This is a genomic window from Kutzneria kofuensis (assembly GCF_014203355.1).
GTDB lineage: Bacteria > Actinomycetota > Actinomycetes > Mycobacteriales > Pseudonocardiaceae > Kutzneria > Kutzneria kofuensis.
In genome coordinates, this window is the sequence record NZ_JACHIR010000001.1 from 7204385 (window position 1) to 7317388 (window position 113004).

Consider the following 113004-nt stretch of genomic DNA (forward strand, 5'->3'; position numbering starts at 1 on the left):
GGCGGCAACCATCGCGGACGCGGCTGTTCACCCGGCCGGGTGAAGACGTCCGGGGGGACCTGGCAGTATCGGGGACGTGCGCGTGTCCTCCGGCCCCGGTGAGCAGCTGACCGTCTTGTTCCGTGCTGAGCGCGCCACGGGCAGGGTCTCGTGATCAACTGGTTGAAGTCGCGCCGGGCCAAGCCGCAGCGCCCGGTGGTGGAGGCGCAGCCGGTCGTCGAGTTCCAGACCCGGCAGGTGGGGGCGGCCCTGATCGTCTCGGCGCCGCCGGGACCGGGCTGGCACGCGATGGCGCTGGCGGCTTCGGTGCCGCCGGACCCGGGGCGCACGGTGGTCGTGGTGGACTTCCCGTCCGGCGACAACGGCGGCTACTGGAGCGCGCTGGTGCAGGCGCTGCGCGGGCGCGGCCCGGTGCGGCTGGCGGTCTCCGGCGCGGGCAGTGCGTCCGGCAGCGGACCGACCCGTGCCATCGCGGCGCAGTGGTTGGCCGAACAGTTGCAGGCGGAGGTTGTCGCCCCGGACGGCACGCTGGTGCCGGTGCCCGGCGGCTCCACGTTCGTCGCCAACGCGCACGCCACCGGCGCGTGGCGCAGCTACCACCCGGACAAGCCGAGCGAAGCCCTCGGTGCGCGGTTCCCGTCGCCGGAATGGGAGTCGTTCATGACGACGGCGCCGTGGCGGGCGGGGCCGGTGTCCGTGGCCGAACCCGTGCCGACCGGGCTGTGGCTGCACGCCACCCCGACCGCCGCCACCCGCCGGCACTCGACGCTGGCGTTCGGCGTGCCGGTGCGGATGGACGTGCTGACCGTCATCCTCGGCGGGCCGGAAGAGGCCCAACTGCCGGCCGCCGACCTGCGTGCGTTGTGGGAGGCGCTGCCCGAGGAGATCCGCCGCCGGGTGCGGTTCGCGTCGTTCGGGGCCGACCTCGGGCAGTTCGCCGCCGACACCATCGGACGGCCGGTGATCGCGTACAACGGGCTGCCGGTGTCGTCGGAACGGGGCATCGAGATCGGCATCGTGTCGCCGGACGGGCGTCCGACCTGGCGGGCCTTCGCCACCGAGCTGCGGTACCGACCCGGCAAGATGCCGGAGATCGTCGCCGCCCGGCCGCCCGTCGGCGGGTTGAAGCCGCTGCGGCCGGGGCTGTGGGAGTTGACCGCCAACGTTGTCGTCGAGGCCGTAGCCGCCGGGCTGTGGGTGCGGGCCGCCGGGGCGACGCCGGTGGGGGCGGAGACGGTGCGGCGCATGCCCGTCGACCCCGAGTGGGCGCGGATGACCGTGGGGGTGCCGGGGGAACCCGTCGGCGACGAGGTCAGCGTGGCCGGGGCGAAGCTGTTCGCCGGGCTCGACCCCGAGACGCAGCGGGTCGTGCGGTTGGTGTTCGGGGAGGCGCCGAAGGCTGCGGAGCCGGAGGTCGAGGAGCCGACCGTTTCCGAGTGGCCGACGACTGAGGTTCCCGGGGACCCCGCGGATTCCGTGGAGGCTGCGGTTCCCGTTCGTTCTGCGGCTGGTGAGCCGTCGGCGCCGGTGCCGACCGCCGTGGATGCCGAGATCAACTACGACATCGGCGACGACCTGCCGACCATGGTGCTGCTGCGCCGTCAGATGGAACTCGGCCAGCAGGCCCCTGCCGAAGCGTGGTCGGTGCCGGTGGAGCCGCCGCCCGTGCCCGCTCGGGTCGAGCCGTTCCTCGTGGATCCCGGCATCGACGTCGACACCATGCTCGACACGTTGGTCGCCGCCGAGACCGCGTTGGACGAGCACCGGGGATGGATGCGGCGGACCCTCGGCGACCAGTACGACTCGTATGCCAGCCGGGTGCTGCGGTTGCTGGTGCAGCATCCGGAGCTGCGGGAGGGCGAGCTCCAGTCCGTGGTGACCGATCTGGTCGCCGTGCTCGTGTATTTGGCGGCGGGGGAGCGGAAGGCCGACGAGGCTTTGCTGTCCGGGGACGTGGACGCGTTGCTGCCGTTCCTCAGCTGCGTCATATCCGGGTTGCAGCGGTTGCCCGTCTACGAGGGTGTCGCCTTCTGCGGGGGCGCGGTCGACCCGGGCACGCATCGACCCGGAGCCATTCTCACCGAGGTCAGCTTCCTGAACGCCGTGACCGCGGCGGAGGTGGCGTTGCCGGGGGATGCGGAGTTCGTGATCTGGTCGGACAGTGGGCGGCGGACCGGCTACTTCGAGCCGGAGCTGGAGCCGATCGTGTTCCTGCCGGGGACCCGGTTCCAGGTGCTGGGGGTGCACGACAACCGGATCCTGCTCGGGGAGATCGGTGGGGGCGACCAGCTGGCCAAGCTGGAGGAGGCGGCGAAGCTGCGGGCGGCGACCGGGCCGGTGGCGGATCCGGTGCGGTTCGGGCGGTCGATCGGCTCGCCGGTTTAGGACTGTTGGCCGGCTTGTCCGGCGGGGGCGGATGGCTCCGGGGAATCCCGTTATGGTGCTTCGGGGATGTTTGGGGATTAGTACTACAGCCGCAGGCTGTGATGTTTGCGGTGTTGCCGCTGGTAGTGGCATCGCCGGGCGTGGGTCTGATGAAGTCGCCGCCAGTCCGACCATCGATCAGTGTGCGCTCGGGGGTGCGTCGGTCGCGTCAGGATGGCCCACAAACGTCTGATCTCGTTGCACGACAACGGGATCAAACACTCGTGGCCGGCTGTGACGCCCCCTTTGCGTCGCGGTCGCGTTCAGCGGACGCGGTCACGGCCAGGAACGCGGCGGCCAGCATCGACAGCGTGACATGTCGGTACCACGCCTGATACTTGCGGACCTGGTAGTGGTCCAAGCCGGTCTCGTTCTTGGCGAACTGGAAGGTTTCCTCGACACCCCAACGACTGCCGGCGACCCGGACAAGTTCTGCCAACGGCACGGGACGGCGGGTGTGGCAGATGTAGTACGCCAACTCGTCCGGCTTGCTGATCGACCGGCGCACCACGAGAAGGTGCTCGTCCGCGCCCGGGTCCAGCAGCAGCCAGTCATACAGCCGGCGCCCCTTGCTGCCCTCACCGGCCGACAGGCGTTGCCAGCCCTTGCGCGGTGCGCTGCGAGCCAACGCATCCGCCCGCACAGCGCCTTTCGGGGTGGTGAAGCGCTGATCGCAGGAAACGGCCATGACGTAGTCGATGTCGTTGTCTTCTAGCCAGGTTCGCAGGCCGGGATTGTCGCCGTATGCCTCGTCCGCGGTGAACCAGTCGATGTCCCTTCCCGCCTCCAGCAGGCGAGCCAGCATGTGTTGGGCCAGCACGGGCTTGGTCGCGAACTCCACATCCTCGTCGATCCCGGCCTCCGCGCAGCGCTCGCGGTCGTCGGTCCAGGACGCGGGCAGGTAGAGCTCGCGGTCGATCAACGCCCGCCCCCGGGCCGACACGTAGGTCAAGAACACGCCGAGTTGGCAGTTCTCGATCCGACCGGCGGTGCCGGAGTACTGCCGTTGGACACCGGCGGATTTGGTGCCTTTCTTGAGGAATCCGGTCTCGTCGGCGACCACGACCCCGGTGGGATCAGTGATCTGGTCCAGCACGTAGTCCCGCAGGTCGTCTCGGACCGCGTCGGCGTCCCAGCGGTAGAAGTTCAGCAGGCGCTGCATGCCGTCAGGGGCCAGGTCACCGGCCTGCTCGGCGATCGTCCAGGAGTTCTTGCGCTCGGCGCCCGACAGCAAGCCCAGCAGGTACATCCTGGCCCGGTGGCGTGAGTCTGCCTGTGCGAACCGGCCTGCGACCAGCGCGAACATGTCCTCGAACCCTGCCCGCCACCGCGCCAGGCGATCGTCCGCGTTCGTCTCCGGTAGGGCCGTGAGGTCCTGCTCCATGTCCGGCACACCCAAGTCGATCACGCATCGGCGGTCTCCGTGAACACGACACGCCGACAAGTATCACACCGTGCGGCTGTAGTATTAGGGGCTTGGTGGCGGTGGGTGAGGATTTCTTGTGTTGGGTGGGCCGATTTGGTGTGGAGCCTCTGGACGATGGCACTCAGGGCTGTTCAGGGGCAGGCAGAGCCTGCCCTGAGTCGCTGTCAATTGTATGCCATCGTCCACCTCCACACAAAATCGGCCCAAGTGTGGGGTGGAGGTGGTGAAAGGGCTCCGGCAGGTTGGGGTGGGCGGGTTTCGTTCGCTGTGGAGTTGTCAAAGAACGCGGGTTAGTACTGATGGGGTCGGGTGGTGTGGACCCGGCCTTGGGGTGTGGTCCAGCGGGTGGTGCCGTCGGAATCCGGGGTCACCGTGTAGTTGTCGTGTTTGCGGTGGTGGTGCCAGGAGCAGAGGCCCTTGAGTTGGGTGGCTGTGGCTTTGCCTTTGGGCCAGGGGATGACGTGGTCGAGTTCGCGGATGGGGCTGGTGCAGCCGGGGGCGGTGCAGGTGCCGCCGTCGTGGACTGTGACCATTTCCCGCATGGGGGCGGTGGGGCGGTACTTGGCGGTGCTCATGGCCACCGCGTGGCGGTACTGGTCGAGCAGGATGCCGCGCCAGGGGCCTTGCATGGCCAGTTCGCAGGCGAGTTCGGCGGGGATGGGGCCGTAGCCGTCCAGCAGGCCGGGCTCTTTGGTCAGGCCGATGAGGGTCTCGACGGGGATCGTCACATGCACCTGGACCTGGCGGTCCTTCGCCTGGGCCAGGAACCGGTCGAGGAAGGCATCGGCCCGCCTCTGATCGGTGGTCCGGTCGTCTTTGGGCAGGTCGGCGACGTCGGCGTTGAGCAGGTCGTAGGCCATGCGGGCCTCCACGGCGGGCAGCACGGCCTTGAGCTGGGCCATGCCATCCGGTAGCGCCTTGAATTCGACCCGCCGCTCGGCTTTGGCTCGCTGGCAGCGCTGGTCGTGGCCGTCGGGGTCGGCCAGGGCGACCAGTTTCGTGGTCTGGCGGGCGAGTTGGCTGCGGTTCAACCCGGCAGCGACCTCGACCAGGGTGTCTTCGACCTGGGTGATCAGGGCCTGGGTGGGCAGGTGGGCGACCCGCTCGTCCACGACTTCCAGCCGCCGCTGGTCGATCTCCCCGCGCCGCAGCTGGGCGAACAGCCGGGGCAGTGTCTCGACCACTCGGCTGAGTTCTTTGCGTTGTCCCAACGCCCGTTCGGGTTCGTGGCCGGCCATGGCCAGTTCGGTGAGGTCGTCGACGTGGTGGAGGACCTCCAGCTGGATGGCGTGGCCGAATGCGGCGATCTTGCCGGCCAGAACGTAGGCGGTGACTTTATCCCGCTCGGAGAGGGCTCGGATGTCCACCCTCGCCAACAGATCGAACAGGCCCCGCAGGGCTCCCTGTTCTCGATGTCGGGGGTGAGTTCTTTCATGCCTCTAGAATACGCCCGCTAAAGATCGAACTCGAATCACTAATGGGTGATTGTTTCGTGCATAATCGCTGGGCGCTTCGCGTTCTGGGGGATGGGGATCGGTGGACTGAGGAAGTGGGAAGCGGGGAAGCGGGGCCGGCAAGCGGTGAAGCAGTGAGCGAAGCGTGGATTTTGTGTGGAGGTGGACGATGGCATACAATTGACAGCGACTCAGGGCAGGCTCTGCCTGCCCCTAAACAGCCCTGAGTGCCATCGTCCAGAGGCTCCACACCAAATCCACGCGACCTCCACCACAAAAACCCACCCCCCACACGGAAACCAAACCGCCCCCCACGCAAGAACTCAACCGTCCCCACCGCAAACCCCACCACCCTTGATGATGTTGCTCAGCCCCCGCCCCAGGTCGCCGCCCCGCCGCACTACGCACCCTCCGCACCTCCACCCCATCGGCCGTAGGATGACCGGCTCACCTGCATATTGCCGTTTGCACCTCCCGCTCCGCCTCTTGTGAACCATGGTCCACACGGTGGAACAAACCCCCCGGTCACGAATTTTCCTCATGCATCCGCCGCGACTTGGTTCTAGGCTGTGCACCGCATATCTCCCGTTTTGTCTGCTCCACGACCGCCCGGAGCGGAGGTCGGTGACGATGAAGAACGACAGGGACAGGCCCGGCGAGGACAACCGCCTCAGCTCCCGGCTCACCTTCGTGGCGATGCTCGCGGCGGCGTTGATCTTGCCGCCCCTGCTGACAGCGGCAAGCCGAGCCGGCGAACTCCTCGGCCTCCCCGCCGTCTGGGTCTACCTCTTCGCCACCTGGGCGGCCGTCATCGCCGCCGTCGGCGTCATCGTCCACCGGTCGGAGTGACGAGCCATGCAGACCTGGGTGGTAGTCCTCGCCTCCGTCGCCTACCTGGGCACGCTGTTCGCGGTGGCGTTCCACGGGGACCGCCGCGCCGACAAGGGCCGCAGCGTGATCAACAACGGCTGGGTGTACTCCCTGTCCCTGGCCGTCTACGCCACCTCCTGGACCTACTACGGCGGCGTCGGCTCGGCCGCCACCGTCGGCGTCGGCTTCCTGCCGATCTACCTCGGCCCGACGATCATGCTGACCCTGGGCTGGCTGGTGCTGCGCCGGATCATCCGCATCAGCAAGCGGAACCGCATCACCTCGCTGGCGGACTTCGTCTCCGCCCGCTACGGCAAGAGCAGCGCCCTGGGCGGCCTGGTCGCCGTCATGGCGGTGATCGGCATCGTCCCGTACATCTCCCTGCAGCTGAAGGCGGTCTCGCAGACGTTCGAGATCATCCGCCGCCAGCCCGCCGTCTTCCGTGACGCCCAGCTCGCGCACGTCCCGCTGCTCCAGGACACCGCCCTCTACGTGGCGCTGCTCCTCGCCGGCTTCACGATCCTCTTCGGCACCCGCCATCTCGACGCCACCGAACGCCACGAGGGCATGGTCGCCGCCGTCGCGTTCGAGGCGGTGGTCAAGTTCATCGCCTTCGTCGCCGTCGGCGTCTTCGTGACCTTCTTCCTCTACGACGGTTTCGGCGACCTCTTCTCCAAAGCCTCACAGGCCGGCCTCGGCACGCTGTTCACCCTGCACCAATCCAGCGCCACCTGGATCTGGCAGAACGTCCTCTCCGCGCTGGCCATCATCATGCTGCCCCGCCAGTGGCAGATCGGCGTCGTGGAGAACGTCGCCGAGCGGCACGTGAAGCGGGCGATGTGGGCCTTCCCGCTCTACCTGCTCACCCTCAGCCTGTTCGTGCTGCCGATCGCCGCCGCCGGCCTGCTCCGCCTCAGCGGTTCGGCCGACGCGGACGCCTACGTGCTCGCGCTGCCCATCTCCGGCGGCCAGGAAGCCTTGGCCCTGCTGGTGTTTCTCGGCGGCTTGTCCGCGGCCACCGGCATGATCATCGTCGAGACGGTCGCCCTGTCCACCATGGTGTCCAACTCGCTCGTCCTCCCGGTCCTGCTCAAGACCCGCCCGAAGCTCGCCACCCGAACCGACCTGGGTCCGCTGATCCTCGGCATCCGCCGCGCCACCATCGTCGCGGTGATGCTGCTCGGCTTCGGCTACTTCCGCGTCGCCGACCGGGCGACCGCCCTCGCCTCCATCGGCCTGGTGTCCTTCGCCGCCGTCGCCCAGTTCGCGCCGGCGATCCTGGGCGGCCTGTTCTGGAAGGGCGGCACCAGGGCCGGCGCCCTCACCGGCCTGTCCGCGGGTTTTGCCGTCTGGGCCTACACCTCGCTGCTGCCGACCTTCGCCGAGGCCGGCTGGCTGCCCACGACCTTCCTGCAGCACGGTCCCTTCGGCATCGACGCGCTCCGGCCGCAGGCGCTGTTCGGAGTGTCCGGAATGGACTCTCTCAGCCACACCATGTTCTGGAGCCTGGTCTTCAACCTCGGCGGCTACATCGCGGTCTCGGTCTTCGGCCGCCCCAGCGCAACCGAACAGGCCCAGGCGGTCCTCTTCGTCGATGCCCTGCACGAGCCCGAAAACGCCCGCCGCTGGCGCGGTCGCGTCGCGATCGGCGAACTCCGCGCCCTGCTCGAACGCTTCCTCGGCCCGAAGGCCGCGACCGCCGCCCTTGGCGACCGCAGCACGGTCGTTTCCCCTGCGACGGAAGCGGATCCGGCCATGATCCAGCACGTGGAGACCGTGCTCGCCGGCGCCGTCGGCGCCGCGTCGGCCCGCATCCTGGTCGCCTCCGTCGTCGGCGAGGAGCAACTGAGCGTCGAGAAGGTCATCGAGATGATCGACGAGGCTTCCGAGGTCGCGGCCCTCGAAGAACGCCACCGCCTCGCCCGTGAGCTCCACGACTCCGTGTCGCAGGCGCTGTTCTCGATGACGTTGCACACCCGCGCGGTCGAGTTGGCCGCGCAGCGTGAGGGATGCGACCCCGACGGCCCGATCGCCCGCGGCCTGATCGAGCTGCGCAGCCTGACCCAGGGTGCGCTGTCCGAGATGCGCGCCTCGCTGTTCCAACTCCGCCCCGGCGCGCTGCACGAGGACGGCCTCACCGAGGCAATCCGCAAGCAGGCCACGGCCATCGCCACCCGCGAGAACGTGACGATCAAGGTCGATGCCCCCGACGCCAGGCTCCCACTCGACGAGCGCGCGGAGGACGAGCTGTTCCGTGTGGTCCAGGAAGCCGTGCACAACAGCGTCAAACACGCGTCGCCGCACCGCATCGACATCCGGCTCTGCGAGCATCCCGACCAAGCGGGCGCGCTGCTCATCGAGGTCGCGGACGACGGCGCCGGCTTCGACCCGACGGACACCCGCGAGGACGGCATGGGCCTGCCGGGGATGCGCGAGCGGCTGGCCCGGCTGGGCGGCCTGCTGGTCGTGGACAGCGCCCCCGGCCGGCACACCACCGTCCAGGCAGTTCTGCCCGGTGCGCTGCACGACCTGAGCAACCAGCTAGGAGAACGACGATGACCGAGACGCCCATCCGTGTCTTCCTTGTCGACGACCACGCGGTGGTGCGCCGGGGTATGCGCGCGTTCTTCGACATGCTGGACGACATCGAGGTGCTCGGCGAGGCCGGCGACGGCCAGGCGGCGCTCGACCAACTCGCCACCATGGCGGCCACCGACGAGCTGCCCGACGTCGTGCTGATGGACCTGTTGATGCCGCGCCTGGACGGGATCCGCGCGACGAAGGCGATCAAGCAGCGCTACCCGCACGTCGAAGTCGTCGCGCTGACGAGCTTTTCCGAGGCGGAACGGGTGCACGTCGCGCTGGAGGCCGGCGCGGCCGGCTATCTGCTCAAGGACGCCGAGGCCGACCAGGTCGGGGCGGCCGTCCGTGCCGCCAACCGCGGCCAGGTCCACCTGGATCCGGCGGTGGCCCGCAAGCTCACCCAGGCCCTCGTCGCGCCCCAGCACACCGTGACCGCGCTGACGCCGCGCGAGCGCGAGATCCTCATCCTGGTGGCCGCCGGAAAGTCCAATCGGGACATCGCCGACACGCTCGTGATCAGCGAACGCACCGCCCGCACCCACGTCAGCAACGTGCTGGCGAAGCTGGGGCTCGCCTCCCGGACCCAGGCCGCCCTCTGGGCGATCCGGGAGGGCCTGGCCACCGCGCCCTGACGCTCACGCGGCGTCGGGGCGGGCGGCGGCCATCGCGGCGGAGGCGGCACGGGCGGCCCGGCGCAGTCGGTCGATGACGGTGCCCGGGTCGAACCGGCTGATGTGCCCGCTGATCGAGACGGCGGCGACGGCCTGACCCGCCGTGCCGAGTACGGGCGCGGCGATGCACACGGCTTCCGGGTGCGTCTCGCCGAAGTCGTAGGCGATGCCGGCACGGCGAACCGACGCCAGGTCGGCCTGCAGCCGTACGGGCGAGGTGATCGTGGCGTCCGTGAACCGAGGCAGGTCCGCGGAAAGCACTGCCGTCAAAGCGGTACGCGACGCGTACGCGAGCAGCGCCTTGCCCACTGCCGTGGAGTGAGCCGGCAGCGCGCCGCCGACACGGGAGTCGGCCGGGCTGCGGCGATGGCCGTGCAGCTTCTCCACGCAGCGAACGCCGCTGTCGGTGAGCACGCCGAGGTGCACGGTCTCGTGGGTCAGCTCGTACAGGTCCTGGAGGAACGGCAGGCACGCCTCGCGCAGCTGCGGCGGCAGCCCGCCGGTCAGCAGGCCGGTGATGCCCCGCAGCCGCTCGCCGATCCGGTAGCTGCGGGCGCTGCGCTCCACGATGCCGGCGGACTCCAGCACGCCGAGCAGCCGGTGGCTCGTCGTCTTCGGCAGCCCGGTGCGGCGGGACAGCTCGGACACGCCGAGCGTCTCGTCCCGATGCTCCCACGCCTCCAGCAGCGAGAAGGCCTTCTCCACCGCGGTACGGGTCTCGGATTCGATCGCCATGGTCATCTCGGCCTCCTCCTCACGCCACCGCGGCCGGCCGTCTGGCCGTCACGACACCGAGGCTGGCGCGGCAGGCGGCCAGCAGCCGCGTGGTCGCGCCGCTGCCGCCGGCCCCGCAGCCGGGGCAGGTCATCCGGACGGTGCCGGCGAGTTCGTCGATCGCCACGGTCAGCGGCCGCTCGCAGCGGCGGCACCAGCGGTGCCGGGTGACCGGGTGGACGTGCACGGGGGAGGACACGCACTGGTGGATCCAGCGGCCGTGGACGTGGCAGGTGAGCCGGTCGTCGGGGGACAGCCGGCCGGCGTCCTCGTCCTGGTCCTCGGCCCGCAGCCGGCGGGCCAGGGGTGATTCCACGAGATGCAGGACGGTCATGCCGCCCACCCACCCTCGGCGCTCAGCCGGTCGGCGTGCGCGAAGCTGGCGGCCGCGTGGGCGCTCTCCTGGTCGGCGTCGTCTCCGCCGCGGGCGGCGAGCTGCTCGTGCATGCGGCCCTTGGCCCGGTACCACTCGGCGACGGCCTCGTTCGACGCGCCGGGGGCGGGGCGGTGGGTGAACAGCGCGGTCATCTCGATGATGGCGTTGATACTGGGCTGGGTGTTCATCTCGGTCACCTCATCGGCGGGGCTGTTTTGGCGACACTTGAACTGTGCTCCGCATCACATCTGTAGACATCGGCGTGGAGACCCGACGCGACCAGGGCTTTGGGGCTGCCCCGTCCGGGACGAACGACGATGCGCGGCTACGTCATTTGACGCGGGCCGCAGTCTTCGAGGGTGGCCAGCAGCTCGTCGGGGACCCTGGCCTTCTCCAGGAAGTGGGTCGCCCCGGCGCCGAGCGCGTGTTCCCGCGCGTTGGCGTCGATGCTCATCGCGATCACGGTGATGCCCAGGTCCGCGCTCAGCGCGCGCAGCAGGCCGAGGCCGTCGGCCAGCGCCGGCAGGTAGACGTCGGCGAGCACGATGTCCGGCGCGTGCTCCCGCGCGTGCGCGAGGGCCTCGACGGCGTGCCGGGCCTCGGCGACGACCACGATGCGCGGATGAGATGTGAGGAAGGCGCGCAGCGCGGACCGCACCCTCGTGTCGTCCTCGGCGATGAGGACCCGGATCGGCGCGGCCTGGTCGTCACGGACCATCAACGGGCCTCCTCGCGACGCGCTGCGGCGTAGGAGTCCAGTGAACCTGCTCGGCGTGGTGGCCACCCGCAGCCGATGACTCGACTTGCCCGAGACATATGACGTAGACGGGCTCCGGCCCGACCGCGCACCGTCACCGACAACGTCGTCTCATTGCGACGATCGGGCGGCGGTTTGTCGAGGGGGTCCGCGAGCGGTGATCCGACGACCGAAGGGCGTCGGCCGAGCGTGAACCGGACCTCGATCTCGCCGGTATCACGCCCGTAGCGGGGTGGGCAACGGGCCGTTCCGTGTGCCGGACATCGCGCCGCCGCCGCGTAACCCGCTTGAAGGACAGTAGATCGGCGTTGTCCAACCTTGTGGAACAGACGGTGCCGCCGCGTTCGCACGCTGGTTACGGTGCGCGGGACAACACGGCGGGTGCCCGTTTCCGCCATGTGAGCCGGGAGGGTGAGCGGTGTGACCGCAGAACCGATTGTGCGGCAAGCCAGTTCCGCGCTGGACATTCTTGCCACGAGCCGCAGGATGCTGGATCCGCGACTGAGGGCGGCGGTCGACCGGCTGCCGGGCATGCTGCGCCGCATCGCCGGCTACCACCTCGGCTGGTGGGACGCGGACGAGCGGCCGGTGGCTGCCAGCCCGGGCAAGGCGATCCGGCCGGCTCTGGTGCTGCTGGCCGCCGAGGCCGTCGAGGACCGGGTCGACGAGGCGATGCCCGCCGCCGTCGCGGTGGAGCTCGTGCACAACTTCTCGCTGTTGCACGACGACGTGATGGACGTCGACCGGATGCGGCGCAACCGCCCGACCGCGTGGACGGTTTTCGGTGTGTCGCAGGCGATCATCGCCGGCGACGCGATGGCGTCGCTGGCCAGCGCGGTGCTGTCGGAGTCGGCCGGCCCGTGGGCGGCCAGCGCCGTCCGTTGGCTCAACGACTGCGTTGTGGACCTGTGTGACGGGCAGTTCCTCGACGTCGCCTTCGAACAGCTGGACCGGGTCGACCTGGCCGAGTGCCTACGTATGGTGCACGGCAAGACCTCGGCTCTGCTGGGCGTCTCCTGCGCGCTCGGCGCGCTGGCCGGCGGCGGAACGCCGCGCCAGGTCGAGCTGCTGCGCCAGTTCGGCTACCACCTCGGCCTGGCCTTCCAACTGGTTGACGACCTGCTGGGCATCTGGGGCGACCCCGCCGTCACGGGCAAGCCGGTCGGCGCGGATCTGGTGCGCCGCAAGAAGTCTCTGCCGGTGGTGGCCGCGCTCGCCTCGGGCACGGCCGCCGGTGACGAGCTCGCCCGCACGTACCGGGCGGACACGCCGGTCGATGTGGCCCGTACGAGCGAACTCGTCGAGCTGGCCGGCGGCCGGAAGTGGGCGGAGACCCGCGCCGACGAGGAGCTGGCCCACGCGATGGCCTGCCTCGACTACGCCAACTGCGCGCCCAGGGCCCGCGGCTACCTGGTCGAGGTGGCCAACCTCGTCGTCCGCCGGAACCACTGAGCCCGAGGAGACTGCCATGCTTCGCCGCTTGCCGGTGACCGCGGTCGGCGACCAGACCGCCAATGTGCTGGTGGCCGACGGGATCCGCGTCGACGGTCGCGAGGTGGCCTGCCCCGCCGCCCCGCTGTTGATCGGCGACCTGACGCGCCGCGGCCACCACCCGGAGGTCGCCACACTGCAGGCCGGCGCCGGTGGCGTCGAGGCTGCCGTCGCGTTGGTGCCCGGCACCGACTTGGGGCTGGCCGTCGCCGCCGCGCCGCGGGATCTCGCCACCGCGCAAGGAGTTGTGGCTTCATGGCTGGCCGTCGCGGGGCCGCGCACCGTGTTGCTGGCGAGCCCCCGGTCGTTCTGCGCCGGCGTCGAGCGGGCGATCGAGATCGTCCTGCAGACGCTGCAGCAGCGGGACACCACTGTGTACGTGCGCAAGGAGATCGTGCACAACAAGCACGTCGTCAACGACCTCGCCCGGCGCGGGGCGCGCTTCGTCGACGAGCTCGACGAGGTGCCGGACGGTGCGACTGTGGTGTTCTCGGCGCACGGCGTCTCGCCCGCGGTGCGGGCGGAGGCCCGCGACCGCGGCATGGAGGTGATCGACGGGACCTGTCCGCTGGTGACCAAGGTCCACTCGGAGGCCCGGCGGTTCGCCGGTCGCGGCGACACGGTTGTCCTCATCGGGCACGCCGGCCACGAGGAGGTCGAGGGCACCATGGGGGAGGCGCCCGACGCGATGGTGCTCGTCGAGACCGTCGACGACGTGCTGAAGCTGGAGATCGAGGACGTCAGCCGGGTCTCGGTGCTGACGCAGACCACCCTCGCCATGGACGAGACGGCCGAGGTGGCGGACGCGCTCCGGCAGCGGTTCCCGGCGCTGCGTGGCTCGGCGGCCGAGGACATCTGCTACGCCACCACCAACCGGCAGGAATCGTTGCGACGGCTCACCGTCGACGCGGACGTCGTGCTCGTCGTCGGCTCGGTGAACTCGTCCAACTCGCAGCGGCTCGTCGATCTCGCCGACCGCCAGGGCGTGCCGGCCCACCTGATCGACGACGTGGCGGACCTCCGCCCGGAGTGGTTGGCCGGTGCGGAAACCGTGGGCCTGACCGCGGGCGCCTCCGCGCCGCCCGAACTCGTCTTCGAGGTGATCGCCGCGCTCGGCGGGCTCGGTCCGGTCGAGGTGCGGGAACGCCGGACCGTCGACGAGACCGTCCACTTCGGACTTCCGTCCGCGCTGCGCACGCGGTGAGACAGCCATCCACTCACGCTCGGGAGCTAGCCATGACCAGTGCCTACCAGGCGGCGTCGGACCAGGTGCCGCTACCGCGACCGCGCAAGGCCGCCCACCCCAGCCTGCTGTCCGCCGAACTGGGCGAGTTCGACACCGTGCAGCTGCGCGCGCTGGCCGCCGACATCCGGGCCCACCTGGTGAGCACGGTCTGCGCGGCCGGCGGCCACCTCGGCTCCAACCTGGGCGTCGTCGAGCTGACGATCGCGCTGCACCGGGCCTTCCGGTCGCCGTGGGACGCGGTCCTGTTCGACATCGGCCACCAGGCCTACGTGCACAAGATGCTCACCGGCCGCTGGGACCGATTCCGCACGCTGCGCCAGGCCGGCGGCCTGTCGGGTTACCCTTCCCGGGCCGAGAGCGCTCACGACTTCATCGAGAACTCCCACGCCTCAACGGTGATCTCCTACGCGGACGGCATGGCGCGGGCGATCGAGCTGATCGGAAACCACGGCCGGCGGGTCGCCGCGGTCATCGGCGACGGCGCGCTCACCGGCGGCATGTGCTGGGAGGCGATGAACAACCTCGGCGGCTCCGGCAAGCCGGTGGTCCTGGTGCTCAACGACAACGAGCGGTCCTACGACCCGACGCTCGGGTCCGTCGCCGAACACCTGAGCGCGCTGCGCGCCGGCACGGCCGACGGAAACCTGTTCGAGCAGCTGGGTTTCGAGTACCTGGGGCCGATCGACGGGCACGACTTCGACGCCCTCGACGACGCCTTCGCCCTGGCGCGCAGCCGTCCGCACCCGGTGCTGGTGCACTGCGTGACCGTGAAGGGCAAGGGATACGCGCGGGCCGAGCGGGACGAGGCCGACCGCATGCACGGCATCGGCGTGATCGACCCGGCGACCGGCCGCAGCACGCAGCCGGCCGCGGTCAGCTGGACGAACGTGTTCGCCGAGGAGATCGCCGACATCGCGCGCGACCGGGTCGACGTCGTCGGCGTCACCGCCGCGATGCGGCTGCCGGTCGGCTTCGGCAGGTTCGCCGCGGAGTTCCCGGACCGCGTGATCGACGTGGGCATGGCCGAGCAGCACGCCCTGACGTCGGCGGCCGGCCTCGCCATGGGCGGCATGCACCCGGTGGTGGCCGTCTACTCGACGTTTCTCAACCGGGCGTTCGACCAGCTGCTGATGGACGTCGCGCTGCACCGGCTGCCGGTGACGCTCGTGCTGGACCGGGCCGGTGTCACCGGGCCGGACGGGCCCAGCCACCACGGCATGTGGGACCTGTCGCTGCTGGCCATGGTTCCGGGGATGCGGGTGGCCTGCCCGCGTGACACCGACAGCCTGCGAACCCAGCTGCGCCAGGCGGTTTCGTGCGAGGGGCCGACCGCGATCCGGTTCCCCAAGGCCTCGGCGGGGCCGGCGGTCCCGGCCTGCGCCACGGTCGGCGACGTGGATCTGCTGTCCGCCGACGGGAACGACGTACTGATCGTCGCTGTCGGACAGTTGGCCCCGATGTGCCTGCGGGCCGCGGAGATCCTGCGCGAGCAGGGCATCGGCGTGACGGTGGCGGACCCGCGGTGGGTGCTGCCGGTGAGTCCCTCGCTGGTGGATCTCGTCGCCGGGTTCCGGGTCGCCCTCGTGGTCGAGGACGGCCTCGGCTCCGGTGGCATCGGCGACGCCGTCGCCCGGGCTTGTGCCGCGTCCGATGTGGACGTTCCGGTCCGATCGATGGGGTTGCCAACAAGGTTTCTCGCGCACGGTAGCCGGAACGGGGTGCTGGCCCAGGTCGGCCTGGATGCCGAGTCGATCGCCAGGCACGTCGGCGGCCTGCTGTGAGTGCCGCCGTCCTGGTGCTCGGCTCGACGGGGTCGATCGGCGCCCAGGCGCTCGACGTCGTCGAGGCCCGGCCGGATCAGTTCTGGGTCGCCGGCATCTCGTCGTCCGGCCGGAAGCCGGCGGTGCTGGCGTGCCAGGCGTTGAACCACAACGTCGACGCCGTCGCGGTCACCGACCCGGCCGCCGTCGACAACGTCCGGCTCGCCCTGCGCACCGAAGCCCACCGCCGGGGCAACACGCAGCGGCTGCCGCGAATTCTGTCCGGCCCGCACGCGGACCTGGAGTTGATCGACTCCACGCCGGTGGATGTCGTGCTCAACGCCCTGCCCGGCTCGCAGGGCCTGCGGCCGTCGTTGCTGGCGCTGGGCACCGGCGCTCGGTTGGCGTTGGCCAACAAGGAATCGCTGGTGGCCGGCGGTTCGCTGGTGTTGAAGGCGGCCAAGCCGGGGCAGTTGGTGTCGGTGGACTCCGAGCACTCGGCGTTGGCGCAGTGCCTGCGCGGCGGCGCCGAGGAGGAGGTGGCCCGGCTGGTGTTGACGGCGTCGGGCGGCCCGTTCCGTGGTCGGCGCCGCGCCGAGTTGGCCCGGGTCACCGTCGGCAGCGCGATGGCGCATCCGACCTGGTCCATGGGGCCGCTGATCACCATCAACTCGGCGACGCTCGTCAACAAAGGGCTGGAGGTCATCGAGGCGCACCTGCTGTTCGACGTGCCCTACGACCGGATCGACGTCGTGGTGCACCCGCAGTCGGTGATCCACTCCATGGTGACCTTCGTGGACGGTTCGACGCTGGCCCAGGCCAGCCCGCCGGACATGCGGCTGCCGATCTCGCTGGCCCTGGGCTGGCCGGCCCGGGTGGCGGGTGCGGCGCAGGCGTGCGACTGGTCATCGCCGACGAGTTGGACGTTCGAGCCGCTGGACGATGTGACGTTCCCGGCGGTGGAGCTGGCCCGCTTCGCCGGTGCGACCGGCGGTTGCCTGCCGGCGGTCTACAACGCCGCCAACGAGGAGTGCGTCGCCGCTTTCCTCGCCGGCGCAACGAGTTTTCTGTCCATTGTGGATACCGTGGCCGAGGTTGTCGGCGCCGCCGACCAGTGGCACGGGGAACCCGCCGACGTGTCCGAGGTGCTTGCCGCCGAAGGGTGGGCCCGGACCAGGGCCGCCGCCACGCTGGCGCGTGCCGCCTGATGTGAGGGAGATGATCATGTCTGTCCTGCTCGGCATGCCGCAGGCGCCTGCGCCGGTGCTTGCGCCCCGTCGTGTCACCCGGCAGCTGAAGGTGGGGTCGGTGGGCATCGGCAGCGACTTTCCCGTTGCGGTGCAGTCCATGACCACGACGCTCACCGCCGACGTCAACGCCACCCTGCAGCAGATCGCGGAGCTGACCGCGGCCGGCTGCGACATCGTGCGCGTGGCCTGCCCGTCGCAGGACGACGCGGACGCGCTGCCGGCGATCGCGCGCAAGTCGCAGATCCCGGTGATCGCCGACATCCACTTCCAGCCCAAGTACGTGTTCGCCGCGATCGAGGCCGGCTGCGCCGCGGTGCGGGTGAATCCGGGCAACATCAAGAAGTTCGACGACAAGGTCCGGGAGATCGCGCAGGCGGCCAAGGACCATGGCACGCCGATCCGGATCGGTGTCAACGCCGGTTCGCTGGACCCGCGGCTGTTGCAGAAGCACGGCAAGGCCACGCCGGAGGCGTTGGTGGAGTCGGCGCTGTGGGAGGCATCGCTGTTCGCCGAGCACGACTTCCACGACATCAAGATCTCGGTCAAGCACAACGACCCGGTGGTCATGGTCCGGGCCTACGAGCTGTTGGCGGAGTCGTGTGACTATCCGCTGCACCTGGGTGTGACCGAGGCCGGTCCGGCGTTTCAGGGCACGATCAAGTCGGCGGTGGCGTTCGGGGCGCTGCTGCGGCAGGGCATCGGGGACACGATCCGGGTGTCGCTGTCGGCGCCGCCGGTGGAGGAGATCAAGGTCGGCACGCAGATCCTGCAGTCGCTGAACCTGCGTCCGCGCAAGCTGGAGATCGTGTCGTGCCCGTCGTGTGGTCGGGCGCAGGTGGATGTGTACAAGTTGGCCGAGGAGGTCACCGCCGGCCTGGAGGGCATGGAGGTGCCGCTGCGGGTGGCGGTGATGGGGTGCGTGGTCAACGGGCCCGGTGAGGCGCGGGAGGCCGATCTGGGGGTGGCCTCGGGCAACGGCAAGGGGCAGATCTTCGTCAAGGGGCAGGTCGTCAAGACGGTGCCGGAGCACCAGATCGTCGAGACCCTGATCGAAGAGGCGTTGCGGATGGCGGAGGGGATGGAGTCGGTGCCGGGGTCGTCGGTGGAGGTCGTGGCATGACCGGCACCCGTCGCATCGTCAAGGCCGTCGACCGGGTTGTGATCCGTTTCGCCGGTGACTCCGGTGACGGCATGCAACTCACCGGCGACCGGTTCACCTCCGAGGCCGCCGCGTTCGGCAACGACCTCGCCACCCTGCCGAACTTCCCCGCCGAGATCCGCGCGCCCCAGGGCACGCTGCCCGGCGTGTCCAGCTTCCAGCTGCACTTCGCCGACTACGACATCCTCACCCCCGGCGACCGCCCCGACGTCCTGGTCGCGATGAACCCCGCCGCCCTCAAGGCCAACATCGCCGACCTCCCGGCCGGCGGGACCCTGATCGTCAACACCGACGAGTTCACCAAACGCAACCTGACCAAGGTCGGCTACGCCTCCAACCCCCTGGACGACGAGTCCCTGGCGCAGTACAACGTGCACCAGGTCGCGATGGCCTCCATCACCCGCGCCGCCCTGGAACCCACCGGGCTGTCGAAGAAGGACGCCGAACGCGCCAAGAACATGTTCGCCCTCGGTCTGCTGTCGTGGATGTACCACCGGGAGACCGCCGGCACCGAACGGTTCCTGCGGGAGAAGTTCGCCAAGAACCCGGCCATCGCCGAGGCCAACATCCTCGCGTTTCACACCGGCTGGAACTACGGCGAGACCACCGAGTCGTTCGCCGTGACCTACGAGGTCGCCCCGGCGAAGCTGGCCACCGGCACGTATCGGCAGATCACCGGCAACACCGCGCTGGCGTACGGGATCGTGGCGGCCGGGCAGTGCGCCAAACTGCCCGTCTTCCTCGGCACCTACCCGATCACCCCGGCCTCCGACGTGCTGCACGAACTGGCGAAGCACAAGAACTTCGGGGTGACCACGTTCCAGGCCGAGGACGAGATCGCCGGCATCGGCGCCGCCCTGGGCGCCTCCTTCGGCGGCGCGCTGGGGGTGACCTCCACCTCCGGGCCGGGGATCGCGTTGAAGTCCGAGACCATCGGCCTGGCCGTGATGACCGAGATGCCGCTGGTCGTGCTGGACATCCAGCGCGGCGGCCCGTCGACCGGTCTGCCGACCAAGACCGAGCAGGCCGACCTGCTGCAGGCCATGTTCGGCCGCAACGGCGAGGCCCCGGTGCCGATCATCGCCCCCCGCTCGCCGGCCGACTGTTTCGACGCCGCCCTGGAGGCCACCCGGATCGCGCTGACCTATCGCACGCCGGTGTTGCTGCTGTCGGACGGCTACATCGCCAACGGCTCCGAGCCGTGGCTGATCCCCGACGTCGACGACCTGCCCGATTTGAGTGTGGAGTTCGCGACCGAGCCCAACGCCACCGACGGGTCGGGGGAGTTCTGGCCGTATCTGCGGGATCCGGAGACGCTGGCCCGGCCGTGGGCGGTGCCGGGCACGCCGGGGCTGGAGCACCGCATCGGCGGGCTGGAGAAGGCCGACAAGACCGGCAACATCTCCTACGACCCGGACAACCACGACAAGATGGTCCGGCTGCGCCAGGCCAAGATCGACGGCATCGCCGTGCCGGACGCCGAGGTCGACGACCCGTCCGGGGCCGCGCGGGTGCTGGTGCTGGGCTGGGGCTCCTCGTACGGGCCGATCGGCGCGGCCTGCCGGCGGGTGCGCCGGCTGGGCATGGACGTCGCGCATGTGCACCTGCGCAACCTCAACCCGTTCCCCAAGAACCTGGGCGAGGTGCTGGGGCGGTACGACAAGGTCGTGATCCCGGAGATGAACCTGGGCCAGCTCGCGATGCTCATCCGGGCCAAGTTCCTGGTCGACGCCGTCTCCTACACCAAGGTGGCGGGTCTGCCGTTCAAGGCCGAGGAACTCCAGGACGTGCTCGTCGGCCATGTGCGGGCGATGCGGGCGATGCGAAGCGAGGTGGCGGCATGACCACGACCGATCTCGGCCTGCCGGGACTGACGGGTGTGCCGGCCTTCGAAGGCAAGCAATTCGCCAAGGACTACAAGACCGACCAGGACGTCCGCTGGTGCCCCGGCTGCGGGGACTACGCGATCCTCGCGGCGGTGCAGGGGTTCATGCCGGAGTTGGGGATCCGCCGCGAGAACATCGTGTTCGTGTCGGGCATCGGCTGCTCCAGCCGCTTCCCGTACTACATGAACACCTACGGCATGCACTCCATCCACGGCCGCGCCCCCGCCATCGCCACCGGCCTGGCGACCTCGCGGGAGGACCTGTCGGTCTGGGTCGTCACCGGCGACGGCGACGCCCTCTCGATCGGCGGCAACCACCTGATCCACGCGCTGCGCCGCAACGTCAACCTGAAGATCCTGCTGTTCAACAACCGGATCTACGGCCTGACCAAGGGCCAGTACTCGCCCACCTCGGAGGAGGGCAAGGTCACCAAGTCCACCCCGATGGGCTCGCTGGACCACCCCTTCAACCCGGTCTCCCTGGCCCTGGGCGCCGAGGCGTCGTTCGTCGGGCGGGCGCTGGACTCCGACCGCAAGCAGCTGACCGAGGTGCTGCGGGCCGCGGCCGAACACCGCGGCTCGGCCCTGGTCGAGATCTACCAGAACTGCCCCATCTTCAACGACGGCGGCACCACTCGACCAGTCGACCCGATCGTCCTCCGCCACGGCCACCCCATCCGATCCGAGACACACTCGGTTGTTCGCAACGCCAACGGAAAGCTGACCGTCGTCGACGGCTGCTCCGACAACGCCGTCATCCACGACACGGACGACCTCTGCCACGCCTTCGCACTGTCCCGTTTGGACACCACGGTGACCGGTGTGTTCCGCGCCGCGCGACGGCCTACCTACGACGACCTTGCGCGCGAACAGGTCGCGCACGCCATGGCCGCCCGGCCGGCCGACCTCGCTGCACTGCTGCACGGCGGCAGCGCCTGGCACGTCGCGGCGTGATGTTCCGGGTTGCAGAACAACCGGTGGAACGCCCCGTGGGTGCTTCCTAGACTCGGCACCGCGCCGAATCGAGAGCGGAGATCATCGTGACCATCTGCGACACAACCCTTCTCTGGTGCCCGATTCCGCCGGGAATCCACCCGAACTGGCGGCAGTGGGAGCGCGACACCGTCGCCTGGCTGGAAAGCTTCGCGCTCGAGGACGAGCAGCGGGAGAAGAAGCGGCTGCAGGCCATCATCGCCGGCGAGCTGGCCGGCCGTACCATCCTCAGCTGCGACGACCCGCCCGGAGCCCAGTTCTCCACCGACAGCCTGATGTGGCTGTTCGCGTTCGACGACGCGTACTGCGACGAGGGCCGCTACAGCCACGACCCCGCGGCCATGGCCATGCTCGTCGCCGAGATGGGCCGCATCGCCGAAACCGGCCGGACCGTGTCGACGAGCCCCCTTGCTCGTGCTCTGGCCGAGCTTCGGTCTCGTCTCGATGTCCTGGCCAGTCCCGCCCAGACCGCGCGGTGGGTGCACGCCATGAAGGGCTACCTCGGCTACCAGGTGTGGGAGGCCGCTTTCCGGCACACCGGCACGATTCCCACCCTCGACGAGTACGCCGTCGCCCGGATTCGCAACGGCAGCATGGAAGTCTGCGCCATGACCCTCGACATCGCCGAGGGCTACGAGGTTCCCGCCGCCGAGATCGACCGCCCCGACGTCCGCGCCCTCACCGAGATGGCCTGCTCGCTCGTCGGGTGGGACAACGACATCGCCTCGTACTACAAGGAACACGAGCGCAGCGGCGACCGGATCAACCTCGTCGACGTGATCGCCGACCAGAAGGGCTCGACCCCCGCCGAGGCCCTGCCGTCCGCCATCGCCCTGCGCGACGCCGTGCTGGCCCGCTACCTCGAACTCCGCGACGAGATCGAACCGCACGTGGGTTCCTTGACCTGGCGCTACATCGGCGGTCTGTCGGCGTGGATCCGCGGCAACCTCGACTGGAGCGCCAACACCGCTCGGTACCGTCGGCCCGACTGCCCCACCGTCGCCGTCACCTCCTCGCGTGAGTACGCGACCGGCGACTGCCCCCAGCCTCCCGGCATCGCCTGGTGGTGGACCGCCGACCCGACCCAGCCCGCAGCGGCGTGAGTGTTGGGGCCAAGTCGGTGCCGCTGGATGTCGGGCGACTGCGCCGGACGATCCCGAACCAGGTCCGCAGGGCGTTGATCGTGCGGGATCGGGGGTGCGCGTTTCCGGGACGCCACCGCAGACCGAGGCAGCGTCATGCGGGCTGAGGATCGACGGGGAAGGGCGGAGTTCGAGCGGCCCTGGTCGGAAGGCGGCCAGGGCGTCCGCCGTTCGGTCAGAGGGCGTTCCGTCGGCCGGAACGGGAGCTCGACCCGAGCGGAAAACGGGCCGTCGGATTATCCCATCTTTATTGATAAACCGGGTGGTTGGTCGGGATTGCGCCTGTTCATGTCCTGTATTACGTTCGTCTTCGCCAAGTCGCAGGCGGGCCACCCGGGAGCGTTAATTGATCAGCGAAGTGACCACCTTCGTTGGCCGGGGCAACGAACTGAACCAGGCATGCCACCTGTTGGGGGCGGTGCGGCTGCTGACGCTGATCGGGCCGGCCGGCGTCGGCAAGACGCGGCTGGCGCAGCACGTGGCGGCGAAGGCGGGCAGTGCCTTTGACGACGGGGTGGTCTTCGTCGAATTGGAGGCGCTGACGGACGCGGGGCTGTTACCGCAGGTGGCGGCGGCGGAACTGGGATTACGGGACGTGTCGGTGGCGCCGATGCCACAGTTGTTGTCCTTTCTACGAAATCGGTCGATGTTGATCGTGCTGGACAACTGCGAGCACATGGCCGCGGCCTGCCGGGAATTCGTGAATGCGGTGCTGGAGACGGCGCCGGAGGTCAGGGTGCTGGCGACAAGCCGGCACGTGCTGGGCGTTAGTGGCGAACAACTGCTGCCGGTGCGGCCGCTGTCGGTGCCGAAGCGGGCGGCGGACACCACCGACGACGCGATCACGCTGTTCACGGATCGGGCCACGTGTGCGCTGCCGCACTTCCGGCTGGACGACGACAACTGGGACACGGTGCTGGGCATCTGCTCGCGACTCGACGGCATACCGCTGGCGATCGAACTGGTGGTGCCCTGGCTCCGGGTGCTCTCGACCCACGACGTCCTGAGCCGGCTCGACGACACGTTCACGCTGATCACGGCGGAAGCGGCGGCGAGACCGTCGCGGCAGCAGACGCTGATCGCGGCGGTGGACTGGAGTTACGCGCTGTGCGCCCCGGACGAGCAGATCCTCTGGGCGCGGGCGTCGGTGTTCAGCGGCGGATTCACGGTCGAAGCGGTCGTGCAGGTGTGCGCGGACGAGCGGATCCCGGCGTCGGCGGTGCTGAGGCTGCTGGGCGGCCTGGTGGACAAGTCGGTGCTCATCCGGGACGAGGTCGACGGCGTGACCCGGCTCCGCATGCTGTACACGATCCGCCAGTACGGCCTGCAGCTGCTGGCGGAATCGGGCGACGAGCGACGGATCCGCGGCCGCCACCTCGACTACATGCTGCAGCTGGCGGAACGCTGCGCGGGGGAGTGGCTCGGCCCGAACCAGGTGGAGCTGGCGGCGGTGACCCGCCGTGAGCACAACAACCTCCGCTCGGCGTTGGACTTCGCCCTCGGCGACCCGCAACGACGGATTGTCGGCGCGCGGCTGGCCACGGCCCTGCAGTTCTACTGGCTGGACTGCGGCTTCATCGGCGAGGGCCGCCGCTGGCTGGACCGCGTGCTCGAACTCGACGACCTGCCCGTCCACACGAGGCAGAACGCGCTGTGGATCAACTCGTACGCCGCCACGGCGCTCGGCGAGCTCCCGACCGGGAGGCGCCTCGGCGAGCAGGCGGTGGCGATCGCGCGGGACACCGGCGACCCGCTGATGATGGCCAACGCGCTGCTGGCCTACGGGGGATCGGCATTCGTCGGCGGCGAGCTCGAACGAGGCCAGGAGGTCTACCACCAGTGCGTCGACCACTACGCGAAAGCGGGAGTGATCGACTGCCAGGCCATCCTCGCCCACGCGGCCCTGGGCATGAGCGCGGCCTTCGCCGGCAACCACGACCGGGCGGTGGCGGCGGCCGAGAAGGCGATCGAACTCGCCGACGCGCACGGCGAGCGGTGGACCCGTTCGTACGCGCACTACGCGGTGGCGGTGGCCACCTGGAAGATGGGCCGCACGGCGGAGGCGGCCCGGCACGCGATGACGGGCATCCGGATCAAGGACCAGTTCAACGACCTGCTCGGGCTGTCCCTGCTGGTGGAGCTGATGGCGTGGATCGCGGGCTCCGCCGGCGCGATGCCGCAGGCGGCGGAGGTGCTCGGCATCGCGAGCTCGCTGTGGCGGCACACCGGCGGCGAGGTGTTCCTCGCGTCCGACAACTGGGCGCTGCCGCACCGGCGCTGCGAGCAGGCGGCGCGAGCGGCGCTGGGCGACGAGCGGTACGAGTCGATCCACGCCAGGGGCGCGGCGAGCGCCGCCACCGTCGATGACGCCGTGGTGCAGACGCTCAGGGTCGCGACGGACCTGGCCGCCGCCCACGCGGCCGCGCCGACGGTGTTGACCAGCCGGGAGATCGAGGTCGCCGAGCTGGCCGCCGCCGGCGCGTCCAACAAGGAGATCGCCGCCCGGCTGGTGATCTCCACCCGGACCGCCGAGAAACACCTGGCCAACATCCTCAAGAAGCTCGGCTTCACCTCCCGGGCGCAGCTCGCGGCCTGGGTCGCCGACCGCCGCGGTGCGCCGAACCGCCAGCGTGGGAGCACGCCGTGAGCAGCCAGCTGACCACCTTCGTCGGCCGGGACACCGAACTCGCGGAAGCCCGTCGCCTCCTCGCCACGGCTCGGCTGCTCACCCTGGTCGGCCCGGCCGGTGTCGGCAAGACCCGCATCGCGCAGCGGATCGCGCGGGAGTCGGCCCCCGACTTCGCCGACGGCGTGGTGGTCATCGAGCTGGACGCGCTGAGCGACCCGGATCTGCTGCCGCAGGTCGCGGCGGTCGAGCTCGGCCTGCGTGACGTGCCGGCCGAACCCACCGCGCAGCTGTTGTCCTTCCTCCGCGCCAAAACCATGCTCATCGTGCTCGACAACTGCGAGCACATGGTCGCCGCCTGCCGCGAGTTCTTGACGGCCGTGCTCGCGGTGGCGCCCGCGGTCCGGTTCCTCACCACCAGCCGGCACGTCCTCGGCATCGGCGGCGAGCAACTCCTCCCGATCCGGCCGCTGTCGGTGCCCGACCGCTACGTGGCCGACCAGACCGACGACGCCGTCGCCCTGTTCGCCGACCGGGCCACGTTCGCCTTGCCGCACTTCACCGTCAACGAGGACAACTGCGACACCGTGCTCGGCATCTGCTCGCGGCTGGACGGCATCCCGCTGGCGATCGAGCTGGTCGTGCCCTGGTTGCGCGTGATGTCCGCCAGCGATGTCCTCACCCGGCTCGACGACACGTTCGCCCTGCTGACGGCCGAGGCCGCGGCCCGGCCGTCACGGCAGCAGACGTTGATCGCCGCGGTCGACTGGAGCTTCGCGCTGTGCGCCCCCGACGAGCAGACGCTGTGGGCGCGGGCGTCGGTGTTCACCGGCGGGTTCACCGTCGAGGCCGCCGCCGCGGTGTGCACCGACGAGCGGATTCCCGCATCGGCGCTGCTGAGGCTGCTTGGTGGCCTGGTCGACAAGTCCGTGCTGGTACGGGACGAGGTCGGCGGCGTGACCCGGCTCCGCATGCTCTACACGATCCGCCACTACGGGCTCCGGCTGCTGGAGAAGTCGGGCGACGAGCGGCGGTTCCGCCGCCGGCACCTCGACCACTTCCGGCAGTTGGTCGACCGCATCGGCCGGGAATGGTGCGGCCCCGACCAGATCGAGCTGCTCGCGCAGATGCGCCGTGAGCACAACAACCTGCGCGCCGCACTGGAGTTCGGTCTCGGCGATCCGGTGCGGAAGTTCGTCGGCGCCCGGCTGGCGACCGGGATGTACTTCTACTGGCTCTGCGGGTTCCTGGGCGAGTCGAGGCGCTGGCTCGATCGGGTGCTGGCCCTCGAACTCCTGCCCGACGCCGTTCGCCAGGACGCGCTGTGGATCAACTCCTACGCCGCGACGGCGCTCGGCGAACTGCCGGAGGGCAGGCGTTTCGCCGAGCAGGCCGCCGGGATCGCCGACCGGACGGGCGATCCGCTGATGGCGGCCAACGCGATGCTGATCACGGGCGGTTCGGCGTTCATCCGCGGCGAGTTCGAACTCGGGGACACGTACTACGAGCGGTCGGCCGAGTTCTACCGGCACGCCGAGGTGATCGACTGCCGGATCGTGTTGGCCTACGCGTCGATGGCGATGGTGGCGGCGACCGGCGGCGACCTGGTCCGGGCCGAGGCACGCGCGGCCGAGGCGATCGAGATCGCGGAGGCACGGGGCGAGCGGTGGGCGAACTCGTACGCGCACTACGCGGTCGCCCTGGCCAACTGGCGGGTGGGCCGGCACGCGGAGGCGGCCCGGCACGCGATGACCAGCCTCCGGCTCAAGTCGGAGTTCAACGACCTGCTCGGGCTCGCCGTGCTGTGCGAGACGGTGGCGTGGATCGCGACTTCCGCCTGTTCCGCGCAGCAGGCCGCCGAAGCGCTGGGCGTCGCGAGCATGGTGTGGCGGCACATGGGCAGCGAACTCGTCGTCACGTCCGACAACTGGCGCGTGCCGCGCAGCCAGTGCGAGGAGGTGGCGCGGTCGGCGTTGGGGGACGAGCGATACGGCACGGCGTACGCGGGAGGCACGGCGATCGGCGCCAACCTCGACGACGCCGTCGAGCACCTGTTGACGGTGTGCGCCACCGTCGTGGCGGCGGCAGCCGGCCATGTCCCGACCACCCTGACCGGCCGGGAGCTCGAAGTCGCCGAGTTGGTCGCGGTGGGGGCGTCCAACAAGGAGATCGCGGCGCGCCTGGTGATCTCCATCCGCACGGCGGAGAAGCACCTGGCGAACATCATGAAGAAGCTCGGTTTCACCTCCCGCGCACAGCTCGCGGCCTGGGTCGTCGACCGCCGGGTGTCCTAGGCCGCCCAACACACTTCACGCAACGCGGCGTCCGACACCCTGCGCAGCCAGAGCAGGGCTCGTGCCCGGTCCGCCTGTCCGTTCGCGCCCTCGACCACCAGCGCGATCGCCGGCGGCCTCGGCAGCCGCAGCGGCACGGCCAGGCACGTGCCGCCGTGCGGGCCGGTCAGTTCCGCGAACCCGCGCTGCCGGATCCGCATCAGGTCGCCGCCGAGCTCGGCGGCCTCGCGGATGCCGAGACCGGCCAGCCGGATCACGCCGCGCGCCGCGGTTTCGTCGTACGCGAGCAGCAGCCGCCCGGCGGCCGACAGGTGGGCGGCGACCCGGCCCGTGTCGTCGCTCGGGCCCCACACGTGGCGGTGGCCGTAGACGCGGTGCGCGAACTCCACCTCCGTCCCGTCGAGCACCGCGAGGCTCGCGGTCATGCCGGTACGCACCAGGAGATCGCCCAGGAACGGCGCCAGCCGGCGTAGCGCGTCGTAGTGCGCGCCGGACTTCGGCGTCGTCGTCGAGGAGAACCGGGCCGGCTGGTAGTGGCTGCCGACCCGTGTGACCAGGCCGGCCGAGGTCAGGGCCCACAGCATGCGGTGGGTGGTCGACTTCGCGATCCCGGTGCGAACGCTCAGCTCCGTCAGCCGCATCGGCGTGCCGGCCTCGCGCAGCGCGGCGAAAACCAACAGGGCCTTCCCGATCGATCGTGGCAACCGCTGATCCTCCACGTCACACCTCCGGCTCGTGACGGCAATTGGCGGGTACAGCCTCCACCCAACGGTCCTGAGCCAGCTATTGGTGAAGATACGCAGCTTCCTGTGGGCGGTTCCACGTACGCAGTGCGGGCCGCCGTCTACGTAGTCGGCACGCGGCGTACGTAGTGCGGCCGGCATGTTCCGCCCGGCGGAACCCGTCTTGCCCCGGATGGCCGAGGTCGAGCTCAATATCGGTGCTCTTGCCGCGAATGGGTGGACCCACTCGAGAATTCAGGGGGCGAATGATGACTATCGTGTCGAAGCCCGAGCCGAAAACGTCGCGAGTGCCGTCGGCGCCGTCGGCATGGGCCCTCGTCGGCCATGCGCCGAGCCTGATGCGGGACCCGGCGGGCTTCCTGGCGGCGTGCCGGGACAGCGGGCACGACCTGGTGGAGCTGCGGCTCGGCCCGCGGCGGGCGCTGCTGCTGTGCAAGGCGGCGGTGGTCAACCGGGTGCTGGCCGAGCAGGCCGAGGACTACGGCAAGGGCGGCCCGTTCTGGGACGCGATGCGGCCCATTCTCGGCAACGGCGTCGGCACCTGCGACGGCGACGAGCACAAGCGGGCCCGTCGATTGCTGCGGCCGGCGTTCAACCGCGCCGCGGTCAACGGTTACAGTGAAATGATCGACGATTCGGCCAGTGTGCTGGCCGAATCGTGGCGGCCGGGACAACCGGTGCGGGTGGCCGCGGAAATGATGGCATTCACCTCCCGGATCACCGTTCGCGCGCTGCTGCCCACCATTGACGAGGCGGAAGTCGAACGATTCGTGCGGATGATGCCCATTCTCACCGAGGGCGCCTTCTATCAGCTCGTGCTGCCGTCATTCGCGCAGTTGCTGCCGACCGCGCACAACCGTCTCTACCAGAAGACGCGGGCCGAGGCGCGTGATGCCGTCGCACGGCTGGTGAAGCAGGCCCGCGCCGTGGACGAACAGGCTGGCCAGTGCCCCGCGCACCAGGGCCACGGCCTGCTGGCGTCGGCGATCGTGACCGGGCGGCAGGAGGAGTTGCCCCCGTTCACCGACGAGGAACTGGCCGACCAGGTGATGACGGTGCTGTTCGCCGGCATCGAGACCAGCGCGAACGTGCTGTCGTGGGCGTTGTGCCTGCTGGCCTCGCATCCGGAGACCGCCGACCGGATCGCCGAGGACACCGAGGGCGAGGTGGTGCACCGGGTGATCGCCGAGACGATGCGGTTGTACCCGCCGGGTTGGATCTTCAGCCGGAACTCGACGCGGCCGGTGGAGCTGTCCGGCCACCACCTGCCGGCCGGCACCGACTTCATCATCAGCCCCTTCCTGTTGCACCGGGAACCGCGGGTCTTCGACCGTCCCGAGCAGTTCGACCCGGACCGCTGGCGCGACATGGATCCCGACGTGAAGCGCAGCTACCTGCCGTTCGGTCTCGGCCCGCGGCGGTGCCTCGGCGAGTTGCTCGCCAACGCCGAGATGGTGGCGGCGCTGACCACCCTGTGCCGGCGGTGGCGATTCAGCCTTCCCGAGGGCCGCACGGTTGTGCCGCGCTTCCGCAGCGTCCTCATCCCGCACGGTCTCGAACTGGACGTGCACCCCAGGTGACGCCGGCCACTGGCTGTCGTTGCCCGCACGGGCAACGAAAGCGGGCCTTCGGTTGGGTCTCGAGTGCCCGTGGAGAAGACATGGAGAACGGGCCCGCACTCTGGTCGTACCGACTACCGGACCGAGGAAGTGAATGGTCATGAGCGACACGTTCCACGACATCGCCGACGTGCTGGACCGGGTGTACCGCGAGCAGGACGCGATGGACGCCGTCGACGAGAACACGGTTGCCGGGCTGCGGGTCGCGGTGGACGGACCCGTGGCCGTCTCGGTTTCCATGCCGGCCCGCGCGGCCTGAGCCCCGCTCGCGTTCGACGCGCCCTGACCCGGTGCTCACGCCGGGTACGGCAGGATCTCCCGGCATGGGGACGATCGACGGCGTTGTGGACGTCGGGGAACTGCCGCCGGCGACGCAGCCGTCCACCGCCGGGCCGCTGGACCGGCTGGCCGTCTGGCGGCCGACCGACACCCTTCGCGGCTGGCTCGTCACCATCACCGTCACCCTGGTCGGCGGCCTGGTCCGGTTCTGGCATCTCGGCTCGCCGACCGACCGCGGCTATCCCGTCTTCGACGAGAAGTACTACGCGCCGGAAGCGTGGCAGATGCTGCGCAACGGCGGCTACGAGGACGACGTCGGCGAGAAGTACGCGTTCATCGTCCACCCGCCGGTCGGCAAGTACCTCATCTCCATCGGCGAATGGCTGTTCGGCTACGACGGCTGGGGCTGGCGGTTCTCCTCGGCGGTCGCCGGCGCCGTGTGCGTCTTCCTCATCGTCCGAATCGGACGGCGGCTGACCCGGTCGACGATGCTCGGCGCGCTGGCCGGCGTGTTCCTGATCTGTGACGGCGTGAGCCACGTCCAGTCCCGGACAGCGTTGCTCGACATCTTCGTCGCCCTGTTCGTCGTGATCGCCTTCGGCTGCCTGCTCGTCGACCGCGACCAGGTACGGAATCGGCTGGCGGTGGCGGTCGGCGAGGGCTGGGCGGAGGAATCTCCGTGGGGCCCGCGTCTGGGCTTTCGGTGGTGGCGCTTCGCCGCCGGCATCTCGCTGGGGTTGGCCTGCGGGGTCAAGTGGAACGGCATCTACTACATCGTCGCCTTCGGCCTGCTGTCGGTGATCTGGGACGCGACGGCCCGGCGCGCCGCCGGGGTGGACCGCCCGTGGGTGGGGGCGTTGGTCCGGGACGTGCTGCCGGCGCTGTGGTCGCTCGTGGTGATTCCGGTGGCGGTGTACTTCGCCATGTGGTGGGGCTGGTTCGGCAGCGAGACCGGCGTCGACCGGCACACGTACGCCTCCGTCTTCCAGTCGTTCCTCGGCTACGAGGCCGACGTGCTGCATTTCCACGAGACCCTGCTCAGCAGCAATCACCACCACTACTGGGAATCGAAGCCGTGGACCTGGCCGATGGGGTTGCGGCCGATGCTGTACTACATCGAGCAGAGCCCCAGCCCGTACGCCGCCGGGTGCGGCGCGAGCCAGTGCGTGAGCGCGGAGATGCTGGTCGGCACGCCGGCGATGTGGTGGCTGGCGTTCCCGATGATCGGCTGGTCGCTGTGGCGGGCCCTGGTCAGGTTCGACTGGCGCCACGCCGCCGTCATGGTCGGCTACATGGCCGGCCTGCTGCCCTGGTTCATCAGCATCGACCGGCAGATGTTCTTCTTCTACGTCACCCCGATGGCGCCGTTCCTGGTGCTGGGCCTGGTGTTGGCGTGCGGCGACATCCTCGGCCGCGCGAAGGCCGGCGCCGAACGCCGCGGCACGGGACTGCTCTTGGTGGCCATCTACACGGGCCTGGTGGTGGCCGACTTCGTCTGGCTGTGGCCGATCCTCAACGGCGTCCCGATCAGCAACGCCCAGTGGCAGGCCGAACTCTGGCTGCCGAGCTGGCGCTGAGTCAGAGGATCCGCGGGTGCCGGCCGCCGCCGGCCATCCGGCGGAGGTTGCGGCTGACGGTGATCCGCTTCAGCCAGTCGCCGCCGAGCCGGCCGTGCGCGGCCAGGTAGTTGTCGACGATCAGCAGGCTGCCGGGGGCGACGGCGACCTCCTGCTGGACCCGGTCGAGCTCGGCCAGCAGCCGGTCGAGGGCCTGCCGGGCGCCGGGGTCGAGAGGCAGGCAGCGGTCGAGCCGCAGGTACGGCTCGATCTGGTCGCCGAACAGCACGGCCGCCGGCCCCGCGGCGAAGCGGAACCGCTCCTCGGCGAGGACTTCCCGGGTGCCGTCGTCGAGATCCACGTCCCGCGCCGACGCCAGCGTGACGTGGCCATCGCGCATGCCGAGGAACGCCAGGTAGTCGCAGTGCGAGCCGCTCTCCGTGTGCAGATCGCGGCGGTCCGATCCGGTGGGAAGGATGTTCTGCACCATCCGGCCGTTCTGCACGCAGTCGCGGGCAAAGGGATCGCCGACGCACATCGCGCACAGCGCCATAATGGTTTCCGGGACGAGGGTGTGGTTCCGGGAATGTGGCACGTCCCAGTGCGGCGGAATCGCGACGTCGTCCACCGGCAGGCCCTGGATCAGGCACGCGGCGTGCGACTCGGTCATCCGGAACCGCTGCAGGAAGTCCCGCAGCCCCGTGGGAAGCAGTTCCACGTCCAGCCAGTGCCGGTCGTAGAACTCCGGCTCGGTCGGCCGGACTCCCGATTCGACCAGCGCGGTGACATCGGTCAGCAGCGCTTCGGCGGCGCGCTTGTCCAGGTGGTATTCGTGCGGGGAACGGACGCGGTGGGTCGCTGGCGAGCGAAACGCCGTGGCCATCGTGGTCATCCGTTCCGTCGTTGGGCGAATGCTGAACGGACGCTACGGCCGCGGCCGCGAGGCCGGCAAGCGACACGGTCATCGCGGGCAGCCGAAGCCGGTGATTAAGGCAGGGCTGAGGTGCACTTGATCAAGACTTGAGCGGAGCGGGTTGCGCGCGCGACCCGGGGTCCGCTCGAATGGCCCGGTGGTGGATCCGGCGGTGCGGCTGCTCGGCCCGGTCGGCGCGACGCTGGCCGGCGCGGAGCTGAACCTCGGCGCGCCGGGGCCGCGGTCGCTGTTCGCACGGCTGGCGCTGAGCGTGGACGAGACCGTGTCCGCGGACGATCTGGTGGACGCGCTGTGGGGCGAGGCGCCGCCGAGGACAGCACGGTCCACTGTGTACACGTACGCCTCCATCCTGCGGAAAGCCTTGGGCGACAAGGCGTTGATCGGCAGCCGGGCCGGCTATCGGTTGGCGCTGCCGGCCGAGACCGTCGACGTGCGTCGGTTCGAGGCGACCTTCCGCGCCGCGCGCCGGCTGTGGTCGGCGGACGACCACGGGGCAGTGCTGGCGGAATGCGAGCGAGCCCGGCGGGAATGGGGCGGCGTGCCGCTCGGCGGCGCGGTCGGCCCGTTCGTCCAGCGCGAGCGCGAGCGGCTCGACGCGCTCTTCCTGGACGTCCAGGAACTGCGCTGCGCCGCGCTGGTGGAGATCGGCCGCCCGGCCGACGCGATCGCCGATCTCTCCGAGCTGGCCAGGGAAAACCCGCTGCCCGAACGTCTGCACGAGATGCTGATGACCGCGCAGCACCGCAGCGGCCGGACCGCCGAGGCGCTGCGGACCTACGACCGCGTCCGGCGGGCGCTGGACGACGAACTCGGCATCGACCCCGGTCGGGGCCTGCGCGAGGCGTACGAGCTCGTGCGGTCGGAACCCGACAAGCCGTCGGTGGTGCCGGCCCAGCTGCCGCACGGTGGTGGCGCGCACTTCACCGGCCGCGCAAGGCATCTGCGGGAACTGCAGGCCGTCGGGCCCGGCTCGGTGGTGGTCATCGACGGCCCGGCGGGCGTCGGCAAGACCACGCTGGCGATCCGGTTCGGGCACCTGGTCGCGGACCGGTTCCCGGACGGGCAGCTGTTCGTCGACCTGCGTGGCTTCGACACCCGGTCCGGGCCGGTCGCCCCCGCCGACGCACTCGACCGCATGCTGCGGGCGCTCGGTGCGGAGGAGCAGCCGGCCGACCGCGCCGAGCGCTACCGGTCACTGCTGGCCGGCCGGAAGGTCCTCGTGGTGCTGGACAACGCCGTCAGCGCCGACCAGGTGCGCCCGCTGCTGGCCGACGCCCCGGGCTGCCTCACGCTCGTCACCAGCCGGAACCGGCTGATCCTGGGCGGGCCGCGGGTCGGCCTGAACACGTTGTCGCCGGCCGAATCCGTGGCGCTGCTGGCCAGCGTGCTCGGAGCCGACCAGGTCCGCGAGGACCCCGACGCCGCCAGCGAGCTCGCCGACCAGTGCGGTCACCTGCCGCTGGCGCTGCGGGTGGCGGCCGAGCGGATCGGCTCCGGCGCGTACGGACTCACGGACATGGTCGACGAGCTGCGGCGCGAGGAGGACCGCCTCGACGTGCTCGCGCAGGACGACGACGAGTTGTCGGACGTGCGGGCGGTCTTCCGCCTCTCCTACCGGTCCCTCGACCCCGAGCAGGCGCGCGCCTTCCGGCTGCTCGGTGTGCATCCGGGCACCGACATCGACCTGCACGAGGCGGCCGCCCTGCTCGGCGTCGACCTCGGCACGGCCCGCGACACGGTGGCCGGCCTGGTGCGGCAACACCTGGTCCAGCCGACCGGAACCGACCGCTACCGGCTGCACGACCTGCTCCGGATCTTCGCGGCGGAACAGGACGAGCCCGAAGCCGACGCGGCCGTCTCAAGGCTGCTGGCCTGTGCCCTCGCCGCGGCGCATGCCGTACGGGCGGAGCTCATGCCGGGGCTCGGCGACATCGTTGCCGACGCGCGGTGTCCGCACCCGCCGCCGACCGGCTACGACGCGGCGCTGACCTGGGCGGCCGATCGGCTGCCCACCCTCGCCGCCACGGTCCGGGCCGCCGCCGACCGTGGGCACGACCGGTACGCCGCGCAGCTCGCGGCCACGCTGGCGGTGCTGTGTTATGGCACGAGCCACTGGGTGCTGTGGCTGCAGGTGATCGAGATCGGGCTGGCCGCCGCCCGCCGCACCGACGACCCGCTCAACATCGCGCGGCTGTGCAACGACGCCGGCGTGGCCTACGACTTCCTGCCCGGCCACGAGGACCAGGCCATCGCCTGCCACGAGGTCGCCGCGGAGATCCTGGCGGGGCTCGACCGCACCGATCCCGCGGTGGCGGCCAACCTCGCCGTGGCGCACGTGATGTTGGGCCGGCTGCGGGGCTCGCTGGAGTTGCTGGAGCGGGACCTGGACAGCGCCCACGAGCAGGCCAATCCGCTGTTCGAGGCCATCGCCGCGTTCAACCTGAGCATCGCGCTGTCGGCGCGGGGCGACTCCGCGCGGGCGCTCGAGTACGGCCGCCGCGGCGCCGCCGTGCTCACCGCCTCGGGCGCGGCCAACCGGCCCATGTTCGGGCACGCGTCCGAGCAGGTCGGCATGTCCTTCCTGCAGGCGGGTCACCCGGCCGAGGCGATCGGCCACCTCGAGGAGGCGCTGGCCGTCTGGCGGGAACTCGACAACCAGCGGGGCATGGCCACCGCGATGCACTCGCTGGCCGAGGCCCGTCACCGGGCCGGCCGCGCCGACGGCGTGGCGGAGTTGCTGACCGCCGCCCTGCCGCTGGCCGACCGGAGCCGCGCCGCCGCGATCCGGGCGCTGCTGGCCGAGGTCAGCGGGGCAGCTTCACCACGGTGACGAAGAAGTCGTCGATCTGGCGGATGACGTCGATGAACCGGTCGAAGTCCACCGGCTTGGTGACGTAGGCGTTGGCGTGCAGGTCGTAGCTGCGCAGGATGTCCTCCTCCGCCTCCGACGTGGTCAGCACGACGACGGGGATGCTGCGCAGCGACTCGTCGGACTTGATCTCGGCGAGCACCTCGCGGCCGTCCTTGCGCGGCAGGTTGAGGTCCAGCAGCACCAGCCCGGGCCGCGGCGCGTCGGCGTACTCGCCCTCGCGGCGCAGGAACTGCAGCGCCTCCACGCCGTCGGCGACCACGTGCAGCTTGTTGCGCAGCTTGTGGTGCTCGAACGCCTCGCGGGTCATCAGCACGTCGCCCGGGTCGTCCTCGACCAGCAGCACGTCCACGACCTCGACGAACGATTCCGTCACTGGTCCTGCTCCTCCTCGACGACCGGCAGGGTGAACCGGAACACGGTGCCCCGGTCGGCGTCGGTGTCCAGCCAGATCCGTCCGCCGTGATACTCGATGATCTTCCGGCACATCGCCAGGCCGATCCCCGTGCCCGGGTAGGCGTCCTTCGGATGCAGCCGCTGGAAGATCACGAAGACCCGCTCAGCGTACTCCGGCTCGATCCCGATGCCGTTGTCGGCACAGGTGAAGGTCCAGAATTCACCGTCACGCTCGGCCGACAGCGTCACCTTGGGCGGGTCGTCGCCGTGGAACTTCACGGCGTTGCCGATCAGGTTCTGGAACACGGCGGTGAGCAGCGCCGGCTCGCCCCGCACGGACGGCAGCGGACCGGCCTCGATCTGCGCGCCGGACTCCTCGATCATCGTGCCCAGGTTGGCCTTCGCCTGCTCGAGTATGTCGTTGCAGTCGACGACGACCTGCTCCCTGGTCAGCCGCCCGACCCGGGAAAACGACAGCAGGTCGTTGATCAGGATCTGCATCCGCTTCGCGCCGTCCACGGCGAAGGCGATGTACTGGTCGGCCCGCTCGTCCAGCTGCCCTTTGTAGCGCCGCTCCAGCAACTGACAGAAGCTGGCCACCTTGCGCAGCGGCTCCTGCAGGTCGTGCGAGGCGACGTAGGCGAACTGCTCCAGGTCGCGGTTGGAGCGTTCCAGCTCGTCGTGGACCTGCTGCAGCGTGTCCAGCTCGTTCACGATGTGCAGCCGCATCTGGTCGACGTCCGCGGCGAGGCCGGCGAACTCCCGCGACCCGCTGCCGGACACCTTGCGCTGGAACTGGCCGTCCGCGACCAGCCGCACCTCCGTCGCCAGCTTCGACAGCGGCCGCACCACGCCGTAGTGGGCCAGCAGCGACAGCAGGAGGATCAGCGCCAGCAGCGTCACCACGACGACAACACCGACCACGATCAGGTTGTCGGCGGCGGTGTTCAACACCGCGCGGCCGGACGCCCGAGCGTCGGCCAGCTGCGTCTCCTGCACCCGCAACGCGCCCGTGACCTGGTCGAACAGTGCCTTGCCGCGTTCGATGTCACCGGCGCTGGCCTGGGCCAGTGCCGGCGCCGCGTACTCGGCCCGCCACTGGTCGGCGGCCCGCTGCACGGCGTCCAGCGACGCGCTCGCCGACGCCAGGTCGCCGGTCTGCAGCCCACGCAGCACCTGCACGGCCTGCGCCTCCTGCTGCTGGCCCTCGTGGTACGGCTGGAGGAAGTCCTGCCGACCGGTCAGCACGTAGCCGCGCAGCCCGTTCTCCTCGCTGACCAGGGCGTTCGACAACACCAGCGCCTCACGCGCGGCCGGATCGATCTGGTCGACGACCAGCGCCCGCGCGACGTAGAGGCCGTGCAGCCCCCACGCGCCGACGCCGACCGCGGCGGCCACCACCAACACCATCACCACGACCACGGCCAGGTACCACCGGCCCAGCGGCCAGCCCGGCCCCATTCGCTCGTCCATGATCTCTCCAGCATCGGGCAGCGCGCGGATGTGCGCAGCGCGAGCGGGCTCGGTTTGTCACATGCGCTTCCCATGTGGCATCAGACGCCAAGTAGGAAGCGCACGTGGCAGCAGGCGGCCCTACCGGCTGTCCGTCAGCACCACCAGCGCCAGGTCGTCGTCGAGCTCGCCGACCGTCATCCGCTCCACCGCCGACGCCAGGTCGCCGACCAGGTTGCCCCGGTCGCAGCGCGCCACCAGGTCGACCAGGCCCTCCACGTCCAGTCGCTCCGAGCCGACGCCGATGCGCCCCTCGATCAGGCCGTCCGTGTACAGCAGCAGCGACCAGCCCGGCGGCAGCGGCAACTCCAGCGCCGACCACTTCGCCTCGGTCAGCACCCCCAGCGGCAGCCCTGCCCGGTCCCGCGGCAGCGGCCGCGGCCCGGCGTCGTCGATCAGGATCGGCGACGGGTGCCCGGCCAGGTACACGGCGGCCGACGACTGGTCCGGCGCGATCGTGGCCATGCACAGCGTGGTGAAGATGCCCTCCCGGTGCCGCTCGTGGATCAGCAGCTCCTGCAACGTGCTCAGCACCTGGTCGTCGGCCTGCCCGGCCAGCACCAGCGCCCGCCACGCGATCCGCAGGCACACGCCCAGCGCCGCCTCGTCCGGGCCGTGCCCGCAGACGTCGCCGATCACCACGTGCAGCGAGCCGTCGGTGCCCGTGACGGCGTCGAAGAAGTCGCCGCCCAGCTGCATCCGCCGCTGGCCCGGCCGGTAACGGGACGTGAGCACGGGGGATTTCTCGGTGAGCAGCGGCGACGGCAGCAGGCCGCGCTCCAGGCGGGCCGTCTCCTGCGCCAGCAGCCGCTCCTCGCGCAGCTGCCGGTGCATGTCCTCGGCCCGGCGGCGCTCGACCGCGTACCGGATGCCGCGCAGCAGCAGCGAACCGTCGACCTGCCCTTTGACCAGATAGTCCTGTGCGCCGACCGCGAGCGCCTGGATGCCGCGCTCCTCGTCGTCGTGACCCGTGAGCACGAGCACCGCCGCCTGGCCGGCGCGGTCCAGGATGCGGCGCAGGCCGTCCAGCCCACTGGCGTCGGGCAGCCCGAGGTCCAGCAGCACGCAGTCGAAGCCGGGCAGCATCTCGACCGCGTCCCGCGCGGTCCGTGCCCTGGTCACCTCGACCGGCGCGCCCACCTCGTCGAGCAGCGCGGTGACCAGCACTGCGTCACCGTCGTCGTCCTCGACCAGCAGCACCCGCAACTGTCGTGCCCTTTCGTGACAAGTCCTCTGCGGGGATCTTAGGTGTGCGACACTCCGGGCACGCATCGATGGTCACCCGCACGCGTCCCTTGTGACCGTCGCGTTGTCTTCCTAGCGTGCCAACCGTCCATCCGGGCCTGGCCGTTCGGCCGGATGGCACCGACATCCCCGTGAGATTGGACTAGTTCCCGTGGCGCACAAGCGTTACGCAGTCGCGATCGCGGCTGCCTTCGTGACGGCGGGTGCGTTGGCCGCCGCCCCCGCGAACGCGGTCGCGAACGGTCACGACGCGACTCCAGGCATGTTCCCGTTCGATGTGAAGTTCACCATGACGAACATCCCCAATCCGGACGGCACCACGCGGTCCAGCGCGTGTTCCGGCGCGCTGATCGCACCCCAATGGGTGATCACCGCCGGGCACTGCTTCCACGACGTCAACCGCAATCCGGTCAGCGGCCCCGTGCCGTACCCGACGACGGCGACGCTGGGCAAGGTGGACCTCGCCGACAAGGGTGGCCAGACCGTGAACGTGACCGACGTGCGCCAGGCCCCGAAGGGGGACATCGCGCTCGGAAAGCTGGACAGGCCCGTCTACGGCATCCTGCCGCTGTTGGTGAACCGGCAGCAGCCGGCCGTGGGGCAGAAGCTGACCCTGGCCGGCTGGGGCGCGACCGACTCCGTCAACCCGGTCCCCGGCACGCACATGACCTACGGCGAGGTCGCGGTCGGCGCGGTCGAGGACGTCGACCTGCTGGTGCACGGCGTCTCGCCGGCCGCCGACACGAGCGCGTGCCTGTACGACTCCGGCGCGCCCTACTTCAAGCCGGTCGGCGTCAAGACCGGCGTGCTGGTGGCCGTGGAGAGCGACGGCCCGGACTGCCCGCACGACACGCCGGAGACCACCACCCGGGTGGACGTCGTCGCGGACTGGATCGGCAGCCAGCTGGGCTACGCCGGCGTTGCCGCGAACGAGTGACATGAGCTAACGACTTCCGGTCGAGGACGCGATCTCCGGGCGGGGCACCGGCCCGGAGGGAGCAACCATGGCTGCCGGCATCACCGAACGGAATCAGCACTGTTGGCGCTGCGCCACGGTGAATTCCGGCGGCGACAAGTTCTGCCAGAGCTGCGGGGCCTCGCTGGTGCAGCGCGACAACACGACGCGATACCTGTGTGCGGCCGCGCAGCTCAGCGAGGTTTACGCCAACGCGGCGATCCGCGAGTTCCTGGTGGAACCGCTGCGCGCCATCCCGCCGACGCCCGGCGTGGACACCACGGCGGTGCTGCGGGAGGCCGTCGCCTCCCGGGCCCGCCGGCGGCTCCGGGACGGCGTGCTGCTGGCGCTGCTGGCCGCGCTGCTGATCGCCAACCCGGTGCTGTTCGTGCCGTGGCTGGTGTTCGCGCTGCTGCTGGCGCTGTTGCTGGGTCGCTTCGAGATCAGCCGGCGCAGCGCGATCGTCGGCGTCGTCGTGGTCGTTGTCGGCCTGGTGATCGTCACGTTGCTCGGCTCCTTCGGCATCGCCGCGCTGGCGATCTTCTCCTCGCTCGACGAGTCGTCGAGCAGCGGCGGCTACTACCCCGGCGGCCCGCAACCGTCGACGGGCAGCGGTTTCCTGACCGTCGACCTGATCATCACGGTGCTCCTGCTGCTGGCGATCGTCGCCGTGGTCGCGGTGGACGAGTTCGCCGTGCACTACTTGGTGTTCAACCGCTTCCGCCGCGCCGACTTCCTCGCCGACGGCCGGACCAGCCCGCACGAGTGGGAGCGCCGGCTGCGCGGCCTCGGGCTGCCGACGTACCACCTGCCGCTGCAGCGGGTCGCCGCCGCCACCGAGCAGGCCGACCGGCGCGCCACCGACGCGGATGTGGTGGTGCACCGGGGTTTCTCGCCGTTCATCGGCGCCGGCGTGCCCGTGCACGAGCAGCTGATCGCGCTGCCGCTCGAACCGTCCGATGAGGACGAGGAGCCGGAAGCCATCAGCGTCACCGGCCTGCACGACCACGTCACCCAGGCCATCAACCGGTTACGCACCACGTCCACGCTCGGGCCGGGCCGCCGGCTGGAGGACCTGGTGCGGCGCGAGCAGGTGCTGATCCCCGCCGACCGGCTGGTGATCGACCACCTGATCGTGCCGGAGATCCTGCCGGACCTGTACCACGCGCCGACGTCACGGATCCCGGTCGACCAGGCGCGGTCGCTGGCCGACGCGGCCGTGGAGTGGGCGCGGTACTACAGCTGCTACCGGGTCGAGGCGTGGGACCGCGACCTCACCACCTCGTGCTACGTGCATGCCGGCACCGACCAGAAGATGCTGTTCCTGGAGTGGCGGTTCTTCGCGCTGCTGCCGATCATGCCGGGCTTCCGCGCGATCGACGAGTACCGCGATCCCCTGCTGGCGCCGATCAAGTCCACCCTGCTGGAGCTGCTGATCCTGCCGGCCACGATCGTGCGCCGGCTCGTGTCGGTGTTCCGCCGGTTCAAGCCGTTGAAGCAGGGCGTGAACGAGGTGATGCCGGCCAAGTACGGCGCCGACCGCAGCCTGCGCGAGTTCGCCCAGGCCGACCGGGTGCAGAGCTACTTCCAGGACGTCGACGTGGAGCGGTACGTGCGGATCCTGGACTCCACGCTGTTCCGCGCGGTCGGGCAGTACCTGCAGGAGCGCGGCTACTCGGTGGTGGAGTTCATGAAGCTGGCCGACCCCATGGTCAACAACTACAACCTGCAGGGCAGCACGCTCGTCGACTCCGCGGTCGGCACCCGCGCGAGCGTCAACAACACCAAGAAGGGCTAGGCGATGGGCGACAAGTTCGACATGGGCGGCGCGCACATCAGCGGCAGCGCGATCGGCCACCGTGCCACCGTCAACAACTACGGCGGCGCTCCGGACGCGCTGCTGGCGGCCCTGGTCGAGCGGCGCTCGGACCTGCTCGGCGACGCGCCCGCCGACCGCCGCGACGACGTGCGGGCGCGGCTGGACGAGATCGAGGCGCAGCTGCGCAGCCGCCGGCCGGACAAGGAGGTCGTGCGCAGCGGCTGGCAGCGCATCGCCGGCATCGTCGGCGTGCTCAGCGAACCCGTCATGGAGGTCACCAAGCTGATCGCCAAGTTCCTGGCCTGACCAGGTTGTGGTGTCTTCAGGACCCGCTGACCTCAGCGGGTCTTGGAGTTGCCGGCGGGGCCACCGGTGTGCGTCAGGCGACTGGCGTAGCAGTCGTCCTCCGCGAAGCCCTGTTGGTCGCACCACGCGTTGGCCGCGTCGGCGGTGCCGAAGGTGGAGGCCTGCACCGTGACCCAGAAGTCCTTGCCGGAGAAGTTGTTGTAGTCGTTGGAGTTCAGCATGATCGCCTGGGGGAAGCGGGCCTTCAGCGCCGTGAAGTCGGCCATGATCTCGGGGTAGCCGAACTGCACGCCGTTGACCACGAGGCCGAGCTTCTTCGACGAGATCTGCGGAACCCACTGCCCGACAAGGGATTCCGCGGTGGCGTGGTCGGCTGCCACCTCTCGGGCCAGGTCCGCCTCGGTCGGCGGCGTCGGGGTCGTCGTTGTCGTCGGTTCCGTTGTGGTGGTGGTCGTGGTTGTCGTGCTGGTGGTCGTCGCGGCCGGCTGCGCGCTGGTCGTGGCCGGCGGCTGGGCCGCCTGGCTCGTGAAGCGGGGCAACAGGAAGACGATGACGCCGGTCGTTGCCAGCGCAAGCACGGCGACGCCGGCGACGATCGGGAGCACCAGGCTCCGGGTCGGCGCCGAGTGCCGCGGCGGGGGCGGCGGCGGATACGCCTGGGTGTCGGGAACCGGCCGCTCGTGCGGCCGGGGCTCGGCGACGGGCGGCGGATACGCGAGCGGCCGGCTGATCGGCTGCGGCTGGTCGATCGGCGGCTGCTGCTGCGCGACGGGCGTCCCACACGATCCGCAGAACCGCGCGTAGGGGCCGAGCTCCCGTCCGCACGTCGGGCATGCGGTCATGGCAGTTAGTTCGCCGCCGGGACGGTCACGTTAGCCGGGTGAACTCGAATGGGGGAAGGCCGTGACCACGTGTACGGTGCGGCTCATGGGGAGCGCAACGCCCGTGAAGATCTGCGGCCTGACCAGGCCCGAGGATGTGGACGCCGCGGTCGGGGCGGGGGCCGACGCGATCGGCTTCGTGCTCTACCCGCCGAGCCCGAGATACGTCACGCCGCAACGAGCCGCCGAGTTGGCCGCGCGGCTGCCGGCGTTCGTGACGCCGGTGCTGCTGTTCGTGAACACGCCGGCCGACGAGGTGATCGCCGCCGCCTCGGCCGTGCCCGGGGCCCTGCTGCAGTTCCACGGCGACGAGACGCCCGAAGACTGCCTGGCCGCCTCGCAGCAGGGACAGCGTGCCTTTCTTCGTGCGGCACGGATCCCGCTCGACCCCGATGCGCCGCCGTTCGACCTGCTCGGCTTCTCGAAGCGGTTCGACCGGGCGCGGGCGATCCTGCTGGATGCTCACGTTCCGGGTTACGGCGGCGGTGGCCAAACCTTCGACTGGTCGCTGCTGCCGGCCGCGCCGGACGCGCACCTCGTGCTGTCCGGCGGCCTCACCCCCGACAACGTCGCCGCCGGCATCGCCGCCCTGCGGCCGCTGTGCCGGACCCTCTCCGTGGACGTCAGCTCGGGCGTCGAGGCGGCCAAGGGGATCAAGGACCACGGCCGGATCCGGGCCTTCGTCGACGCGGTGGCGAGTTGTTGAGCATTCAACTACACTGGTGGTGACCCGAGAGGAGAGCACCATGCCGCAACCGGAAGGCGCCGAGCTGGAGGCCGTGCGGGCCCGCCGCGAGGAGCTCAAGGCCAAGTACCTGCGTCCCGTGGGGGAGCGCCCCGCCACGCCCGTCCGGGGTGTGCACCACATCGCCCTGGTCGCCAAGGACGTCGAGGCCACCGTCCGCTTCTACCAGGAGTTCCTCGGCTTCCCGCTGGTCGAGCTCGTGGAGAACCGCGACTACGCCGGCTCCAGCCACTTCTTCTTCGACCTGGGCAACCGCAACCTGCTGGGCTTCTTCGACTTCCCCGGCCACCCGCACCCCGACTACGTCGAGACCATCGGCGCCGTCCAGCACCTGGCCCTGTCCGTCGACGCCGAGCACTTCGCCGCCATCAAGGCCAAGCTCGACGCCGAGGGCGTCGAGTACCTCGGCCCCGACCGCGGCGTCGAGGACAGCATCTACGTTCGCGACCCCAACGGAATCGGCCTGGAGTTCTACCAAGAGGAACTCGGCATTTTCAACGGCGAGTCCCTGCATCTCGACGGCGCGGCTGATTGAGCGCCCGTGGCCTGCCGGTGCTCGGCTGCCTTCCCCTTCCCGGTCGCGACTGAGAATCGGTAGCGGCCGGGCGGCCGGCAGGAGTGAGTCAGCCGTTTGCCAGGGGCGGGGCTCCGGAACGGCCCCGTCAACCGGTTGTCGGGCCGCGCACTACGTCACCCTACGCTGATCGTGTAAGTCATTGAGCGCTGGTGACCGCGCTCACCATTCACTCGCTTGACCCGCCGGATTTTCTTGGGGAATCTGAATGATGTCGCGCCCGATTGGCGTGGCGGAATTCATGTGATCCCGGTAGGGGTGGTGTCATGCCTGAATTGTTTTCGTCGCGGTCGAGACGCGGATTCCTGGCCACTTCGGCGGCGGCGATCGTGGGTTCCGTGGCTGTGCTGTCCGCCCGGAACGCCGTCGCCGCCCCTGACGGCTCCGGCATCCGCCCGTTCCGGGTGCGGTTCCCGGAGAGAGACCTTGTCGACCTGGCACGACGGGTGCGCGCGACCCGATGGCCCGACCGGGAGACCGTGCCCGACCAGACGCAGGGCGTGCCGAGGGCGACCCTGCTGCGGCTCGCGGACTACTGGACGTCGCGCTATGACTGGCGTCGCGTCGAGGCTCGTCTCAACGCGCTGCCCCAGTTCATGACCGCCATCGACGGGCTGGACATCCACTTCATCCACGTCCGGTCCAGGCACGACAACGCCCTGCCGCTGATCGTCACCCACGGCTGGCCCGGCTCGGTGATCGAGCAGCTGAAGATCGTCGGCCCGCTCACCGATCCGACTGCGCACGGCGGCAGCACCGCCGACGCCTTTCACCTGGTGATCCCGTCCATTCCCGGCCACGGCTTCTCCGGCAAGCCCACCACGGTCGGCTGGAACCCGGACCGCATCGCCCGTGCGTGGACCGAGCTGATGGTGAACCGGTTGGGCTACAACCGATTCGTCGCGCAGGGCGGTGACTGGGGCGCGTTGATCACGGACAGGATGGCCGTGCAGGCGCCGCCCGCGCTGATCGGCATGCACACCAACCTGCCCGGCGCCGTCCCGCCCGCGTACGACAGCGCGATCCGTGCCGGTGCCATGCCGCCCGCCGGCCTGCCCGCCGACGAGAACGCCGCCTGGCTTCAGCTGTCCGACCTGTACTCGAGGCACGTCGCCTACGCGCGATTCATGGGCACGCGGCCGCAGACCCTGGCCGGGCTGGCCGACACGCCCGTGGGGTTGGCCGCGTTCATGCTCGACCACGATGTTCGCAGCCTGGACCTCATCGCCGCCGCCTTCGCCGGCCACCCGGGCGGCCTCAGCCGTGACGACGTGCTGGACAACATCACCCTCTACTGGCTGACCAACACCGCGGTGTCCGCCGCACGGCTGTACTGGGAGAACCCCGACTCCGTGGTCGCCGCCAAGGGCGTCCGCGTCCCGGCCGCCGTGTCGGTGTTTCCCGACGAGGTCTATCAGGCGCCGCGCGGGTGGGTCGAGAAGGCGTACCCGAACCTGTTGCGGTACAACAGGGTCGCCAAGGGCGGGCACTTCGCGGCCTGGGAGCAGCCCCAGCTGTTCGCCGAGGAGCTCCGGGCCGGCTTCCGCCCGCTCCGCTAGGTCGTGTCGTCGTCGCTCGGCCGCGTCGTTCGCGACCGGGGTCCGCGCGGGTGTGACGGCGCGAGCGTCGACCTCACTCGGCCCAGGGCTCGAAGCCGGTGTGCAGGACGGCTTCGAGGGATCCGCGCAGTTGTGCCGCGGCGACGGCGCCGAAGCGCTCCTCGAAGGAACCTTGCACCGCTCGCCACAGGGGTAGTGCCGCCTTGAACCGGGCCAGGCCGTCCGGTGTGATCGTCACGATCCGTGCGCGGCGGTCCGCTGCCGACGGCTCGACGGTCACCAGGCCCTCCCGTGCCAGCGGCTTGAGGTTCGAGGCCATCGTCGTGCGGTCCATGGCGATCATGTCGGCGAGGCTGGTGATCGTCATCTCGCCGTGGGCCCTGAGCTTCTGCAGGATGCTGAACTGCGTCGCGCGCAGGCCGGCCGGGGCCAGGGCCTTGTCGTACGTGGCGCCGAGGTATCGGGCCGCCTTGCGCAGCGCCAGGTTGTTGCACGCGATGTCGAGGTCCTTCGACGTGCGGGTCATCGTCTCCTCCAGAAGCCTTCCCCACCCATGTTAGGAGCATGTCCTCGCATACGCGCATTGCGGCACCGGACCGACGTGCCGGCGTTCCCGGCGAATGATCGTCAAGGCGGCCGCGGTGCCAGGCCGGCGGCCGGGGACGGGGTGTCGGGCAGAGCCATCGGGGTCAGCCTCTCCAAGGTCTCGTGACTGCCCTTGCCGTATGATCATTGTGAGCATATCGGCGTAACTGGCGCGTGTGTACCCCTCGCTCCTTCGGAGTTCGCGTCTCGACGGGCCGTTCGCCGGGGAAGCGTCCTTGCTGCTGGCAACCGGTGCGCTGGCCCCGGTTGCCGATCCTGGTTCACGCCCTTGCCCCCTCGTAGATAAGAGCATATGCTCCTACTTGCGGGCGCCGAGACGCCCCCGCTCGTGCCGGTGGACGGATCGACGCCGATCCGTGTCCTGACCGGACGACGCCGGCCGAACGCGATCCGACCGGATTCTCCTGCTCCTGCAAGCCAACGAGAGGTTGTGCCGTGGACGGTGTTGCCGACATGGGAGGCGCCCCGAGGTGGGGCCCGGTGCATCCACCGAGACGCCATGAGCCCGTCTTCGGCGAACCCTGGCAGGGCCGGGCGTTCGCGCTGGCGATTCTGTCCAGCCGCATCGCCTGCGGCGGCGTCAACACGGACGCCTTCCGACACGCCCTGGAGCGCCTCGACCGAGCCGCCTACCTGGGCGACGGCTACTACGGGCGCTGGCTCAACGGCGCGGAGCTGATGCTCACCGAACGTTCCATCCTGGCACCCGGCGCCGTCGAGGCCCGCGCCCGCAACCTGCGTGGCGAACACGTCGACGAACCGCCGATCCCGGAACCCGACCGTCCCCACTACGCGCCGACAGCCGAGGGCTCGCTGCGGGCCGTGGACACCGTGCCCGCGTTCGCTGTCGGCGAGTCCGTGCGCGCCAGGAACATGTCGGTGCCCGGGCACACCCGGTTGCCGGGCTACATCCGGGGGCATGTCGGAGTCGTCGAGTCCCGCCAACCCGCAGCGGTGCTGCCGGACACCAACGCCCACTTCCTGGGCGAGAACCCGCAACACGTCTATTCGGTGCGGTTCGACTCACGCGAACTGTGGGGCGCGGACGCCGACCCCTTCGCGCTCACCGTAGAGCTGTACGAGAGCTATCTGGAGACCATCTCATGACCCCGACCGGACCGGACGCACCCCTTCCCGTCGCCCTCCGCGCCGAGGCGCTCGAGCAGCTGCTCACCGAGCGCGGCCTGATCGACCCGAAGGTGATGAACGGGATCATCACCAACTACGAGAGCAACGTCGGCCCGCTCAACGGCGCCAAGGTCGTCGCCAGGGCGTGGACGGACCCGGAATACCGGCGGCGGCTGCTCGACGACGGCACCGCCGCCATCAAGGAGCTGGGCTTCTCGGGTACGCAGGGCGAGCACATCGTCGTCGTGGAGAACACCGCGACCACCCACAACGTGGTGGTGTGCACCCTGTGCTCCTGCTATCCGTGGCCGGTGCTCGGACTGCCGCCGAGCTGGTACAAGGATCCCGCCTACCGCTCCCGAGTCGTGGCGCAGCCGCGCACGGTGCTGTCCGAGATGGGACTGGACCTCGCCGACGACGTGCGGATCATCGTCCGCGACTCGACCAGTGAGGTCCGCTGGCTGGTGCTGCCCGAACGGCCGGCGGGCACCGAGCACCTGTCCGAGGCGGAACTCGCGTCGCTGGTGACCCGGGACGCGATGGTCGGCGTGGCGAAGGTCGAGGCGCCGTGACCGCGCCGCTGGAGATCGAGGGACCGGCCGCACCTCCGCGGTCCAACGGCGAACTGGTGTTCGCCGAGCCGTGGGAGAGCCGCGCCTTCGGCATGGCTGTCGCCCTCTACGAGGCAGGCGCGTTCACCTGGCCGCAGTTCCGGTCCGAGCTGATCGCCCGGATCGCCGCCTGGGAAATCTCGGGGGCCGCGGACGAGCCGTACAACTACTACCGGCTCTGGCTGGCGGCGCTGGAAGAGGTGCTCGCCGGCCTGTGCGCCGTGTCCACCGACGAGGTCACCACACGCGCCCGAGCCCTGGCCGGACGTCCCGAGGGACACGACCACCGGCACTGACGCACCGGTGTTGTTCATGCCCTACCCGCGTCGTGGGCATTCGGCCCCTCGCGCGGCCCACGTCTAGGAGCATCGATGGCCATCCCCGAGAGCCCGGGAAATCTGGGCCTACCGACCCTGCCGGCGGCATCGGCCGCGGTCCCGGAGCAACCCCAGGACCCCGCGGCGCGCCGGCACGCGCTGCGTGTGCTCGCCCTGAGCAGCCTCGGCGTGTTCGTGGTGTTCCTCGACACCACGATCGTGAACGTCGCCTTCGAGACGATCGGCCGCGGCTTCCGGACCACCACCGAGCACCTGAGCTGGGTGCTGAACATCTACAGCCTGGTCTTCGCCGCGGCGCTGATCCCCGCCGGCCGCCTCGCCGACCGCTACGGCCGCAAGCGAGTCTTCCTCATCGGGATGACGGGCTTCGCCGTGACGAGCGCGCTGTGCGGCCTGGCCGTGAACGTGCCGGTGCTCATCATCGCCCGTGCGCTGCAGGCGGCCTTCGCCGCGTTGGCCATTCCGGCCTCGCTGGCGCTGGTGCTGCCCGAATTCCCGGCTTCCCGCCGCTCCGTCGCCATCGGCACCTGGGGCACGATGGGCGCGGCCGCCGCGGCGGTCGGTCCCACACTGGGGGCCCTGCTCGTCCAGTACGCCTCGTGGCGCTGGATCTTCCTGGTGAACGTGCCGATCTGCGCGCTGGTCCTCGTTGTCGGGCTGCGGCTGCTGCGTGAGACCCGCGAGCCGGGCGCCCGGGGGATACCCGACCCGGTCGGGGCGGTGCTGATCGCGGCGGTGCCCGCCGCGCTGAGCCTGGCCATCGTCGAGGGCCCGAGCTGGGGCTGGTCCGACCCCCGGGTGATCGCCGCCTTCGTCGTCGCCACGGCGCTGTTCCCGGTCTTCCTGTGGCGCACCCGGGCCGCCGCCCGGCCCGTGATGGACCTGGCCCTGTTCAAGGTCCGTCAGTTCCGGCTGGTCAACGCGGCGTCGCTGGTGTTCTCCGTCGCGTTCTACGGTGTGATCCTGAGCAACATCGTCTTCCTGCAGACGGTGTGGCACTACCCGGTGCTGACCGCCGCACTGGCCGCCGCTCCCAGCCCGATCCTGACGATGATCGTCGCCCGCCCCGCCAGCCGGCTGGCGCACACCTACGGGCACCGGATCGTGCTCCTCGCCGGGGCCGTCCTTTTCGCGGCGGCCCAGGGCATGCTCGCGTTGACGATCTCGAGCGAGCCGCACTGGGCCGTCCTCTGGTTGCCCGCCATGGTGGTCACGGGGACCGGCATCGGGATGTCGCTGCCCGTGCAGTCCGGCGCTTCCGCGAAGTCGCTGCCGCCGGCCCGGTTCGCGGTCGGCTCGGCGATCAACCAGAGCTTCCGCCAACTCGGCGCCGTCCTCGGCGTCAGCATCTTCGCCGCCGTGGCGGGGACGCCGGGAGCCGGTGCGACGCCCGACGCCTTCCACCACGTCTGGTGGATCTTCGGTGCTCTGGCCCTGGCCGGTGGGCTGCTCGTGTGGCTCCCGCCCCTGCGCCGCACGGCAGCCGCCTAGTGCGCCCCGCGTGTCACGGGACGCCCGGCCGGGTGGCCGTTCACTTCCGGCGCGGCGGGCCGGCGATGACCTGGAGCTCGGTGAAGCCGTACAGCCCCCACGGGCCGTTCTCGACGCCGAGCCCGCTCCACTTGTGCCCGCCGAAGGGCAGGTGCGGCCGCACGCCGGCGCCATGGCTGTTGATGGACACCTGGCCGCTGTCGATGTCGGCGGCCAGGGTCAGGGCGCGGTCGGGGTCGCCGGACCAGACGGACGCGGTGAGGCCGTAGTTGGTCCGGTTGGCGCGGGCGACGGCGTCGGCTTCGTCACGGTAGGAGAGAACCGGCAGCACGGGGCCGAACTGCTCCTCGTCGACGATGCGGATGCCGTCGTCGACACCGTCGAGGATGGTGGGGGCGTAGAAGTAGCCGGGGCGGTCGAGCGGAGCGCCGCCGGTGACGGCGCGGGCGCCGTGGTGCAGGGCGTCGGAGACGAGAGTGGTCACGCGGTCGAACTGCGGACGGTTGTTGATCGGACCGAGCTGTGCGCCGTCCACCGTCCCGTCGTCGACCTTGATCGACGCGGCGATGCCGGCGAGGGCCTCCACCAGATCGGCGTGGATGCTCTCGTGGGCGTAGACCCGTTTCACGGCCAGGCAGACCTGGCCGTTGTTGCGGAACGCGCCCCAGAAAAGCTGCGGCGCGATCTCGGCCACGTCGACGTCGGGCAACACGATCGCGGGATCGTTGCCGCCGAGCTCCAGCGTCACCCGCTTCAGGTCGTCGGCGGCGGAGGCGGCCACCTTCTTGCCCGTCGCGGTGGAACCGGTGAAGCTGACCTTGCGGGGCACCGGATGCGCCACCATCGCGGCGCCGAGCGGGTCCCGGCCCGTGACGACGCTGAGCACCCCGTCCGGGAACACCCCGCGCAGCGCCTGGCCCAGGGCCAGCGTGGCCAGCGGCGTGAACGGAGAAGGCTTGAGGACGATCGTGTTGCCGGCGCGCAGGGCCGGCGCGATCTTCCAGGCGGCCAGGGCGAGCGGGAAGTTCCACGGGGTGATGGCGGCGACGACGCCCAGCGGCCGGCGGACCACCTCCTGGTACGCCTCGGCGTCGTCCTGGATCACCTCCCGCGGCACCTCGAGGTCGGCGTAGTAGCGCAGCCAGGCCGCGGCCGCCCAGACCTCCTCCGCCGCTTCGTTGATCGGCTTGCCCTGCTCCGCGGTGAGCACGGGCGCCAGCTCGCCGGCCCGCTGCTCGACGGCGTCGGCGGCCGCACGCAGGGCCGCGCGCCGCGCGCCCTCGTCCCGCCGCCAGTGCTGGAAGGCGTTCTGCGCCGTGGCGAAGACGGAATCCAACGCCTTGTCGCCGATCTGGGGCGCCTGCGCGAACACCTCCCCGGTGGCGGGGTTGACGACGTCGAAGGCGCCGTCGGCGGCGAAGTCGAGCGCGTCCGCGGACACGATGTCGGCGATGGCGGAGGCCATTGTGTGCTCCTTGTGGGGGCGTTGTCAGGGCAACAGAACGGGTTTGATCGTCGCGCCGGAAAGTGAGTCCGCCTCGGCCGCGTCGATGCCGGCCAGCGGGTAGGTGCGGATGAGCCGGTCGAACGGGAACCGGCCGTCCCGCCAGAACCCGATCAGCCGCGGGATGAAGACCTTCGGCACCGCGCTGCCTTCGAGGACGTAGGTGACCGTCCGCCCGGCCAGCTTCGACGGCGGCACCGTCAGCAGCCCGGGGCCGACGCCGGCCAGGACCGCCTTGCCGCGCCGCCCGAGCACCGCGATCGCGTCGCCGATGACCTTCTCGACCGCCGTCGTCTCGAAGCTGAAGTCCATTCCCGCCACCTCGGCGGTGATGTCGCCGTCGCCACCCCGGACGATGCGGGTGGCGCCCAGCTCCTTCGCCACGTCCAGGCGGGATTCGAGGAGATCGACCACGACGATGTCGCGCGCCCCGGCGAGCTTGGCCGCCATCACCGCCGCGAGCCCCACCGCGCCCGCGCCGAAGACGGCGATCGACTGCCCCGGGGCGAGCCGCATCTCGTTGAGCACGGCACCGGCGCCGGTCTGCATGCCGCAGCCCAGTGGGCCCAGCAGTTCCAGCGGGAGCTCGGGATCGACCACGACGACGTCCCGTTCCGAGGCCACCGCGTGCCGGGCGAAGGAGGACTGGCCGAACCACCGATTGCGCACCGGGCCACCCGCGCTGTCGGTCGCGCCGGTGCTGCCATCGGGATAGCCGCCGCTGACGTTCCGTACGGTGAACTCCTCGCAGTACGCGGGGGCTCCCAGCAGGCATTCGCGGCACGTCCCGCAGGAGGCGAAGCTCAGCACCACGTGGTCGCCGGTCCGTACGCCGCTGACCGCCGCGCCGACCGCCGTCACGATGCCGCTGCCCTCATGCCCCAGCACCACCGGCGCCAGCGCCGCGGCCATCGCCGGGTCGCGCAGGATTAGGTCGGTGTGGCACATGCCGACGCCGGCGATCTCCACCAGCACCTCGTCCGGCCGGAGGTCGGCGAGAGTGATCTCCTCCAGGGAAAAGCCCTGGTCGAAGGAGCGGAGCACCGCCGCCCGGGTTGTCGTCACCGCATGCCTCTCGTTCGCGGATGCATGCATACCGTATCCACGGCGACACCGGGGCAGCACCACGCCGCGGCCGGGCGGGCAAAGCCTTCGTCACCAACCGACGTCTACCGTGGTTGCGCACACAACGAGGGGGCGGCCCACATGATTCCGGCCCGGGGGAGCCTGCTGTCCTACCTGTCCGAAGCCGACCGGAAGCACCTGCTCACCGGCGGGGTGCGGCGGGTGTTCGCGGCCGACGAGGTGCTGATCCGGGAGGACGACCCGTCGGACTTCCTGCACGTGATCGTGGCGGGCTGGGTCCGGGTGTCGACGCTGCTGGCGGACGGGCGCGAGCTGGTCTACGCCTTGAGAGGCCCGGGTGACGTGCTGGGGGAGTTGGCCGCGCTGCACGGCTGGGAGCGCACGGCGTCGGTGCGGAGCCTGGAGCCGACGACGGTGGTGCAGCTGACCGCCGCCCAGTTCCAGGCGTGCCTGCGAACCCGGCCGGAGATCGCCATCGCGGTGATCAAGTCGCTGGCCGTGCGGCTGCGTGAGGCGGAACAGGCCCGTGTCGGCTCGGTGGAGCTGGACATCAGCCACCGCCTGGCCCGCCACCTGGCCGTCCTGATGTCCGAACGCGGCCGTCCCACGGCCGACGGCATCGCCATCGACACGCCCTTCACGCAGGAGGAGATCGCCAGCCAGCTCGGTGCCTCCCGACGGGCCGTCGCCCGCGCGATGGCGATGCTGCGGGCCCGCGGCGTGCTGACCACCGGTCGCCGCCGCATCGTCGTCGGCCGGCCGGACGTGCTGAGGTCGCTGGCCCGCATGTGAGCCACATGGCACGTTCGCCCCGTGTCACACGGCACTGTGCCGGATCCCCGCCCGACGCATGCTGACTTCGCCGTCAAAGGGAGGGGAGATCATGGAGAGTCACGTCATCGTGCTCATCGCGGGAATCGTCAGGGGCTGACCGGATTGCCGAGCAGGTGGGCGGCGTGCGGCGCGACCAACGCCGTGCCGACACGGCCCCGGGCCACCTCCTGCGCGCTCGCGGACAACACCGTGTGCACACGGGGATCCGCCGCCAGCGCGAGGAGTCGGTCCCGCACCGGGCTCACCAGGTCGTAGAACTCGAAGCCCCGCAGCTCCAGCGTCGAGCACTCGACCTCCGTCCGTAACCGATCGAAGCTCAGGTTCTGGCCGGGCACCCCGAGCTCGGCCAGAACCTCGGCGAGCACGCGCCGCAGGCACTCCTCCCCGTCCTCGCGGTACGCCCCGCTGGAGAACCACCGCACGAAGCCCTCGACCGATCGCGTCGGCAGGGACCCACGCAGGTGATGGTCGTTGTCGCCGGCGAAGCCCAACCGCCCCAGCACATCCGCCGCCGGCCCCGCGTACCGGATCACGCCCCCGGGTGGCGCGAACGCCCCCGGCCGGGTCTTCGACTCCACCAGCACGATCCGGTCGTCCTCACGGACCCGTAGCACCGCCGCGCAGCACACCCGGACCGGCCGCGCCCGTCGTTGCCAGAACACGCTCCACCTCCGTCCGAGTGAACGCCGCGGCCTGCCGGACGGGCCGCTCCTAGCATCGAAGTGGATGGTCGCGTGGCCGCCGCGCCGGAACTGGCCAGATCCTGGCCGTGTTGAGCCGGTTCCGGCCGAAGGGGGAGGGCATGACCGAGCTCGACCTGATCCGCGAGTTCACCACCCTGCGCCGGGGCCGCGGCCTGCACCGCCCGGACGTGCACAAGCGGATCGGACGGGCGGTCGCGCGCTGGGCCGACATCCCGCCCGACTGCGGCGGCGCGGAGGTCCGGCGACTGGTCAACCAGGCGATCGGCCGGCTCACGGAGGTCGACCTGCCGGCGGAGGACCGTCGCGCCGTGCTGGTGGCCCTCGGGCTGGACCGGGACCTGCACGCGGCGACGCTGTCCCGGCGGACCGAGCTGTTCGCGGCCGACCGCCGGCTGTCCGAGCGCACGGCCCGTCGTCGCGTCGACGACGCGTTCGTCAAGCTCGCGCAGGTGGTCGTCAAGCGCGTCGACCCGCTCGACCCGGAGCGCGGCTGGGCCGTTCGCCGGTTACGGGTGCTGGTGCGGCTGGACCGCCCGGTGCCGGAGGTGATCGAGGAGCGCACGATCGTGGCCACCCGTGACGGCCTCGACCACATCGTCGCCCGGTTCAGCGTGCCGCGGCGGTCCGACGGGGCCGACATCGACCGCGAGGTGCACGCCGAGATGCAGCACGGGGCCCGCATCGTCGAGGCGAACCGGTTGGGCGCCGGCCACTTCCGCTACCTGCTGGCGCTGCCGAGGCCGCTCGCGTGGAACGAGCCGCACACCTACGCCATCGTGTTCCAGGTCCGTGACGGCCAGCCGATCGCCGACCACTACGTGTTCACTCCGCTGGTCAGCTGTGCGCTGTTCGAGGCTCGGGTCCGGTTCGACGCCGCACGCCGGCCGCTCGCGGTGTGGCGGACGGAGCGGACCGTGCCGCGCACGCTGCCGCACCGGGGCAGGCCGGACGGGCCGCTGCTCGCCCTGGACGGGGCGGACGAGGTCGCGGCCCGGTTCGACCACCCGGAACAGGGCTTCAGCTACGGCGTCTGCTGGCGGTACGCGTCCGATTAGGACAGTCCGAGCAGGCCGTCGATGCCGGTGACGCGCATCACCTTGAGCAGGTGCGGCTGGGGGTTGGCCACGCTGAAGGCGATGCCGCGCTGCTCGGCGGCCTGGCGACCGGACAGCAGCACACGCAGGCCGGTGGAGTCCATGAAGGAGACGTCGGCGAGATCGATTCTCACGGCGTGCGCGCCCGCGGTCGCCACGGCCGTGGTCACGGCCTCCTCGAGACTCGGCGCGGTGCCCAGGTCCACCTCGCCGGAGACGGCGAGGACCACGGTCTCCGTTCCTTCGCTGCTGATTCGCACCCGGCAACCCTACTTGCGTCCGAGCACGTGGCGCACCGCCGCGTCCAGATCGGGGTGTCGGAACACGTGCCCGACCGGTGGCGTGGCGATCCGGTCCGGGGCGTGCGCGGCGGGCAGGTGGGCGGTGAAGTCCGCGCGGGGCAAGGGATTCGGCGACACGGCGTCGATGTCACCGTGCACGTCGGTGAGGACGGCGAACAGGAAGACGCCGACCAGATCGTCCAGTGAGATCCAGTTCACCAGGCGGTCGCCCGAGGCCAGCAGCGGCACCCGGCGGCGCACCAGACCGCCGCTGGGATAGCTGACCCGAGCCGTCCGGTCGCCGACCGTGACCACGCCGGTGGTGAGGTCGACGCCGGCGTCGCCATGGGTGACGATTCGGTGCCCACCGGTGGTCAACAGGGCCTTGAACGCCTCCACGACAGGTTGGTCACGTCCAGTCACCGAGACGGCCATCCGTGGACCGTCGAGGCGGGCGTGCAGGTCGAGATCGCCGGCCAGCTGGCGGTGCCGGTACGCGAACATCCGATGCAGCCTGACCTCGACGAATGGCGCCACGAAGGCGCTGAGCGGCAGGTCGTAGCTGATCTCGTCGACGAGCTTGGTGCCGGTCGGCACCTCGAAGAACCGGTGACGGTGCGTCCATGCCCTGAACGGTCCGTGTTCCTGCACGTCCACGAACTCGTACGGCGGCCGGTAGCCGGTGTGCCGCGCCACCCAGCGCGGCCGCACCGGCCCGGGCACGTCCAGCTCCATCACGGCCCGTGATCCCTCGGTGAGGTTCGGCGCCTCCGCCACGATGCGCATCGGCTCCCACGGCGGCGTCAGCCGCCGCATCGCCCCCGGTCGCTCGTGCCAGCCGAAGACGTCGTTGATCGGATACGGGAAGGTCGTGCTGGCCACGAACGTCTCCATGCCCCCAGTGTGCTACGGCAGGAGCAGGTTCACATCGCCGAACTCGTGCCACAGGTAGCCGCCCCGCACCGCCTCGGCGTAGCAGGCCATCAGCAGCGGCTCGTCGGCGATCGCGGCCAGCATGTCCAGGTGCGAGGCCATCGGCTCGTGGAAGCCGGTGAGCAGCCCGTCCACCACCCGCACGCCCCGCTCCGGCGTGATCACCAGATCGGTCCAGCCCTTGGCCGGCACGACGCGGTCGCCCTCGATGGCGCTCTCCAGCGCCCGCACCGCGGTCGTGCCGATGCCGATGATCCGGTTGCCGGCCTCCCGCGCCTGGTTGACGATCCGCGCGGTCGTCGCCGACACGGAAAACCGCTCCGGGTAAGGACGTTCGTGCGCCTCGGGCGAGGCGACGCCGGTGTGCAGCAGGATCGGCGCGAACTGGATGCCGGCGGACACCAGCCGCGTGACGATCCGGTCGGTGAACGGCCGGGCCGCGCTCGGCATCTCCGCGCTGCCGGGGTGTTCGGCGAAAACCGTTTGGTAGTACGGCAACGGCCACTGGCGCGGCACGTAGCCGTACCGGATCGGCACGCCGTGCTCCAACAGATACCTTGGCACGGAAGGAACATCGAACGCCGCCGTCCACAGGCGGCCCCGGGAGTACGGCTCCAGCAGCGTGACCGAAGCGCCGCCGGGCAGCTCGTACCGCTGGCCGGCGACGGCATCCCGGAACGGCCCGCCGGCGGTGCGCAGCTCGATCAGCCAGCTGCCGTCGGGCTGCTTGGTCGACACGTGCAGCCGAAGGTCCGCGTTCAGCACCGGCACCGCCGCCGGCAGCGTCGCCGAGGTGTTGACGACGAGCACGTCACCCGGCGTCAGCAGGGTCGGCAGCTCGCCGAACCGGTGGTGGCTGATCTCGCCGGACGCCCGCCGGCCGACCAGCAGCCGAACGTCGTCGCGGGCCAGCCCCCGGGCCTCCGGCGGCTCGTGCGCCTCCAGTTCGGCCGGCAGCGTGAAATCCACTGTCGCAGTCATCGCTCACTCCAGATCATCACGGTCGCCCCCGCCGGGCCGCGCACCTCGAAGCCGTAGTGGCCCCGGGGATAGCGGCCCGGCCCGCGCACCAGCTCGTCGGACCGAGGTCGCAGCGCCGTGTACGCCGCCTCCACCTCGCCGTCGGTGGCCAGCTCGAACGCCAGCGGCGCGGGCCCCGGCGAGCCGGGCGTGGCCAGCTCCACGTACGCGCCGTCGGCGGCTCGCAGCACGACCCCGCCGTCAAATCGATCCACTTCGGACAGTCCAAGTCGGACCGTGTAGAACTCCGTCGCCGCCTTGAGGTCGTCGACCTGGTACGGCAGCCACAGCGCGACCGGTCTCACAGCCGGACCCGGCCCGACTCCGGCCGTTCGGTGACCAGCTTCACGTACGCCGGCACCACGGCCTCCGGCAGCTGGCGGTCGCTGATGTCCTCGCCGGGAAACGCGTCCTGGTGCATCTTCGTGCGCAGGTCGCCCGGGTCGACCACCCACACCCGCAGCGCGGGCGCCTCCACGGCCAGCACCTTGCCGATCTGCTCCAGCGCGGCCTTGGCCGAGCCGTACCCACCCCACCCGGGATACGGTTCGACGGCGGCGTCGGACGTGACGAACACGACCGCGCCGTCCCGCGCCAGCAGCGTCGGCAGCGCCTGCTGGGTCAGCGCGAGCTGCGCCAGCACGTTCACCTCGTACACCTCGCGCAGCCGGTCCAGCGGGAACTCCGCGAGCGCCGGCAGCGGGCTCGGCCCCAGCACACCGGCGTTGTTGACCAGCAGGTCGAGGCCGCCGAGCTCGGTGGCGGCCTCGACCAGCTCGGCCCGGTGGTCGGGGTCGGTGATGTCGCCCGGGATCGCCCGGACCGGCCCGTCCAGCTGGTCGGCGGCGGTGCGCAGGTCCTCGGCCCCCCTGGCGTCGAGGACCAGGCCCCAGCCGGCGTCGGACAGGCCGTGGGCCAGCGCGAGCCCCAGCCCGCGGGACGCGCCGGTGATGATCGCGACGGGCATCCCCGTCACCTCCTCGGTGTCGTTTCTGCTCGTCATCGACGCTATTCGGGCGGGGCGGCGGTGCCATCGGGCTCGGGGCCCGCGCGGTCTACGACCTTGGACCTAGGACCGCCGCCCGATCCGCCGGCGCGCGGAACTGGGTACGGTTGCGGGCATGGGCACCTGTGACCGGGACGAGCTGCGCGAACTGAGCGCGGCCGTGCTCGCCGTGACCGCGCGGCGGTCGGTGCGCGAGGTGCTGCAGACCATCCTGACCTCGGCGCGGCGGCTGCTCGACGCCCGCTACGCGGCGCTGGGCGTGCCCGACGAGAACGGCTCGTTCGCCGAGTTCCTGGCCGACGGCATCACCGACGAGCAGTGGAAGGCCATCGGGCCGGTGCCGCGCCAGCACGGCCTGCTCGGGCTGATGCTGCGCGACCCGAACCCGGTGCGGTTGAGCGACATCCGCCAGCATCCCCAGTTCGACTGGTGGCCGGCCGCGCATCCGGTGCTGACCGATTTCCTCGGCATGCCGATCACCGACGGCGACGAGATCCTCGGCGAGTTGTTCCTGGCCAACAAGAACACGCCCGGCGGCTTCAACGCCGAGGACGAGGAGCTGCTGCGGCTGCTGGCCGCGCACGCCGCCATCGCCATCGTCAACGCGCGGCTGTACGAGCGCAGCCGCGAACTGTCCATTGTGGCCGAGCGCAACCGGATCGCCCGCGAGCTGCACGACGCCGTCACGCAGAAGCTGTTCTCCTTGCGCCTCACCGCCGACGCCGCCGCGGCCTTGGTGGACCGTGATCCCGCGCGGGCGGCAACGGAGATCGGCAATGTGCGCCGACTGGCGGCCGAGGTCAGCGACGAGCTGCGCAACGTCGTTGTCGGCCTGCTGCCGGTCGACCTGTCCGGCGACGGTCTCGACGCCGCGCTGCGCAAGCAGGCCGAGCTGTTGAACCGGGTACACGAGGCCGAGGTGGCGTTTGTCGGCTGCCCGGTGCCGAAGCTGACGTCCGCGCGGCGCGAGGCCCTGTACCGGATCGCCCAGGAGGCCCTGCACAACGCCCTGCGGCACGCCCGCCCCGGGCTCGTGGAGATCGACCTCTCGGCTGCCGACGGGCAGGTCGTGCTGCAGGTTCGGGACGACGGCGTCGGTTTCGACGCGGAGCGGTCCGAGCAGGCGGCGCGGAAGTTGGGGTTGTCGTCGATGCGGGAACGGGCGCGGGCGGTCGGCGGTCGGCTTACCGTGACGTCCACTCCCGGCGGCGGGACCACGGTGCGGGTGGAGGTGGCGACCGGTGGCTGATCCGATCAAGGTGCTCGTGGTGGACGACCACCCCGTTGTGCGCCAGGGGTTGCGGACGTTCCTCGACCTCCAGGACGACATCACCGTCGTCGGCGAGGCCGCCGACGGACAGTCCTGTGTGGACGCTACCGCCGAGCTGCGGCCCGATGTCGTGCTGCTGGACCTGAAGATGCCCGGCAGCGGGGGAGTGGAGGCCCTGCGCGGGCTTCGGGAGAACGGCAGCGCCGCCAAGGTCCTGGTGATCACCAGCTTCACCGACCCGGTCGCCGTGCTGCCGGCGGTCCGGGCCGGCGCCGCCGGCTACGTCTACAAGGACGTCGACCCGCCGGCCCTGGCCGCCGCCATCCGGGCCGTGCACGCCGGGCACGTGCTGCTGCACCCCGACGTCGCCCGCCTGCTCGCCGCCGGCGAGGCCCAGCCGCACGGCGTGCACCTCACCGGCCGCGAGCGGGAAGTGCTCAGCGAACTGGCCCGCGGCCGGTCCAACCGGGAGATCGCCAAGTCCCTGGTGCTGTCCGAGAAGACGGTGAAGACGCACGTCAGCGCCATCCTGTCCAAGCTCGGCGTGCAGGACCGCACCCAGGCGGCGCTGCACGCCGTGCGGACCGGGTTGCTGGATTGAGGGACCGGCAGTCCGCCGCCGATGCGAACCGGCGGCCGGACTAGTTCCGGACCAGCAGCACCCGGTAGGCGTTGGAGAAGCCGTGCTTGCGGCCCCACGGCGCGAGCAGCTTGTCGCCGAGGAACGCGAGCACCATCAGCGGCACCGTGATCACCATGCTGGCCTTGCGGGCGATCTTGTGCAGGGTGCTCGGCGGCTTCGGGCGCCACGGCACGTCGTTGCCGCCGACGACCCAGTTCGCCCACAGCGCCACCGCGGCGACCATGTCCATTCCGCCGTGCGGCTCGGCCCGCTGCTCGTCCACCACGCGGAACCCGACCTCCTCGGCCGCCTTGCGCAGGTTGCCGATCGGCATCAGGTTCAGGTGCTGCGGCTGCAGCCACGGCATCCAGTACCGGCCGAGGATCCGGCCCCACCGGCACTCCGGATCCGGCAACTCGATCACCAGGTGTCCGCCGGGCGGCAGCACGGCCGCTGCGGCGGACAGCTCAGCCCTGGGATCGAGCGTGTGCTCCAGGTAGTGGAACATGCTGAGCACGTCGTAGTTCCCGGCCAGCTCGGCCGTCATCTCCGGGAAGTTGCCCCGGAATCCCCGGGCGATCCAGCCCTTCTCCTGGGCCAGCTCCACCCCGGCGCTCATGTCGAGACCGTGGAACTCGGTGTCCGGCAACACTTCCGCGGCCGCCCTGCAGAAGTGGCCGTGCCCGGTGCCGACGTCCAGCCACCGCTTGGGCGCGTGGTGCCTGGTCAGCAGCGCGGCCCGGTCCTTCAGCCCGGCGGTGTTGCCCTCGAACATGGCGGCCATCTGCTGCTCGCCGAGACCGTCGTAGCAGTCACGGTAGTAGAACTCCAGCCCGGCGATGCTCAGCCGCGGGTTCTGGAAGATGTGCCGGCAGTCCGCGCATTCCGACAGTTCGAACCGGCCCGGCTTGTGCTGCAACAGGTCCACGGTGCGCAGCCGGGTCGTCAGCCGGGCGCCGCCGCACCAGGGGCAGTCCTCGCGGCGGGGTTCGAAGAAGCGGTCCAGCCCCGCCGCGATGTCGGCGAGGTACTGGGGGCGCCGCGCGGCGACAGGATCCGTCTCCGGCAGGGAGGAAGCGGTCATGCGCGCAGCGTAGCGGCGATCACCGCCCGCTGTCTGCGTGCCGACGGTCGTAAAACCGAGCCGCCCGCGCGCGATTGCTGCACGAGGGCTTGCAGAACTCCTGGCGACCGTGGGTTTTCACGAAGTACCGGACGCAGCGCGGCGCCGTGCAGGCGGTCAGCTTGGCCATGTCCGGCCCGGACAAGAACTCGATGGTGGACCGCGCGTAACCGGCGAGCAAGCGGGCGCGGGCGTCGGCGCGGACGGACCGCAGGCTCGCCGATGGAGTGTCCGACCAGGACAGTTGCGGCGCGACCGGGTCCAGCGCGGCGGCGTTGTTCACCACGGACAACGCCTCGTCCACGGGCATCAGCCGGGTGGCGTCCGCGGGGCTCGGCGGGCCGGGGCTGACCGCGCGGGCGAACAGGGCGCGGACCGCCCGCCGCAGCGTGACCAGCTCCTGGCGAAGGTCTTCGTCCCACGGAACGTCCGGACGCCACTGCTGTGCCGCCGCGACGGTGGCGAGGTCGTCGGCGACGCCGCCGTGACCGTCGTGCCGGATCGTGCTCGCCAACTCCAGCGCCTGCATCGTGCTTGACCGCCTCCTCGCCGACACCCTACCGTGCCTAACGGTAAACCTGGAAAATTCCGTTGGGGGGATTTCGAGTGGCACTGTTGGCGCAGATCAGCGACCTGCATCTGGACGGCACCGAGCGGGCGGCGGACCGGGCCCGGCGGGTGCTGGACTACCTGAACGGCCTGGCGCGGCCGGTGGACGCGCTGCTGGTCACCGGCGACATCGCCGATCACGGCACGGAGCCCGAGTACGAGGAGGTCGCGGGGCTGCTGGCCACCGTGTCGGTGCCGGTGCTGACCTGCCCCGGCAACCACGACGTGCGTGGCCCGTACCGCAAGGCGCTGCTCGGCGACGAGCCGACCGGCGGTCCGATCAACCGCCAGCACACGATCGCCGGCCTCAACATCCTGATGGTGGACGGAACCGTGCCGGCCAAGGGGCACGGCTACCTCGACGACGAGACGGTCGGCTGGATCGTCGACCACCTGCGGGACGGGACACCGACGCTGATCGCGCTGCACCACCCGCCGGCCCGGATGCACGAGCCGTTCCTGGACGGGATTCTGCTGCACGAGCCGGATCGCCTCGCCGCCCTGGTCGAGGGCCATCCGCAGGTGATCGCCGTGCTCGCCGGCCACGCGCACACCGCCTGCGCCACCACCTTCGCCGGCAAGCCGCTCATCGTCGCGCCCGCGGTGACGTACACGCTGCGGATGCCGTGGGAGGGTGGCTCGCTCGACAACTGGGACCAGCCGCCCGGCGTGGCGTTCCACGTGGTCGAGGACAACCAGCTCACCACGCACTTCCGGGTCGCGTGATCCAGCCGTACGCGGTGATCGGTTTCCTGGCGGCGGTTTTCCCGATCACCGCGACTCCGGGCGCCAGCGTCGCCCTGCTCATCCAGGGCGGCCGGCGCCGCGCGGTGCCGGTCATCGCCGGCACCGTCACCGGCCTGTACGTGCACGCGACGCTGGCGGTGCTGGGGTTGTCGGCGATCGTCATGCAGTCCAGCGAAGCCTTCACCGTCGTCCGCGTCGTCGGCGCCGTGTACCTCATCGGCCTCGGCCTGTGGACGTGGTTCGCCGGCGGCGCACAAGCCCCCAAGCCGCGCTCCGAGCCGACCTATGTCCGGGCGTTGCTGGCCAACGTCCTCAACCCCAAGGCCGCGTCGATCTGCCTCACCCTCGTGCCGCAATTCGTCACGCCACAGGAGAACCTGGCGGGGCAGATCTACGTCCTCGTCACCGCGCACGCGGTGCTGGCGTTGGTCTGGCTGTCCCTGTGGGCGTTCTTCCTGGGCAAGCTGCCGCGCACGGACGTCTTCCGTCGCTGGGCGAAACGCGTCACCGCCGTCGTCCTGGTGACGCTCGGCGTCCGGGCCGCCGCCACCTAGGCCGTGAGGGTGGTCAGCGCGTCGTCCACGCTGACCCACTGGCCTTCGGCCCCCGGCGGCACGAGATCGTACGTGTCGTCCAGGAAGTCGGCCAAGTCCTCCGCGAAGGCGACGAACGTGGCCAGGCCGGCCGGCGAGCTGATCGTGAGGTCGACCAGCGCGGGGTCGGCCGCGGCCGGGCGGATGCGGACGTCGCCGAGGCCGGCCTCGGCGATCAGGCCGTCGGCGAGCAGGTCACGGGCGAAGCACCACACGACCGAGCCGGTCGGCGGGACCCGGAACGCGGCGGTGACGGCGTAGGGGTCGCGGGTGTCGTAGCGGAGTTCGACCGCGACCGAGACCCGCGGCTCCTCCGGCGCCACCAAGTCCAGCACCACCACCGACTGGAGCATCGTGTGGTCGTCACGCATCGCCCTCATCCCTTCACGTCGCCGCGTGCGACTTGGCCATGCGCGGCGAGTACCGCGCAAGGAGCCCAAGTCTGATCAACGCACCCGGCCGTGTCCACGCGTGTTCCGGCCGACGGAACGGGGCGTCACCCGGCGGGCCGGTTCAGAACTCCGTGTTGATGATCGCTTCCACGAGTGTCTCGCCGGCCGGGGTGAGGGTCACCGTGTCCTGGGTGAGCACGGCGAGGCCGCGCTCTTCCAGCGAGCGGAACCGGCCGGCCCAGGGCTCGTCGAACAGCGAGCGCCCGAAACGGTTGCGGTGCAGGGAGTCCCGCAACGGCTGCAGCGTGGTCAGGGCCATCTTGATGGCCCGGGTCTCCTGGCCCTCGGGGGAGAACGCGGTGGCCGAGCCGAGCGGGACGCGGCCGGCCTCGACGGCGGCGGCGTAGGTCTGCCAGTTGACGTCGGTGATCGCCTCGGAGCGGCGGCAGCTGGAGCTGCCGCCCAGCCCGATGGCCACCTCGGCGTCCTGCCGGTCCTGGTCGACCATGATGGACTTCCACTTCTCCGGCCCGATCCCGCCGGCGGCGAAGTACATCGTCGGGTGCTCGACGTAGCCGGCGGCGCGCAGGCCCTCGGTCAGCACGGCCCGCATCTCGTACTGCTCGTCGAGCGTCGGCCAGAAGTGGCCGTCCTTCTCCAGCCGGGCGCGGTAGCTGTCGACCTGCCAGGCGGCGGGCTTCTCGCCAGCGACGCCGGTGCGGGTCTCGGCGTACGACTTGAGGTGCAACTTGGTGCACACCACCGAGTTCACGCCGGTCTCCAGCACCACATCGAGATCGCGCCGGACGCTGTCGACGGTCTGGTCCAGCAGCCCGTACATCAGGTCGATGCTGATCCGCTCGAACCCGACCCGCTGCGCCTCCCGGATGAAGTCCACGCACATCTCGGACGTGTGCTCACGGCCGCTCAGCTTCAGCACCGGATCGTCGAACGACTGCACGCCGCAGGACAGCTTGGTGCATCCCTTGGCCGCCAGCAACTCCAGCTTCTCGGTGGTGAACGTGCTCGGGTCGCCCTCGAACCGCACGGTGGTCTCCGGGCCGAAATTGAAGTGCGACCGGTAGAAGTCGAGCAGCCGGGCGATGTCCTCGGGCGGCAGCAGCGACGGCGTGCCGCCGAACACGTTGAACTCGCCGATCGGCGCGCTGCTCAACGACGGCACGGTCTCCAACCACAGCAGGGCTTCCCGGATGTTCCAGTCCACCCACTGGGTCAGCTTGCCCGGATCGCCCTTGACCAGCACGACCGGGTACTGGCAGAACCGGCAGCGGTAGGCGCAGGTCGGGATGTACGACCAGAGGTGGATCGGGGCGGTGTCCCGCAGCTGCTCGTCCAGGTCGGCCAGGAACGCCTCGGGGGAGTAGTCCGGGGTGTCGCCGGGGAACACGTGCGCGCCGAAGGGGTCCCGGGTGACGTACTCCAGCAGATGGGTGTTTTCCGGTTGCCGCAGGACGTCCAGCATCAGAACACACCCCCGTTGCCGAAGTAGTTGTGCGCCTCGCCGGATTCCCGGTCCTCGCAGTAGTAGCGCACGAACTCCCGGAACCGCTGCGGCGGCACCTCGTCGAAGGCCGCCGGCAGCGGCGGCGGGTAGCCGATGTCCTCGCCGACGCTGGCCCGCAGGCGGGCGAAGATCTCGTCGGCGAACTCGAAGTACAGCCGGTAGGACGGCGTCTTGTAGACGTGGATCGGGGTGAAGTCGACGACCCGCATCTCGTCGGCGATCTCCTCGATCCGGGCGTGGAGCCGCTGTGCCAGGTCCGGCCCGAAGAACTCGATCACGTCGGCCGAGTCCAGCAGCGACGGGGTGAGCAGCAGCGGCAGGATGGTGTTCTTGGGGGTGAAGTCCTTGATGGAGAACTCCCACGCCTGCAGCGCCTCCGCCTCGGTCAGGTCGACGTCGCGGGTGCTGGGCCGCTCGGGGCGGATGTCCCGCATCACGATGATGCCGTCGTTGCCGTAGGCCCGGCCGGTGATCACCTCGTCGATGGCGTGGTCCACCCGGCGCGGGTTGATCTCCACCCGCGAGGTCGGCGCGTACACGATGTCCTCGCCGGAGCCGCGCACCCGGATGCCGAAGTCCCAGTCGTCGGACAGGTGGTTGACGAACCGCCCGTTGTGCAGCTGGTAGAAGATCTCGATGCCGCCGACCTTCTCGTAGACGTCCCGGTCCACGGCGAAGCCCTTGCCGTCCGGGAAGCCGCCGAACAGCGCGAACGTCACGGCCCGGCAGCGCAGGGTGCGCTGGATGGCGTCCCAGAGCCGGGGGCGCGCGGTGAAGTGCTCGGGGTTGTAGTAGTAGTCGCAGACGCCGATGGCGGCCTTGTTGGCCTCCATGGTGCGGAACAGCTCCGGCAGCCAGCGCCGGTCCACCCGGCAGTCGGCGTCGGCGGACACCAGATAGTAGCGGGTGCCGGCGGCGCGGCCGAGATGCCGGGCGGCGAAGTCCATGCCGGCCTTGCGGGCGCAGGCCACGCCCTGCTCCGGCTCGTCGAGCAGGTGGATCCTCAGGTCCGGGTGCGCGGCGGCGAACGCCCGGGCCACCGCGACCGTGTCGTCGGTGGAGTTGTTGTCCACCAGCACGATCTCGTAGAGGTCCTTGTCCAGCTCCTGGGCGTACAGGCTGTCCAGCACGGCCGGCAGGTTGTGCGCCTCGTTGAACACCGGCAGCACCACCGACAGCCGGGTCCGGGTGGCCAGCATGTCGTCGACCAGCTGTTCGGTCTGGTCGCGGTCGAAGTGCTGCCGGCCGATCCGGTGGTTGTGTTCCGCCATGCGCGCACGCTTCCCTTCGTCCAGCAGCAGTTCGGCGACGCTGTCCACAAAGGACCGGTCGGGCCGGTCGGTGGTCAGCATCGGGGCCTGGAAGCCGAGGTGGCCGTACACCGTGTGGTACAGCTCGTAGTCGCTGGTCAGGTACGGCACCTTGGAGGCGATCGCCTCACCGATCGGGTTGCCGTAGCTCTCGTAGTCGTACGAGGTGAGGAACGAGGCGAGGGTGGCCTCCGCCAACAGGTCCCGGATCGAGTACGCCCGCCCGGTCCGCACCTCGCGCGGCGCCAGCCGGCCGCCGAACACCACGCGGTCGGTCACGCCGAGATCCGAGGCCAGCCGCTGCAGGTTCTCGTACTCGACGGGATCCTCGGCCGGGTCACCGGCGACGAAGAGGTGCACGCCGGGCAGCCACGCGATCAGGTGGAGGTCACGGTCGATGCGCTTCTGCGGGATCACCCTGGTGCAGCGGGCGATCAGCGGGGCGTCGGCCGGAATGCCGAAGTGCTCCCGAAAACCCGGGTTCCGGCGCGTCGGCGAGTGGTCGAAGGTGTTCGGCAGCACGGCGATGTCGTGCAGCCCCCGCGCCCAGGAGAGCGTTTTCCGCCTGGCCTCGTCGTGTAGGGCGACGTACTGGATGTGCGGCGAGTCGACGGGCTGGACGGCGTGCGGATAGGGGTCGCTGCCGTACTTCCCGGTGCCGGGCTCGCTCTGCCACATCAGGTCGTGGTCGCGCCACAGCACGAACCGCCCCAGCCCGGCCTCGCGCCCGTACCGCTCGATCGCCCGGTACAACGCCTTGGTGTAGGTGATGTTCTCCGGCAGCGTGCCGTTCTCCACCACCACGAACGTCACCCCGGCCCGCCGCCACGCGGCCACGATCCGGTCCGCCACCCGCTCGGCCAGTGCCTCCACGCGCGGCAGCAGTTCCGTCCGGCCGGCGCCGACGACCTCGCGCAGCACGGCCGCGACGAACCCCCCGTGATATCCCTCGATCCCCGCCAAATCCGGCCGGTCCAGCCGCACCCAGTCCGGCAGCGCGGAGGATTCCTCCCGGTACGGCCGGAAGAACGCGTTCTTGTCGGCCTTGATGTCGTAGCCCAGATCCAGGTGCACCCGGTAGCCGCGGTCGCGGAACACCGATGCCGTCTTCACGAACTCGACCACGAGTCCGGAGATCGGGGTCGCGTCGAACGAGATTCCCCACAGCACCGACATGCACCCAACGCTAACTCCGCCGGAGGCCACCGAGGCCGCTCACCCGGTCAGGTTTGCCCGGAACTCCCTCTCGCACTGCGTACTCCGCCGCCAGGTACTACGGTGCCCCCGCGAGTCCCGCCCAGCGTCACAACGAATGTCGGTTTCCGTCATCTGCGCCAGGCGCGCATTCGGTGTGTCGGAGAGCGGGACTCGCCGGGGTTGAGCGAGAGTATGCGGCGTGACTACGTGGTACCGGCCGATGCGGGCCCGGGGCATGCGCGAGGTGCACCGGGTGTCGACCCCGCTGGAGCTGTTCTTCGACCTCTGCTTCGTGGTCGCCGTCTCGCAGGCGGCGTCGCAGCTGCACCACGCGCTGGGCAGCGACCACCCGGGCACCGGCGTCCTGCACTACGCCATGATCTTCTACGCCATCTGGTGGGCGTGGATGAACTTCACCTGGTTCGCCTCCGCCTACGACACCGACGACGGCGTCTACCGGGCGACGACGCTGGTGCAGATCACCGGCGTGCTGATCCTGGCCGCCGGCGTTCCCCGCGTGTTCACCGACGACGACTGGCGCATCATCATCGTCGGCTACGTGGTGATGCGGCTGGCGATGGTCGCCCAGTGGCTGCGCGCCGCCCAGGGCGACCCGGACCGCCGCAGGACCGCGCGGCGCTACGCCGCCGGCATCTTCGTCGCGCAGCTGCTCTGGCTGACCCTGCCGCTGGTGCCGAGCTGGCTGTTCATCGTGTTCGTGCTGGTCGAGCTGGCCGTTCCGGTGTGGGCCGAGCAGGCGGCGCCGACCACCTGGCACCCGCACCACATCACCGAGCGGTACGGCCTGTTCACGCTGATCGTGCTGGGTGAGTCGGTGCTGGCCGCCACCACCGCCATCCAGGCGTCGCTGGACTCCGGCGACGGCATCGCCGAGCTGCTCACCCTCGCGCTGAGCGGCCTGGTGATCGTCTTCGGCATGTGGTGGCTGTACTTCGACCGCCCCGCGCACTACCTGCTGACCTCGCTGCGCACGTCGATCATCTGGGGCTACAGCCACTGGGCCGTGTTCGCCTCGGCGGCGGCCGTCGGCGCCGGGCTGGAGGAGGCCGTGCAGGTCCACGACCACGTCGGCTGGGCCATTGCCGTGCCGGTGGCCGTCTACGTGCTCAGCGTCTGGGCGTTGCAGGTGCGGCCTCGCCGGGAGCACGGGCTGGACGCCGTGCACCTGGTGGCGGTCGTGCTGATCCTGCTCACGCCGCTGACGCCGTGGACCGTGCCGGCCACCGCGGCGGTCGTCATGCTGCTGGTCGTGCTGAACCTGGTGCTGTCCCGGCCGTCGCCGTTCGAGGAGCCGGAGGAGTTGGCCCTGTAAAGGTGTCAGCGCGCGGCGGCGGTGGACTCCCGGACCACCAGTTCCGTCGGCACGGTGACCACGGTCTGCGTGTCGGCGGGGCCGAACGCCAGCTCCACGGCCTTGCGCCCGATCTCCTCCAGCGGAACGTGCACGGTCGTCAGGTTCGGCCACACGTCCATCGCGGTCGGCAGGTCGTCGTAGCCGGCGACGGACACGTCCTCCGGCACCCGCCGCCCCGCCGCCCGCAGCGCGCTCACCGCACCCGCCGCGACCAGGTCGTTCGCCGCCAGCACGGCGGTGAACTCGCGGCCGGCGGCGAGCAGTTGCTCCACCGCCTCACGGCCGGCCTGCCGGCTGAAGTCGCCGTGCACCACCAGGTTCTCGTCGGCCGCGACGCCGGAGTCGGCCAGCGCCTGGCGGAAGCCGGCCAGCCGGGACGTCGTCGTGGTGCGGCCGTCCGGGCCGGTGATGTACGCGATGCGGCGGTGCCCGAGCTGGACGAGATGCCGGGTGATCGCCGCCGACCCGCCGCCGTTGTCGATCTCCACGACGTCGCCGGGCGCGTCCGGCCCGGGGGAGGGCCGCCCGCACAGCACCAGCCGCGTCCCGTTGCTGCGCATGCCCTTGGCCCGCGTGGTCGCCTCGGCCCGGTACTCCTCGTCCTCCGGCGCCGCGCCGACCAGGATCACCGCGTCCGCCCGGTGCCCGCGCAGCAGGTCCAGGAACGCGAACTCCTGCTCGGGGTCGCCCTCGGAGTTGCAGATCACCGACAGCCGGCTGGTCTCCGCCGCCGCTCCCTGGATGCCCCGCGCGATGCCGGCGAAGAACGGGTCCGACGCGTCGTTGAGCACCACGCCGACGATGCCGCTGGTGGCGTGCAGCAGCGCCCGGGCGTGCGCGTTGACCACGTAGTCCAGCTCGCGCACGGCCTGCTCCACCCGCTGTCGCGTGCTCTCCGCGACCGGGTAGTTGCCGTTGAGCACGCGGGACACCGTGGCCGGCGACACGCCGGCGCGGGCGGCCACCTCGACCAGCGTGACGGGCATGTGGACCCCCGGTTTCGTCCCGTTAGACCAGGTGATCACGGTATCGCTGGACGACCTCCGCGAGCACCTCGGCCCCGTCCCGCGCCCGCATCCCGGCGTTGAAGATCTCCACTTCGACCGGCCCGTCGTGCCCGGTGGCGTCCACCAGCCGGCGGATCTCCCGCAGCGGCACGTGACCGTCGCCGAGCTGGCCGCGGCCGAGCAGCACGCCCTCGGGCAGCGGCGTGATCCAGTCGGCGACCTGGAACAGCGCCAGCCGTCCGGTCTCGCCGGCCCGCCTGATCTGCGCCTCCAGGTCGGGCTCCCACCAGCAGTGGTACGTGTCCACGACGACGCCGACCTGCTCGGCGGGGAACGGCAGCGCGAGGTCGATCGCCTGGCTCAGCGTCGACACCACGCAGCGGTCCGAGCAGAACATCGGGTGCAGCGGCTCGATCGCCAGCGTCACTCCGCGCTCGCCGGCATACGGCGCGAGCTCCGCCAGCGCCTCGGCGACCCTGATGCGAGCGCCTTTCAGGTCCCGGTCCTGGTCGCCGAGACCGCCGGACACGAGGACCAGTACTGGACAGTTCAGTTCAGCTGCCTCGTCGATCGCGCGCCGGTTGTCGTCGAGGGCGGCTTTTCGGGCGGTCGGCTCCGCGACGGTGTAGAAGCCGCCCCGGCACAGGCTCGTCACCGCCAGCCCGGCGTCCCGGATCAGCCGCGCCGCCCGCTGCAGCCCGTACGCCGCGACCGGTTCCCGCCATGGCGCCACACCCGGCACGCCCGCCTCGACGCAGCCGGCGACGAGTTCCTCCAGCGACCACTGCTTGATCGTCTCGCTGTTGATGCTGAGTCGGGCCAGCTCGCTCACAGCAGGGCCGCCCTGCGTGCGGCCAGCTCCGGATCGGCGAACAGGTCCAGCTCGGCCGCCAGCTCGTAGCAGCGCAGCAGGTGCTCGCGGGACCTGGCCGTCTCAAGGCCGCCGATCATGCTGAAGTGGTCCTGGTAGCCGCCCAGCCAGGCCAGGAACACCACGCCCGTCTTGTAGAACCGGGTCGGCGCCTCGAACACGTGCCGTGCCAACGGAACCGTCGGCTCCAGCGTGGCGAGGAAGCCCTCGATGTCGCCGAGATCCAGCCGGCCGATCGCCCGCTCGGCGACGACCGCGAGCGGGTCGAAGACGCCCAGCAGCGCGTCGCTGTGGCCGTGCTCGTCGCCGGCGATCAGCCGCGGGTAGTTGAAGTCGTCGCCGGTGTAGCAGCGCACGCCCGTCGGCAGCCGGCGGCGCAGCTGGATCTCCCGTTCGGCGTCGAGCAGCGAGATCTTCACGCCGTCGACGCGCTCGGCGTTGGCCTCGATCACCGCCAGGAACGTCTCGGTGGCCTCGTCCAGGTCCTCGCTGCCCCAGTAGCCCGTCAGCGCCGGGTCGAACATCGGGCCCAGCCAGTGCAGGATCGCCTTGTCCGACAGCTGCCCCAGCAGCCGGCCGTACACCTCGTGATAGTCGTCGGCATCCCGGGCGAGCGCGGCGAGCTGCCGGCTGGCCATCAGGATCGGTTGCGCCCCAGCGCTTTCCACCACCGACAGCTGCTCGGTGTACGCCGCGATCACCTGGTCCAGGCTCGTCGGCGGCGTGGTCAGCTGGTCGGTTCCGGCGCCGCAGGCCAGCAGGCCGCCGTCCGCCTCGGCGGCGGAGCGCTTGATCAGCTCGGCGGCGGTCGGCCAGTCCAGGCCCATGCCGCGCTGCGCGGTGTCCATCGCCTCGGCGACACCCAGCCCGCGCTGCCAGAGGTGGCGGCGGAACGCCAGCGTGGCGTCCCAGTCGACCTTGGTGTTGTCGTCCGGGTCGGCGACGACGTGCGCGGCGGCGAAGATGATCCGGCTGCTCACGGACCTTCCTCGCTGACGCTCGGAGTACGAAGGTCCGCGAGCAGGCTCGCAGTGCTGGATGGTTCCCTCGCGCTCGCTCACAGCGTCAGCTCCGGAACGGCGATGCGGCGGCCCTCGGCGGCCGACTTCAGGCCCAGCTCCGCCAGCTGCACGCCCCGCGCGCCGGCGAGCAGGTCCCAGTGCCACGGCTCGTCCAGCACCACGTGCCGCAGGAACAGTTCCCACTGCTCCTTGAAGCCGTTGTCGAACTCGGTGTTGTCCGGAACTTCCTGCCACTGCTTGCGGAAGTCCACGGGGGAGGGGAGATCGGGGTTCCACACCGCCTTCGGCGTGGCGGAGCGGTGTTGCACGCGGCAGTGCCGCAGCCCGGCGACGGCGCTGCCCTCCGTACCGTCCACATGGAACTCGACGAGCTCGTCCCGGTTCACCCGGGTCGCCCAGGAGGAGTTGATCTGCGCGACGATGCCGCCGTCCAGCTCGAAGATGCCGTACGCGGCGTCGTCGGCGGTCGCGGCGTAGGTGTTGCCGCGCTCGTCGACGCGCTGCGGGATGTGCGTCGCGGTAAGCGCTTGCACGCTGCGGACCGGGCCGAAGATGTCGCGTAACACGTACTGCCAGTGGCAGAACATGTCGAGCACGATGCCGCCGCCCTCCTCGGCGCGGTAGTTCCAGGACGGGCGCTGCGCCGGCTGCCAGTCGCCCTCGAACACCCAGTAGCCGAACTCGCCGCGCACGGACAGGATCCGGCCGAAGAAGCCGCCGTCGACCAGCCGCTTGAGCTTGCGCAGGCCGGGGAGGAACAGCTTGTCCTGCACCACGCCGGTTTTCACGCCGGCCGCGGTCGCGGTCCTGGCCAGGTGCAGGGCGTCCTCGAGTGACTCGGCGGTCGGCTTCTCGCAGTAGATGTGCTTGCCGGCGTCGATCGCGGCGAGGACGCCCTCCACGCGGGCGGAGGTCACCTGGGCGTCGAAGTAGATCTCCACGTCCGGCTCGGCCAGGGCCTTGGCCACGTCCGTGGTCCAGCGGTCGATGCCGTGGCGCTCGGCGATCGCCCGGATCCGGTCCTCGTTGCGGCCGACGAGCACCGGTTCCGGCCAGATCACCATGCCGTCGGAGACGGCGAGGCCGCCCTGCTCGCGGATGGCCAGCACGGAGCGCAGCAGGTGCTGGTTGTAGCCCATGCGGCCGGTCACGCCGTTCATGGCCACGCCGACGGTCCTCCGCGCCACTGCGCCACCTCCGGTCTATAGAAAAGCCTTTCTATGCCGTCACGCTACCTCGCCTGTCAACGTCGCCCGATCGTGTCGACCGCCCGCCGGACCCGGGGGTCCGCCATGAACGCCGCCAGATTCGTCGGGAACGGGATGCGCCAGTTGGGGTACTCGTCGACCGTACCCGGTAGATTCGGCTGCCGGGTCTCACCGATCACGTCGTACGGGGAGGCCAGCACCAGCCGGCACGGGGTGCCGGCCAGCAGGGCGTGCATCGCGATGATCACGTCCTCCTCGGCGGCCGACTCGTCGAGGTCGAGGACGGCCTGGAGCTCCCGCCGCTCCTTGGCCGCCTGCGCGTACTCGGCGTCCACGTCACCCGCGAGCACGTTGAGCTCGGCCCTGACGCGGACGTGCTCGCTGCGCAGGAAGCCCGCCGCCGTCGGCAGGTCGTGGGTGCTGATGCTGGCCGCCGCCCGCTCCGGCCACTCCTGCTGCGGCAGCATGGCGCCGTCGTCGTCCCGCTCGAACCACAGCACCGCCGAGGACAGCATGTTGTTGGCGTGCAACGTTTCCGTGACGACCGGTTCCACCGTGCCGAGGTCCTCGCCGATCACCACCGCGTTGGCGCGGTGCGCCTCCAGCGCGAGGATCCCCGTCATCGCCTCAGCGTCGTAGCGGACGTACGTGCCCTTGCGGGCGTCGCCGGCCGGGATCCACCACAGCCGCCACAGGCCCGCGATGTGGTCGATACGCAGGCCCTGCGAGTGCCGGAACACCGCCCGGAGCAGGTCTCGGTACGGCTTGTAGCCGGCCTCGGCCAGCTTTCGCGGGTGCCACGGCGGCAGTGACCAGTTCTGGCCCTGCTGGTTGAACGCGTCCGGCGGCGCTCCGACCGTCACCCCCGGGGCCAGGACGTCCTGCAACGCCCAGGCGTCCGCGCCGCCAGGATCCACGCCGACCGGCAGGTCGTGCACGATGCCCACCGTCATGTCGTCCGCCGCCTGCCGGGCCGCTTCCAGCTGCCGGTCGCACAGTTCCTGCAGCCAGGCGTGGAAGGAGACCCGGTCGGGGTCGGCCTGCTCCTGCACCGCCGGGTTGTCCGGGTGCCGCAGCTCCTCCGGCCATTCCCGGTAGTCCGCCCCGTGCTTCTCCGCCAGCGCGCAGTACGTCGCGAAGTCGTCGCCTTCTCGCCGTTCCTTCGGCTTCAGCAGCTCAAGCGCCGCGATGTTCGCGTCCCAGACCTGGTCGTAGTCGATCAGCTCCGTCGCCTGGTCCGGCTTCAGCGCATCGACGGCCGCCTTCGTGGCGTCATCCGCTTCGAGGTACTCCCTCGTGTCCGTCACGCGGATGTACACCGGGTTCGTGTGCCGGCGGCTGGAGGGGGAGTACGGCGAGGGCTGGATCGGGTGCACCGGCGCCACCGCGTGCATCGGGTTCAGCAGCACCACCCCCGCGCCCGTCTCCCTCGACCACGTGACGAAGTCTCGGAGGTCCGCGAGGTCGCCCACGCCCCAGGAGTCGCGGGAGTGCATCGCGTACAGCTGCAGCATCCAGCCCCAGGTCCTCGGCGGCTCCGGCAGGCTCTTCGGGGCCACCACCAGCGTGATCTCCCGGTCGCCGGTGGTCAGCGTGTGCCAGCCCAGCGGCAGGTCGCCGGGGACCTCGTCGGTCTGGATGGTCCGGCCGTCTTCGGTGCGGATCGTGGCGGTTGTGGGGAGGGGCCTTGTCTCGCCGGCGCGCAGCACGATCGTCGGCGGCAGCTCGTCCCGCTTGACCTCGGCCAACGCCTCGCGGATCGCTTCCGGTGTGTCCGCCTTCACGCCGAGCTTGGCCAGCACCGAGACCACCACGTCGGCCGGCACCTCCACCCGGCGCCGCTCGCTGCCCTCGTACCAGGTGGCCACCCCGTGGGCGTCGGCCAGCTCCACCAGCTGATCATCCATGGGTCCCATTCTGGCCGGACCCGGCGTCAGAAGAGCGAACTGACCGCCACTGCCCCACCCACGGCCACGATGATGCCGCCGATCGCGAAGCCCAGGGGCTTGCGCCGCCAGGCCGTGTGCCGGTCCAGCGCGTACCAGCCCGGACCGGTCAGGAGCAGAGCGAACGCGATCACCGTCAGGGTGAGCTCCAGCTCGAAGCCCTCGCCCTGGGTGAACCCGCCCGTCCACTTCGCCCGCACCGCGCTGATGCCCACCCCCAGCAGGCCCGCCGCTGCCAGCGGCGTGAACAGGCCCAGCACCAGCAGCACCGCCCCCGCCACCTCGGTGATCCCCGTCAACCAGGTCAGGAACTCGATGTTGCGGCTGAAGCCGTACCCCTGCAGCAGCGTGCCGAACCTCGCCATGCCCGGGCCGCCGAACAGGCCGAACACCTGCATCAGCCCGTGCGCCCCCATCGCGACCGCCAGCATCAGCCGCAGCACCAGGAGCCCGTAGTCCAGGCCGCCGTTCTCGTCCGACCAACGGGACATGTTCGTCACGCCGGACACCCTAGCCACCCCGGCGAGTCACGCTCTCGGACACACCGAATGTCGTTTTCCGGCACATGCCCGAGACCGACATTCGGCGTGCCTTGGAGCGTGACTCGCCGGGGTGCTCAGTGGACCTCGGCGGCTTGGCTGGTCCAGGTGGCGTACATCTGGGTGTACTTGCCGCCGGCGGCGACGAGCTGGTCGTGGGAGCCGACCTCGACGATGCGGCCGTCGTCGACGACGACGATGCGGTCGGCCTTCATGGCGGTGGACAGGCGGTGCGCGATGAGGATGGCGGTGCGCTGCTCCAGGAGGACGTCCAGGGCGTCCTCGATCTTGGTCTCGGACTGGAGGTCCAGGTTGGAGGTGGCCTCGTCCAGGACCAACACGCGAGGCTGGGCCAGGAAGGCGCGGGCCAGGGCCACCAGCTGACGTTCGCCGGAGGAGAGGGACTGGCCCCGCTCCTGGACGACGGTGTCGAGACCCTGGGGCATCCGCTCGACGACCTCGACCAGACCGACGGCGCGGAGGGCGGCCCAGACCTCGTCGTCGGAAGCGTCGGGGGAGGCGAAGCGGATGTTGTCACGGAGCGGCCCGGCGAACAGGAACGGCTCCTGGGGCACGACACCGAGCTGGCGGCGAAGGGACTCGATGCGGACATCACGGAGATCGTGGCCGTCGATGAGTACCCGCCCGGAAGTGGGGTCGTAGAAGCGGGTGACGAGCTTGGCCAAAGTGGACTTGCCGGCGCCGGTGGGGCCGACGAAGGCCACGGTCTCGCCGGCGCGAATGTCCAACGACACTCCCGAAATCACCGGCCGAGAAGAGTCGTAGCCGAAGGTGACGTCGTCGAAGGTGATCTGGCCCTGCACGGGCGGCAGGTCGACGGCGCCGGGGGCCTCGACGACGTCGGGGGTCGTGCCCAGCAACGACTTCAGCTTGGTGATGGACGACTGCCCCTGCTGGTACGTGCTGTACAGCTGCACCAGCTGCTGAATGGGCTGGAAGAAAGCCCCGAGGTACAGCAGGAAGGCGACCAGCTCGCCGATGGTGAGCTGACCGGCCGCGACCATGCCGGCGCCGATCGCCAGCAGCGCGAGCTGCCCGGCCACGCCGACGACCTGGGTGCCCGGTCCGTAGATGGAGTTGATCCGTCCGGTTTGGACGTTGGTCTCGTAGTACCTGCCGGTGACCTGACGGTGGTGCTCGGTGTTGTGCCGCTGCCGGTTGTGCGCGGTGACGATGCGAACACCCTGCAGGCTCTCGGAAAGGTCGGCGAGCACGGCGGCGATGTTGTCCCGAACCCGGATGTAGCCCTTGCTGGAGGCGCGGTGGAACCACAGGGACATCACGGTGAGAATCGGCACCACCAGCACGACGGTGATCAGCGCCAGCCGCACGTCGAAGGTGAACAGGATGGCGGTCACCACGACCATGGTCAGGCCCTGGATGGCGAACTGCACGAGACCGTCCTGCAGCAGCTGCTGCAGGTTCTCGATGTCGCTGGTCATCCGGGTCATGATCACGCCGGCCTTCTCGCCGGTGTAGAAGTCCAGCGACAGCCGCTGCAGCTGGGTGAAGACCCGCACCCGCAGGTCGTTCATCACCCACGCGGCGATCCGCCCGGTCACCTTGACCCGCGCGGCCTGCGCGAACCCGGTGAGCAGCAGGCTGACCAGGAACGCGACGGCGACCAGCACCAACACGCCGAAGTTGCGGGCGATGATGCCGTCGTCGATGCCGATCTGGGTCAGCTTCGGACCGGCCTGCAGGGTCAACGCCTCCACGACCACGAGCACGCCGGCCAGCAGCGACATCGCCCAGTACGGCCGCACCAGGCGCCGAAGGCTCAGCCGAGAGCCGTCGGGATCGGGCCGCCCGTGCTCGAAGACGACCTCCGGCTCCGGGTGCTCGGGCTCGGTCGCCAGCAGCTTGTCCACCCCGGCCTGCATCTCCGACGGCACGCCCGCGAACGGCAGCCCGGCCGCGCCGGCCCGCCCGGCGCCGAACATGCCGCCGCCACCTCCGGGAAACGTCATCGCGCCACACCCCCCAGTTCCTCGACACTCTCGTTGGCCTGCGCCAACACCTCGGCGTACAGCGGCGTGTTCTCCAACAGCTCGGCATGGGTGCCGTCGGCGACGATCTCCCCGCCGTCCAGCAGCACCACCCGGTCGGCGAGGCTGATGGTGGACAGCCGGTGCGCGATGATCAACGTGGTCCGTCCGGCGAACAGCGTCCGCAGCCCGGCGTGGATCTCCTGCTCCACCTGGACGTCGATGGCGCTGGTGGCGTCGTCGAGCACCAGCACCGGCGGGTTCACCAGCAACGTCCGGGCGATCGCGAGCCGCTGCCGCTGCCCGCCGGACAGGGTGTAGCCGCGCTCGCCGATCACGGTGTCGTAGCCCTCGGACAGCCCCATGATGAACTCGTGCGCGCCGGCCAGCCGGGCCACCCGCTCGATGTCGGTGATGTCCGCGTCCGGCCGTCCGTAGGCGATGTTGTCCCGCACGGAGGCGGAGAACAGGAACGGCTCGTCCAGCACGATGCCGACGGTGTCCCGCAGGCTGTGCAGGGTCACCTCCCGCACGTCGTGCCCGTCCACGGTGACGGAACCCGCGCGCACGTCGTAGAAACGCGGCAGCAGCCTGGCCACGGTGGACTTTCCGCTGCCGGTCCGGCCAACCAGCGCAACGGTTTCCCCGCTGCCGAGCCGCAGCGACAATCCGTTCAGCACATCGGGCCCGTCGCCGTAGCCGAACCGCACGTCCCGGAACTCGACGTCGCCCCGGGCGTCCGTCAGCTCGACGGCCGACGGGGCGTCCACGATCTCCGGCTTCTCGTCGAGCACCTCGTACAGCCGCTTGGCCGACGCCGACGCCCGCTGACCCATCATGATCAGCATGCCGAGCATCTGGAACGGCACCTGCAGCATCAGCAGGTACGAGTTGAACGCCAGGATGGCGCCGACCCCCAGCACCCCCTGAATGGCGAGGTACCCGCCGAACACCAGCACGATCGCCATGCCCACCCGCGGCAGGTTCTGCACCGCCGGGGTCCACCGCGCCCGCAGGTCGGCGTCCTTGATGTACGCCCAGCGAACCTTGATCGCCGCCTTCTGCAGCAGCGACAGCTGACGCCGTTCGGCCGCGAACGACTTCACCACGCGGGCGCCGTTGACGTTCTCGTCGACCACGGTCGCCACGTCCGCCAGGCGGGCCTGGATCAGCCATGACACCGGGAACATCGAGCGCTGCATGCGCCGAGAGGTCAGGAACACCAGCGGCATCGGCAGCATGGCCACGATCGCCAGCGGCACGCTGATCGCCAGCATGTAGCCGAAGGAGACCAGCGAGATGGCGCACTGCACCAGCATGAACGGCGCGAACGCCAGGTACATCTGCACCGACCGGATGTCGGAGTTGGCCCGGGAGATCAGCTGCCCGGTCTGCACCCGGTCGTAGAACGGGAAGGACAGGCCGGTCAGGTGCTCGTACATGATGTTGCGCAGATCGTACTCGATCTTGTACGCGGTGCGGAACAGCAGCTGCCGCGCGAGGAAGCCGGCGATCAGCATCACCGCGGTCAACCCGACCAGCCACCACAGGTACTCCGACAGCGGCACCCGGTTGGTCACGATCGAGTTGTCCAGGGCGTCCTGGATCAGCTTCGGCACCTGCACGGCGACCAGCAGGCCGATCGCGGACGACACCAGCGCGGTGCCGAACATCAGCCGGTGTGCCTTGACCAGCGGCCACGCCCGCCGCAGCCAGGACCGGCTCGGATCGGGGTCGATCACGGCCGTCGGCGGCGGATAGGTCTTGCTCACCTGCATTCCCCCCTCTGCGCGCCCTCGCGGGCGGCCCATTCTGCTTTCCTGGCATTCACCAGCGCCTGGTGCCACAGCGACAGCGCGGCCATCGCCTGCTCGGCCTGCTCCTCGTCGAGGAACGCGGCCAGCCCGGTCAGATGGCCCCGGATCTGCGCGTTCGCCGCGTCCAGCAGCTCCCGGCCGGTGTCGGTGACGACGTGCGCGATCTTGCGCCGGTCGTTCGGATCGGGTTCCCGCCGGACGTAGCCGCCCGCGACCAGGCCGTCCATCACCGCCGTGACGGTGGCCGGCTTGACCGACAGCATCCACGCCACCCGCGACGCCGTCGACGGATTTGCCGACGTCAGCACGGACAGCATCCGGTACTGCGGCAGCGTCAGCTCCACGCGGGCCAGCGCACGCTCGGTGACCCTGGCCAGCCTGGCGACGACCGTGCCCGGTTCGACTGTTTCGGGAACCACGTATTTAGAGTATCAAATACTGAGCCTACATCCGTACTTCGGGATGTACGGGGTTTCCCGGATGTTGTGACCACCGGTCAGGCAGCACCATTGCCGTGCCCGGGGGGACTGGGCACATCACGGGGAGAAGGGGCGAGGAGATGGCATCGCAGGACGTGGCGGCGGCCGTAGCGGGACTCGACGAGTCCCTCCAGGCGCTGCCGGCCACGATGATCAGCGCGCTGAACGGCTGGCGGCTGATCAACCCGGAGCACGACCCGGGCGACCCGACCAGCCACGAGACCTACTCCTTTCCGGAGTGGCTCGTGCGGTCGAGCGTGCGGGCCGGCCGGGCCGAGGCGATGGCCACCGCCGCCCTGGAGGCGGTCAAGGCATTGGCCGCGCTCCAACCGGGGCTCGACCCGGAGCGGGTGCTCGAGCTGATCGAGCGCCGGGTCGACGCCGCGATCTCCTGACCGGTCGGGGAGGACCGGACAGGAGCGCCCTGAAGGAGGTTCCGACCCGCCGGGTGGGGGCCGGAGCCTCCTTCAGGTGGACGGCCGAGCGTCAGGCGGTCGTCAGGGGTCCGACATCCGTGACGGTGATCGCCGCCGTCCCGGACTCGTCGGACCCGAGCAGGTCCACCTCGGCGGCGATGCCCCAGTCGTGGTCGCCGTCCGGATCGTCGAACACCTGCCGGACCAGCCAGCGCTCCGGTTCGACGGTGATCTGCAGCAGCTGCGGCCCGCGGGCGTTCGGGCCGGTGCCGATCCGGTCGTACTCGTCGAAGTACGGCTCGAGAGCGTCCCGCCACGCCACCGCGTCCCAGCCGTACTCGGCGTCCAGCTCGCCCAGGATGTCGTAGCGGCGCAGCGCGGCCAGCTCGACCCGCCGGAACATGGCGTTGCGCACCAGCACCCGGAACGCCCGCTCGTTGGTGGTGACCGCGGGCGGCCGCTCGTCGATCGGCTGCTGCTCCAGCTGCTCCTCGGGGTTGGCCAGCTTCTCCCACTCGTCGATGAGGCTGGAGTCGACCTGCCGGACCAGTTCGCCGAGCCACTCCACCAGGTCGGTGAGCTCCTCGGTCTTGGCCTCGTCCGGCACGGTCTGCCGCAGCGCCTTGAACGCGTCGGCGAGGTAGCGCAGCACCAGGCCCTCGGACCGGGCCAGCTGGTAGAAGCCGATGTACTCGGTGAAGGTCATGGCCCGCTCGAACATGTCGCGGACGACGGCCTTCGGCGACAGGTGGTGGTCGAGCACCCACGGGTGGCCGCGCCGATACGTGTCGTACGCGGCGCCCAGCAGCTCCTCCAGCGGCTTCGGGTAGGTGACGTCCTCCAGCAGCGCCATCCGCTCGTCGTACTCGATGCCCTCGGCCTTCATCGCGTTCACGGCGTCGCCGCGCGCCTTGAACTGCTGCGCCGACAGCACCTGGCGCGGGTCGTCCAGGGTCGCCTCGATGATCGACACCACGTCCAGCGCGTACGTCGGCGACTCGCGGTCGAGCAGGTCCACCGCCGCCAGCGCCAGCGGCGACAGCGGCTGGTTCAGGGCGAAGTCCAGCTGCAGGTCGACGGTGATGCGGATGGTGCGGCCCTGCTCGTCGGGCTCGTCCAGCTTCTCCACCACGCCGGCCGCCAGCAGCGCCCGGTACATGGCGATGGCCCGCCGGATCAGCCGGATCTGCGACTTGCGGTCCTCGTGGTTGTCCTCCAGCAGGTGTCGCATCGCCTTGAACGCGTCGCCGGGCCGGCCGATCACGTTGAGCAGCATGGAGTGGCTGACCTGGAAGCTGGAGGTCAGCGGCTCCGGCTCGGCCTCGACCAGCCGGGTGAACGTGGCCTCGCCCCAGGACACGAAGCCCTCGGGCGGCTTCTTGCGCACGACCTTGCGTCGCTTCTTCGGGTCGTCGCCGGCCTTGGCCAGGGCCTTCTCGTTCTCCACGACGTGTTCCGGCGCCTGCACCACGACCATGCCGACGGTGTCGTAGCCGGCGCGGCCGGCCCGGCCGGCGATCTGGTGGAACTCGCGGGCCTTGAGGTGGCGGGTGCGTACGCCGTCGTACTTGGACAGGGCCGTGAACAGCACGGTCCGGATCGGCACGTTGATGCCGACGCCGAGGGTGTCCGTGCCACAGATGATCTTGAGTAGGCCGGCCTGGGCCAGCCGCTCCACCAGCCGCCGGTACTTCGGCAGCATGCCGGCGTGGTGCACGCCGATGCCGTGCCGGACCAGCCGGGACAGTGTCTTGCCGAAGCCGGAGCTGAACCGGAACCGCCCGATCAGCTCGGCGATCGCGTCCTTCTCCGCGCGGGTGGAGACGTTGATGCTCATCAGCGCCTGCGCGCGCTCGATCGCCGCCGCCTGGGTGAAGTGCACCACGTAGACCGGCGCCTGCTTGGTCTGCAGCAGCTCCTCGAGAGTCTCCTGCAGCGGCGTCAGGACGTAGCTGAAGTGCAGCGGCACCGGCCGTTCCGCGTTCTTGACCACGGCGGTCGCGCGGCCGGTGCGGCGGGTGAGATCCTTCTCGAACCGGGTGACGTCGCCGAGCGTGGCCGACATCAGCACGAACTGCGCCCGCGGCAGCTCCAGCAGCGGCACCTGCCAGGCCCAGCCGCGGTCCGGCTCCGAGTAGAAGTGGAACTCGTCCATCACGACCTGGCCGACGTCGGCGTCCGCGCCGTCGCGCAGCGCGATGTTGGCCAGGATCTCCGCGGTGCAGCAGATGATCGGCGCCGTCTCGTTGACGCTGGCGTCGCCGGTGAGCATGCCGACCTTGTCCGCGCCGAACGTCTCGCACAGCGCGAAGAACTTCTCCGACACCAGCGCCTTGATCGGCGCCGTGTAGAACGTCCGCACGCCGTTGGCCAGGGCCGCGAAGTGCGCGCCGGCCGCGACCAGGCTCTTGCCGGAGCCGGTCGGCGTGCTGAGGATGACGTTCGAGCCGGAGACGACCTCGATCAGCGCCTCCTGCTGGTGCGGGTAGAGCGACAGGCCCTGCCCGTCCGCCCAGGCGGAGAAGGCCTCGTAGAGGGCGTCCGGGTCGTTGTCGCCGGGCAGCTGGTCGGTGAGCGTCATGATGGAGTGATCGTGCCCTGTCGTCGGGGTCGGATGCGAATCAGGGTGGTCGCGCCGCGCTGGTCAGGCCGGGCTGTCGCCCAGGGCGAGCAACACCTCGCGCAGCACGTCCGCGGCGGCCCGTGCGGTGTCCGGTGGCAAGGACCTGAGCCGGGTGCGCTGCGCCTCGGTGCTGGCCCGGACCGCGGCTTCGGCCGTGTCCACGCCTTCTCGCGTGAGCCGGACCCAGCTGCTGCGGGCGTCCGCCGGGTCGGCCTCACGGGCGATCAGGCCCGCGCCGGCCAGCCGGCGCAGCACGTTGCTGGTGCCGCCGGAGGAGAGCAGCAGCCGGGCCGACAGGTCGGTGGGGCGGAGGCGGTAGGGCTTGCCCTGGGAGCGCAGCACGGCGAGCACGTCGTACTCCGCCTTGGTCAGGCCGAACCGGGCCAGCTCGGTGTCGGTCGCCTCGGACAGCAGCGTGTACAGCCGGCCGGCGCGCTTGGACAGCTCCAGTTCGATGCCGGCGATCTCGGGCAGCTGGCCGCGCCAGGCGTCGAGGATGCCGTCGACCACGTCCCGCATGTCACTCAGGGTAGCTTGCGTCGAGAAAGCTTTCGGTATAGCTTTCAGAAAAGCTTTCTCTGGAGGTTTATCGTGTTGGTGATCAAGGGTGGGCACGTGCTCGGTGTCGGCGTCGCCGACGTGCTGGTCGACGGCGGGGTGATCGCGGGAGTCGGCGCCTTCGAAACCCCGGAGGCGATCGACGCGCGCGGGCTGGTGGTGCTGCCGGGGTTCGTGGACACCCATCGGCACCTGGTGCAGGCGCCGATGCGGGGGAGCGGGGCCGATCTGACGCTCGGCGCGTTCCTGTCCGAGGTGTTGCCGCGCATGGTTCTCACGCCGGCCGAGGTCCGGGCGGCGGTGCTGCTCGGGGCCGTCGAGGCGTTGAACGCCGGCGTCACGACCGTTCTGGACTGGGGCCACGGCGGCGCTTTCGAGCCCGAGGTCGAGGCCTTGCGGGAGGCCGGCATCCGGGCCGTGTACGGCGCTTCACCCGGGGACGCCCCTCGGTTCGCTTCGTCGGGGCTCGTCACCGGTGCCGTCGCTTCGTTCGGGCCGGCTCTGTCCTTTGCGGACAACGCTCGTGACATCTCGGTGGCCCGGTCGCTGGGGTTGACGACCACCATGCACGTGACCGAGGCCGGGGCCGTCGCCCGGCTGGCCGATTTGTTGGGGCCGGACCTGCACTTCGTGCACGGCAACGCCTGCACCGACGAGGAACTGCGCATGCTCGCCGACGCCGGCTGCGGGCTGACCGCCACCCCGCCGGTGGAGTCCATGATGGGCCACGGCGCCCCCGTCTACGGCCGCTTCACCGCCTTCGGTGGCACTCCCGCATTGGGCGTCGACGTCGTGATCAACTCCGCTGCCGACATGTTCGAGCAGATGCGCGCCGCCCTGTGGCTGGAACGGCTCCGCGGTTCCTCGCTGGCCGCCGGCGCACTGTTGGGTTCCGCCACCGCCGCCGGCGCGCGGGCCATCGGCCTCGGCGACGTCGTCGGCTCGCTGGAGGTCGGCAAGCGCGCCGACATCGTGCTGCTCGACGGTTTCGGTCACCTGCCGTTCGACCTGGTGCCCGGCGGGATCGTGGCCACGGCCGGTGTCGCGGACGTCCGAACCGTTCTGGTGGACGGCCGAGTCGTCAAGCGAGACGGAGTCCTGGTGGATCACGACCTGGCGTCGTTGCGCGCCGCCGTCGACGATGTGGCCCGGCGAGTGCTGGCCTGATCGGTAGGAAGCGGAGCAGGGTGCGCGTCACCCCGCCGACGCTAGTCCCGCATCAGCAGCCGGACGGTCAGCTCCAGGCGGTTGGTGACGTCGGTGGCCGACGCCCGCCGCGTCACCCAGGCGACGAGGTTGGACAGCCACACGTCCCCGATCACCCGGGCGATGGCCTTGTCCTCCTCGGACGGCTCGTCCTTGCCGAGCGCCAGCGTGAACAGCTCCTCCAGCTGCCGCGCCACGAGATCGACCTCGGTCGCCGCGGAGGTGTCGGCGAACATGAACGCCCGGGTCATCGCCTCGGCCAGGTGCGGGTCCCGCTGCATGTTCCGGGTGATCCGGCTCAGCACGTACAACATCCGCTCGCCGCGGGTGTCGCCCGGGATCGGCGCGCGCTGCATCCGGTCCAGCGCCCGGTCCAGCTGCGCCCCCAGCCCCGACACCAACAGGTGGATCTTGGACGGGAAGTACCGGTACAGCGTGCCGAGCGCGACGTCCGCCCGCTCGGCGACGGCCCGCATCTGGACGGCCTCGAAGCCGCCCTTGGAAGCCAGCGCGATCGTCGCGTCGATGATTCGCCGCCGCCGGTCCCGCTGGGCCGACGAGCCGAGTTCCTCCTCGGCGATCTGGCGTGGCGTCGCAGCCATCGAGCCCCCTGCTGTGGTTGTTGTCGCACCCAACTTACACGATCGGAACGTGTTTCATTTTCACGTTATGGGCACGTCGCGGCGGGGGTGGTCGGGCTGGGACGCTCACTCGGACGCCCGTCGCCCGCCTGGAGCAGTCCGCGTAACTGAAACACGTTCTATTATCGGCCGATGTCGATGGTCATCGATGACGGTGGACGACAGCTCCGTGAGGCCGTGTTGTCGGCCGGCGCGGCCTGGTCGGACCTCGCAGCGTTGGGCCTGTTCGGCCTGGTCCTGCCCGAGGCCGTCGGCGGCCTCGGCAACCCGGTCGCCGACCTGGCCGTCGCCGTCGAGGCGGCGGCCGAGCTCCTCGCCCCCGGCCCCGTCCTGCCCACCCTCGTCGCCGCCGTCGCCCTGGCCGGAGTGCCCGACCGCCCGCTCGCCGCGAAGCTCCTGCCCGGCATCGCCGACGGCAGCACCGCCGTCGCCGTCCACTGTGGACCCGTTGCCCTGGGCGAATCCGGGCCCATGCTGGTCAGGGACGGTGACGACTGGGCGCTCGTCGAGGACGTCCGTATCGACCCCGCCGACCCCGTGGACCTCGGCCGCCCCATCGGGTTTCCGCGGGTGGGCACGATCACCGAAGAGCAGCGGCTGGGACCGCTGCCGGTCGAGGACATCCTCGCCACCCTGGCCGCCGCCGAGGCCGCCGGCATCGCCGACTGGTGCCTGCGCACGGCCGTCGAGTACGCCAAGATCCGCACCCAGTTCGGCCAGCCCATCGGCGCCTTCCAGGCGGTCAAGCACCTGTGCGTGGAGATGCTGTGCCGGTCCGAGCGGGCCGCCGCCGTCGCCTGGGACGCCGCCCGCGCCTACGACCAGGAACCGACCGAGTTTCCGCTGGCCGCCGCCGCGGCCGCCGCGATCGCGATCGACGCCGCCGTGGCGAACGCCAAGGACTGCATCCAGGTGCTCGGTGGCATCGGCTTCACCTGGGAGCACGACGCCCACCGTTACCTTCGCCGCGCCATCTCCACCCGGCAGCTGCTGGGCGGCACCGCCCGCTGGCGCCGCCGCGTCGCCGAGTTCGCCAAGGCCGGCAGCCGCCGGACCCTGACGCTGAAGATCGACGCCGACCGTTCCGATATCAAGCGCCAGGTCCAGGCCATCGTGAACGCCGTTGACCAGCGGAAGGAGCTGGCGGACAGCGGTTTTCTCGCCCCGCACTGGCCCCGCCCGTACGGCCTCGACGCCGGCCCGACCGAGCAGCTGATCATCGACGAGGAGCTCGACAACGCCGGCGTCGAACGGCCCGACCTGGTGATCGGCTGGTGGGCGGTGCCGACGATCCTCGCGCACGGCACCGACGAGCAGCGCGAGCGGTTCGCCGGGCCGACGCTGCGCGGCGAGATCACCTGGTGCCAGCTGTTCAGCGAGCCCGGCGCCGGCTCCGACCTGGCCTCGTTGCGCACCAGGGCGGAACGGGTCGACGGCGGCTGGAGGATCACCGGCCAGAAGGTGTGGACGTCGCTGGCCCGCGAGGCCGACTGGGCGATCTGCCTCGCCCGCACCAATCCCGACGTGCCCAAACATCGTGGCATCACGTACTTCCTGGTCGACATGCGCACACCCGGCATCGACATCCGGCCGCTGCGGGAGATCACCGGCGACGCCGTGTTCAACGAGGTGTTCCTGGACGGCGTGTTCGTGCCCGACGAGTACGTGGTCGGCGCGGTCGACGGCGGCTGGAAGCTGGCCCGGACGACCCTGGCCAACGAGCGGGTGGCGATGAGCAACGGCTCGTCCATCGGCGAGGAAGTGGAACGTGTTCTGGCCACTGCCGAGCCGACGGAACGGGTCGGCGCGCTGGTCGCCGACGGGCTGGCGATGTCGCTGCTCGACCTGCGCGCCACGCTGCGCAAGCTCGCCGACCTCGACCCCGGCGCGGCCTCCAGCGTGCGCAAACTGGTCGGCGTCCGGCACCGGCAGAACGTGGCGGAGACGGCGTTGGACCTCGACGGGCCGCTCGGCGCGATCGCCGGCGAGCGCAGCCACGAGTTCCTGCTCACCCGCTGCCTGAGCATCGCCGGCGGCACCGAGCAGGTGCTGCTCACGCTGGCCGGCGAGCGGCTGCTGGGCTTGCCCAGGGCATGACACTGCGCTAGAACTAGAACACGTTCCAGTTAGGGGGTGCGGGTGGACTTCACGCTCGACGACACGCGGGTCACCCTCCGCGAGGTGGCCGCCGACGTGTTCCGTGACGCCCCCGAGGCCGCCTGGAGCACGCTGGTCACGCCGGACATGGACGTGCTCAGCGCGATGGTCGTGCTGACCGAGGCGGGCCGGGCGGCGACGCCGCTGTCCGGACTCGCGCTGGGCGTGCTGCCACTGGCCCGGCACGGCATCGAGGTGCCGGACGGCAGCCGCGTGACCGCCGCGCTGCACGAACCGTCCGATCCCATGACGTCGCGGCCGCGCACCACGGCCCGCGGCGGCGTGATCAACGGGGTGAAGATCGGGGTGCCGGACGCCGTCGGGGCGTATCGGATCCTCGTGCCGGTGACCACCGACGAGGGTGCCGCCGTCGCACTCGTCGACCCGGCATCTCCCGGTGTCACGCCAAATCCCGCCCCCACTTCCACCGGCAACCCCGAGTTCAGCCTGCACCTCGTCGACGTCCCGTACGAACGGACCTTCGACGGGCTGGCTGACCTGCACAGACTGGCCCTCGCCGGGGCCTGTGCGACCGCCGACGGCGCCCTCGCCGCGGTGCTGGAACTGACCCGAAAGCACGTCGCCACCCGCGAGCAGTTCGGCCGGCCGCTGGCGACCTTCCAGGCCGTCGCGCAACAGATCGCCGACGTCTACATCTCCGCGCGGACCCTGCACCTGGCCACCTGGTCCGCGTGCTGGCGGCTGGCCGAGGGCCTCGACGCCGAGTCCGATGTGGACATCGCCGCCCACTGGGTGGCCGAGGAACTCCTGCCGGCCATCAGAACGTGTCACCACCTGCACGGCGGCCTCGGCCTCGACGTCACGTACCCGCTGCACCGCTACTACTCGCTCGCCAAGGACCTGGTGCGCTCGATCGGCGGCGCACGGCACCGGCTGGAGGCGCTGTGCACATCGAACTGACCGCCGCGCAACGGAAACTCCGCGACGAGCTGCGCGCGTACTTCTCCGGCCTGCTGACGCCGGCCGAGCGCGAGGCGATGCTGACCGTGCGGCACGGCGAGATCTACCGGGACGTCGTCAAGCGCATGGGGCGGGACGGCTGGCTCGGCGTCGGCTGGCCGGTGGAGTACGGCGGCCGCGGCTTCGGCGAGATCGAGCAGCAGATCTTCGTCAACGAGGCGGCGCGGGCGGACGTGCCGCTGCCGTACGTGACGCTGCAGACCGTCGGGCCGACGCTGCAGGCGTTCGGCACCGACGAGCAGAAGTCCTACTTCCTGCCCCGAATCCTCGCCGGCGACCTGCACTTCGCCATCGGCTACACCGAGCCGAACGCCGGCACCGACCTGGCTTCGCTGCGTACCAAGGCGATCCGGGACGGTGACCAGTACGTCGTCAACGGGCAGAAGATCTTCACCACCGGCGCGCACGACGCCGACTTCGTCTGGCTGGCCTGCCGGACCGATCCGGCCGCGCCCAAGCACAAGGGCATCTCCATCCTGATCGTCGACACCACGGACCCCGGCTTCTCGTGGACGCCGATCATCACCTGCGACGGCGCGCACCACGTGAACGCCAGCTACTACAACGACGTTCGCGTCCCGGTGACCAGGCTGGTCGGCGAGGAGAACGCCGGCTGGCGGCTGATCACGACCCAGCTCAACCACGAGCGCGTCATGCTCGGCCCCGCCGGCCGGATGGCCGCGCTGCACGACCGTGTGCACGAGTGGGCGGCCAAGCACGACCTTCTGTCCCATGTGGACGTCGCCACCACGCTGGCCCGGGTCAGAGCCTGCGTGCGGGTGAACGAGCTGCTGAACTGGCAGGTCGCCGGGTCCGAGTCGACGGGCATGGACCGGATCGCCGACGCGTCCGCGACCAAGGTCTTCGCCTCCGGCCGCACCCAGACGATCACCGCCGAGCTGGAGGAGATCGTCGGCCGGCACGGCGACCCGGCCGACCGGGACACCGCGGACCTGGTGCGCTGGCTGGACGTGCAGGCCAAGCGGAACCTGGTGCTGACCTTCGGAGGCGGCGTGGACGAGGTGCAGCGGGAACTGATCGCCACCGCCGGGCTCGGCCTGCCGAGGGTGCCGCGATGACCGCCGGCGGAGTCGCCGGCAGGGGAGCTGTCGCGGCGGGAGCCGGCGCCGGCGGGGGAACTGCGGCCGAGGGGATTGCCGCCGCGGCGTGGGAGATGCGCGAGGCCGGCGAGTGCCGGCCGCGGATCGCCCGCGACCCGGTGAACGAGCCGATGATCAACAACTGGACGGAGGCACTGGGGGACACCAACCCCGCCTATCCGGCCGTCGCGCCGCCGGCGATGGTCCAGGTGTGGACCATGCGGGGGCTGCACCCCGAGCCGGACGAGGATCCGCTGGGCCGGATGAGCGAGGTGCTCGACGCCGCCGGCTACACGTCGGTCGTGGCCACCAACTGCGAGCAGACCTACCACCGGCTGCTCAAGCCGGGGGAGCGGCTTGCGGTGACCAGCCGGTTGGAGGACGTCGTCGGCCCGAAGCAGACCGCTCTGGGCGAGGGCTGGTTCGTCACCACCCGCAGCACGTGGCGGGTCGGCGATGAGCCCGTGGCCGAGATGATGTTCCGGATCCTGAAGTTCAAGCCGAAGCCGGCGGTCACGGCGTCCGTGGCGCCGATGGTCAGCCGGGACACGGAGTTCTTCTGGGCCGGCACCCGCATCGGCGAGCTGCGGATCCAGAAGTGCTCGGCGTGTGGTGCCCTGCGGCACCCGCCGGGCCCGATGTGCCCGCGCTGCAACGCCTTGGACCCGACACACATCGTCTCAAGTGGACTCGGCGAGGTGTACAGCTACGTCGTGCACCACCATCCGCAGGTGCCCGGCAAGCGGACGCCGTTCGTCGTCGCCCTGGTGGAGCTGGAGGAGGGTGTGCGCATGCTCGGCGAGCTGCTGGACGTCGAGCCGGAGCAGGTCAAGATCGGGCTGCCGGTGCGGGTCCGGTTCGTGTCGTCCGGCGAGTTCACCCTGCCGGCCTGGGAGGTTCGATGACCAGCCTGCCGGAGCTCACCATCGACGTCACACCCACGTTCGTGATCAGCACGGCGCTGGCGACGCGGGACTTCCAGGACGTGCACCACGACCGGGACAAGGCCGTGCAGCGGGGATCGAAGGACATCTTCCTCAACATCCTCACCACCACCGGCCTGGTGCAGCGGTTCGTCACCGACTGGGCCGGGTCGGACGCCTTCGTCCGCAAGGTCTCCATCAAGCTCGGAGTCCCTTGCTACGCCGGGGAAACGCTGACCTTCAGCGGACAGGTGACCGCACGGGACGGAGCCGAGGCGACCGTGCGGGTGGTCGGCCGGAACAGCCTCGGTGATCACGTCACCGGCACGGTCGAGGTGGTGCTCCCGTGACCGCCGCCATCGCCGGCATCGGGGCGACGGAGTTCTCCAAGGACTCCGGTCGCAGCGAGCTCCGCCTCGCCGTGGAGGCCGTGTCGGCGGCACTGGCCGACGCCGGACTCAAGGCGTCCGATGTGGACGGACTCGTGTCGTTCACCATGGACAGCAACGCCGAGATCGCCGTCGCCCGGGAACTCGGAGTCCCCGAGCTGACGTTCTTCAGCCGCATCAACTACGGCGGCGGCGCGGCCTGCGCGACCGTGCAACAGGCGGCGATGGCCGTCGGGACCGGAATCGCCGAGGTTGTGGTCTGCTACCGGGCCTTCAACGAGCGCTCCGGGCACCGGTTCGGGCAGTTCGCCACGGCCGCGGCCGCCGCGCCGACTTCGTCCGGGGTGGACAACAGCTGGTCGTACCCCATGGGTCTGGGCACGCCGGCCTCGACCGTGGCGATGGTCGCGCGGCGGTACATGCACGAATTCGGGGCCAGCAGCGAGGATTTCGGCCGTGTCGCCGTGACCATGCGGGAACACGCCGCCACCAACCCGAAGGCGTGGTTCCACGGGCGGCCGATCACCCTGGAGGAACACCAGGCTTCGCGGTGGATCACCGAGCCGCTGCACCTGCTCGACTGCTGCCAGGAGAGCGACGGCGCCGTGGCCATCGTGGTGACCTCCGTGGCCAGGGCCCGCGACCTCGCGCAGCCGCCGGCCCTCGTCGCCGCTGCCGCGCAAGGAAGTTCCGCCGATCAGTACGTCATGAGCAGCTACTACCGGGACGAGATGAGCCGCCTGCCGGAGATGGGCCTGGTCGGGCGGCAGCTGTGGCGGCAGGCCGGTTTCGGGCCCGACGAGATCGACGTCGCCGTGCTCTACGACCACTTCACCCCGTACGTGCTGATCCAGTTGGAGGAGCTCGGCTTCTGCGGCCGCGGCGAGGCCAAGGAGTTCATCGCCGACGGGCGGATCGGGCTCACCGGCACGCTGCCGCTCAATCCGCACGGCGGCCAGCTCGGCGAGGCGTACATTCACGGCATGAACGGCATCGCCGAGGCTGTCCGGCAGATCCGGGGCAGCTCCGTGAACCAGGTCCGTGGCGTGGAGAACGTCGTCGTCACCGCCGGCACCGGCGTGCCGACCAGCGGTCTCGTGCTGACCCGGGACCGGTGATGCCGGTCCACCTGCCGACGGAACTGGTTGCCAGGTACCGGGCCGTCGACCGCGAGCTCGTCGGCTCCGCCCTCGTCGACACCCCGCGCCACCTCGACAACCTCACCGCCGACATCGGCACGCGCGGCATCCTGACCCCGCTCAGCCTCGGCTTCAACGAGGAGTTCGCCACGCTCGACGGCAACCATCGCATCGCCGTCGCCATCCGGCTCGGCCTGGAGTCGGTGTCGGTCGAGCTGTTCCGGCAGCCGCTGACCCCGCGACCCGGGCACGCGAAGTCCATGCGGGCCGAGGACCTGGCACTGCTTCGGGAGCACTGGCGTTAACGTCGAGGCCGGTTGCGGCGATCTTCGGGCGGATTCCCCGAACGCCAGGAGCGGTCATGGTCGATCGGCGCGAAGCACTGATCATCGCCACCGGTGCGTACGAGCACGACGCTCTGCGTGATCTTCGCTCGGCGGCGGTGGACGCCACGGCGTTGGCCGCGGTGCTGGCGGATCCGGAGATCGGCGCCTTCTCCGTCGACGTCCTGCGCGACGGGAAGGCGCACGAGGTGCGATCACGCATCGAGGACTTCTTCGCGGACCGCCGTCCGGGCGACGTGCGGTTGCTGCACCTGTCGTGTCACGGCCTGAAAGGCGAGTCCGGCGACCTGTACTTCACCGCGAGCGACACGCGGCCGCAGCGGCTGGCGACATCCCCGTCATGGACAGCTTTCCGACCGGCAGCAAGGGCAGCGGCCGGGGCCGGGCGGTGATCACGGCGTCCAGTTCGATGGAGTACGCCTTCGAGGGCGACGAACTCGCCGACGACCGCGCGCCGACACCGTCGGTGTTCACCTCGGCCCTGGTGGAGGGCCTGCGGACGGGCGAGGCCGATCTCGACGGCGACGGCCTGGTGTCACTGGACGAGCTGTACGACTACGTCTACGACCGCGTCCGCGAGCGCAATCCGGCGCAGACGCCGACCAAGGACATCGAGATGTCCGGCGATCTCTACCTGGCGCGGAGCAGGCGCCGCGCGCGGCTGCCCGACGATCTTCTGGCCGCGCTCGCCGCGCCGAACCTGTTCACCCGGGTCGGCGCGGTCCGCGGTCTGCGGGAACTGTTGCTGGGTACGGATGTTCGGCTGGCAACGGTGGCCAGGAAGGAGCTGGACCGGATCGCCGGCAGCGACGTGCCGCAGGTGGCCGAGGCGGCGCGGGCCGCGCTGCGGGAGCTCGTGGTGGTCCCGTCGACGAGGGTGATCGAGTTGACGGGGGCTCGGCCGAGCTGGCTGCTGCGGCTGGACGGCCCGCCGCTCGCGCGGGTCGGCGGCTGGCAGGTGACCGATCCGCGGATCATGGTGCGGCCGGTGGCGGACGGCCTCGAGGTGTCGGTGGATCCCGCGCATTCGCTGCGTGGCGAGATCACGGTCGCGGGCCTGGAGATCCACGTCGTCGCGACCGGCGCGGCCCACACGCACCCCGCGTCGGTTCCGCGGCCGGTGAAGATCCGGCCGGCGCAACCGGCGTGGACCTGGCGGACGGTGGTGCCGGCCGCGTTCGCGCTGGCCAGCGTGATGCTGGGGCTGAACGGCTGGGCCGACCTCCCCGAGGCGAACAGCACGTTCGAGTACGAGGTGCTGGCCTATGTCGGGCTGCGGCTGATCGAGTCCTTCGCCACCGGCGTCGGTGCGGCGCGCCAGCGCTGGATCTGGGGCCTGTGCGGGATCGGCACACTGGCCGGGGTCTGGGGTCTGATCGTCCATGGACCGGGATTCGTCGTGCTGTTCTGGCTGGTCGCTGCCGGGGTGGAGATCTTCGGCCGACCGGTTGACCGCGTCCGCGCCGTGCTGGCCGCGGTGGTCGCGGTGCCGAGCACCGTTCTCGTCTTCACCGTCGACTCGAACTCCCACGCGGGACAGTTGGTCTTCGTGCTCAACGGCGCGCTGGCCATCCTGCTCGGTGTCGTCACGCTGGCACCGGTGCTGCTGCGGTTGATTCGGTGAGCACCGTGCGATCGTCCAGGGAGGGCAGGCTCGGCGTTCTTCTCGACATGATGCGGCTGAGCAGGCGGAGCGAGGTTCGCGCGATCATGGCCGTCGCCGGACCGAGGACCGGAAGGCCGACCGCCACACGGGTACGGTCGCCGAGGGCGGAGGCCAGCCCGACGCGGCCGAGTGTCTGCAGCAGCTTGTTGCCGCCGACGACGTCGGTGAGCTGTGCGCTGACCAGTCGGGCACCCGTTGTCGAGAAATCCTGGTGCTCCTGCTCGTAGTCCTCGATCAGCCGCTGTAGGCCGGCGCGGTCGCCGGGCAGATCGCGCAGCCCCATGTGGTGGCCGAGCCTGGTGTAGAAGGCGATGGTGGCCGCCACCTCGATGTCCGACCACGGCCGGCGACCGAAGCGCTCGGCCCACCACATCGGGTACTCCGCGACCACCGCCAGCCCGTAGCGGACGTCGTCGCGCGTGAGCCGGACGTGGCGATGGCCCTGGTTCATCCGGCTCAGCGCCGCCCGCGTCGTCGGATGCTCGGTCCCCAGGCGGGCGACGGTGAGCAGCAGCCGCAGCGCCGACTTGCTGCGGGCGTTGGGATCCGACTCGAACTCGCCGGTGGAGCCGAACGCGGCGGCGAGGTGGGGCACGGCGGACACGTGGCACAGTCCGACGGCCAGGCCCAGCCAGAAGTCCCAGAAGGTCGGCCCGGTGAGCAGGTTCCAGGTGATTGCCTCGGCCGCAGCGTGTTGCTCCCGCATCGGGACCTCCCACGGAATGATTCGCCCGTCAACGAATAGCAGTCCGTGGGGGCGGCTTCCTCACGCCGTTCCGGGAGACGGAACAGAACCGGTGAGCGCCACGCGGTCCTCGACATGGGCGGCGACGTGACGCCACTGGCCAGGGCTGGCCAAAACCCGATTACCGCGGAGCGAGCCCCGGCTGTCTGGGCGTTTTGTCACCGCGCTGTCGTCACTTCCCGGACAGGGTGGCATTGCGTTCCACGCTCTCCCGGCGTGTAGTGGTCAACGACGCTTTACGAGCGCATGAGCGATCCTTGGCGGGGTCGTTGAGGTCGTCGACGGCAGCGCGGTCCTGCGGCGCTGGGATAGGGACGGAATGGCATTACGCCAGGCAAGGTCGTCTACCGCGCACCGGATGAGTGGACTGCTCGCCAGTGTGGTGATGCTGGCTGCGGTGTCCAGCGTCGTCAAGCTCGTCGAGCCGTTCATTCCGCCACTGAACCTGTTGACGCTCTACATGCCGGTGGTGCTGCCGGTCGCTCTCGTGTGGGGTACCAGGCTGGCGGTGGTCACGGCGCTGCTGAGCGTCGGGATCTACTTCTACCTGTTCGTTCCTCCGGAATACACATGGGAGATCGCCGACTGGCGGAGCACCGTGGCATTGGGTGTCTTCCTGGTCACGTCGGTGGTCGTGGCAGCGGTGGCGGTGGGTGAGCTGGCGTCACGACTGCGGCGAGCGGCACTGGAATCCGCATGGCTGACGGAGGAGCAGTCCGCGTTGCGGCGGGTCGCGACCCTCGTCGCACAGTCGGTTCCGCCATCGGTGCTCTTCGAGGCCGTCACGCGCGAAGTCGGTCTGCTCTGCCGGGCGGATCTCGCGCACATGGGGCGCTTCGAGGCGGACGGGACGGTGACCGGGATCGCCGGCTGGAGCAGGTCGCCTGCCGACCGGTCTGCGGGCGGGCGGGTCGAACTCGACGGACCGAGCGTCGCGCGCGGCATTCGGGAGACCGGGAACCCGGTCCGGGTCGACAGCTACGCGGACGCGGCGGGCGCGGTCGCGGAGGTGGCGCGCACTGGGGATCCGCTCGTCGGTCGGCTGTCCGATCGTCGTCGCCGGCCGCCTGTGGGGTGTGATCTCCGCATCGGTCAAGAGCGACGTGCGCTTCCCCGCGGACACTGAGTCGCAGATCGCCCGTTTCACCGAGCTCGTCGCCACCGCGATCGAGAACGCCGACGCCCGGGCCGAGCTGGCGGCCTCTCGGGCCCGCATCGTCGCCACGGCCGACCAAACGCGTCGACGCATCGAACGCGACCTGCACGACGGTGTCCAGCAGCGTCTGGTCTCGCTGACGCTGCGGCTGCGCGCGACGCAGGCGGCGGTGCCGGCTCGGTTCGACGGACTGCGCCGGGAACTGGACAGTATCGCTGTCGGACTGGTGGATGCGATGGATGAACTACGCGAGATGGCGCGTGGCATCCATCCCGCCATCCTCATCGAAGCCGGTTTCGTTCCCGCGCTCAGGGCCCTGACGCGGCGCTCCCGCGTCCCCGTGGACCTCCGCGTGCCTGCCACCATGCGACTGCCGGAGCGACTCGCGATCAACGGGTACTACATCGTGTCCGAAGCGGTGACGAACGCGGTCAAGCACGCGCAGGCGTCCATCATCACGATCACCATCGGGATCACCGACGACGTCCTCCGGATCGAGGTTCACGACGACGGCATCGGTGGCGCCGACCTCGCCGCCGGCACCGGTCTGCTCGGCCTCAAAGATCGCGCCGAGGCGCTCGGCGGCCGGCTCCACATCGACAGCCCGCGCGGACAGGGGACCACGCTACGAGCGGAATTCCCGATCACGACCGACGATGCCGGCCTTCCTCACCCGGAGGTGTAGGTGCCGGTGAGGACCGGGCGGTCGTCGACGTAGGTGGCGAAGGCGCCGTCCCAGAGGCGGGTGCGCAGGGTGTCGCCGGGGAACACCACCCCGGCGAACCGGGCCTGGTAGTGGGGGACCACCTCGCCGAGGTGGTCCACAATGGACTTGTACACCATGCCGTACGTGCACAGGCCGTGCAGGATCGGTCGCGGGAAGCCGGCGCGGGCGGCGAACTCGGGGTCGACGTGCAGCGGATTGCGGTCGCCGCAGAGCTGGTACCACAGGGCCTGCTGCGGCAACGTTTCCGTGACGAGGACGGCGTCCGGCGGGCCGTCCGGGGGAGCGGTCTTCGCCGACGGCCCCCGCTGGCCGCCGAAACCGCCGTGGCCACGGGCGAAGATCTCGGAGCGCATGGTGTAGAGCGGGGTGCCGTCGAGGTCGGCGACCTCGAACTCGGTGACGATCACGGCGGCGGAGCCCTTGTCGTAGACGTCGGCGATCCGGCCGGTGGCCCGCGCCTTGCCGCTGGTGGGCAGCGGGCCGTGCACGGTGATCTGCTGCGAGCCGTGCAAGGTGTCGGCGAGGTCGATGTCGATACCGGGGAACACCACTGTGGGCGGCTCGGTCACGTGGAAGGTGGGCGCGACGACGCCGAACGTCGGCAGCACGGTGAGTTGCGGCTCGAAGGCGTACTTCAGTTCGGTGGCGCCGAGGGCCAGGTGATAGAGGATCACGTCCGAGGCCGACCACTCGAACTCACGGGCGCCCAGCGACGCGCCGACGGCGATCTCGGGATCAATGGACACCGGACTGCTCCTTCACCGCCGACATGGCAAGCGCCGCAAGGTAACCGAAGGTCATCGCCGGGCCGATGGTCGCGCCGGGGCCGGCGTAGGTGTGGCCCATCACCGAGGCGCTGGCGTTGCCGGCGGCGTACAGGCCGGGAATGGCCGAGCCGTCCGGGCGCAGCACCCGGCCGTCGGCGTCGGTGCACAGGCCGCCCTTGGTGCCGAGATCGCCGGGCACGATCCGGACCGCGTAGAACGGCGGCTTGACCAGCTCGGCGAGGCTGGGATTGGGGCGGACCCGCGGATCCCCGTAATAGTGGTCGTACGCGCTGTCGCCGCGGCCGAAGTCCAGGTCCTTGCCGGTTCTGGCGTAGCCGTTGAAGGTGGAGACGGTGTCCTGCAAGGCGTCGGCCGGCGCGCCGATGGCCGATGCCAGTTCCGCCAACGTTTGCGCCCGGTGCACGGCGCCGCACTTGTACCAGCGGCCGGGCAGCGGCCGTCGCGGCGGCACGGCGGCGAAGACGTAGCGATCACGGTAGCGCTGGTCGGCGACCAGCCAGGCCGGCACGCTTCCCGTGTCCCGCATGGCATGCACGGCGTCGACGTACGGCGCGGCCTCGTTGACGAAGCGGCGGCCCTCGCCGTTGACCAGGATGCAGCCGGGCAGGGTGCGTTCCGACAGGCAGAAGTACGGTCCGCCGCTCAGCGGGATCGACGGGCCCCACCACGCGTCGTCCATCAGGGCGACGTCAGCGCCGAGTTCCTGGCCGGCCAGGATGCCGTCGCCCTCGTTCGTCGGCGCGCCGACCGTCCACTCGGTACCGATGTCCTGCCACTTCGACCGCATCGCCTCGTTGTGCTCGAAGCCGCCGGAGGCCAACAACACCCCATATCGGGCACGGTATGTACCCGTGGGCGTGACGACGCCGACGACGCGATCGCCTTCCGTCAGCAGCGAAACCAGTGGTGTGCCGAGCTGGACGTCCACGCCCGCTCGTCGAAGTCCTACCCGCAGCCCGGCCGCAAGCGCTTGCCCCATCGTCAACAACCGCTGCCGGCGCAGCCGGCCGATGATCCCGCGTATCCCGACCCTGGCCGCGCGGACGGGACCACGGGCGTTGCGGGCGATCAACGTCAGCCACTTGTAGTCGGCGGCGGTGATCGGCAGCGGGCTCGGCAGGTAGGGCTTGGCCAGCAGCCGAAGATCGTCGCCGAGCAGATGGCCGTCCAGCGGGCGCGGCTCCACGGACCGGCCGAGCGGCCGGCCGCCCGGCTGCTCGGGGTAGTAGTCGCTGTAGCCGGTGACCCAGCGCAGCCGGAGCGGCGTGGTGGCCAGCACGAACGACAGCATCGTCGGGCCGTGGTCGAGGTAGGCGCGCTGCCGCTCGGCCGACGCGTCGTCGCCGACGATCGACGCCAGGTAGGCGCGGGCATCCTCGGCGCTGTCGCGGGCGCCGGCCCGGGCGAGCACCTCGTTGTTGGGGATCCAGATGCCGCCGCCGGACCGGGCGGTCGAGCCGCCGAACCGGTCGGCCTTCTCCAGCACGACCGTGCTCAGGCCGCGGCTGGCGGCGGTCAGCGCGGCCGTCATGCCGGCTGCCCCGCTGCCGACGACAACGGTGTCGAACTCTGGCATGTAGAACAGGTTATAGACAAGAACGCCCGGAACGCTATGGTTGGGGACGGTAGAAACTGAAACACGTTCCACTCGGGAGGTCGGGTGCTTGCCGGGGTCGTGGTGGTCGGATTCGGGGCGGCCGGCGCGTGCGCCGCGATCGAGGCCGCCGACGCGGGAGCGGACGTGATCGTGCTCGACCGGTTCGACGGCGGCGGGGCCACCGCGCTGTCCGGCGGCGTGGTGTACGCCGGCGGCGGCACCGCCCAGCAGGCCAAGGCCGGCATCGCCGACACGCCCGACGCCATGTACGACTACCTCGCTCACGAGGTCGGCGACGCCGTCACGCCGCAGACCCTGCGCGACTTCTGCGACGGCAGCCCCGACATGCTGGCGTGGCTGGAGGACAAGGGCGTGCCCTTCGCGTCCAGCGTCTGCCCGTACAAGACGTCGTACCCGACCGACCGGCACTACCTCTACTACTCCGGCAGCGAGACGCTGTTCGACCGGCCGGCCCCGCGCGGTCACCGCACCGCCGGCCGCGGCACCTCGGGGAAGCTGCTGTTCCAACGCCTGGAGCGGGCCGCGATCGACCGGGGCGTGCGGATCCTGCGGCGCACCACCGCACAGCGGCTGATCACCGACCCGAACGGCCGGGTGGTTGGCGTGCAGTGCCGCCAGCTGACCGGGTTTCCCGCGCGGGTGCACCGGTTCCTCGGCAAGCTCGCGGCCAAGCCCGGCCTGTACGTGCTGTCGCTGCGACGGCGACTGCATCGCTCCATCCGGCGCATCGAGAGCCGGCACGGCACCGAGATCACCGTCTCCGCCCGGGACGGTGTGATCCTCTGCGCCGGCGGCTTCGTCGCGAACCCCGTGATGATGCGGGAACACGCACCCGCCTACCGGCGCGGACTCCCGCTCGGCACCCTCGGTGACGACGGCAGCGGCATCCGCCTCGGCGCGGACATCGGCGCCGCCACCGCGAAGCTCGATCACGTGTCCGCGTGGCGGTTCGTGACGCCGCCGAGCGCCCTGATGAAGGGGAAGCTGATCAACCAGCAGGGTGAGGAGATCTGCGACCTCAACCGCTACGGCGCCGCCGTCGGCCACGCGATGATCACCGAGCACGGCGGCAAGGGGTGGCTGCTCGTCGACGGCGCCACGCTGGCCGAGGCCAAACGTCAGATCCCGTGGCAGACCACGTGGTTCCAGCGCCTGCAGACCCGCTACCTGTTCGGTCGGGCCCGAACAACCGCTCATTCGCTCGACGAGCTCGCCCGCCGAACCGGCGTCACCATCAAGGACTTCGAGGGGCAGGCGCCGTTCTCGCTCATCGACGTCTCCATCAAGCGCAGCATCGGCTACCCCTGTCCCATGCTGACGCTCGGCGGTCTTGTCGTCGACGAGAACACCGGCGAGGCTCTTTCCGCCGATGGGACGGCCATTCCCGGCCTCTACGCCGCCGGCCGCAACGCCGTCGGCATCTGCTCCAACTCGTACGTGAGCGGCCTGTCCCTGGCCGACTGCGTGTATTCGGGCCGACGCGCCGGGCGGCACGTCGCGGCGGTGAGGAGGTCCGGTGCTCAGCGCTGACCAGCGTGCCGAGGCGGCCGACCGGCTTCGTGACGCGGAGCGGGACCGCGTGCCGATTCCGCCGTTGACCTCGACCTGGCCGGATATCGACGTCGTGGACGCCTACGAGATCCAGCTGCTCAACATCCGCCGCCGCGGGCGGCCGGTGCTGGGGCACAAGGTGGGGCTGTCGTCGCTGGTCATGCAGCAGATGATGGGCGTGGACGAGCCCGACTACGGGCACCTGCTCGACGACATGGCGCTGGACGAGCGGCATTCGGTACCGGCCCGCAAGTACTGCCAGCCGCGGGTGGAGGTCGAGGTCGGCTTCGTGCTGGGCGCGGACCTGCCGGGCGCGGGCTGCACCGAGGAGGACGTGCTGGCGGCGACCGCGGCGCTGGCGCCGGCGATCGAGCTGATCGACAGCCGGATCGCGGACTGGCGGATCGGGCTGGCCGACACCATCGCCGACAACGCGTCCTCGGCCGGGTTCGTGCTCGGGCCGGCCCGGGTTCCGCCCGGCGCGGTGGACGTTCGCAAGATCGAGGCGACGTTGCGACGTAACGGGGAAGTCGTCGCCGAAGGCCGATCCGACGCCGTGCTCGGCAATCCGGTCACCGCCGTTGCGTGGCTCGCGCGCAGGGTCGCCGATTTCGGTGTTCGTCTCCGAGCCGGAAACATCGTGCTTCCCGGATCGTGCACGAAAGCGATCGACGTCCGGGCCGGCGACCGCTTCCAGGCCGACTTCACCGGCCTGGGCCGAGTTTCCCTGACCTTCGCATCGACGACCTCATGGGGAGGCGTGGCATGACCGCGACGGCCGCGATCGTCGGCTCCGGCAACATCGGCACCGATCTGATGTACAAGCTGCTCCGCTCCGACCTCGTCGATCCACAGTGGATGGTCGGTATCGACCCGGCGAGCGAAGGCCTGGCCCAGGCGCGGGAACACGGCTTGCGGACGTCGACGGAGGGCGTGGACTGGCTGCTGGCCCAGGACGAGCGGCCGGACCTGGTGTTCGAGGCGACCTCCGCCGCCGTGCACCGGGCCAACGCCCCGCGCTACGAAAAGGCTGGCATCAAGGCCATCGACCTGACGCCGGCCGCCGTCGGGCCGTACGTGGTGCCGCCGGTCAATCTCGGCGAGCACCTGGCCGCCCCGAACGTCAACCTGATCACCTGCGGCGGCCAGGCGACCATCCCGATCGTCAAGGCCGTCTCACGCGCGGTTCCGGTCAGCTACGCGGAAATCGTGGCCACCGTGTCGTCGCGGTCGGCCGGACCCGGCACGCGCGCCAACATCGACGAGTTCACCCGGACCACCAGCCACGGCATCGAGGTGATCGGCGGCGCCCGCAAAGGCAAGGCGATCATCGTGCTGAACCCGGCCGAGCCGCCGATGGTCATGCGGGACACCATCTTCTGCGCCATCCCCGAGGATGCCGACACCGAGCTGGTGGCAGTGTCCATTCGGGACATGGTCGCCGAGGTCGCCGGCTACGTGCCCGGGTACCGGCTGCTGGACGAGCCCCAGTTCGACCCGCCGTCCGCCGCGACCGGCGGCATGGCCCGGGTCTGCGTGTTCATCGAGGTCGAGGGCGCCGGCGACTTTCTCCCGTCGTACTCGGGGAATCTGGACATCATGACCGCCGCCGCCACGCGCGTCGGCGAGCAACTGGCGAAGGGCTGAGCGATGGACGTCCGTGTCACCGACACCTCGCTGCGGGACGGTTCGCACGCCAAGCGGCACCAGTTCACCGTCGACGACGTGCGCAACATCGTCGGGGCGCTGGACGATGCCGGCGTTCCGGTCATCGAGGTCACCCATGGCGACGGGCTCGGCGGCTCGTCGTTCACCTACGGCTTCAGCCACACGCCGGAACAGGAGCTGATCAAGACCGCCGTCGCCACCGCGCGGCGGGCGAAGATCGCCTTCCTGATGCTGCCCGGCGTCGGCGTCAAGGACGACATCCTCGTCGCCGCCGACAACGGCGCGCGGATCTGCCGTATCGCCACGCATTGCACCGAGGCCGACATCTCCGTGCAGCACTTCGGCCTGGCCCGGGACCGTGGGCTGGAAACCGTCGGCTTCCTGATGATGGCCCACTCCCAGCCGCCGGAGGTGTTGGCCGGGCAGGCAAGGATCATGGCCGACGCCGGCTGCCAGTGCGTGTACGTCGTCGACTCCGCCGGCGCGCTGATCATGGACCAGGTCGGCGACCGGGTTTCCGCCCTCGTCGCCGAACTCGGGTCCGATGCCACCGTCGGCTTCCACGGCCACGAAAACCTCGGTCTCGGCGTCGCCAACTCCGTCATCGCCGTCCGCTCCGGCGCCCGCCAGATCGACGGCAGCGCCCGCCGCTTCGGCGCCGGCGCCGGCAACACCCCCGTCGAGGCCTTCGTCGGCGTGTGCGACAAGCTGGGGATCGACACCGGCATCGACTTCTTCAAGATCCTCGACGCCGCCGAGGACGTCGTCGCCCCCGTGATGGACCAGGAGTGCCGGCTCGACCGCATGGCCCTGCTCATGGGCTACGCCGGCGTCTACTCCAGCTTCCTGCGGCACGCCTACCGCCAGGCCGAACGCTACGGCGTCTCCGGTCCCGAGATCCTGGTCCGTGCCGGTGAGCGGCGGCTCGTCGGCGGGCAGGAGGACCAGCTCATCGACATCGCCCTGGAGCTGCGCGGGCGGTAGAACTTGAGCCATGACCGTCGTCACCTTGCTGCATCCCGGCGCGATGGGCGCCGCCGTCGGCCGGCAGGCCGTGTCCGCCGGGGCCACCGTGCTCTGGGTCGGCGCCGGCCGCAGCGACGCCACCTGTCGTCGGGCTCTTGACGCCGGTTTGGTCGAACGGCCCGACCTCGACTCCGCCCTGGCCGAATCCGACGTCGTCCTCTCCATCTGTCCACCCGCCTTCGCCGAGGACGTGGCTAGGGAGGTTGCCGGCTTCACCGGCGTCTACGTCGAGGCCAACGCCATCGCCCCCGAGCGGTCGCGGCGGATCGCCGGGTTGCTGCCGTCCGCCCGTGTCGTCGACGGCGGCATCATCGGCGGACCGCCGTCGCAGCCCGGCACCACCCGGCTCTACCTCTCCGGCGACGCGACCGGCGTGCCCGAGCTGTTCGCCGGCACCGCCCTCGACGTCGTCGTCCTGCCGGGCGACGTCGGCGTCGCCTCCGCGCTGAAGATCGCCTACGCCTCGTACCAGAAGACGACCTGGGCCCTGGCGGCCGTCTCCCACGCCCTCGCCGCCGCCCACGGCGTCGGCGACCAGCTCCTGGCGGAGGCCGAACGCCTCCACGCCCGGCCGTTGTTGCAGGTCGACGCCTACCCGAACATGGCCGCCCGCGGCTGGCGCTGGGCTCCGGAGATACTCGAAGCCGCCGCCACCCTCCGCGCCGCCGGCCTCCCCGACGGCCTGGCCCGAGGCTCGGCGGAAACCATGCGCCGCTGGGACGCCGCCAAGGACCGGGCCGACCTGCCGATCGAAGACGTCCTGGGCCTGCTCGGCTAGCGGCGGTCGCAGCGCCAGCGGGCGGGGCGGTCGAAGCGGGAGCTGGATGTGGCCGCCGACCTGGTGCGCCAGGTCACGGGAGCACGGTGGTGACCATGCGCCGCACGGCGTCGCGGGAGGGCGAGCCGGACTGGCGGTCGGCGAAGAGCATGTGGCTGCCGCCGATCAGGGTGAGCCCGAGGGTGTCGAGGTCGGCGTCGGCGGGGAGGCGGCCGAGGTCCCGTTCGGCGCGGAGGTAGCCGTGGACCAGGGCGGCGGCCTCGGAGGCGAGGGGGACGCCGGGACCGCGGATCTCGCGTAGCCGCCGGCGCAGGTCGTCGCGGAAGGTGATCAGGGCGACGATGGCGACGGCGACGGAGGAGAAGACGGCGGTCAGGAAGTCGGTGAGGGTCTCGACGACGGTGCCGGCGCCGGGCACGAGGGGCAGGTCGGACAGGCGGGCGATGCGGTCGAGCACCAGCTCGGTGAGAAAGCCGTCGAAGTCCTCGAAGTGCCGGTGCAGCACACCCTTGGCGAACCCGGCCTCGGTGGTGACGGCCCGGCTGGTCAGCGCGTGCGGCCCGTCGCGCAGCAGCACCCGCTCGGCGGCGTCGAACAGCTGCGCGCGAGCGTCCTGGATATGCACGCCGGTCGGCACGGGGAGAACTCTATCCAAGTGGGCGGTCGCCCACTAAGGTGGGCGCATGCCCACTTCGGAGGAGCGCCGGAAGGTCGCGGAGTCGTTCGGGATCGATGCCCAGCGGTACGACCGGAACCGACCGTCCTATCCGGATGCCCTGATCACGCGGATAGTCGCCGGTAGCCCCGGGAAGAAGCTGCTCGACGTCGGCTGCGGCACGGGCATCGAGGCCCGGCAGTTCCAGGCCGCGGGCTGCACGGTCCTCGGCGTCGAGCCGGACGCCCGGATGGCCGACTTCGCCCGCACGACCGGCGTCGAGACGGAGGTGTCCACCTTCGAGACCTGGGACGACCGGGGCCGCCGGTTCGACGCGGTGGTCTCCGGCACCGCCTGGCACTGGGTCGACCCGGTCAAGGGCGCGGCCAAGGCCGCCGAGGTGCTCGGCCCCGGCGGCCGGCTGGCGGCGTTCTGGCACGTCTTCGACCTGCCGAAGCCGATCGGGGAAGCGTTCGCGAAGGTCTACACGGGCGTCGTCCCCGACTCGCCGTTCGACTTCACCGCCAACCGGTCGATGATCGACCTGTACCAGGGGCAGTTCGACCTCACCGCGGACGGCCTGCGCCAGGCCGGCTTCGAGGAACCGGAGCAGTGGCGCTACGACTGGGAACGCCACTACACCCGTGACGAGTGGCTGGAGTTGCTCGCCACGCACGGCAGCATGACCCCGCTCACCGACGAGCAGCGCGCGGAGATCCTGACCGCCATGAAGCCGGCGCTCGGCGACGGGTTCACGCTGCCGTACGCGACGGTCGCGGTGACCGCTCGGATGCCCGGATAGAATGCCGCCGTGCGGGTCGGTGTGTTCCTGCCGACCGTGGGTCGGGGCGGCAGTCCGGGCGATGTCGTCGCGTATGCGCGACACGCGGAGGAGCATGGTCTGGACGCGGTCTGGGCCGGCGACCAGATCGTGGTCGGCTCCGGCACCCCGATGCTGGACGCGATGATCGTGTTGACCACGGCGGCCGCGGTGACGGAGAGACTCCGGGTCGGCTTCGGCGTGCTGATCCTGCCGCTGCGGCCGGTCGCGGCGGTGGCGAAGCAGATCACGGCCCTCCAACAGCTGTCCGGCAACCGGGTGCTGCTGGGCGTGGGCTCCGGCGGCACGCCGCACGGCGTCTCCTCCTGGCAGGCGGTCGGCGTGCCGCAGGGCGAACGCGGCCGGCTGACCGACGCCGCGCTGGCCGTGCTTCCCGGCCTGGTGACCGGAAAGCCGACGAAGCTGGCCCATCTGCCCGGCACGCCGACGATCACCCTGGCGCCGGGTTCGCCGATGCCGCCGGTGATCGTCGGCGGTGCCGGCCGGGTGGCCATCCGCCGGACGCTGGAGTTCGGCGACGCCTGGTTCCCGTCGATGGTGACGCCGACATCCGTGGCCGCCGTCCGGCAGATCCTGTACGACGGCGCCGAGCAGCGCGGCCGCCCGGCGCCCGGCATCACCACCGGCGTCGTGGCCTCGCTCGGCGACGGCGCGCCCAGTCGCCAGGCCCTGGTGTCCAGCCTGGCCAACGGCTTCAAGATGCCGCTGGAGCAGGCCGAGTCGATCCCGATCACGGGCGTCGGCGCGGAGGCGGCGGACCGCATGGCCAGCCACTTCGCCGCCGGGGCGGAGGAGCTGGTGGTCAGCTTCGCCGGCGGCGACTGGTTCCGGCAGGTCGAGTTGCTGGCCGAGGCGCGCCAGGCGTTGTAGTCCGGTGAAAGCCGGTCAGTCCTCGTAGGTGATCTCGACCTCGTCCGTCACGGGAAGGGCCTGGCAGGCCAGGGCATAACCCTCGGCAAGGTCCTCGTCGTCGAGCACCTCGTTGTGCAGCAGGCGAACCTCGCCCCGCACGATCCGGCACGCGCAAGCGCTGCACTGGCCCTGCCGGCACGAGTAGGGCGCATCCAACCCGTTGTCCAGCAGCACATCCAACAACCGTCGATGCGACGGCCACGCCAATCGCCTGCGCGAGCCGTCCAGGGAAACCTCCACAGTGGACGAGGACCCGGTGTCGGCAATGGTCTCCTGGAAGACGTCGAACCGTTCGACCCGGGCCGACGGCAGCACGGAGACCACGGCGTCCATGAACGGCCCGGGCCCGCACACGAAGGCCTCCCGCCGAGAGAAAGGTGCCGCCCACACGGCAAGCTGCGCCACCGACGGAATGCCCTGCAGGCACTCCAGCCAGTGCGTCACCTGGAGCCGGTCCGGGTGCTCGAAAGCCAACCGCCGCAGCTCGTCGGCGAAGATCACGGAAGAAGGATCACGGTTGGCGTAGAACAGAGCCAGCCGCCCCGAGCCGGCGGCCAGCACCGACTTGACGATGGACATCACCGGCGTGATCCCGCTGCCGCCGGCGAACAGCACCAGGTCCCGGTCCAGCGACGACGGGGTGAACACGCCGGCGGGCGGCCGGGCGTCCAACACCGTCCCGGCCACGACGGCGGAACACATCCAGCCGGAGCACTCGCCGCCCGGCATCCGCTTCACGGTGACGGTCGGTTTCTCGCCGGTGTAAGGGGAACTGGACAGCGAGTAGCACCGCTCCAGCCCGTTCGGCAGCCGGAACGTGACGAACTGTCCCGGCTCGTAGGAGAAGTCCGCATCCAACACCAGGGATCGGGCGTCGGGAGTCTCCTCGATCACCTCGGCGACGCGTACCGGCTCAGTCATCCGACGGCACCTCGATCGACCCGTCCCGCACCGCGCGATCGATGCTGTCCCGCAATGCCGGGCAGCCCGCGACCAAGGGCCCGAGAAGCGGGCAGGCGGAGGTGTCGGTCTGCCACTGCACGCTGGTGTGCTGCAGGCTGTTCTTCTTGACCAGCACCGTGGTGCCGCAGCCGTCGCACACGTGCGGCCGCAGCCCCTCGGTCAGGTACCTGGCCGACTCGCGCACGGGCTCAGCCGCCACGCCGGGCCAGGTTCTCGGCGACCTCCTGCTGCCACACCTCGTTGGCCCGCGTGGTGTCCACCTCGAACTCGAACCGCCGCACCATGTCGTCCTGGACGTCCTCCACGTCCACATAGAACTGTTCGTACCAGCGCCGCAGCTGGTACACCGGCCCGTCCTCCTCACACAGCAGCGGGTTGTCCACCCGCGCCTTGTTGCGCCAGATCTCCACGTCCTGCAGGAAACCGACGCCGGTGTTCTTGGCGAACTTGGCGGCGATCTTGTTGGCCTGCGCGTCGTCGATGCCGGGGAACTTCTTGACGATCGCTCCCCACTGCAGCACGAAGGAGTTGGGCGTCACCGGGTAGTGGCAGTTGATCAGCACCGTCTCCACGGTCGCGCCGCGCACGTCGTTCCACAGGTAGTCGATCATGTACGACGGCCCGTAGTAGGACGCCTCCGAGCGCGTGGCCAGGTCGTTCGCCCCCGAATAGGTGGAGCTGGTGTTGACGTCCGGCCGCGCCTTGGAGTTCAGGTACTGGCTGGCGGTGTGCCCCTCGAAGACGTTCTTGAAGTACGTGGGGAAGGCGAAGTGGACGTAGAAGAAGTGGGCCATGTCCACCACGTTGTCCACGATCTCGCGGCAGTTGGCCCCCTCGATCAGCACCGAGTCCCAGGTCCAGTCGCTCCACTCGTCGGAGAAGGCGCCCTCGATCCGGGGGATCGCCAGCTCGGGCGGCGGCGGGTTGCCCTGCGGGTCGTGCCAGACGAACAGCTGCTTGTTCTGCTGGCACGTGGTCCACGCCCGGGTGCGCGCCCGCAGCGGCACCCGCTTGGCGTACGGGATCGACTTGCAGCGGCCGTCGCCGCCCCATCGCCAGTCGTGGAACGGGCAGGCCACCTCGGTCCCCTTCACCGTGCCCTGGCTGAGATCACCACCCATGTGCCGGCAGTAGGCGTCCAGTACGTTGAGCTGACCGTCGGAGCCCTGGAACACCACCAGCTTGGTGCCGAAGGCCTGCACGGCGTGCGGCTTGCCGTCGGCGAAGTGCTCGACCAGCCCCAGGCAGTGCCAGCCCCGAGCGAACCGGGACGGCGGCGCGCCGGCCTCGATCGTGCGGACGTCGGTACCCATCACACCTCCAGAGGCGACTACTGGAACAGGTTATAGTTTCGTGGCGTCGGATGGCTACCGTCAGCGGTCGACACAAACGAGAACACGTTCTAGTCTAGGTCCATGAGCGAGCAGGTGACCGCGGCGGTCCGGGATGTCCTGCCGGCGCTGCGTGAGCGGGCCCAGGAGGCCGAGGACCGCAGGCGGGTGCCGGACGAGTCGATCAAGGCCTTGCAGCTGGCCGGCGTGTTCAAGCTGCTGCAGCCGGCCCGCTACGGCGGGTTCGAGGCGGACCCGGTCACGTTCTACGAGACGATCCGGGCGATCGCCGGCGCCTGCGGGTCGACCGGCTGGGTCAGCTCCGTGGTCGGCATCCATCCCTGGCAGCTGGGACTGTTCCCGGACGAGGCGCAGCGCGAGGTCTGGGGCGAGGACCCGGACAGCCGCATCTCGTCCTCGTACGCGCCGACCGGCCGGGCCGAGCTGGTCGACGGCGGCTACGAGCTGACCGGCCGCTGGAGCTTCTCCTCGGGCTGCGACCACGCGTCCTGGGTGTTCCTCGGCGGCGTCGTCACCGGCGAGGGCGGCAAGCAGGTCGACTTCTGCACGTTTCTGTTGCCGCGCAAGGACTATGTCATCGAGGACGTGTGGGACACGGTCGGCCTGCGCGGCACCGGCAGCAACGACGTCATCGTGGACAAGGTGTTCGTGCCCAGGCATCGGGCGCTGAGCTTCGCCGACACGTCGAAATGCGTGTGCCCGGGCCAGGAGGTCAACACCTCGCCGCTGTACAAGCTGCCGTTCGCCTCGCTGTTCTCCTACGCCATCACCACGCCGATCATCGGCATGGCCACCGGCGCCTACGAGGCCCACGTCGCCCACATGGCGGCCCGGGTTCGCGTGTCCTACAAGGGAGAACGCTCCAACGAGGACCCGTTCGCCAAGGTCCGCATCGCCCACGCGGCCGGTGAGATCGACGCGGCCTGGTTGCAGCTCAAGCACAACATGACCGAGCTGATGGACCTGGCCAACCGCGGCGAGCGGATTCCCCTGCCGCTCCGGCTGCGCATCCGCCGTGACCAGGTCCGCGGCACGGGCCGGGCCATCGAGGCGATCGACCTGCTGTTCGAGAACTCCGGCGGCCGGGCGCTGCGGGTCGGCACGCCGATCCAGCGGTTCTGGCGGGACGCCCACGCCGGCCGTGTGCACGCCATCAACGACCCCGAGCGCGCGCTGGCCATGTTCGGCAACGGCGAGTTCGGCATCCCGGTGCAGGACGCCATGCTATGACGTACACCGAGAAGTGTCAGATCCGGCTCCACTTCCACGAGGCCGGCGCCGGCAAACCGTTGGTGCTGCTGCACGGCGGCGGACCGGGCGCGTCGGCGTGGAGCAACTTCGGCCGCAACATCCCGGTGTTCGCCAAGCACTTCCGGGTGATCGCGCCGGACCAGCCCGGCTTCGGGCTGTCCGACAAGCCGACCGAGCACGGCCAGTACTTCACGCACAGCGCCGACGCCCTGAAGGCCCTGCTGGACGAACTCGGGGTCGACAAGGCCGATCTGCTGGGGAATTCCCTCGGAGGCGGCACGGCCGTGCGGTTCGCGCTGAAGTACCCCGACCGCGCCGGCCGGCTGGTGCTGATGGCTCCGGGCGGCCTCGGTCTCAACGTCTTCGCGCCGGACCCGACCGAAGGCGTGAAACGGCTGGGGGCCTTCGGCGCGTCGCCGACGCGTGACGCGCTCAAGGCGTTCCTCAAGACCCTCGTCTTCGACCAGAAGATGATCACCGACGAGCTGGTGGACGAGCGCTTCGAGTACGCCAAGCAGCCGGAGTCGCTGAAGGCCATGGCCGCCATGGGCGCCTCCTTCTCCCGGCCGGACACCTTCGAGGAAGGCATGCTCTGGCGCGAGGCGCACCGGCTCCGGCAGCGGGTGCTGCTGGTCTGGGGCCGTGAGGACCGGGTCAACCCGCTGGACGGGGCACTGGTGGCGCTGAAGCTGATCCGCCGCGCCCAGCTGCACGTGTTCGGCGGCTGCGGGCACTGGGCGCAGCTGGAGAAGTTCGACGAGTTCAACCGGCTCGCCATCGACTTCCTGAGCGAGGACTGAGATGGGCATCAGGTCATTGGGCTACCTGCGGATCGAGGCCACGGACGTGCCGGCGTGGCGCGAGTACGGCCTCAAGGTGCTGGGCATGGTGGAGGGCAGGGGCAGCGATCCCGAGGCCCTCTACCTGCGCATGGACGACTTCCCGGCGCGCCTGGTGATCTTCCCCGGTGAGCGGGACCGGCTCGCCCAGGCCGGCTGGGAGGTGGCGAACGAGGGCGAGCTGGCCGAGGTCGCCGCGGCGCTGGACGCCGCGGGCGTGGCGGTGGAGAAGGCCAGCGACGCCGATCTCGCCGACCGCAAGGTGGCCGGGCTGATCCGCTTCGACGACCCGTCCGGCAACACGCTGGAGGTCTTCCACGGCGCCGCGCTGCAACACCGGCGCGTGGTCAGCCCGTACGGGCACACCTTCGTGACGGGCGAGCAGGGCCTGGGGCACGTGGTGCTGAGCACCCGTGACGACGAGGAGGCGCTGCACTTCTACCGGGACGTGCTCGGCTTCAAGCTCCGTGACTCGATGCGGCTGCCGCCGCAGCTGGTCGGCCGCCCGGCCGACGGCCCGCCGGCGTGGCTGCGGTTCTTCGGCTGCAACCCGCGCCACCACAGCCTGGCGTTCCTGCCGATGCCGACGCCGAGCGGCATCGTGCACCTGATGATCGAGGTCGGCAACGCCGACGACGTGGGCCTGGCGATGGACCGGGCGGCGCGGCGCAAGGTGCCGATGTCGGCGACGCTGGGCCGGCACGTCAACGACCTGATGCTGTCGTTCTACATGAAGACGCCCGGCGGCTTCGACGTCGAGTTCGGCACCGAGGGCCGGCAGGTCGAGGACGAGACCTGGATCGCGCGGGAGAGCACGGCGGTCAGCCTGTGGGGTCACGACTTCGGCGTGGGCAGCCGGTAGATGGACCGGTTCCGCACGGTACTCGGGCACTTCTGCACCGGTGTGACCGTGGTCACGACCATCGCGGGCGACGTGCCGGTCGGCTTCGCCTGCCAGTCGTTCGCGGCGCTGTCGCTGGACCCGCCGCTGGTGCTGTTCTGCCCGGATCGGCGGTCCGGCACCTGGCCGGCGATCCGGGACTCGGGCGTGTTCTGCGTGAACGTGCTGGCCGAGGACCAGCGCGAGGTCTCCCGGCTGTTCGGCACCCGCGGCGCGGACCGGTTCAGCGGCACCGCGTGGCGGCCGTCGCCGGGCGGCTGCCCGGTGCTGGACGGCGTGCTGACCTGGATCGACTGCAAGGTCGAGGACGTGCACGACGCCGGCGACCATCACATGGTGGTCGGCCGGGTGACCGAGCTGGGCGAATGCCGCGACGGGCAGCCGCTGCTGTTCTACCGGGGCGCCTACGCGGCCACCGACTCCCGCTATCCCGTCGACGGCGAACTGGACAATCTTCTCACCTGGTCACGGAGTGCCGACTGGCTGTAGCGATATATGTGGACGATTTCCCTCCGCTTGGGTACGTTGGTTGTAACAGGCAACTGTGACGACCTGGGGAGTGCGTCCGATGACCGAGATGCTCGAGACAGACCTGCCGTCGTTCCCGATGGCCCGCGAGTGCCCGATGCACCCGCCGGCCGAGTACCGGGAGATCCGCAAGCAGGAACCGGTCAGCCGGGTGCGCATGCCCGACGGCCAGATCGCCTGGCTGGTCACCGGCCACGAGCTGAGCCGCCAGCTGCTGGCCGACCCGCGGGTCAGCTCCGACCGGCTGCACCCGAACTTCCCGCTGGCGCTCACCACCGAGCAGCGCAAGGCGTTCCAGGACAACAACCGGCTCAACTTCCGCCGGTCCATGATCGGCCTGGACGCGCCGCAGCACGGCGTCCACCGCAAGATGCTGATCAGCGAGTTCTCCGTGCGCCGGATCGCGTCGATGCGCCCGCGCATCCAGGAGATCGTCGACCAGTCCATCGACGACCTGCTGGCCGCCGAGCAGCCGGCCGACCTGGTCGAGCACATCTCGCTGGCCGTGCCGTCGCTGGTGATCTGCGAGCTGCTCGGCGTGCCCTACGAGCAGCGGCACGGCTTCCACGAGTGGACCCGCAAGCTGATCAGCCGCACCACGTCCGGCGTCGAGCGCCGCGAGGCCGCCGAGGCGCTCAACGACTTCCTCGACGACCTGGTCACCCGCAAGGAGCAGGGTGAGCCGACGGACGACGTGATCGGCCGGCTCATCGCGCGCAACCGCGAGACCCCGGTGATGACACACGAGGAGATCGTCGGCACCGCGATCCTGCTGCTGATCGCCGGCCACGAGACCACCGCCAACATGATCTCGCTCGGCACCGTGGCGCTGCTGGAGAACCCGGAGCAGAAGGCGCAGATCGTGGCCGACTCGTCGCTGCTGCCCTCGGCCATCGAGGAGATGCTGCGCTACTTCACCATCGTGGAGAGCGCGACGGCCCGCGTGGCCACCGCCGACATCGAGCTCGGCGGCGTGACCATCCGCAAGGACGAGGGCGTCATCGTGTCCGGCCTGGCCGCGGACTGGGACGAGACCGTCTTCGAGCACCCGGACCAGCTGGACTTCACCCGCGGCGCGCGGCACCACGTGGC

Annotated in this window: 106 protein-coding genes (2 of these 106 only partly in view); 61 read left to right on the forward strand and 45 right to left on the reverse strand. The window is 70.7% G+C overall.

Annotation, left to right across the window (positions count from 1 at the left end):
• Together BJ998_RS32905 and BJ998_RS32910 are read left to right on the forward strand one after the other, a co-directional pair.
• Positions 1-43, forward strand: the final stretch of a protein-coding gene (locus tag BJ998_RS32905; protein ID WP_184867211.1) for a type VII secretion system-associated protein. Its footprint begins 470 nt before the window's first position; the window shows 43 of its 513 coding nt (coding positions 471-513); its start codon lies beyond the left edge, outside the window; its stop codon occupies positions 41-43.
• Positions 44-150: 107 nt separating this feature from the next.
• The gene (locus BJ998_RS32910) at positions 151-2385 is read left to right on the forward strand and encodes a hypothetical protein (protein ID WP_184867212.1); all 2235 of its coding nucleotides are present in this window, start codon (positions 151-153) and stop codon (positions 2383-2385) included.
• A gap of 253 nt (positions 2386-2638) precedes the next feature.
• Here BJ998_RS32910 and BJ998_RS32915 read toward each other — a convergent pair whose 3' ends face one another.
• Both BJ998_RS32915 and BJ998_RS32920 read right to left on the reverse strand, forming a co-directional pair.
• Positions 2639-3730: an IS701 family transposase gene (locus BJ998_RS32915; RefSeq protein WP_184860234.1), complete on the reverse strand. Its 1092-nt coding sequence runs from the start codon at positions 3728-3730 to the stop codon at positions 2639-2641.
• A gap of 410 nt (positions 3731-4140) precedes the next feature.
• Positions 4141-5217, reverse strand: coding sequence for an HNH endonuclease signature motif containing protein (locus tag BJ998_RS32920; RefSeq protein WP_184867213.1), 1077 nt, complete (start codon positions 5215-5217; stop codon positions 4141-4143).
• 717 nt (positions 5218-5934) lie between these two features.
• Here BJ998_RS32920 and BJ998_RS32925 point away from each other — a divergent pair.
• The 3 genes from BJ998_RS32925 to BJ998_RS32935 are packed head-to-tail and all read left to right on the forward strand — an operon-like array spanning position 5935 to position 9389.
• Positions 5935-6153, forward strand: coding sequence for a hypothetical protein (locus BJ998_RS32925; protein ID WP_184867214.1), 219 nt, complete (start codon positions 5935-5937; stop codon positions 6151-6153).
• A 6-nt stretch (positions 6154-6159) separates the two neighbouring features.
• The gene (locus tag BJ998_RS32930; protein ID WP_184867215.1) at positions 6160-8733 is read left to right on the forward strand and encodes a histidine kinase; all 2574 of its coding nucleotides are present in this window, start codon (positions 6160-6162) and stop codon (positions 8731-8733) included.
• Positions 8730-9389 (forward strand): response regulator, encoded by a 660-nt coding sequence (locus BJ998_RS32935; RefSeq protein ID WP_184867216.1) that lies wholly within the window; start codon positions 8730-8732, stop codon positions 9387-9389. Before BJ998_RS32930 ends, BJ998_RS32935 begins: the two co-directional genes overlap by 4 nt.
• 3 nt (positions 9390-9392) lie before the next feature.
• On the opposite strand, the gene BJ998_RS32940 is transcribed toward BJ998_RS32935, so the two are convergent.
• The 4 genes from BJ998_RS32940 to BJ998_RS32955 form a co-directional block, all read right to left on the reverse strand.
• Positions 9393-10169, reverse strand: a complete 777-nt coding sequence (locus BJ998_RS32940) for an IclR family transcriptional regulator (RefSeq protein ID WP_184867217.1) — start codon at positions 10167-10169, stop codon at positions 9393-9395.
• A gap of 13 nt (positions 10170-10182) precedes the next feature.
• Positions 10183-10536 (reverse strand): hypothetical protein, encoded by a 354-nt coding sequence (locus BJ998_RS32945; protein WP_184867218.1) that lies wholly within the window; start codon positions 10534-10536, stop codon positions 10183-10185.
• The gene (locus BJ998_RS32950; protein ID WP_221338201.1) at positions 10533-10766 is read right to left on the reverse strand and encodes a hypothetical protein; all 234 of its coding nucleotides are present in this window, start codon (positions 10764-10766) and stop codon (positions 10533-10535) included. Before BJ998_RS32950 ends, BJ998_RS32945 begins: the two co-directional genes overlap by 4 nt.
• Positions 10767-10903: 137 nt before the next feature.
• Entirely contained in the window at positions 10904-11296 is a 393-nt protein-coding gene (locus BJ998_RS32955; protein ID WP_184867219.1) for a response regulator transcription factor, read from the reverse strand.
• A gap of 459 nt (positions 11297-11755) precedes the next feature.
• On the opposite strand from BJ998_RS32955, the gene BJ998_RS32960 reads away from it, so the two are divergent.
• The 10 genes from BJ998_RS32960 (at position 11756) to BJ998_RS33005 (ending at position 27181) form a co-directional block, all read left to right on the forward strand.
• Positions 11756-12787, forward strand: coding sequence for a family 2 encapsulin nanocompartment cargo protein polyprenyl transferase (locus BJ998_RS32960; protein WP_312890439.1), 1032 nt, complete (start codon positions 11756-11758; stop codon positions 12785-12787).
• 16 nt (positions 12788-12803) lie between these two features.
• Positions 12804-14030 carry a 4-hydroxy-3-methylbut-2-enyl diphosphate reductase gene (gene ispH, locus BJ998_RS32965; RefSeq protein ID WP_184867221.1) on the forward strand — a complete coding sequence of 409 codons (1227 nt, stop codon included), beginning with the start codon at positions 12804-12806 and terminating at the stop codon, positions 14028-14030.
• 32 nt (positions 14031-14062) lie between these two features.
• Positions 14063-15853 carry a 1-deoxy-D-xylulose-5-phosphate synthase gene (locus BJ998_RS32970; RefSeq protein ID WP_184867222.1) on the forward strand — a complete coding sequence of 597 codons (1791 nt, stop codon included), beginning with the start codon at positions 14063-14065 and terminating at the stop codon, positions 15851-15853.
• Between the two features lie 14 nt (positions 15854-15867).
• On the forward strand, positions 15868-17040 hold the full coding sequence (gene dxr / locus BJ998_RS32975; protein ID WP_184869093.1) for a 1-deoxy-D-xylulose-5-phosphate reductoisomerase: 1173 nt from the start codon (positions 15868-15870) through the stop codon (positions 17038-17040).
• Positions 17041-17056: 16 nt separating this feature from the next.
• Entirely contained in the window at positions 17057-18202 is a 1146-nt protein-coding gene (gene ispG / locus BJ998_RS32980) for a flavodoxin-dependent (E)-4-hydroxy-3-methylbut-2-enyl-diphosphate synthase (RefSeq protein WP_184867223.1), read from the forward strand.
• Positions 18199-20085 (forward strand): 2-oxoacid:acceptor oxidoreductase subunit alpha, encoded by a 1887-nt coding sequence (locus BJ998_RS32985; RefSeq protein WP_184867224.1) that lies wholly within the window; start codon positions 18199-18201, stop codon positions 20083-20085. Before ispG ends, BJ998_RS32985 begins: the two co-directional genes overlap by 4 nt.
• The gene (locus BJ998_RS32990; protein ID WP_184867225.1) at positions 20082-21080 is read left to right on the forward strand and encodes a 2-oxoacid:ferredoxin oxidoreductase subunit beta; all 999 of its coding nucleotides are present in this window, start codon (positions 20082-20084) and stop codon (positions 21078-21080) included. The genes BJ998_RS32985 and BJ998_RS32990 overlap by 4 nt, the downstream gene beginning before the upstream one ends.
• A gap of 86 nt (positions 21081-21166) precedes the next feature.
• Complete coding sequence (locus BJ998_RS32995; RefSeq protein WP_184867226.1) at positions 21167-22222, forward strand: terpene synthase family protein; 1056 nt, start codon at positions 21167-21169, stop codon at positions 22220-22222.
• Positions 22223-22619: 397 nt separating this feature from the next.
• Entirely contained in the window at positions 22620-24908 is a 2289-nt protein-coding gene (locus BJ998_RS33000; protein WP_184867227.1) for an ATP-binding protein, read from the forward strand.
• Positions 24905-27181 (forward strand): ATP-binding protein, encoded by a 2277-nt coding sequence (locus BJ998_RS33005; RefSeq protein ID WP_184867228.1) that lies wholly within the window; start codon positions 24905-24907, stop codon positions 27179-27181. The genes BJ998_RS33000 and BJ998_RS33005 overlap by 4 nt, the downstream gene beginning before the upstream one ends.
• Here BJ998_RS33005 and BJ998_RS33010 read toward each other — a convergent pair.
• The gene (locus BJ998_RS33010; RefSeq protein WP_184867229.1) at positions 27178-27885 is read right to left on the reverse strand and encodes an IclR family transcriptional regulator; all 708 of its coding nucleotides are present in this window, start codon (positions 27883-27885) and stop codon (positions 27178-27180) included. The two genes, BJ998_RS33005 and BJ998_RS33010, sit on opposite strands and share 4 nt — an antisense overlap.
• A gap of 296 nt (positions 27886-28181) precedes the next feature.
• On the opposite strand from BJ998_RS33010, the gene BJ998_RS33015 reads away from it, so the two are divergent.
• The 3 genes from BJ998_RS33015 to BJ998_RS33025 all read left to right on the forward strand — a co-directional run bounded on the left by BJ998_RS33015 (position 28182) and on the right by BJ998_RS33025 (position 31399).
• Positions 28182-29504, forward strand: coding sequence for a cytochrome P450 (locus BJ998_RS33015; RefSeq protein WP_184867230.1), 1323 nt, complete (start codon positions 28182-28184; stop codon positions 29502-29504).
• A 139-nt stretch (positions 29505-29643) separates the two neighbouring features.
• Positions 29644-29802: a hypothetical protein gene (locus tag BJ998_RS33020; RefSeq protein ID WP_184867231.1), complete on the forward strand. Its 159-nt coding sequence runs from the start codon at positions 29644-29646 to the stop codon at positions 29800-29802.
• A 64-nt stretch (positions 29803-29866) separates the two neighbouring features.
• Positions 29867-31399, forward strand: coding sequence for a dolichyl-phosphate-mannose--protein mannosyltransferase (locus BJ998_RS33025; protein ID WP_184867232.1), 1533 nt, complete (start codon positions 29867-29869; stop codon positions 31397-31399).
• A 1-nt stretch (position 31400) separates the two neighbouring features.
• On the opposite strand, the gene BJ998_RS33030 is transcribed toward BJ998_RS33025, so the two are convergent.
• Positions 31401-32270 (reverse strand): Fe(II)-2OG oxygenase family protein, encoded by an 870-nt coding sequence (locus BJ998_RS33030; protein ID WP_184867233.1) that lies wholly within the window; start codon positions 32268-32270, stop codon positions 31401-31403.
• Between the two features lie 178 nt (positions 32271-32448).
• Here BJ998_RS33030 and BJ998_RS33035 point away from each other — a divergent pair, with 178 nt between their 5' ends.
• Positions 32449-35142 carry an AfsR/SARP family transcriptional regulator gene (locus BJ998_RS33035; RefSeq protein ID WP_184867234.1) on the forward strand — a complete coding sequence of 898 codons (2694 nt, stop codon included), beginning with the start codon at positions 32449-32451 and terminating at the stop codon, positions 35140-35142.
• Here BJ998_RS33035 and BJ998_RS33040 read toward each other — a convergent pair.
• The 3 genes from BJ998_RS33040 to BJ998_RS33050 all read right to left on the reverse strand — a co-directional run bounded on the left by BJ998_RS33040 (position 35117) and on the right by BJ998_RS33050 (position 38289).
• Positions 35117-35557 (reverse strand): response regulator, encoded by a 441-nt coding sequence (locus tag BJ998_RS33040; RefSeq protein ID WP_184867235.1) that lies wholly within the window; start codon positions 35555-35557, stop codon positions 35117-35119. The two genes, BJ998_RS33035 and BJ998_RS33040, sit on opposite strands and share 26 nt — an antisense overlap.
• Positions 35554-37050 (reverse strand): sensor histidine kinase, encoded by a 1497-nt coding sequence (locus BJ998_RS33045; protein WP_246488704.1) that lies wholly within the window; start codon positions 37048-37050, stop codon positions 35554-35556. Before BJ998_RS33045 ends, BJ998_RS33040 begins: the two co-directional genes overlap by 4 nt.
• A 120-nt stretch (positions 37051-37170) precedes the next feature.
• A complete protein-coding gene (locus tag BJ998_RS33050) occupies positions 37171-38289 on the reverse strand; it encodes a PP2C family protein-serine/threonine phosphatase (RefSeq protein WP_312890586.1) in 1119 nt (372 codons plus the stop codon).
• A gap of 196 nt (positions 38290-38485) precedes the next feature.
• Between BJ998_RS33050 and BJ998_RS33055 the strand changes: the two genes are divergently transcribed.
• From BJ998_RS33055 to BJ998_RS33065, 3 genes are all read left to right on the forward strand, one after another.
• Positions 38486-39271 carry a S1 family peptidase gene (locus BJ998_RS33055; RefSeq protein WP_312890440.1) on the forward strand — a complete coding sequence of 262 codons (786 nt, stop codon included), beginning with the start codon at positions 38486-38488 and terminating at the stop codon, positions 39269-39271.
• A gap of 67 nt (positions 39272-39338) precedes the next feature.
• Positions 39339-41087 carry a zinc ribbon domain-containing protein gene (locus tag BJ998_RS33060; RefSeq protein ID WP_184867237.1) on the forward strand — a complete coding sequence of 583 codons (1749 nt, stop codon included), beginning with the start codon at positions 39339-39341 and terminating at the stop codon, positions 41085-41087.
• Between the two features lie 3 nt (positions 41088-41090).
• On the forward strand, positions 41091-41414 hold the full coding sequence (locus BJ998_RS33065) for a hypothetical protein (RefSeq protein WP_184867238.1): 324 nt from the start codon (positions 41091-41093) through the stop codon (positions 41412-41414).
• A 32-nt stretch (positions 41415-41446) separates the two neighbouring features.
• Here the strand turns inward: BJ998_RS33065 and BJ998_RS33070 are convergent, their stop codons facing one another.
• Positions 41447-42256, reverse strand: coding sequence for a zinc ribbon domain-containing protein (locus tag BJ998_RS33070; RefSeq protein WP_184867239.1), 810 nt, complete (start codon positions 42254-42256; stop codon positions 41447-41449).
• Between the two features lie 85 nt (positions 42257-42341).
• Between BJ998_RS33070 and BJ998_RS33075 the strand changes: the two genes are divergently transcribed.
• From BJ998_RS33075 to BJ998_RS33085, 3 genes are all read left to right on the forward strand, one after another.
• A complete protein-coding gene (locus tag BJ998_RS33075) occupies positions 42342-43001 on the forward strand; it encodes a phosphoribosylanthranilate isomerase (protein ID WP_184867240.1) in 660 nt (219 codons plus the stop codon).
• Positions 43002-43041: 40 nt separating this feature from the next.
• Positions 43042-43575 (forward strand): VOC family protein, encoded by a 534-nt coding sequence (locus BJ998_RS33080; protein ID WP_184867241.1) that lies wholly within the window; start codon positions 43042-43044, stop codon positions 43573-43575.
• 377 nt (positions 43576-43952) lie between these two features.
• Positions 43953-45173 (forward strand): epoxide hydrolase family protein, encoded by a 1221-nt coding sequence (locus tag BJ998_RS33085; RefSeq protein WP_312890441.1) that lies wholly within the window; start codon positions 43953-43955, stop codon positions 45171-45173.
• Between the two features lie 73 nt (positions 45174-45246).
• Here BJ998_RS33085 and BJ998_RS33090 read toward each other — a convergent pair whose 3' ends face one another.
• Positions 45247-45699: a MarR family winged helix-turn-helix transcriptional regulator gene (locus tag BJ998_RS33090; protein ID WP_184867243.1), complete on the reverse strand. Its 453-nt coding sequence runs from the start codon at positions 45697-45699 to the stop codon at positions 45247-45249.
• A gap of 515 nt (positions 45700-46214) precedes the next feature.
• Between BJ998_RS33090 and nthB the strand changes: the two genes are divergently transcribed.
• The 4 genes from nthB (at position 46215) to BJ998_RS33110 (ending at position 49347) form a co-directional block, all read left to right on the forward strand.
• Positions 46215-46886: a nitrile hydratase subunit beta gene (nthB, locus tag BJ998_RS33095; protein WP_184867244.1), complete on the forward strand. Its 672-nt coding sequence runs from the start codon at positions 46215-46217 to the stop codon at positions 46884-46886.
• Complete coding sequence (gene nthA, locus BJ998_RS33100) at positions 46883-47479, forward strand: nitrile hydratase subunit alpha (protein ID WP_184867245.1); 597 nt, start codon at positions 46883-46885, stop codon at positions 47477-47479. The genes nthB and nthA overlap by 4 nt, the downstream gene beginning before the upstream one ends.
• A complete protein-coding gene (locus BJ998_RS33105; protein ID WP_184867246.1) occupies positions 47476-47814 on the forward strand; it encodes a nitrile hydratase accessory protein in 339 nt (112 codons plus the stop codon). The genes nthA and BJ998_RS33105 overlap by 4 nt, the downstream gene beginning before the upstream one ends.
• Positions 47815-47889: 75 nt before the next feature.
• Complete coding sequence (locus BJ998_RS33110) at positions 47890-49347, forward strand: MFS transporter (RefSeq protein WP_184867247.1); 1458 nt, start codon at positions 47890-47892, stop codon at positions 49345-49347.
• A gap of 40 nt (positions 49348-49387) precedes the next feature.
• Here BJ998_RS33110 and BJ998_RS33115 read toward each other — a convergent pair whose 3' ends face one another.
• Together BJ998_RS33115 and BJ998_RS33120 are read right to left on the reverse strand one after the other, a co-directional pair.
• Positions 49388-50812, reverse strand: coding sequence for an aldehyde dehydrogenase family protein (locus BJ998_RS33115; RefSeq protein ID WP_184867248.1), 1425 nt, complete (start codon positions 50810-50812; stop codon positions 49388-49390).
• Between the two features lie 24 nt (positions 50813-50836).
• Positions 50837-51916, reverse strand: coding sequence for an NAD(P)-dependent alcohol dehydrogenase (locus tag BJ998_RS33120; protein ID WP_312890442.1), 1080 nt, complete (start codon positions 51914-51916; stop codon positions 50837-50839).
• Positions 51917-52057: 141 nt separating this feature from the next.
• Between BJ998_RS33120 and BJ998_RS33125 the strand changes: the two genes are divergently transcribed.
• A complete protein-coding gene (locus BJ998_RS33125) occupies positions 52058-52729 on the forward strand; it encodes a Crp/Fnr family transcriptional regulator (protein WP_184867250.1) in 672 nt (223 codons plus the stop codon).
• Between the two features lie 128 nt (positions 52730-52857).
• Here BJ998_RS33125 and BJ998_RS33130 read toward each other — a convergent pair whose 3' ends face one another.
• Positions 52858-53433: an SMODS-associated NUDIX domain-containing protein gene (locus BJ998_RS33130; protein ID WP_184867251.1), complete on the reverse strand. Its 576-nt coding sequence runs from the start codon at positions 53431-53433 to the stop codon at positions 52858-52860.
• A gap of 140 nt (positions 53434-53573) precedes the next feature.
• Between BJ998_RS33130 and BJ998_RS33135 the strand changes: the two genes are divergently transcribed.
• Positions 53574-54530 carry a hypothetical protein gene (locus tag BJ998_RS33135; protein WP_184867252.1) on the forward strand — a complete coding sequence of 319 codons (957 nt, stop codon included), beginning with the start codon at positions 53574-53576 and terminating at the stop codon, positions 54528-54530.
• On the opposite strand, the gene BJ998_RS33140 is transcribed toward BJ998_RS33135, so the two are convergent.
• From BJ998_RS33140 to BJ998_RS33160, 5 genes are read right to left on the reverse strand one after another with little or no spacing between them, the layout of a single operon-like run.
• Positions 54527-54829 (reverse strand): STAS domain-containing protein, encoded by a 303-nt coding sequence (locus tag BJ998_RS33140; RefSeq protein ID WP_184867253.1) that lies wholly within the window; start codon positions 54827-54829, stop codon positions 54527-54529. The genes BJ998_RS33135 and BJ998_RS33140 overlap by 4 nt on opposite strands.
• Before the next feature lie 9 nt (positions 54830-54838).
• On the reverse strand, positions 54839-55744 hold the full coding sequence (locus tag BJ998_RS33145; protein WP_184867254.1) for an SRPBCC family protein: 906 nt from the start codon (positions 55742-55744) through the stop codon (positions 54839-54841).
• A gap of 12 nt (positions 55745-55756) precedes the next feature.
• A complete protein-coding gene (locus BJ998_RS33150; RefSeq protein ID WP_184867255.1) occupies positions 55757-56764 on the reverse strand; it encodes an S-adenosylmethionine:tRNA ribosyltransferase-isomerase in 1008 nt (335 codons plus the stop codon).
• Positions 56761-57108 (reverse strand): VOC family protein, encoded by a 348-nt coding sequence (locus tag BJ998_RS33155; protein ID WP_184867256.1) that lies wholly within the window; start codon positions 57106-57108, stop codon positions 56761-56763. Before BJ998_RS33155 ends, BJ998_RS33150 begins: the two co-directional genes overlap by 4 nt.
• Positions 57105-57806 carry an SDR family NAD(P)-dependent oxidoreductase gene (locus BJ998_RS33160; RefSeq protein ID WP_246488706.1) on the reverse strand — a complete coding sequence of 234 codons (702 nt, stop codon included), beginning with the start codon at positions 57804-57806 and terminating at the stop codon, positions 57105-57107. Before BJ998_RS33160 ends, BJ998_RS33155 begins: the two co-directional genes overlap by 4 nt.
• 118 nt (positions 57807-57924) lie before the next feature.
• On the opposite strand from BJ998_RS33160, the gene BJ998_RS33165 reads away from it, so the two are divergent.
• Both BJ998_RS33165 and BJ998_RS33170 read left to right on the forward strand, forming a co-directional pair.
• Positions 57925-59058 (forward strand): GAF domain-containing sensor histidine kinase, encoded by a 1134-nt coding sequence (locus BJ998_RS33165; RefSeq protein ID WP_184867257.1) that lies wholly within the window; start codon positions 57925-57927, stop codon positions 59056-59058.
• A complete protein-coding gene (locus BJ998_RS33170; RefSeq protein WP_184867258.1) occupies positions 59051-59680 on the forward strand; it encodes a response regulator in 630 nt (209 codons plus the stop codon). Before BJ998_RS33165 ends, BJ998_RS33170 begins: the two co-directional genes overlap by 8 nt.
• Positions 59681-59720: 40 nt before the next feature.
• Here the strand turns inward: BJ998_RS33170 and BJ998_RS33175 are convergent, their stop codons facing one another.
• Both BJ998_RS33175 and BJ998_RS33180 read right to left on the reverse strand, forming a co-directional pair.
• The gene (locus tag BJ998_RS33175; protein ID WP_184867259.1) at positions 59721-60785 is read right to left on the reverse strand and encodes a class I SAM-dependent methyltransferase; all 1065 of its coding nucleotides are present in this window, start codon (positions 60783-60785) and stop codon (positions 59721-59723) included.
• A gap of 19 nt (positions 60786-60804) precedes the next feature.
• A complete protein-coding gene (locus BJ998_RS33180) occupies positions 60805-61353 on the reverse strand; it encodes an ABATE domain-containing protein (protein WP_184867260.1) in 549 nt (182 codons plus the stop codon).
• 77 nt (positions 61354-61430) lie between these two features.
• On the opposite strand from BJ998_RS33180, the gene BJ998_RS33185 reads away from it, so the two are divergent.
• A complete protein-coding gene (locus tag BJ998_RS33185; protein WP_184867261.1) occupies positions 61431-62159 on the forward strand; it encodes a metallophosphoesterase in 729 nt (242 codons plus the stop codon).
• Entirely contained in the window at positions 62156-62734 is a 579-nt protein-coding gene (locus tag BJ998_RS33190) for a LysE family translocator (RefSeq protein WP_184867262.1), read from the forward strand. The genes BJ998_RS33185 and BJ998_RS33190 overlap by 4 nt, the downstream gene beginning before the upstream one ends.
• Here the strand turns inward: BJ998_RS33190 and BJ998_RS33195 are convergent.
• The 3 genes from BJ998_RS33195 to BJ998_RS33205 all read right to left on the reverse strand — a co-directional run bounded on the left by BJ998_RS33195 (position 62731) and on the right by BJ998_RS33205 (position 67176).
• Complete coding sequence (locus BJ998_RS33195) at positions 62731-63144, reverse strand: SsgA family sporulation/cell division regulator (RefSeq protein WP_184867263.1); 414 nt, start codon at positions 63142-63144, stop codon at positions 62731-62733. The two genes, BJ998_RS33190 and BJ998_RS33195, sit on opposite strands and share 4 nt — an antisense overlap.
• A gap of 142 nt (positions 63145-63286) precedes the next feature.
• Entirely contained in the window at positions 63287-64648 is a 1362-nt protein-coding gene (locus BJ998_RS33200) for a radical SAM protein (protein ID WP_184867264.1), read from the reverse strand.
• Positions 64648-67176: a glycosyltransferase gene (locus BJ998_RS33205; RefSeq protein WP_221338203.1), complete on the reverse strand. Its 2529-nt coding sequence runs from the start codon at positions 67174-67176 to the stop codon at positions 64648-64650. Before BJ998_RS33205 ends, BJ998_RS33200 begins: the two co-directional genes overlap by 1 nt.
• Before the next feature lie 220 nt (positions 67177-67396).
• Between BJ998_RS33205 and BJ998_RS33210 the strand changes: the two genes are divergently transcribed.
• Positions 67397-68530 (forward strand): low temperature requirement protein A, encoded by a 1134-nt coding sequence (locus BJ998_RS33210; protein ID WP_312890443.1) that lies wholly within the window; start codon positions 67397-67399, stop codon positions 68528-68530.
• A gap of 5 nt (positions 68531-68535) precedes the next feature.
• On the opposite strand, the gene BJ998_RS33215 is transcribed toward BJ998_RS33210, so the two are convergent.
• From BJ998_RS33215 to BJ998_RS33255, 9 genes are all read right to left on the reverse strand, one after another.
• Positions 68536-69558 carry a LacI family DNA-binding transcriptional regulator gene (locus BJ998_RS33215; RefSeq protein ID WP_184867265.1) on the reverse strand — a complete coding sequence of 341 codons (1023 nt, stop codon included), beginning with the start codon at positions 69556-69558 and terminating at the stop codon, positions 68536-68538.
• A 22-nt stretch (positions 69559-69580) separates the two neighbouring features.
• The gene (locus tag BJ998_RS33220) at positions 69581-70411 is read right to left on the reverse strand and encodes a sugar phosphate isomerase/epimerase family protein (protein WP_184867266.1); all 831 of its coding nucleotides are present in this window, start codon (positions 70409-70411) and stop codon (positions 69581-69583) included.
• Complete coding sequence (locus BJ998_RS33225) at positions 70408-71511, reverse strand: dihydrodipicolinate synthase family protein (protein ID WP_184867267.1); 1104 nt, start codon at positions 71509-71511, stop codon at positions 70408-70410. The genes BJ998_RS33220 and BJ998_RS33225 overlap by 4 nt, the downstream gene beginning before the upstream one ends.
• A complete protein-coding gene (locus BJ998_RS33230; protein WP_221339408.1) occupies positions 71508-72632 on the reverse strand; it encodes a Gfo/Idh/MocA family protein in 1125 nt (374 codons plus the stop codon). Before BJ998_RS33230 ends, BJ998_RS33225 begins: the two co-directional genes overlap by 4 nt.
• Positions 72633-72715: 83 nt before the next feature.
• Positions 72716-74587 carry a 4-alpha-glucanotransferase gene (malQ, locus tag BJ998_RS33235; RefSeq protein ID WP_184867269.1) on the reverse strand — a complete coding sequence of 624 codons (1872 nt, stop codon included), beginning with the start codon at positions 74585-74587 and terminating at the stop codon, positions 72716-72718.
• Between the two features lie 26 nt (positions 74588-74613).
• On the reverse strand, positions 74614-75117 hold the full coding sequence (locus tag BJ998_RS33240) for a DoxX family protein (protein WP_184869099.1): 504 nt from the start codon (positions 75115-75117) through the stop codon (positions 74614-74616).
• 125 nt (positions 75118-75242) lie between these two features.
• Positions 75243-77156 (reverse strand): ABC transporter ATP-binding protein, encoded by a 1914-nt coding sequence (locus BJ998_RS33245; protein WP_184867270.1) that lies wholly within the window; start codon positions 77154-77156, stop codon positions 75243-75245.
• Positions 77153-78946 (reverse strand): ABC transporter ATP-binding protein, encoded by a 1794-nt coding sequence (locus BJ998_RS33250; protein ID WP_184867271.1) that lies wholly within the window; start codon positions 78944-78946, stop codon positions 77153-77155. The genes BJ998_RS33245 and BJ998_RS33250 overlap by 4 nt, the downstream gene beginning before the upstream one ends.
• On the reverse strand, positions 78943-79410 hold the full coding sequence (locus tag BJ998_RS33255; protein WP_184867272.1) for a MarR family winged helix-turn-helix transcriptional regulator: 468 nt from the start codon (positions 79408-79410) through the stop codon (positions 78943-78945). Before BJ998_RS33255 ends, BJ998_RS33250 begins: the two co-directional genes overlap by 4 nt.
• A gap of 140 nt (positions 79411-79550) precedes the next feature.
• On the opposite strand from BJ998_RS33255, the gene BJ998_RS33260 reads away from it, so the two are divergent.
• On the forward strand, positions 79551-79865 hold the full coding sequence (locus tag BJ998_RS33260) for a hypothetical protein (protein ID WP_184867273.1): 315 nt from the start codon (positions 79551-79553) through the stop codon (positions 79863-79865).
• A 91-nt stretch (positions 79866-79956) separates the two neighbouring features.
• On the opposite strand, the gene BJ998_RS33265 is transcribed toward BJ998_RS33260, so the two are convergent.
• Together BJ998_RS33265 and BJ998_RS33270 are read right to left on the reverse strand one after the other, a co-directional pair.
• Positions 79957-82467, reverse strand: a complete 2511-nt coding sequence (locus BJ998_RS33265) for a DEAD/DEAH box helicase (protein ID WP_184867274.1) — start codon at positions 82465-82467, stop codon at positions 79957-79959.
• Between the two features lie 63 nt (positions 82468-82530).
• Positions 82531-83028, reverse strand: coding sequence for a MarR family winged helix-turn-helix transcriptional regulator (locus BJ998_RS33270; protein ID WP_184867275.1), 498 nt, complete (start codon positions 83026-83028; stop codon positions 82531-82533).
• A 72-nt stretch (positions 83029-83100) separates the two neighbouring features.
• On the opposite strand from BJ998_RS33270, the gene BJ998_RS33275 reads away from it, so the two are divergent.
• The gene (locus BJ998_RS33275) at positions 83101-84234 is read left to right on the forward strand and encodes an amidohydrolase family protein (RefSeq protein WP_221338204.1); all 1134 of its coding nucleotides are present in this window, start codon (positions 83101-83103) and stop codon (positions 84232-84234) included.
• Positions 84235-84275: 41 nt separating this feature from the next.
• On the opposite strand, the gene kstR is transcribed toward BJ998_RS33275, so the two are convergent.
• A complete protein-coding gene (gene kstR / locus BJ998_RS33280) occupies positions 84276-84875 on the reverse strand; it encodes a cholesterol catabolism transcriptional regulator KstR (RefSeq protein WP_184867276.1) in 600 nt (199 codons plus the stop codon).
• Between the two features lie 171 nt (positions 84876-85046).
• Here kstR and BJ998_RS33285 point away from each other — a divergent pair, with 171 nt between their 5' ends.
• The 9 genes from BJ998_RS33285 to BJ998_RS33325 all read left to right on the forward strand — a co-directional run bounded on the left by BJ998_RS33285 (position 85047) and on the right by BJ998_RS33325 (position 93571).
• The gene (locus tag BJ998_RS33285; protein ID WP_221338205.1) at positions 85047-87011 is read left to right on the forward strand and encodes an acyl-CoA dehydrogenase family protein; all 1965 of its coding nucleotides are present in this window, start codon (positions 85047-85049) and stop codon (positions 87009-87011) included.
• A 42-nt stretch (positions 87012-87053) separates the two neighbouring features.
• Positions 87054-87992 (forward strand): acyl-CoA dehydrogenase family protein, encoded by a 939-nt coding sequence (locus tag BJ998_RS33290; protein ID WP_184867277.1) that lies wholly within the window; start codon positions 87054-87056, stop codon positions 87990-87992.
• On the forward strand, positions 87977-89131 hold the full coding sequence (locus tag BJ998_RS33295) for an acyl-CoA dehydrogenase family protein (RefSeq protein WP_184867278.1): 1155 nt from the start codon (positions 87977-87979) through the stop codon (positions 89129-89131). Before BJ998_RS33290 ends, BJ998_RS33295 begins: the two co-directional genes overlap by 16 nt.
• 95 nt (positions 89132-89226) lie before the next feature.
• Entirely contained in the window at positions 89227-90057 is an 831-nt protein-coding gene (locus BJ998_RS33300) for a bifunctional MaoC family dehydratase N-terminal/OB-fold nucleic acid binding domain-containing protein (RefSeq protein ID WP_246489764.1), read from the forward strand.
• On the forward strand, positions 90054-90425 hold the full coding sequence (locus BJ998_RS33305) for a MaoC family dehydratase (protein WP_184867280.1): 372 nt from the start codon (positions 90054-90056) through the stop codon (positions 90423-90425). The genes BJ998_RS33300 and BJ998_RS33305 overlap by 4 nt, the downstream gene beginning before the upstream one ends.
• Complete coding sequence (locus BJ998_RS33310; RefSeq protein ID WP_184867281.1) at positions 90422-91582, forward strand: lipid-transfer protein; 1161 nt, start codon at positions 90422-90424, stop codon at positions 91580-91582. Before BJ998_RS33305 ends, BJ998_RS33310 begins: the two co-directional genes overlap by 4 nt.
• On the forward strand, positions 91582-91908 hold the full coding sequence (locus BJ998_RS33315; RefSeq protein ID WP_184867282.1) for a ParB N-terminal domain-containing protein: 327 nt from the start codon (positions 91582-91584) through the stop codon (positions 91906-91908). The genes BJ998_RS33310 and BJ998_RS33315 overlap by 1 nt, the downstream gene beginning before the upstream one ends.
• A 56-nt stretch (positions 91909-91964) precedes the next feature.
• A complete protein-coding gene (locus tag BJ998_RS33320; protein ID WP_184867283.1) occupies positions 91965-92339 on the forward strand; it encodes a caspase family protein in 375 nt (124 codons plus the stop codon).
• Positions 92288-93571, forward strand: coding sequence for a hypothetical protein (locus BJ998_RS33325; RefSeq protein WP_184867284.1), 1284 nt, complete (start codon positions 92288-92290; stop codon positions 93569-93571). Before BJ998_RS33320 ends, BJ998_RS33325 begins: the two co-directional genes overlap by 52 nt.
• On the opposite strand, the gene BJ998_RS33330 is transcribed toward BJ998_RS33325, so the two are convergent.
• The gene (locus BJ998_RS33330) at positions 93534-94319 is read right to left on the reverse strand and encodes an oxygenase MpaB family protein (RefSeq protein ID WP_184867285.1); all 786 of its coding nucleotides are present in this window, start codon (positions 94317-94319) and stop codon (positions 93534-93536) included. The two genes, BJ998_RS33325 and BJ998_RS33330, sit on opposite strands and share 38 nt — an antisense overlap.
• A 397-nt stretch (positions 94320-94716) precedes the next feature.
• Here BJ998_RS33330 and BJ998_RS33335 point away from each other — a divergent pair, with 397 nt between their 5' ends.
• The gene (locus BJ998_RS33335) at positions 94717-95484 is read left to right on the forward strand and encodes a DUF4118 domain-containing protein (RefSeq protein WP_184867286.1); all 768 of its coding nucleotides are present in this window, start codon (positions 94717-94719) and stop codon (positions 95482-95484) included.
• Positions 95408-96199, forward strand: coding sequence for a sensor histidine kinase (locus BJ998_RS33340; RefSeq protein ID WP_312890587.1), 792 nt, complete (start codon positions 95408-95410; stop codon positions 96197-96199). The genes BJ998_RS33335 and BJ998_RS33340 overlap by 77 nt, the downstream gene beginning before the upstream one ends.
• Here the strand turns inward: BJ998_RS33340 and BJ998_RS33345 are convergent.
• On the reverse strand, positions 96184-96987 hold the full coding sequence (locus BJ998_RS33345) for a MaoC/PaaZ C-terminal domain-containing protein (protein WP_184867288.1): 804 nt from the start codon (positions 96985-96987) through the stop codon (positions 96184-96186). The genes BJ998_RS33340 and BJ998_RS33345 overlap by 16 nt on opposite strands.
• Positions 96977-98605: a 3-oxosteroid 1-dehydrogenase gene (kstD, locus tag BJ998_RS33350; protein WP_184867289.1), complete on the reverse strand. Its 1629-nt coding sequence runs from the start codon at positions 98603-98605 to the stop codon at positions 96977-96979. The genes BJ998_RS33345 and kstD overlap by 11 nt, the downstream gene beginning before the upstream one ends.
• A gap of 84 nt (positions 98606-98689) precedes the next feature.
• Here kstD and BJ998_RS33355 point away from each other — a divergent pair, with 84 nt between their 5' ends.
• The 5 genes from BJ998_RS33355 to BJ998_RS33375 are packed head-to-tail and all read left to right on the forward strand — an operon-like array spanning position 98690 to position 103670.
• Complete coding sequence (locus BJ998_RS33355) at positions 98690-100177, forward strand: FAD-binding protein (RefSeq protein ID WP_184867290.1); 1488 nt, start codon at positions 98690-98692, stop codon at positions 100175-100177.
• On the forward strand, positions 100164-100967 hold the full coding sequence (locus BJ998_RS33360) for a 2-keto-4-pentenoate hydratase (protein ID WP_184867291.1): 804 nt from the start codon (positions 100164-100166) through the stop codon (positions 100965-100967). The genes BJ998_RS33355 and BJ998_RS33360 overlap by 14 nt, the downstream gene beginning before the upstream one ends.
• On the forward strand, positions 100964-101845 hold the full coding sequence (locus BJ998_RS33365; protein WP_184867292.1) for an acetaldehyde dehydrogenase (acetylating): 882 nt from the start codon (positions 100964-100966) through the stop codon (positions 101843-101845). The genes BJ998_RS33360 and BJ998_RS33365 overlap by 4 nt, the downstream gene beginning before the upstream one ends.
• 3 nt (positions 101846-101848) lie before the next feature.
• Entirely contained in the window at positions 101849-102850 is a 1002-nt protein-coding gene (dmpG, locus tag BJ998_RS33370; RefSeq protein ID WP_184867293.1) for a 4-hydroxy-2-oxovalerate aldolase, read from the forward strand.
• 10 nt (positions 102851-102860) lie between these two features.
• Positions 102861-103670, forward strand: a complete 810-nt coding sequence (locus BJ998_RS33375) for an NAD(P)-dependent oxidoreductase (protein WP_184867294.1) — start codon at positions 102861-102863, stop codon at positions 103668-103670.
• A 73-nt stretch (positions 103671-103743) separates the two neighbouring features.
• Here BJ998_RS33375 and BJ998_RS33380 read toward each other — a convergent pair whose 3' ends face one another.
• Complete coding sequence (locus BJ998_RS33380; RefSeq protein WP_184867295.1) at positions 103744-104307, reverse strand: TetR/AcrR family transcriptional regulator; 564 nt, start codon at positions 104305-104307, stop codon at positions 103744-103746.
• 46 nt (positions 104308-104353) lie between these two features.
• Between BJ998_RS33380 and BJ998_RS33385 the strand changes: the two genes are divergently transcribed.
• Together BJ998_RS33385 and BJ998_RS33390 are read left to right on the forward strand one after the other, a co-directional pair.
• Positions 104354-105127 (forward strand): class I SAM-dependent methyltransferase, encoded by a 774-nt coding sequence (locus tag BJ998_RS33385; protein WP_184867296.1) that lies wholly within the window; start codon positions 104354-104356, stop codon positions 105125-105127.
• A 9-nt stretch (positions 105128-105136) separates the two neighbouring features.
• Positions 105137-106036, forward strand: a complete 900-nt coding sequence (locus BJ998_RS33390; RefSeq protein ID WP_184867297.1) for an LLM class flavin-dependent oxidoreductase — start codon at positions 105137-105139, stop codon at positions 106034-106036.
• Positions 106037-106051: 15 nt separating this feature from the next.
• On the opposite strand, the gene BJ998_RS33395 is transcribed toward BJ998_RS33390, so the two are convergent.
• From BJ998_RS33395 to BJ998_RS33405, 3 genes are read right to left on the reverse strand one after another with little or no spacing between them, the layout of a single operon-like run.
• Entirely contained in the window at positions 106052-106999 is a 948-nt protein-coding gene (locus BJ998_RS33395; protein ID WP_184867298.1) for a ferredoxin--NADP reductase, read from the reverse strand.
• Positions 106992-107240 (reverse strand): hypothetical protein, encoded by a 249-nt coding sequence (locus BJ998_RS33400; protein ID WP_184867299.1) that lies wholly within the window; start codon positions 107238-107240, stop codon positions 106992-106994. Before BJ998_RS33400 ends, BJ998_RS33395 begins: the two co-directional genes overlap by 8 nt.
• On the reverse strand, positions 107230-108354 hold the full coding sequence (locus BJ998_RS33405) for a 3-ketosteroid-9-alpha-monooxygenase, oxygenase component (protein ID WP_184867300.1): 1125 nt from the start codon (positions 108352-108354) through the stop codon (positions 107230-107232). The genes BJ998_RS33400 and BJ998_RS33405 overlap by 11 nt, the downstream gene beginning before the upstream one ends.
• Before the next feature lie 102 nt (positions 108355-108456).
• Between BJ998_RS33405 and hsaA the strand changes: the two genes are divergently transcribed.
• The 5 genes from hsaA to BJ998_RS33430 form a co-directional block, all read left to right on the forward strand.
• Positions 108457-109623: a 3-hydroxy-9,10-secoandrosta-1,3,5(10)-triene-9,17-dione monooxygenase oxygenase subunit gene (hsaA, locus tag BJ998_RS33410; protein WP_184867301.1), complete on the forward strand. Its 1167-nt coding sequence runs from the start codon at positions 108457-108459 to the stop codon at positions 109621-109623.
• Positions 109620-110444 carry a 4,5:9,10-diseco-3-hydroxy-5,9,17-trioxoandrosta-1(10),2-diene-4-oate hydrolase gene (gene hsaD, locus BJ998_RS33415; RefSeq protein WP_184867302.1) on the forward strand — a complete coding sequence of 275 codons (825 nt, stop codon included), beginning with the start codon at positions 109620-109622 and terminating at the stop codon, positions 110442-110444. The genes hsaA and hsaD overlap by 4 nt, the downstream gene beginning before the upstream one ends.
• A gap of 1 nt (position 110445) precedes the next feature.
• The gene (hsaC, locus tag BJ998_RS33420; RefSeq protein ID WP_184867303.1) at positions 110446-111345 is read left to right on the forward strand and encodes an iron-dependent extradiol dioxygenase HsaC; all 900 of its coding nucleotides are present in this window, start codon (positions 110446-110448) and stop codon (positions 111343-111345) included.
• Positions 111346-111873, forward strand: coding sequence for a 3-hydroxy-9,10-secoandrosta-1,3,5(10)-triene-9,17-dione monooxygenase reductase subunit (hsaB, locus tag BJ998_RS33425; RefSeq protein WP_184867304.1), 528 nt, complete (start codon positions 111346-111348; stop codon positions 111871-111873).
• A 79-nt stretch (positions 111874-111952) separates the two neighbouring features.
• A protein-coding gene (locus tag BJ998_RS33430) for a cytochrome P450 (protein WP_184867305.1) crosses the window boundary here: on the forward strand, positions 111953-113004 show its 5' portion. Its footprint extends 181 nt past the window's final position; the window shows 1052 of its 1233 coding nt (coding positions 1-1052); its start codon is at positions 111953-111955; its stop codon lies off the right edge, out of view.

Bases quoted from the DNA above. Each gene is read 5' to 3' on its own strand.
- BJ998_RS33080 (WP_184867241.1), top strand. From the start codon at position 43,042: ATGCCGCAACCGGAAGGCGCCGAGCTGGAGGCCGTGCGGGCCCGCCGC.
- BJ998_RS33160 (WP_246488706.1), bottom strand. From the start codon at position 57,806: ATGACGAGCAGAAACGACACCGAGGAGGTGACGGGGATGCCCGTCGCG.
- BJ998_RS33270 (WP_184867275.1), bottom strand. From the start codon at position 83,028: ATGCGGGACGTGGTCGACGGCATCCTCGACGCCTGGCGCGGCCAGCTG.
- kstD (WP_184867289.1), bottom strand. From the start codon at position 98,605: ATGCCAGAGTTCGACACCGTTGTCGTCGGCAGCGGGGCAGCCGGCATG.
- BJ998_RS33300 (WP_246489764.1), top strand. From the start codon at position 89,227: ATGCGCGAGGCCGGCGAGTGCCGGCCGCGGATCGCCCGCGACCCGGTG.
- BJ998_RS32925 (WP_184867214.1), top strand. From the start codon at position 5,935: ATGAAGAACGACAGGGACAGGCCCGGCGAGGACAACCGCCTCAGCTCC.
- malQ (WP_184867269.1), bottom strand. From the start codon at position 74,587: ATGGATGATCAGCTGGTGGAGCTGGCCGACGCCCACGGGGTGGCCACC.
- BJ998_RS33200 (WP_184867264.1), bottom strand. From the start codon at position 64,648: ATGCTGGACGTCCTGCGGCAACCGGAAAACACCCATCTGCTGGAGTAC.
- BJ998_RS33385 (WP_184867296.1), top strand. From the start codon at position 104,354: ATGCCCACTTCGGAGGAGCGCCGGAAGGTCGCGGAGTCGTTCGGGATC.
- BJ998_RS33125 (WP_184867250.1), top strand. From the start codon at position 52,058: ATGATTCCGGCCCGGGGGAGCCTGCTGTCCTACCTGTCCGAAGCCGAC.
- BJ998_RS33245 (WP_184867270.1), bottom strand. From the start codon at position 77,156: ATGACGTTTCCCGGAGGTGGCGGCGGCATGTTCGGCGCCGGGCGGGCC.
- BJ998_RS33365 (WP_184867292.1), top strand. From the start codon at position 100,964: ATGACCGCGACGGCCGCGATCGTCGGCTCCGGCAACATCGGCACCGAT.
- BJ998_RS33165 (WP_184867257.1), top strand. From the start codon at position 57,925: ATGGGCACCTGTGACCGGGACGAGCTGCGCGAACTGAGCGCGGCCGTG.
- BJ998_RS32930 (WP_184867215.1), top strand. From the start codon at position 6,160: ATGCAGACCTGGGTGGTAGTCCTCGCCTCCGTCGCCTACCTGGGCACG.
- BJ998_RS33230 (WP_221339408.1), bottom strand. From the start codon at position 72,632: ATGAACGGCGTGACCGGCCGCATGGGCTACAACCAGCACCTGCTGCGC.
- BJ998_RS33405 (WP_184867300.1), bottom strand. From the start codon at position 108,354: ATGGGTACCGACGTCCGCACGATCGAGGCCGGCGCGCCGCCGTCCCGG.
- BJ998_RS33375 (WP_184867294.1), top strand. From the start codon at position 102,861: ATGACCGTCGTCACCTTGCTGCATCCCGGCGCGATGGGCGCCGCCGTC.
- BJ998_RS33315 (WP_184867282.1), top strand. From the start codon at position 91,582: ATGCCGGTCCACCTGCCGACGGAACTGGTTGCCAGGTACCGGGCCGTC.
- BJ998_RS32990 (WP_184867225.1), top strand. From the start codon at position 20,082: ATGACCACGACCGATCTCGGCCTGCCGGGACTGACGGGTGTGCCGGCC.
- BJ998_RS33240 (WP_184869099.1), bottom strand. From the start codon at position 75,117: ATGTCCCGTTGGTCGGACGAGAACGGCGGCCTGGACTACGGGCTCCTG.
- BJ998_RS32955 (WP_184867219.1), bottom strand. From the start codon at position 11,296: ATGGTCCGTGACGACCAGGCCGCGCCGATCCGGGTCCTCATCGCCGAG.
- BJ998_RS33150 (WP_184867255.1), bottom strand. From the start codon at position 56,764: ATGACTGCGACAGTGGATTTCACGCTGCCGGCCGAACTGGAGGCGCAC.
- BJ998_RS33305 (WP_184867280.1), top strand. From the start codon at position 90,054: ATGACCAGCCTGCCGGAGCTCACCATCGACGTCACACCCACGTTCGTG.
- BJ998_RS33180 (WP_184867260.1), bottom strand. From the start codon at position 61,353: ATGCAGGCGCTGGAGTTGGCGAGCACGATCCGGCACGACGGTCACGGC.
- ispH (WP_184867221.1), top strand. From the start codon at position 12,804: ATGCTTCGCCGCTTGCCGGTGACCGCGGTCGGCGACCAGACCGCCAAT.
- kstR (WP_184867276.1), bottom strand. From the start codon at position 84,875: ATGGCTGCGACGCCACGCCAGATCGCCGAGGAGGAACTCGGCTCGTCG.
- BJ998_RS33145 (WP_184867254.1), bottom strand. From the start codon at position 55,744: ATGGAGACGTTCGTGGCCAGCACGACCTTCCCGTATCCGATCAACGAC.
- BJ998_RS33265 (WP_184867274.1), bottom strand. From the start codon at position 82,467: ATGACGCTCACCGACCAGCTGCCCGGCGACAACGACCCGGACGCCCTC.
- BJ998_RS33135 (WP_184867252.1), top strand. From the start codon at position 53,574: ATGACCGAGCTCGACCTGATCCGCGAGTTCACCACCCTGCGCCGGGGC.
- BJ998_RS32950 (WP_221338201.1), bottom strand. From the start codon at position 10,766: ATGAACACCCAGCCCAGTATCAACGCCATCATCGAGATGACCGCGCTG.
- hsaB (WP_184867304.1), top strand. From the start codon at position 111,346: ATGGACCGGTTCCGCACGGTACTCGGGCACTTCTGCACCGGTGTGACC.
- BJ998_RS33335 (WP_184867286.1), top strand. From the start codon at position 94,717: ATGAGTGGACTGCTCGCCAGTGTGGTGATGCTGGCTGCGGTGTCCAGC.
- BJ998_RS32940 (WP_184867217.1), bottom strand. From the start codon at position 10,169: ATGACCATGGCGATCGAATCCGAGACCCGTACCGCGGTGGAGAAGGCC.
- BJ998_RS32970 (WP_184867222.1), top strand. From the start codon at position 14,063: ATGACCAGTGCCTACCAGGCGGCGTCGGACCAGGTGCCGCTACCGCGA.
- BJ998_RS33205 (WP_221338203.1), bottom strand. From the start codon at position 67,176: ATGTCGGTGCTGTGGGGAATCTCGTTCGACGCGACCCCGATCTCCGGA.
- hsaD (WP_184867302.1), top strand. From the start codon at position 109,620: ATGACGTACACCGAGAAGTGTCAGATCCGGCTCCACTTCCACGAGGCC.
- nthA (WP_184867245.1), top strand. From the start codon at position 46,883: ATGACCCCGACCGGACCGGACGCACCCCTTCCCGTCGCCCTCCGCGCC.
- BJ998_RS33110 (WP_184867247.1), top strand. From the start codon at position 47,890: ATGGCCATCCCCGAGAGCCCGGGAAATCTGGGCCTACCGACCCTGCCG.
- ispG (WP_184867223.1), top strand. From the start codon at position 17,057: ATGTCTGTCCTGCTCGGCATGCCGCAGGCGCCTGCGCCGGTGCTTGCG.
- BJ998_RS33045 (WP_246488704.1), bottom strand. From the start codon at position 37,050: ATGGACGAGCGAATGGGGCCGGGCTGGCCGCTGGGCCGGTGGTACCTG.
- BJ998_RS33075 (WP_184867240.1), top strand. From the start codon at position 42,342: ATGGGGAGCGCAACGCCCGTGAAGATCTGCGGCCTGACCAGGCCCGAG.
- BJ998_RS32985 (WP_184867224.1), top strand. From the start codon at position 18,199: ATGACCGGCACCCGTCGCATCGTCAAGGCCGTCGACCGGGTTGTGATC.
- BJ998_RS32935 (WP_184867216.1), top strand. From the start codon at position 8,730: ATGACCGAGACGCCCATCCGTGTCTTCCTTGTCGACGACCACGCGGTG.
- BJ998_RS33090 (WP_184867243.1), bottom strand. From the start codon at position 45,699: ATGACCCGCACGTCGAAGGACCTCGACATCGCGTGCAACAACCTGGCG.
- BJ998_RS33020 (WP_184867231.1), top strand. From the start codon at position 29,644: ATGAGCGACACGTTCCACGACATCGCCGACGTGCTGGACCGGGTGTAC.
- BJ998_RS33325 (WP_184867284.1), top strand. From the start codon at position 92,288: ATGGACAGCTTTCCGACCGGCAGCAAGGGCAGCGGCCGGGGCCGGGCG.
- hsaC (WP_184867303.1), top strand. From the start codon at position 110,446: ATGGGCATCAGGTCATTGGGCTACCTGCGGATCGAGGCCACGGACGTG.
- BJ998_RS33285 (WP_221338205.1), top strand. From the start codon at position 85,047: ATGTCGATGGTCATCGATGACGGTGGACGACAGCTCCGTGAGGCCGTG.
- hsaA (WP_184867301.1), top strand. From the start codon at position 108,457: ATGAGCGAGCAGGTGACCGCGGCGGTCCGGGATGTCCTGCCGGCGCTG.
- BJ998_RS32945 (WP_184867218.1), bottom strand. From the start codon at position 10,536: ATGACCGTCCTGCATCTCGTGGAATCACCCCTGGCCCGCCGGCTGCGG.
- BJ998_RS33260 (WP_184867273.1), top strand. From the start codon at position 79,551: ATGGCATCGCAGGACGTGGCGGCGGCCGTAGCGGGACTCGACGAGTCC.
- BJ998_RS33175 (WP_184867259.1), bottom strand. From the start codon at position 60,785: ATGACCGCTTCCTCCCTGCCGGAGACGGATCCTGTCGCCGCGCGGCGC.
- BJ998_RS33195 (WP_184867263.1), bottom strand. From the start codon at position 63,144: ATGCGTGACGACCACACGATGCTCCAGTCGGTGGTGGTGCTGGACTTG.
- BJ998_RS33070 (WP_184867239.1), bottom strand. From the start codon at position 42,256: ATGACCGCATGCCCGACGTGCGGACGGGAGCTCGGCCCCTACGCGCGG.
- BJ998_RS33065 (WP_184867238.1), top strand. From the start codon at position 41,091: ATGGGCGACAAGTTCGACATGGGCGGCGCGCACATCAGCGGCAGCGCG.
- dmpG (WP_184867293.1), top strand. From the start codon at position 101,849: ATGGACGTCCGTGTCACCGACACCTCGCTGCGGGACGGTTCGCACGCC.
- BJ998_RS33030 (WP_184867233.1), bottom strand. From the start codon at position 32,270: ATGACCACGATGGCCACGGCGTTTCGCTCGCCAGCGACCCACCGCGTC.
- BJ998_RS33395 (WP_184867298.1), bottom strand. From the start codon at position 106,999: ATGACTGAGCCGGTACGCGTCGCCGAGGTGATCGAGGAGACTCCCGAC.
- BJ998_RS32915 (WP_184860234.1), bottom strand. From the start codon at position 3,730: ATGTTCGCGCTGGTCGCAGGCCGGTTCGCACAGGCAGACTCACGCCAC.
- BJ998_RS33330 (WP_184867285.1), bottom strand. From the start codon at position 94,319: ATGCGGGAGCAACACGCTGCGGCCGAGGCAATCACCTGGAACCTGCTC.
- BJ998_RS33025 (WP_184867232.1), top strand. From the start codon at position 29,867: ATGGGGACGATCGACGGCGTTGTGGACGTCGGGGAACTGCCGCCGGCG.
- BJ998_RS33215 (WP_184867265.1), bottom strand. From the start codon at position 69,558: ATGCCCGTCACGCTGGTCGAGGTGGCCGCCCGCGCCGGCGTGTCGCCG.
- BJ998_RS33060 (WP_184867237.1), top strand. From the start codon at position 39,339: ATGGCTGCCGGCATCACCGAACGGAATCAGCACTGTTGGCGCTGCGCC.
- BJ998_RS33320 (WP_184867283.1), top strand. From the start codon at position 91,965: ATGGTCGATCGGCGCGAAGCACTGATCATCGCCACCGGTGCGTACGAG.
- BJ998_RS33115 (WP_184867248.1), bottom strand. From the start codon at position 50,812: ATGGCCTCCGCCATCGCCGACATCGTGTCCGCGGACGCGCTCGACTTC.